Below are 112,904 nucleotides of genomic sequence, written 5' to 3'. Positions count from 1 at the left end.
TGCGAAACCGGTGACTTGCAACAACGTTTGAGTGGCGGTGCTTCGACGAACGCCGACATACCAGATCACGCCTGCCGGCAACAGGCCGCGCAGCGCGAGATCGGTGAGCGCTGGCCAGGAGAACAACTCTCTTGCTTCGCGAAAATCCGTTTCGACGATGTTGCGAATCATCGCCTTGTCGAACAGAACTCCCCAACTGTCGACGTAATGAGCCACCCCTGCAGAGACAAGCAGAACCACGCTGATGACTGCAGTGCCGAGGCGATGAAGGCAAAGTGCACGCAGCGCCGTGCTGAGCAGCGCGACAAGGACGAGGCCCAATGACAACGCGGCAACGCCGACAAAAAACGATGTGCTTTGTTGAGCTCCGATGAACGTGCGCCAAAAGGACAGGTTGTCGATAGCAACGATCCAGCTCGATGCAGCGACGCAGGCCCAGACAGCGGAAATACCACGCTCGGAAGTCTTGAGCCTGCGAGGCAATTCAGAGAAAGCTGTCACGGTCGTCTTTCAATGAAAACGAGATTTCGGTCACGCCACCTGCCGAGCGGGCCGACGTCTCCCCGCCATGCATGCGCGCGATGGCGGCGACGATGGCCAGACCCAGGCCATGGTGGGCCGAGGACCGGGAGCGGGAGCGCTCGGCACGGAAGAACCGCTTGAACAGGTGCGGCAAGGCGTCTTCCGGGATTTCGGCACCGCGATTGGCAACCCGCAGCCAGACCATGTCCTGCGAGCCCTCGATGCGGATGTCGATGGTCGTCCCGGGTGTTGCATAGCGGATCGCATTGCTCAGCAGGTTGGACAGGGCTCGACGAACCAGCGAGACATCGATGCGGACCATCGCATCGCCCTGAACCCTGAACTGCAGTGAAACCTCCTCCAGTTCCGCTTCATGGAACTCTCCCACCGCCCATCCTTGGGTGGCCAGGCTGACGGGTTCGGAGCGCCGGGCCGTCGCGCCACGGTCGGCCTTCGACAGGAAGAGCATGTCGGTGACGATGGCCGACAGGCGCCGTGTCTCCTCCAGGCTGGAGATCAAGGCGTCCTGCAGGGCCTCGGGCGTTCGCGGCCGGGCCAGCTCGACCTCGGCCTCGGCGATCATGTTGGCCAGCGGCGTGCGCAGTTCGTGCGCGACATCGGCGTTGAAGGCTTCAAGCTGTTGGTAGGCCTGCTCCGCACGGGTGAGGACCGCATTGAACTGGTTGATCCAGGGCACGAGTTCCAGGGCATACGTGGCCGGGTCGATGCGACGGCCGGCAAACTCCGGCCCGGTCGCGCTGAGTTGCATTGCCAGTTGCTGCAGCGGCCTCAGGCCGCGGCGCACCAGCAGCACGCCCGTGAGCGAGACCAGCATCGAGCCCAGCACGGCCACACCCAGGAGCGTCAGGCCCAGGCGATGCAGGAGCTTGTCGTCCTCGCGCACATCGACGCCCAGCCACAGTGTCGGGTCGGCGCCCAGTTGCGGGACGTCCTTCAGGTTGGTCGAGATCCAGCGCCACCGGGTCGATGAATCGGCGGGTTTTGATTCGTAGACCGCGCGCGCGTCGGCATACAGGACGATGCCGATGTCTTTGTGCGAGCGGAAGAAATCATCCAGCTTGTGCTTGAGTGCGAGCTGCTGGGAATCGCTGCGCGGCTCCTGCAGCAGATGCACCACGAGTTCGACATGGCGCTCGAACTCGCTCTCTTGCTTGAGCTGGAAGCTCCAGGCCGTCAGGGCATAGATGACCGCGCAGACGGCGCTCAGCCCGATCAGCGTCTGGAAGGCGAACCAGCGCGAGAGCGAGGCCTGGATCGACGTTGGGGTCGCGACCGCAGTCACGGCCCGTCGTCCAGCCGGCGCTCCAGCACGTAGCCCATGCCGCGCACCGTGTGGAGCAGCTTGTCCTCGAACGGGTCGTCGATCTTGGCGCGCAGGCGCCGGATGGCGACCTCGACGACGTTGGTCTCGGTGCTGAAACTCATCTCCCACACCTGCTCGGCCAGCAGCGTGCGTGAGAGGATCTGACCCTGGCGGCGCAGCAGCAGCGTCAGGAGTGCGAACTCCTTGGCCGTCAGGTCCAGACGGTGCCCGGCGCGCGTGGCGCGGCGGGTCGTCAGGTCCAGCGTCAGGTCGCCCAGCGCGTAGTGCGTGACCTCGCGCAGCTGGCCGCGGCGCAGCAGGGCCTGCAGCCGCGCGAGCAGTTCGGAGAACGCGAAGGGCTTGGAGAGGTAGTCGTCGGCGCCGCTTTGCAGACCGCGCACCCGGTCGGCGACCTCGTCGCGCGCGGTCAGCATCAGGACCGGCATCGTCTTGGTTTTACGCACGGCTTCCAGGACCGCAAAGCCGTCGATGCCCGGCAGCATCACGTCCAGCACCAAGGCGTCGTAGGCGCCATCGAGCGCCATGGCCCGGCCTTCGGTGCCGGTGCGCGCGAGGTCAACGGTGAAGCCGCTCTCGCTCAGACCCTTGTGCAGGTAGTCGCCCAGCTTGGGCTCGTCTTCGATGACAAGGATTCTCACGGTACAGGGATGCCGAGGGAGGTGGGTGATGCAAGAACCATGGAATCGATCCTCGATGTGAAAACTTTGCCAAGCCCAGACAAGCAACAAGCCTGCGGCCGATCTTTCATCGGGCGCAGGCTTTGGTGACAGGTCATCGGCAGTCGCGGCCCAGGGGATCGGTTCCCCCGGGATGTGGCTCAGCGAGCCACCGAACCCGTCACGCCGGTGGTGGATGCGGCGGCGGCGGAGACGCCTTGCTGGAGCTGCACGTAGGCTTGCATGGCCTGGCGGTACGGTCGCTGCGCACGGTCGGCGCCCGCTTCCTTGTACTGCACGTCGCCCAGGCCCGAACGCATCCAGTTCAGGGCATCGGCACGCACTTGGGCGCGCTGATTGGCCTTGACCGGCGCGATGGCCTGCGGCTGGCCTTCGGGGTAGCCGAGGGTCGGCGCCGTGCGGGTCCATTCGCGGGCTTCGGCGGCCACGGCGGCAGGCGAGCGCTCCCCACGCACGGTCATGGGCGTCGGGTCGCCTTCCTTGTAGTTCGTGCCCTTGTAGGCCAGGGCCGGGGTGGCGACGGCGGCCAGAACGACGGCCAGGGCGAGGAAGGGAGCGCGCAGCGAAACGGTGTTCATGTCGGTGTCTTTCGAAGTTAGTTGGTTGATAGACCCACCTCATCGGTGGCATGAAGCAACTTTAAAAGTCCAACCCGCCAACTTTCCGACTGTCAGATTACATTTTGGTTATCTGGGCCTTTACCCGCTTGGCAGGCCAGTCAAGGTTGTGATCTGAATCGCATCCGTTCAGTCGCGAGTGAAATGCAATTGCAGCCAAGCCGCGAAGGGATCCAAACCCACTGTTCCTGATGACTTGACTGCATCGACAAAATCGCTTTTTTAATCGGGCTTGACCCCGGATGTTGTAGCATAACCTGAGCAGGTTGTTTTCCTGGATTTCAATTTTACGTACAAGTAAATCTTTTAACTTCTCGCTATGCATGAAATCAAGGCAGAATCACTTCAAGTTGGCGTTTCCACTCTGTGCGCACGCTCAAACGGCAATTTCTTAATGTATTTAATGGATGCGAGAGCTTTTTGAACGAATAGGTGATGCTTACAACTGCACTGGGTTGGCCTGCACAACCGTGTTTTTTGCCACGACATTATCGCTCTGCTCCAGCGTGCACAATGCGATCACCACCGTCTGCTTTAACGCAGCAGGCCGGGATAGTGCTAAGACTCCGCCGCTAACGCGTTTCCTGAGCTTCGGATGCAACTCATGAATCCATGCAACGAGTTGAGCATAAGCAGGCTTTCATGCTGCAGTGTCTTTGCTGTCGCTGTCACGGTTGCGAAGATCATTATGGAGAGTTGTCGCCGCTGAGGCCGCATGGCCCATCGCGACACTGATCTGATCAAGCCCCATAACTATATCGCCGGCGGCATAAACACCCGCGACGCTGGTGCGCTGCTTGGCATCAACGACGATGCAATGATCGTCACTTAACTCAACCCCCAACTGTTGCGCAAGAGCATTATTGATATCCGACCCAAGTGCGGGATAAATCGTGTCAAAATTCAATTCACTGCCATCGTTCAAGTGGAGCAAAACCCGATCGCCCGAAAAATCCATCCGATCCAACGGACTCGGTGCAACTGCTATACCGGCCATTGCGAGTGTTTTGCGATCATTGGCATCAAGATCAATCACCTTATGCGCGACAAGTGTGATTCGGTCCGAGAAGGTGCGCAGAAACAGGGCTTCGGCGACGCCGTGCGAATTCGCGCCGATCACTCCAATCGCCTGTCCGGTTACCTCGTAGGCATCGCAGATGGGGCAGTAACGCATCATTCCTCGCTGCAGGGCTTCGCGATGCATATCAGCATCGAGCACGGGACTGCGATTTTTGACGCCGGTTGCGATCAGGATGGCGCGCGTGTAGATAGTCGCGGCTGATCCTTGCGCTTGCAGAGCGTCGACTTCACCGCTGACCTTGTTGATGCGGTCCGTCAAAATTGTGGCGCCATAGCGTTCGGCCTGCTCGCGCATCCGTCGCAGCAACTCGTCGCCCGTGATCCCGTCCGGAAAGCCGGCGTGATTATGGGAGAGCGGTATCCATTTAGCGCGACTGTTCCCGTCATCCACCACGACGACGCGGCGGTGGTAGCGCGCGAGATAGATCGCGGCCGTGAGGCCTGCCGGTCCGCCGCCAACGACTAATGCGTCGTAGCGATCCGTCGTCATGCGATCTCCTTCGCGGGATCGCGATAGGCGAGCAAGCGAAGAGCGTTGAAGACGACCAGAAGCGTCGACCCTTCATGCACAGCGACCGCTGGGCCGATGCCTAAGCCGAAGATCGTAGCGGGCACAAGGAATGCCACGACGCCAAGGCTAACGAACACATTTTGCCGGATGATGGCACGGGTATGGCGGCTCAAACCCACTGCAAATGGCAGATGCGCGAGATCGTCGGCCATCAGAGCTACATCTGCCGTTTCCAGCGCAACGTCCGATCCGGCTGCTCCCATAGCGATGCCAACCGTTGCCGACGCCATGGCCGGCGCGTCGTTGACGCCATCGCCGACCATAGCGACCTTGTCCTCTCCAGCAAGTTTCTTGATCGAGGCAACCTTGTCTTCCGGCATCAAATCGCCCCACGCCTCGTCGAGTCCAACCTCCTTTGCGATGGCATCGGCGACCTTCTGGTGATCTCCCGAGATCATGATCATTCGGGTGATGCCCATGTCGCGCAGGCGCTTGAGCGCGACCTTGGCTGCCTCGCGCGGCGTGTCCATCAGGCCGATCGCGCCGATGTCCCGGTCGCCCTTGCGTACAACCATGGTCGTGCGGCCGCCCTCGCGCAAGGTGGCGATGGCCCCGGTCGCAGCAGCGTTCAGCGGCGGGATGTTGTCCACGCCGAACATTTCAGCCTTGCCGATCCACACTGTCTCGCCATCGACGGTCGCGGTGACGCCCCGTCCAGTCAGGCTTTTGAGGTCTGTCGCGCTCGGTAGTTCCCGTTTGCCTAAGCGTTCGCGCCCATCTTTGACGATCGCCTGTGCCAACGGATGATCACTCAAAGCTTCAACCGCAACGGCCAGGGTCAGTAGTTCTTCCTCGCTTGCACCGTCGACCGGGACGACATCGGTAATGCGCGGGCGCCCTTCTGTCAGCGTGCCTGTCTTGTCAAACGCGATCGCCCTCAACGAGCCAAGGTTCTCCAGCGGCGCACCGCCCTTCACCAATACCCCACCGCGTGCGGCGCGCGCAACGCCGGACAAGACTGCACTGGGAGTGGCGATCGCCAGTGCGCACGGGCTGGCAGCGACCAGCACTGCCATCGCGCGGTAAAAGCTCACGCGGAAAGGTTCATCGACCACCACCCAGGCGAAAAGGAGAATAAAGAAGAGGGCCAGCACCGCAGGCACGAAGACGCGTTCAAACCGATCGGTGAAGCGCTGCGTGGGCGACTTCTGCGTCTCCGCTTCGCTCACCATCTTCACGACCTTGGCAAGTGCGCTCTCGCTGGAACGCCGTGTCACTTCGATCTCGATTGCGCCGCCGCCATTGATCGTGCCGGCGAAGACACGTGATGCGGCTTCGACCGCATCGGGCTTCGCGCGTGCCGTCTCTACATCGGCAACCGGTTCCTTATCAACGGGAATGCTTTCGCCGGTGACGGGAGCTTGATTAATTGCGCTCGACCCTTTGATGATGAAGCCGTCGGCGGACAAGCGTTCGTTGGGCCTGACGATCACCACATCGGCCACCACCAACTCTTCGACGGGAATCTCCATAATCTGCCCGTTGCGACGCACAGTCGCCTTGTCAGGTGCGAGTTCGGCCAGCGCTTCGATGGCGCGCTTGGCCCGTCCCATTGCATAGTGTTCGAGCGCATGACCGAGGCTGAACAGGAAAAGCAAGAGCGCCCCCTCCGCCCAGGCTCCGAGTGCAGCAGCCCCGGCAGCCGCAACCAGCATCAGCGTGTCGATCTCGAATTTCTTCAGCCTCAGGTTGTCGATCGCCTCGCGCAGAGTGAAGAAGCCTCCGAGGACATAGGCGCCCATATAGAGGGCGATCGGAATCCAGTCAGGTGCACCCGCAACCAGCTTCTCCACAGCGAAACCGATCACCAGCAGCGCACCACAAGTGAGAGCAAAAATCAATTCGGTGTTGGGACCGAGAAACCCTGCATGTGCGTGATCATGTCCATCATTCGGCCCATGCTTCTCCGCGTCTTCGGCATGGCCATCAAGTCCGTGATCGTGCCTGGCGTGGTTGTCAGCACTGTGCAGGTGTGCGGCACGTGCGCCGGCATGATCCGAGTCAGTCTGCTTCTTTGGCATGACTTTGAGCTTGCTCATCGCCGCCATGATCGTCGCCTCATCGACGTGTCCCTTGTCATATTCGACGCGGACACTGCCTGAGGCGCTGGCATCCGCCTGCAGCACGCCGGGTACTTGGCGTAAGGTCTCGCCGACGCTGCGGGCGCGGCGTTCATGCCCGATGCCTTCGACCTGCCATGTCGCATGGCCGTATCGCCCGCTGATCTCCGCGCCAGCCGCGCGCACCATCTCACGCACGCGATGCAGCGGGAGCACCCCGCTATCGAAATGGATGCAGAGCTTCGCCGGTGCATCGCCATCGGCGGCGCGTACATGCACATGCGCGACGCCAGTCTTCGCGTTCAGCGTCGATATAAGGCGGCCGACACAGGCATCGGCTGTGTCACCCACCTCAGGCAGCAGGATGGGAATATCAAGTTCAAGCTTGTCAGTCATGGCGTCTTTTTCTGAATTATTCTTGGTTGCCGGGCGCATTGCGCAGAGTTCTGAAGAAAGCCGGTTTTATTTAAAAAATGACTTTATAGGAAATTGCAATGTTGGAGGTTGCCAGACATATGAAGGATCCAAAACATTTCGGGCTTCCGAACGCCCGTCCCAATCGATCTTCAACAAATCGACCATCGTCCAACCGACCCAATCGGAGCGGAACGGCCGCTCATCAAGACCGATTTTTATGTCTTGCTGACGATTGCGCCAAACTAACGCAGGGATTCGATAGCCTGATTCGGTCATGGGACTGTGCCCAGCCCGGTTGCTCACGTGACCCACTTCTTGCCCGTGATCTGAAAGATACATCCATGCTCGATCCTCTGTTGAGGAAGGAATCGTGCGGGTGAGTTGCAATGTCTGGGCGACCACGGTGTCGTGATAGCGTATGGCGCCGTCATATTCTTTTCTGGATTGCCTGATCCAAGAAGATTTTCCGCTTTCGATTAGCTGGCGTTCGACATTATCAGTTGCCTTATCGAAAGGATTGCTTTGAGCGGGAAAGCGCAAACTGTAATGCGGGTGTGCTCCCAGCAAATGAACAACAATCAATTTGCGTTCGGTGGGATCTTCCAATGCGATTTTCAAATGATCCAGCAATTCACCGTCGAGTGACGTGCCTGATCGCCCTGGCGTGCGGTTCACCATCTCCACAACATTTGCAAAACGCGCATGCTGCTGTTCGACGGCAATGTCATCGTGATTGCTCATCCACCAGATCTTGTAGCCCGCAGCGCGCGCCATTGCGAGCACGTGCTGTGATCCTTCCTGATCCGGCACACCGAAGTTGAACATGCTTCGCAACGCAGGCAAGGTACTCGCTTCGGTCGACCACGCGTTACGCAGAACCACCATTTGGTTGCCCACCTGGTCCTTCTGCGCCTGTAGTGCTGGCGTCGTGGCTCGTCCATAGCCGTAGAGCGACATGTTGTCACGATTGACGCTGTCCGATATGACCCAAACGACCGTCGATGGTTTGGTAGCTGTGATGATTGGAGCAGTTGCCACAGCGCGTGCCAAAGCATCATCACGCATTTTCTGCTGATCATTCCATCCGGCGCGCAGCTCCCCAGCCGAGGTGATCCAGTGAGTCCAAAACACCACTGGATGCAGTCGACGCCACGGCTTGCTGGCATACGCGATGCCACCGATGATCAGCAGTCCACATATTGCGATCGTGGTCCATTTCGGGCGAACACCCTTACTCCTACGGCCTTGATCAGCCAATTTCCAAGCAACAACGCTGAACAAGATCAGTGTCATTGACCACAGCCCGATCGACCGCCAATTGCTCGAAAAATATTCGGCTTGCTCTCGAGGATTGCTGTTCGCGACTGCACCAAGTACCAGTGCACTGTCCGGCGCAGCACCATAAGCTTGCAACAAGTAGGCGCGTGTCATTGCGTCAGCGACAAAAATGACAGCCCACGCAGTCAATGCAATTGTGCGCATCCGATGCCATGAAAGACTGCGCACTGGCCAGCTATACCACAGCACACCGGGCATCGCCAGCCAAAGCATCTGCCCGATGCGCCAGCCATCGTGCCCCAAAACGACCAGTGCGATCAAGCAGCCCCACAACAAAAGCAATGCCAGTAGACTTTTTCGCTCAGGCAATTTCAAAAATTCCTGAAATTTTATATACGGATGCATTTTTAATGCTGATGGCTCAGTCACAGATGGCCAAAGCCATCTAGAAATTTTCCGAATCAGTCAATTAGAAGAAACGACCGCCGGTGCAATGGGCGCGCAATGAGCGAAGCGGACGGCTCCAGAAGACTGATCAACGGAGGTGGTTAGAGATTTTGATCGGTGGGTTACTAAAAATAAAACTTCGAATCTGATTCATTCACCCTTGATAGGCGTATCAAGTCATCCTGCGCGAAATCGTGCTTGCGGCATTGTTTTGTGGAGAGCGCTGCAGCGAGAAATTAATATTTGCGACAGCGCCCACCTGAGTGTTTAAGCGCTCATGCCAGCGCAACTTTCAGCACAGCGCCTGCATGCTTCTGCGCATCTTTTCATTTGGCCATCAGGATCTTCATGTGCTTCGCACATGTCAGCACAAGCGTTGCAGATTTCCGCGCATTCCTTGCTGATGTGATGATGATGAGGTGACAGGCGGCTCATGAAATCTGCAGAGAGAGCGCAAAATTGAGCGCAATCCAAAAGAGCTATCAAATGCTTCGTCTCGGAATGGTTTCCACCGTTGTGAAGCACGTGGGCAACCGTTGCGGTGCAAATTTGATGACATTCGAGACAGATTCTGATGCAATCCGCGTGCAGATTGGTGTTTGTGTTTTCCATGATGTCCTTTAAGTTAACTAAATTTAAATCACATTGAATTCATTCAAGCACTATAAGCAACCTCCTGGCCGTAAAGAAAATTTATTAAGCAACTCAACCACGCAGCAGCGCGGTTGATATTCATATTTAAACCTGCCGCGCGCTATTCGAAGTGACTGTCTCATCCTGTGACGGATTGGTGATGAAACTTATGTTCAGAATTGAACTTATGGCGGACATTCAATCCGCGCCATGAACGTCATCTCATCGCGCCTTTAGAAACTGCGATCGAAATCGCGTCAAATAGAGATCATTTGATTGAGAAGCGCACGGCCTGAGCCGGCTGGCCCTTCATCGCCACCTGCGCCACGGCCTTGGTGCCAGCGGCCACAGCGAAATCGCTCTTGGCCTGCAGGGCGTCCTTGCCCGGCGTGAGCGTGAGCTCTTCCTTCTTGCTGCCCGAGAGCAGCGTCAGCTTGGCCGTCGCGCCCGTGAGGTCCACGGCCTTGCCGTGGTCGGTGACGTAGAGCAGGATTTCACCGGCGCGCGTGACCAGTTCGTAGTTGGTGTCCTTGACCACCGACACCACGCCGCCGTGCTGCGCCTTGGCCTCGTGCGGGTGCGCTGCGGCCTTGTCGTCGTGCCCGTGGCCCTTGTGTTCCTCGGCAGCCTGGGTCAGGCCGCACAGGCTGAGCGCGAGCGTGGCAGCAGCGATGAGGGAAGACGTTTTCATGATGCAGGTACCTCGTGTGAATGGGGGGTTGGAGAAAAGAAATCTGCCCTCGGCCATGCCGCCGTGCGAGGGCGATCACGGCACGGGTTCAGGCGGGGTGCTGGGCCGGCAGGAGCAGTGCGCCATTGACGCGTTCGCCTTGCTCCTGCGCTTCCTCTGCGTCCTCGTCGCGCCGGTGCGCGAAGCGGTAGAGCACCGGCAACACCAGCAGCGTCAGCGCGGTGGACGACAGGATGCCGCCGATGACCACGGTGGCGAGCGGGCGCTGGACCTCGGCACCGGTCCCCGTGGCGATGGCCATCGGCACGAAGCCCAGCGAGGCCACCATCGCGGTCATCAGCACCGGGCGCAGGCGCGTCAGCGCGCCTTCCCGGACCGCCTGGTCCAGCGTGGCGCCGCCCTCGCGCAGGTGGCGGACGAAGGAGATCATCACCAGGCCGTTCAGCACGGCCACGCCCGACAGGGCGATGAAGCCGACGGCCGCCGTGATCGACAGCGGGATGTCGCGCAGCCACAGCGCCAGGATGCCGCCGGTGAGCGCGAACGGGATGCCGGTGAAGACGACCAGGCCGTCCTTCAGGTTGCCGAACATCGCGAACAGCAGCACGAAGACCAGCAGCAGCGACACCGGCACCACGATCTGCAGGCGCTGCGTGGCCGACTGCAGGTTCTGGTACTGGCCACCCCAAGTGGTCCAGTAGCCGGTGGGCACCTTGACCTGCTGCGCCAGGGCCGCCTCGGCCTCGGTGACGAACGAGCCCAGGTCGCGCCCGCGCACGTTGGCGCTGACCACGACGCGGCGCTTGCCTTCCTCGCGGCTGACCTGATTGGGCCCGGGCGCCAGCGACAGCGTGGCCACCTCGGACAGCGGAATGAAGCTGACCCGGTTGCTGCTCCCACCGGCGGGCGTGACGCCAGTCACTGCTGGCACACCCGTAGACGCGGCTGCGGCAGCGGCCGGCAGCGCGATGGGCAAGCGCTGAATGGCCTCGATGTCGCTGCGCAGGCGCTCGGGCAAACGCACCACGATATCAAAGCGCCGGTCGCCCTCGAACAGCGTGCCTGCTTCCTGGCCGCCAATCGCGGTCGCAATGGTGCTTTGCACGTCAGCGACGTTCAAGCCATAGCGCGTGGTCTTCTCGCGGTCGATGTTGACCGTGAGCATGGGCAGACCGGTGGTCTGCTCGACGTTGACCTCGGCGGCGCCGTCGATGGACTTCAGGACACGCTCGATGTCGCGCGCTGTCTCATTGAGCACGTCCATGTCATCGCCGAAGACCTTCACGGCCACGTCGGCGCGCACCCCCGAGACCAGCTCGTTGAAGCGCAGCTGGATCGGCTGCGAGAACTCATAGGCGTTGCCGGGAAGCTTCGCCACTTCGGCCTGCACGGCCTCCACGACTTCCTGGCGCGTTCGCTTCGGCTCGGGCCATTCGCTCTCCGGGTTGAGCATCACGTAGGCGTCCGAGATGTTCGGCGGCATCGGGTCGGAGGCAACCTCGGCCGTGCCGGTGCGGGCGAAGACACGCTTGATCTCCGGGAACTTGGCCTTCAGCGTGCGTTCGAGCTGCTGCTGCATGGCGACCGACTGGGTCAGGCTGGTGCCGGGGATGCGCAGCGACTGTACGGCGAAGTCGCCCTCGTTCAGGCTGGGGATGAACTCGCTGCCCAGGCGCGTGGCGAGCAGGCCGGAGAGCACGACCGCGATCACCGCGATGGTGGCGACCACCGCCTTGGCGCCCAGGGCACGCTCGAGCAAGGGCTCATAGCCCTTTTTTGCCCAGAGCATGAGACGGTTCTCCTTCTCCGCCACCTTGTTACCGATGAACAGGGCCACCGCCGCCGGGATGAAGGTGATCGACAGGATCATCGCGCCCAGCAGCGCGATGACGACGGTCATGGCCATCGGGTGGAACATCTTCCCCTCCACGCCGGTCAGGGCGAAGATCGGCAGGTAGACGATCATGATGATCACCTGCCCGAACAGCAGCGGGCGGCGCGCTTCCTGTGACGCGGCGAAGACCTCGTCAAAGCGCTCCTTGAGCGTCAAAGGTCGCCCGTGATGAGCCTGCGTGTGTGCGAGTCGCCGCACGCAGTTCTCCACGATCACCACCGCGCCGTCCACGATGATCCCGAAGTCGAGCGCGCCCAGGCTCATCAGGTTCGCGCTCACTTTCTGGTTGACCATGCCGGTGAAGGTGAAGAGCATTGACAGCGGAATGACCAGCGCCGTGATGAGCGCCGCGCGCAGGTTGCCCAGGAACAGGAACAGCACCACGATCACCAGCACCGCGCCTTCGAGCAGGTTCTTCTTGACGGTGGCGATGGCCTTGTCGACCAGCACCGTCCGGTCGTAGACCGTGATCGCTTCGACCCCGGCAGGCAGCGTGCGGTTGATCTCCTCCATCCGCTTCGCCACGGCCTGCGAGACGACACGGCTGTTCTCGCCGATGAGCATGAACACCGTGCCCAGCACCACCTCGCGGCCGTTGTCGGTGGCCGCGCCGGTGCGCAACTCCTGCCCGATGCCCACGGTCGCGACGTCGCGCACGCGCACCGGCGTGCCGCCGCTGTTCGACAGGATCACGTTGCGCAGGTCTTCCATGCTGCGCACCTGGCCCGGTGCGCGGATCAGGTACTGCTCGCCGCGCCGCTCGATGTAGCCGGCGCCAACGTTGGCGTTGTTCAGCTCCAGCGCCTTCACCACGTCGGCCAAGGACAACCCGTAAGCCAACAGCTTCTCCGGGTCCGGTGCCACCTGGTACTGCTTCCCATAACCACCGATTGAGTTGATCTCGGTCACGCCGGGGACGTTGCGCAGCTGCGGCTTGATGATCCAGTCCTGGATCTCGCGCAGGTCGGTCGAGGTGTAGGGGGTGCCATCCGGCTTTTTCGCGCCGTCCTTGGCTTCAACCGTCCACAGGTAAATTTCCCCCAGGCCGGTGGAAATCGGCCCGGCCATGGGCTCGATGCCCACGGGCAGGCCGGCCTTGGCCGACTGCAGGCGCTCGTTGACCAGCTGCCGCGCGAAGTAGACGTCGGTGCCGTCCTTGAACACGACCGTCACCTGCGACAGGCCGTAGCGCGAGAGCGAGCGCGTCTGCAGCAGGCCGGGCAGGCCCGACATCACGGTCTCGATCGGGAAGGTTACGCGCTGCTCGGTCTCCAGCGGCGAATAGCCTGGTGCGGCAGTGTTGATCTGCACCTGCACGTTGGTGATGTCGGGCACGGCGTCGATGGGCAGCTTCTGGTAGCTGTAGACCCCCAGGGCGGCCATGGCCAGCACGGCCAGCATGACCAGCCAGCGCTGGTCGATGGCGAATCGGATGATGCGTTCGAACATGGTCGGTCGATGCCTCAGTGGGTGTGCGTCGCAGAGCCCTTGCCCTGCTGCGCCTTGACGACGAAGCTGCCCGCGGCAGCGTAGTTCGCGCCCGGCTTCAGCCCGCTCGTGACTTCGACACGCTTGCCGTCGGTGCGACCGAGCTGCACTGGCTGCGGCACGAAACCGCCTTCGACCTTCAGGAAGACGACCGGCTTCTCATCCAGCGTCTGGATGGCCGAGGACGCCACGGTCACGGGCGCATTCACCTCGTTGGCCACCACCTCCACGGTCACGAACAGGCCCGGACGCCAGGCGTCCTGCGGGTTGGGCAGGACGACTCGGGCACGTGCGGTGCGCGTCTGCTCGCCCAGCAGGGAACCGACATAGGACACCGTCCCGTTCGCCGTCGTGTCCGAAGCGCCCGCGCGCACCATCACCCGCTCACCCACGCGGACTTGCGACAGGTCGCGCGCCGGCACGTTGAGTTCGGCCCACACGTTGGACAGGTCGGAGATGGTGAAAACCGTGGTGTCCTCCCGCACGGCTTCGCCCAAAGCGACGTGTTTTTCGATGACGATGCCGTCGAAGGGCGCACGCAACTCCAGCCGGCCCAGGGACGAACTGCTGGTGGACGCGCCCAGGGTCAGGAGCTTCTGCGTGGCATTCGCCACGGAAATCTCCGCCTCGCGCAGTGTCTGCTGCGCTTGCAAGACGTCCTGCTCGGGCGAGATCTTTTGCTCCCAGAGGGTCTTCTCGCGCTCGTAAGTGGTCTTGGCGAGTTCACGCCGCCGCTGTGCGCCTTGGAGTTCAGCGCGTGTTTCCGACACCATGGCACTGGAGACGACCGCCAGCACCTGACCGCGCTTGACGCGTTGACCCAGGTTGGCGCTCACACTCTCCACGACACCGCCCACGCGCGGCACGATGTGGGCCGTGCGGTCCTCGTTGAACTTGATTTCACCGGGAAACTGCAGGGCGCTGCGAATGCTCGCCGGCCGGCTGGTCTCCAGGGAGATGCTGGCCGCCTGGATCTGCGCCTCGGTCATCTCGACCTTGCCTTCCTGCTGACTGAAGGTGAACAGGTGCGGTTCGGTGGGCGTCTGTACCGCCACCGTGGCCTCGAAGACGTGCGGCTCGGGCACGGCTTGGTCGCTGCTCAGGACGCCGCCCTTGGGCGTGAGCTTGATCTCCTGCGTGTCGCCGTTCGGGCGTGTGAGCGAGAGGACGACCTCATTGCCATCCAAGGAGGCCGGTTTGTCTTTGTTGTAGATCCAGGCCTTGAAGCGTGGGGTGCCTCCCTCCTCGGTCAGCAGCAACTCCAGGCCGAAGTCGCCTTCGGTAAAACGCTGTCCGCCGTTCGGGCCCTTGGGTGCTTCTTCCTCGTGGCCTGCCCCTTCTGCACCGTGTCCGTGGCCATCGTCCTTGCCTTCGGATTTACCAGTTTCGCTGCGCTCAGCCTGTACTTCGGCCCCATCGCCCGCCTTGGACGTGGACCCGCTGCGCAGGATGAAGGCGCCGGCAACGACGCCGAGCGCGATGAGGCAGGCAATGACGATGAGTTGCTTGCGGTTGGGTCGGCCGGAGGCCGTGGACCGTGGTTGCACCATGATGAGTCCTTCAGGGATTGGAGAGGGAAAGGCCGCTGGACAGGGCCGGATCGCCCAGCAGGCGGTCGATGTCGGTGACAGAACGGTGCGCTTCGGCCAGCGCGCGCAGGTACTGGGCGCGTGCCAGCAGCAGCGTGCGCTGGGCGTCCAGGACGTCGAGGAAGGCAAACTTGCCCAGCTCGAAGCCGGTGGTGGCCGCATTGAAGGCGGTCAGGGCACCGGGCAGGATATCTTTTTGCAGCGTGTCGACCTCGGCCAGCGCGTTGGCATAACGCTGGCGCGCCGTGGCGGCGTCCGAGCGCAGGCGCAGCGCCGTGGCGGCGGCCTGGTCCTCGGCCTGGTAGCGCCGGCTTACCGCCTGGGCGATGTTGCCGCGGTTGGTGTCGAAGATCGGCAGCGGAATGGAGATGCCGACGATGGCCTGGTTGCGCCCGAGCGTCTGGTCGCGCTGGCCGCCGGCGGTCACGGTGATGTCGGGGATGCGTCGCGCACGTTCGACATTGGCCAAGGCAGCGAAGCGCTGCACCTGCAATTGCGCCTCGCGGCTGGCCGGTGCGCCGGGCAAGCGGGCCTCGACGTCCTGGATGCTTGGCAAGCCAGGCATGGTCAACGCGTTGCCATCGAGCGTCTGGTCCAGCGCTGGGCGTCCAAGCAAGGCACCGAGTTGTTGGCGTTGGGTCTGGAGTTCGCCTTGGGCCTGAACCAGCTCCAGGCGAACGCCCGCCTCCGCCACCCGGGCGCGGGTCTCCTCCAGCGGCGAGACCTTGCCCGCGCGCACGCGGTTGCTCGCCGCCAGACTGCCACGCGCGGCCAGTTCGAGCGAACTCTGCGCGAGCTGGACCCGATCCTGCGTCGTCAGGGTGACGAAGAAGGCCGCCGTGACGCTGGCGCGCAACTCGACTTGGCGGGCTTCGAGCTGGACACGCGCCACATCGAGCGCACGTTCGGCGGCCTCGATGCGCGCGGCACGCTGGCCGCCGAGCTCGAACGGCTGGCTCAGCAGGACCGTGTTGGTGCGGCTGTCGCGCCGGGGGTCCTCGATCTGCGCGGTCAAGGTCGGATTGGGGAACACACCCGCCTGGATGCGCGCACCCTGGGCCGCATCGATCTCGCGCCGTGCGACCTGGATCTCAGGGTTGTTGTCGAGCGCGGTGCGAATCGCACCGGCGAGCGTGAGCGGTGGCAAGGCCACCGACCCTGGCGCCACCGGGGGAGCTAAGGGAGCGGACAGCGGGAGCGAACCACCAGACGGTGGCGCCATGGGCGCCGCGGTCCCCATGCCTTGGGGTTGGGCCAGCGCGTGGCTGCCCGCGAAGGCCGTCAACGCCAAGGCGAACGGCACGAAAAACCTGCACATCGAATTCTCCAGTCATAGGAACGAGACCAAGAAATCCGACGCGTTGTCTGTCAAACCATCATCTGCAAGGGTGTGGGGGTTGGAAGCAAACGCGCCGGCTCAGGCGGCGCGTGCCCATTTAGGGCGTTCGATGCTAGTCGCTCGACTGCCTTCGAGCTTCGCTATGACGAAAGCGACAAAGACGTGGCGTGCAGGCAGTTCCAACTGCAGCGTGACAGGAGACGCAAGCTGGCCCGCCACCCCATGGCAGTAGTGGCAGTCGCTGTGGTCTGACGCCAGGGAATTTTTGAAAGTCTCTTTTTCTGGCTCCGAGGACGTGTGCTGCGTCTCGGCCGATAAGCCTTGATGCACATGGGCATGGTGCCCGATGTGGAACGAAGTGGGATTGCTCTCGTGCGCGCAGTAAGGCGCCGCCGCCGCCCAGCTGAACTGGGCCGGCAGCAGAACCATCAAAACGATGAGCAACCAGCGGGTCATGGGATATGGGTGACGAAGGACTCAGGCAGCGGTGTGGGTGAAGCGGTGATCGCCCGAGGCCATTTCGCAAGGCACGCGTTCGACCTGCACCGTGGTGTGGTGCAACCCGAATTGTTCCTCAAGCAGGTCTCTCGCCGCAATCATCAGGGCTATCGGGTCGGCCGACGTGCTGACCAGGTGCACGGTCAGGCTGGCTTTGCCACTGGTCAGCGCCCACACATGCAGGTCGTGTTGCGAATCGACGCCTGGCAAAGCCGTCAGGGCCATGCGGATCTTGTCCAGGTCCACATCGGCGGGAACGCCTTCGAGCAGGATGTTCATGCTGTCGCGCAGCAGCACCCAGGTGCGCGGCAGCACCCACAGGCCGATGAGCACGGCAATGATCGAATCGACCCAGACCCAGCCGGTGAACCAGATGACTGCTGCCGCAGCAATGACACCGACGGAGCCCAGCATGTCGCTCCAGACCTCCAGGTAGGCACCCTTGACATTCAGGCTGGCGTCCTTGCCCGAGGACAGCAGGCGCATGCTGATGAGGTTGATGATCAGGCCGAGTACGGCAATGGCCAGCATCCCGCCGGATTGGACTTCGGCCGGCTGGCTCCAGCGGCGGTAGGCTTCGTAGAGGATGTAGGCGGCTACGGCGAAAAGCAGCAGCGCGTTGAAGGCAGCAGCCAGGATCTCGAAACGGTGATAGCCAAACGTGCGTTTGCCATCGGCCGCACGTTGACCGATGCGGATGGCCACCAGCGAGATGGCCAGCGCGGCGGAGTCTGTGAACATGTGCGCCGCGTCCGAAATCAGGGCCAGGCTCCCCGTCACGACGCCGCCGATCACTTCAGCGATCAGAAACGTGGTGGTCAGGCCCAGGGCCAGCCACAGCGATCGCGCATGGTTGGCGTCAGTCGGCTGAACCGCGTGAGAGTGTGAATGGCCAGAGGACATGGGTATGAGGTTGATGCGAAACAGACCGCGAGCCTAACAACCTCGCATGAACGCCGTTTGAAGCGTTATGCCTGGGTATGTCTTGCGTGACAGTGGACACGCAGGAGGCCGATGCTAAGCCTGAAGACCTGCGATTTCCCGACCGCAGGATTACATTTTTGTAATCTGCTGTCCTTGCTGTCGAGTGCAAGCAAAATCCCTGGGTTCATATGCCGTCGGCTTGAAACTCGGTCGGAGTTTTTGCTTTTCAAGCTTCAGGCGCCTGTGAACTCCAGGCAAAAACAGAACTTTTTTCAGTCAATTCAAAGCAACGTCATGAGTGCCAACGTCCCAAGTGATTCAGTCGGAGTGAAAATCTTCGTCGCTTCCTTGGTCTTTGGCTGCTGCTTTGCGTTGGTGGTTTATTTGTGCGGGCGGTGGCAGCAGCGCTCGGGCCGGGTGATTCCTCGCCGTCATTCGTATTCAGAGAAATTGACGACTCGGTTCAATCAGGTTCGAAAAAGAAAAAAATCAATTCACAGCTCAAGATGAAGGGAGAATCCTCATTGCGTGCTTGGTCTTTGGCTGCTGCTTCGGATTGATTGCTTATTTGGTCTGGCGCTGGCAGCGGCGCCCAGGCCGAATGAATCCGCGTCATCAATCGTGCTCGGAGAAATTAAAAAATCGGTTCAGTCAGGGACAAAAAAGAAAAAAGCCATCGAAAACTAAAGAAAAGCAAAAGCCACGGTGAAAGCCAGCCGCACCCTCAAACGTTGACCCTCCTGCCGTTCAAGTCAGCGCCATTAAGTAATGCCCATCCGTGAGTGATGCCACGCTGATCAAAAATCGAGCGACGGCTCCTAAGTGTTTATTGAAAACGGGAAGACTGGTGAAAGACAGCTTCAACGTCTCAGCACGTGAAGCACGTTGGACGCCACGGCTGATCTCCTGTCTTTTGCAAACACGACATCGCTCGGTTGTTGTCCCCGCGCTCACGCGCCTAACGTTGGACTAAAAAGCGACATCATTGGCGATCAGGCCCAGTCCAGCGACACAAACACAAGTCGATCGTTTTCGACCTGCAGGACCCTCTCATCCGATGTCTGAGGGTTTCAAGAATGGCACACGCAGGCTTCGCCATGAGCGGCAGAAACCAACTCGCCCAAGATGCCGCATCCGTCATCGGGGTGATTTTTCGAGCACTTGGCACGCAAAACCGTAAGCTGTTTTTGCAACGCCTTCAGGCTCGTGATGCGCGTGCGCACGCGCTCGATCTGTTGATCAACCAGTTCATCGACGTTGATGCATGCGCCACTCGGCAGCGTCGCGAGATCCAGCAAGCGCCGGATGTCGGCCATAGGGATGTCCAGTGCACGACAGTGCCTCACGAACGCGAGACTCTCCAGGTGCCGAGGCCCATAACTGCGGTAGCCATTGGGGAGACGGTCGGGCAAGTCAATCAGGCCCGCGCGTTCGTAAAACCGGATCGTCCCTACCTCCACGCCCGTGGCCTTGCTCAAGTCACCGATCTTCATGCCATGCCCTCCAATGCTTTGCGAACACTCATCTTAGTCGCATGACCTTCCAGCAGGTACAAGGTGCCCGATCACCGAAGAAGGCGACGCGCCAAGTGCTGCACCGGCATTTCGCGGCGCTTAACCTTGACCGATAGGCGACGGCAGCCATGGTCATCACACCGTGCGCCATCACTGGAAAGGTTGAGCGCGAGCCACCGTCATGCTCCACAACATCATGAAGCGCTCGACCCACTCGATGCACGACAAAGTCGATGTGTTGAATCAAGCGTCATGGCCGTTGGTGCCAACCTGAAGCCCGGGATATGACCCAGGACGCCGTGGCCCGGCCAAGCCCGGCGAACGCGTCGCACCCGATGTTCGGTGACCAGGAGCAAGCCACCGCACCTGTTCAAGCCCAGGGCATGAGGAAGTACAACCCCAAGGTTGCGTCGCAACGCCACATCGCTTGACTCTCTACCAACTTGATGGTTCTTAATCAGAAGTTGCATCAACTTTCCATCACTCTGGTCTGCCATGAAAAGACGACTCTTTGCCCTAACCCTGTTGTCCTCATTGCCAATCGCGGCAACGCATGTCGCAGCCCAAGAAACACCTGCCGAAAACCGCCAGTACTACACACTGCAAACCCGTCAGCCGACGCTCAATCCGAACCAGATCGAGGTCCTGGAGTTTTTTACCTACAGTTGCGAACATTGCAACGCTTTTGAATCGATCGTTGATCCGTGGCGAAAGAAGCTTCCGCGCGATGTGGTTTTCCGCCGCATTCCAGTTGCCTTCCGTGAAGATTTCGTTTTCCATCAAAAACTTTACTATGCAATTGAAGCCCTTGGCTTGGTCGAGCAGTTGCATCACAAGGTTTTTTCGGTCATTCACGGCGAGCGCAAACGCCTCAATACCGTTGAGCAAATCAGGGTATTTGCCGCAACCCAAGGCGTGGATCCAAATCAATTCATCCAGACCATGGAATCTTTTAGTGTGATGACCAAGGTGAAGCAGGCAAATGCACTCGTGAAAGGTTACGCCATTGAAGGTACCCCATCGATTGGGGTCAATGGCCGATGGCTGACTTCGGGATCGATGGCGGGATCACATTCTCGATCGCTCGATGTCGCCGAATACCTGATCGGTCTGGCGCGCAAAGGATAGTCGTGGACGACGAGGTTGGTGAAGTGGACCAGATGTCCAGCAACGAACAGGATCGAAAAATCCTGTGGATCGTGCTTTGGATCAATCTGGTCCAATGCGCGCTTGGCATCGGAGTCGGTGCGTGGGCCTCTTCAACGGCGTTGATTGGCGCGGCTTTGGACAACCTCGCTGATGCGTCGGTCTATGCCGCTGGCCTGTACGCGATCGGGCGCAGCGCACAGGCCAAGGTCACTGTTGCACGCTTGTCTGGTTATCTGCTCATTGGCTCGTCGTTGCTCCTGGCCGTCGAAGTGTTTCGACGCTTTCTGGGTTCAGAAGAACCCATCGGGCCAGCCATGATGCTTGTGGCCGGAATCAATTTTTCCGTCAACGTGTTTTGTCTTCGTCTTCTCAAACGCCACAAGGGTGAGGACGTCAATTTCAAAGCATCTTCCATTTTCACAAGCAATGATTCCGCCATCAATCTCGCCATCTTGGTCAGCGGACTGCTTGTGATTTGGCTGGGTTCGAACATCCCGGATCTGGTGCTGGGCATTGTGTCTGCGCTGATTGCCGCCAATGGAGGGCGCGAAATTCTTGAGCATGCCCGCAAGGCTGAAAATAAATCGTCTGAAGGTGATCTGAAAAAATAGCTGATTCCGTGATTGTCCAACTGTGCAGATATCAGCAAGCGCTACCGCATGAATGACACGTGTCATTGAAAAACAAGTTGCGTTCTGATCATCGCAACGTCTACCTGGCGCGCCGGATTCCTCAAATCAAAAGCAAAGCTTGAAGAAGATTTTTTCTCTACGTCGCTGCCAAGCGTGTTGATTAGATTCTTTTTCTCTGGGCTGTTACAGCAACTTCATGTCGGCCCAGATGCTCGATAAATTCGCAGCGCAAGCGCGCATTCCACCAAGCCTGTTCGCCTTGTGTGCGCTTGCAGGCTTGTTCCATGCTTTCTCAATGGCCTGGCCGGGGGAAGGCACTCCGGCGTGGTGGCTCCAGTTCGCTTCACTGGCTGCGTTGTGCGCCCTCGTTCGGCGCGCAACGTCTTGGCGCAGCGCGGCTGGGATGACTTGGTTGTTTGCCATCGCGTGGCTGGCAGGCTCTTTTTGGTGGCTGTTCATTTCCATGCATGAGCATGGCGGCTTGCCTGCGCCACTGGCAGGCTTGGGCGTCCTGGCTCTTGCCGGCCTTCTTGCCGTGTACTACGGGGTTGCCGGTGGTTTGTTCTTCGCAGGGGCCAGAGGGCATTCGGTCTGGGACAGTTTTCTCTTCGCAGCGCTGTGGTTGGGCGCAGAACTCGCGCGCGGTACCTTGCTCACAGGCTTTCCCTGGGCGGCAGCAGGTTACGCGCACACCGAAGGCCCGTTGAGCGGTCTGGCACCGTGGGTGGGTGTCTATGGCATCTCGGCGTTTGCTGCCTTGAGCGCGGGTCTTCTGTCCGCCTTGGTGCGAGCCATCGCTCACGTGCCGCAAAGCCACGGATTTGCCACCTTGGCATGCGCTGTCTTGCTGAGCGTTGTCGTCTGGAGTTCAAGCCACTGGCGCATCGAAGCTCAGCCGCATGGGCAACCGATGCGAATCGCACTCTTGCAAGGCAATATTGCTCAAGAACAAAAGTTCGATTTAGACACTGGCGTCGCAACAGCGCTTGACTGGTATGGACAAGCATTGCGCGAGACCACCGCTGACCTTCTGGTGACGGCGGAGACGGCAATACCGCTTTTGCCGCAGGACCTGCCCGATGAGTACCTGTCCGATCTGCAAATGTCTTTTTCTCAACCCAGCCGGGCGGCGCTGGTGGGAATGCCATTGGGAAGCATGGAAGGGCGTTATACAAATTCAGTCGTTGCCTTGGGTCCAGGGTCAAAAACCAAAGAATACCAGTACGACAAGCACCATTTGGTGCCTTTCGGTGAGTTCAGCCCGCACATGTTTGGCTGGCTTACACGCATGATGAACATTCCGCTGGGAGATTTTTCTCGCGGCCCGGTGACACAGAGTTCATTTGCGTGGCAAGGACAGCGTCTTGCACCAAACATCTGTTTCGAAGATCTGTTCAGCGAAGAGCTGGCAACACGATTTCTTGACGTCAGCGGTTCGCCAACCATCTTGGTCAATCTGAGCAACATTGCATGGTTTGGCAATACCGTAGCGATCGACCAGCACCTGCAAATCAGCCGCATGCGTGCCATGGAATTCCGCCGTCCAGTCGTGCGCGCTACAAACACCGGAGCGACCGCTGCCATCAATGCTTATGGTCAAGTCACAAACATGCTGACGCCGTACACCCGCGGTGTGTTGATTGCATATGTCCAAGGTGCGAGTGGCATCACGCCTTTTGTCTGGTGGAGTTCAAGATTTGGAATATGGCCATTGTGGCTGTTGGTGCTGATTGGATCATGCTTGACATTCTGGTTGCCAAGGCATTTGTCTGCTCCATTTTCCAATCAAGTTCGTCGGTCCCCCGATCATCCACCAACATCTTTGCGAGCCTGAATTCATGCTGAGTGTCAACGGGGAATTTTTGCGATATTGGCTCTACGATTGGGCAGGCGTGAACACGCAATTGATGCTTTGGATCAACTGGCGTACTCCACCGGGAGCGATTGATGTCGCCCGGGTGGTCAGTGCGCTGGGCAGTTACTGGGGAACGCCCTTGCTGATGCTGGCCATGTTTCAATGGCGCTTGCGCATTCAGACGGCCGCCTCTGCCGTTGCACCTTTTCGCTTGATGGTGGCCTTGAGCGCAGCCATGCTCACTGCGGCTTTGGCCAAAGTCACTTTCGGATTTCCACGGCCCATGGACGTACTCAACGACAAGCTAAGGTGGGTCGTTGGCACCCTCGACAGCTTAAATTCGTTTCCCAGCGGACACTCGGTCTATACAGGCGTTGCGCTGGCCGTCATTTGGCCGCTGGTGTCGTGGCCCTGGAAGCTCATTTTGCTGGGTTTTGGCCTGGCCCTCGGCTGGTCGCGCATCGCACTCGGCGCCCATTTCCCGGCCGACGTGGTCGCTGGGTTTTTACTGGGCGTGTTTTGCGTGCTGGTGACTGGTGGACCAGCGCGATGGCTGACAGCAAAATGGTCTGCTTGGCACACCACCCATGATGTGTCGATTTGAAGATCTGAGAGTTTGTCCTTAAACAAAAAAACGGCCAAGCACATCGAAAGCAGCGCAGGGTCCATCATGCGTCACCATCGTAAAAATGCCCAAGCTTGATGAACATTCATGCAAAACGCTGTGGTTAAGTCGTCAAAAAATTATGTCAATGTCTGGCAAACCGAGTTGCCAACTGCCTCAGTCCGTGGCGAGATGAAACATGCAGCTTAGATTGGCCAGTGTGGCTTTTGGCAGTCCCGGCGTTTCGGTCAAAAAAATTTGAAAACAACACGTCACCGCGTTGCATTTCACGGCAAAACGGTCATAAAAAACTGTCTTAACAGGTAAAACTACATGCCATCGAGCGATTCGAAAAAGCGTCCTCGAATATTGCTTGCACCCTGTGGTTTCAAGGAAAGCTTGAGCGTCGCTGAATTGATGACCAGCATGGCCAAGGGCGTGAGGAAGGCCGTGCCAGATGCTGAGATCCTGTGTGCACCAATGGCAGATGGCGGGGAAGGCTTTACTCAGACGCTGGTGGAACTGACAGGCGGCAGGCTGCAACCGGTGCAAGTGTCGGGTCCATTGGGTCAGCCGCTGGTGGCGCATCTGGGGTTGCTGGGCGGCCTGCATGAAGGAACGATAGCGATCGAGATCGCAGCGGCTGCAGGTCTGCGGCATGTGCCGATTGCCCAGAGAAATCCACTCAATACCACCAGCTACGGTGTTGGCGAACTAATTGCAAAAGCACTGGATCTGGGTGTGCAGCGGCTGCTGATCGGTTGCGGCGACAGCGGTGTCAACGAGGGTGGTGCTGGACTGGCCCAGGCGTTGGGCATCCGACTGTCGGATCACCAAGGGCAAGCGCTTGGTCACGGTTGCACGGCATTGGCTGGTCTTGCGCATGTCGATCTGTCCGGGCGCGACCCACGACTCAAAAACGTCCACATCGACGTGGCCGTGAACTGGGAAAATTTACTGTTGGGACCGTGTGGTGTTTCGCAAACTTTCGGGCCGCAAAAAGGCGCTTCACCCGACGATATTGAAAAATTGGAATCAGGCCTGGCAAATCTTGCCGCCGTGATTCTGCGCGATCTCAAGATTGACGTGCGTCCCATGCAAGGAGCCGGTGCTTCAGGAGGATTGGGTGCAGGTCTGCACGCTTTTCTGGATGCGCGCTTGTGTCCTCGGTTTGCAATACTCTCGCGTTTTTTTGATTTCGATGCGCTCCTCGACGACGCTGACCTTGTTTTGACTGCAGAGGGCAGCATGGACGGACTCAGCTCGTTCGGAAAACTGCCTGCGGAGATTGCGCGACGAGCAAAAAAAGCAGGCGTGCCGGTGGTTGCAATTGTCGGTTCGATCGGAGACGGCGCGGAAAAAATGCACGCCGTTGGAATAAATGCCTACTTCAGCATCATCGACCGACCATGCTCCATGAATGACGCGATGTCGCGGGCGTCACAACTGGTTGCGAACACCGTGGAACAAGTCGTTCGCTTGTCACTTCTCAAATGGCCATGAAAACGATTTCATTCGATCGAATGCGGAAATTTCCATGTGTCTCTGTGGAGATGGAAAAGTGACGCAAAGGCTTTGGCAACCTGACGCCCACAAGATTTTCTCCATCTTCAAATTCAAGCCTTTTTTGTCTGGATGTGCTGGCTGTGTGCTGCGATTTTTTGATTCTTTGTTCTTGTACAAAACGCTTGTTGTGACAACCAGAAAGCTGCTTGGGTCGTGAGCGCTGAGTTTGTTGGCGGTCAAGCGTCTGGATGCTCAATTTTTCCCAAAGCTGATTTTTTGCTTGGGGTGTCGCTTCAAAGGAGGTTCCACGGGTTGGCGCTGCGGTGCATGCGGATCTTGTGGGGCCGTCTGAGCGGTCGCGCGTCGCGACGGGTCTTGCCTTCTAGACGAGAATGTCTCTCGTTTACAAAATTCCCAAGATGAAACGATTGCTTCTTACCCTGTGGATCGGGTTGTGCGCCCTGACCCCCGCTCTTGCGCAAACCCCTTCCACCGAGGCCACTGCCGGCCCGCATCAACTCTGGCAGCTCCTGGACTATGTCGCGGTCGATTACGGGGGTGCGGTCGACAAAGGAGCGGTGATCAGCGAGTCGGAGTATGCAGAGATGCGCGACTTCACGGCCAATGCCGTGACCCAGGCCAACGCCTTGCCGGTCCATCCCGCCAAGGGCAACCTGATCGCCGCTGCGAGCAAGCTGCAGGAGGCCGTCGCGGTCAAGGCCGACAGTGCCGAGGTGGCGCGTTTGGCCCATGCCGCCGAGGCCTTGCTGGTTGCCGCCTATCCCATTCCCGTTGCGCCTCGCGCTCTGCCTGACCTGAAGCGTGGCGCTGCCATTTTTCAAGCGCAATGCATCGCGTGCCATGGCACGACGGGCGCTGGCGATGGCCCGCTCGCGGCCAGCCTCGACCCGCCGCCCATCGCCTTCACGGATCGCGATCGCGCACGCGCGCGCAGCCTCATGGCGCTCTACCAAGTGGTGACCCAGGGTGTGGAGGGCACTTCCATGCCCAGCTTCCCCACGCTGTCCGACGAAGATCGGTGGGCGGTGTCGTTCTTTGCTGGGACGCTCTCGCACGATGGCGCCATGCGCGATCGCGGAGAGCAGCTTTGGAAGAGCGATGCGGCGGCCCGCAAGGAATTTCCCGATCTGGCGGCGGTGACGACCGTGACCGAGGCAGCCGCAGCCAGCCGCATCGGTCCTGATGCGGCCCGCGACCTGACGGCGTACCTGCGCAGTCAGCCCGAAGTGGCCGCTGCAGCGGGCAACACCGGCGGTCTGGCGCTCTCGCGCACCCGCCTGCAAGAAAGCCTCACGGCCATTCGCAAGGGCGACAAACCAGGCGCGATCAAACTGGCGCTGTCGGCCTACCTCGATGGTTTTGAGCCGCTGGAGCCGTCCCTGGGCGCGCGCAACAAGGCGCTCCTGACGGGTGTGGAGGACGGCATGCTGGCCTACCGCTCGGCCATCAGCAATGGCACGCTCGCTCAGGCCGAAGACACCGCGCGCAAGCTCGACGACCTGTTTGCCGACGTGGAGCGAGAGCTTGCGGGCAATGCGGCCAGCCCGGTCACCACCTTCCTGGGTTCTCTGACGATCCTGCTGCGCGAAGGGTTGGAGGCCCTGCTGATCGTCGTGGGCATGGTCGCATTCTTGAAAAAGGCCCAGCGACCCGACATCCTGCGCTATGTCCATGGCGGCTGGGTGGTGGCACTCGTCGCCGGTGGCCTCACCTGGGCCGTGGCCACCTACGTGGTGAACGTCAGCGGCGCGAGCCGGGAAGTCACCGAAGGACTGTCCTCGCTCTTTGCGGCAATTGTGTTGCTGAGCGTGGGCCTGTGGATGCATCAGAAGAGCGCGGCCGGTCGCTGGCAGGCCTACCTGAAGGAAAAGCTGTCCTCGGCCCTGTCCAAGCGCTCGGCCTGGGCCTTGTTCGGTCTGTCGTTCATCGCGGTCTACCGCGAGATCTTCGAGACCGTCCTGTTTTATTCGGCCCTCTCGGCCGATGGCAACACCAACGCGCTGCTGGCGGGTCTGGGCCTGGGCATCGTGCTGCTGGCCAGCATTGCCTGGGTGCTGCTCAAGACCAGCGCCCGCATGCCCATTGGCAAGTTCTTCAGCATCAGTTCCGTGCTCGTGGCCGTGCTGGCGGTGGTTCTGGCGGGCAAGGGCATGGCTGGCCTGCAGGAAGCTGGCTGGATCGGCGCCACGCCCATCCTCGCACCCCGCATCGACCTGCTGGGCATGTACCCCTCAGCGGAAACCGTCCTGGCCCAGGTCGTTGTCTTGCTGATCGCCCTGTCGGGGTTTGCCATGAACGGCTATCGCGCACGCCAACTGCAAGCGGCCTGATCGTGTGGCCTCCCCGTCACCCGCTCAACGACCTGCCGTGTCGTTGAGCCAGGTGCCGGGAGTCCATCAAGGCGACGCCGGGGTGGCGCTCAGGCAGGCTCGGCCAAGCTGTTGAGGATGGCGCATTCGCGCGTCGTCCGGGCGCTGTCGCAGGCGCGTCGCCAGTCCATCAGTTCACGCTCCAAGGCACGCAACTCTTCGATGCGCGCGCGCACCTGTGCCAAGTGGGAATCCACCAGCGTGTTGACCTCTGCGCAGTCCTGATCGGGATGATCGCGGTAACTCAGCAACTGCCGGATTTCGTCGAGCGTCATGTCCTTGGCGCGGCAACGGCGGATGAAAAAAAGGCGCTGGAGGTGGCCGTCGTCATAGACCCTGAAGTTGCCTTCGGTGCGCGCGGGCGCAGGCAGCAGGCCTTCGGTCTCGTAGAAACGCACGGTCTGCACCGGGCAGTCGGTTCGTTTGGCCAATTCGCCGATCCGCATCTTGATTCCTTCCCAAAAGCCTTGACTCTACAGTGACTAGAGGTTGTGCAATCACCCCATGCAGGTACTCCCTGCTCCAGAAAAGCCATTCAATGAACACCGACCTTTCCTCTTCGTGCGGCTGCTCCCAAGGCAAGGGTGCGCCAAGTGGCTGCGCGCCCGCGCAGGACCAGCCAGAGACCACCATTTTCAAAGTGAGCAACATGGATTGCCGCAATGAAGAAGCCCTGGTGCGCCGCACGCTGGAGGGTCACCCAGGTGTGGAGCAGTTGGTTTTCGACCTTCCGCAACGCACGCTGAGCGTCTCGCACCGTGGCGTCTCGCCAGACACCCTGGCGCAGGTCCTGAACGCCGTGGGCATGCAGGCCCGAGCGATCGAGGACGCGGTCATCGCCACGACCTATCGGATCGAGAACATGGACTGCCCGAGCGAGGAAAAACTCATCCGCGCACGCCTGGGTGCCATCGAAGGAGTGGGGGAACTCCGATTCGATCTGCCCGGGCGGACCTTGTCGGTGCGGCACCTCTCGACCGTGCGGGCGCCGATGGAGGAAGCCTTGACATCGATCGGCATGCGTGCGGTTGCGCAGACCGCCATCGGCTCAGCGCCGACGCCTGCGGTGGCCGCCGTGGCCTCACCGGTTGCTGCTGTCGCTTTACCGGTCGCACCGCCACCTGCCGCACCCAAGGCCAGCGACGCTGCGGCCGGCACGCGCGTGACCTACCGCATCGACAACATGGATTGCCCGACCGAGGAGGCGCTGATCCGCAATCGGCTGGGCAAGGAGCCGGGCGTGATCGCCCTGGATTTCAACCTCATGCAACGGGTTCTGGGCGTGCAGCACGACCTGCCGTCCACCGCGCCCATCGAGCAAGCCTTGACGTCAATCGGCATGCAGGCCGTGCGCCAGGACCTCCAGGCCGTCACGACGGTGCTGCGCATTGCCAAGATGGACTGCCCGACTGAGGAAACGCTGATCCGAGGCAAGCTCCAGGGCATGCCGGGCGTCGAAGGTTTGGACTTCAACCTGATGCAGCGCACCCTCACGCTGCGGCATACGCCCACTGCCCTCGCGCCAGCGGTCGCGGCCATTGAGTCGGTGGGCATGGCCGCCGAGATCCAGGCGACGGATGAGCCGCGCGATGCCCAGGCGTCGGTCGAGAAGGCCAACTGGTGGCCCATGGCCGTCTCCGGCGTCACCGCCGTGATGGCCGAAGGCGTGTACTGGGTCAACGATGGCAATCACTGGGCCGTGATCGCACTGGCGTTGGTCTCGATCCTCACCGGAGGCCTGAGTACCTACAAAAAGGGCTGGATCGCGTTGAAGAACGTGAACCTGAACATGAACGCCCTGATGGCCATCGCGGTCACGGGCGCCATGGCGATCGGGCATTGGCCTGAAGCGGCAATGGTCATGTTCCTGTTCGCCCTGGCCGAGGTGATCGAGGCAAAGTCGCTCGACCGGGCGCGCAATGCCATTCGGGGACTGATGGACCTGACACCGGAGACCGCCACCGTGCGACAAGCCGACGGCACTTGGCAAGACGTGCCGGCCAAGCAAGTCTTCAAGGAGGCGGTGGTGCGGGTGCGTCCCGGCGAACGCATTCCGCTCGATGGGCAGATCACGGCCGGCAGCTCAGCCATCAACCAAGCGCCTATCACTGGTGAGAGTCTTCCGGTGGAGAAGGCCGAAGGCGACCCGGTGTTCGCCGGCACCATCAACCAGACCGGGTCGTTCGAATACCGCGTGACCGCGGCGGCTGACAATTCGACGCTCGCTCGCATCATCCATGCGGTGGAATCGGCGCAGGGCAGCCGCGCGCCCACGCAACGCTTCGTGGACCAGTTCGCCCGCGTCTACACCCCGGCCGTGTTCGCGGTAGCGCTGCTGATCGCGGTGGTCCCGCCGCTTGCCTTCGGCGGCGCATGGTTCGACTGGATCTACCGGGCGCTGGTCTTGCTGGTGATCGCCTGCCCTTGCGCGCTGGTCATCTCCACGCCAGTCACCATCGTGAGCGGTTTGGCGGCAGCGGCCAAGCGCGGCATCCTGATCAAGGGCGGTGTCTACCTCGAAGGCGGCCGCAAGTTGAAGGCGCTCGCGCTGGACAAGACCGGCACGCTCACGCACGGCAAGCCCGAACAGACCGATTTCGTGCCGGTGGGCGGCACCGATGCCCAGGCGGTCGCCGCCTGGGCTGCCAGCCTCGCTGCGCGCTCGGACCATCCGGTGTCGCAGGCCATTGCACGCAAGGCGCAACGCGACGGCATGGCCCTGCAGGAGGTTAGTGACTTCGAGGCGCTGCCAGGACGTGGCGTGCGCGGCCGTGTCGCGGGTCAGTCCCTGCAGATGGGCAATCATCGGCTCGCCCAGGAGCATGGGCTCAGTGATGCGGCGCTGGAAGCCCAACTGGAGTCGCTGGAGCGTCAGGGCAAGACCGCCGTGATGCTGATGAGCGATGCGGCGGTGCTGGGCATCTTTGCCGTGGCTGACACCGTCAAGGAAACCAGCCGCGAAGCCATTGCACAACTCCAGGCCCTGGGGGTGCGGACGTTGATGCTCACGGGAGACAACCAGCACACCGCCACTGCGATTGCCGGGCAGGTTGGAATCTCGGAGGCGCGAGGTAATCAATTGCCCGAAGACAAACTCAAGACCATTGAGAGCCTGCTTGGCAACGGTGCCCAGGTGGGCATGGTCGGCGACGGCATCAACGATTCACCCGCGCTTGCGCGCGCTGACATCGGCTTTGCCATGGGTGCGGCCGGCACCGACACGGCCATCGAGACGGCCGATGTTGCCCTCATGGACGACGACTTGCGCAAGATTCCCGCTTTCATCCGGCTGTCGCGCAGCACGGCGTCCATCCTCACGCAGAACATCGTGCTGGCGCTGGGCATCAAGGCCGTGTTCTTGGTGCTGACCTTCACCGGCCACGCCACCATGTGGATGGCCGTGTTTGCTGACATGGGTGCGAGCCTGCTCGTCGTCTTCAACGGACTGCGGCTTCTGCGTCCCAAGGTGGTCTGAGGCATCTGTCGATCCCTTGAGAGGGGTTAATTCCTCCGCAGGTTGGCAACCTCCATATTGCTAGCCCTGACGTGCGGGCCTCCACGTCCTGCCGTCGGGCGCGCACTTTTTCTAAAGGACACCTTGCCCTTGGCACTCATGAATCCGTCATCCCACCCGTTGCGGTGGTACGCGATCGCCGCACTGGCCCTGGTTGCCGATCAGGTGGCCAAAACCGCCATCGTTTGGACCACGCCACTGGGTTGGTCACACCCCGTGACGTCGTTTTTCAATCTGGTGCATGTGCTCAACCCCGGCGCGGCCTTCAGCTTCCTGGCGGGTGCAGGCGGATGGCAGCGGTGGTTTTTCCTCGCCATTGCCTTCGGCGTGTCGGCCGGGCTGATGTATGTACTGTCCCGACCACTCCCGAAGTTCGAAGGTCTTGCCTACAGCTTGATCCTGGGTGGAGCGCTCGGCAACGCCGTGGACCGGGCGTTTCGCGGACCGGTGGTGGACTACCTGGACTTCCACCTGCACGGCTGGCACTGGCCGGCGTTCAACATCGCCGACATGGCGATCGTGGGCGGTGTGATTGCCATGGTGCTCCAGACGTTCACCAGCGTCGAAAACCCCCGTGAGGTTACGAAACGCTGAGGCATCCGGCACCGGCTGTGAGTGAGAATCGAGACAGCGCGCAGCTGGCAACCGCATTGCCTGCGTCACTCAACCCTGTGACAACCGAAAGTCTCTATGAAGAAGATTTTTTCCATCCTCGCTTTCATGCTCGTCTCTACGGCTGCTTTGGCAGCTGCACCGTGCTGTGACGGCGCCGACTGCTGCGGCGAGACCGTAATGCCCTGCTGCGAATAAGTCGCTCAGGGTCCGAACTCAACACAAAAAGGCTGGCGCCAAGGCGTCAGCCTTTTTTCATTTCGAGCTTGAGCCAGCCACCGCAACGGCGATCGGATCGCCAGTTCTAGAAACCAAAATGCTTGCGTAAGGTGTCGGCCAAGGCCTTCGCGCGTGACGCCGCTTGCGCGTCCCTCTGGCTGTCCTGCTCGATGAGGCCGATGCACTGTTCGACGACCAGTCGTGCAAACGTCTCGTGATTGATCTCTGTCCAGGTATTGCTTTGACCCGTGCAGTGGTCTTTTGCTTCCTTCATTTCCGTGGCTTGGATTAGCAGCGTCTTGATTTTTTGATTCATGAAAATCAGCAGTTCTATAAGGAGTGGTTTGATTCGATTGGCGTATTTTGAAGGTGACGCCGGTTGTGAGCGCAGACCCTGAATGTCGCTCTCAGGGAGGCCTGCTCGAAGCGAGTCCTCTCTTCCTGCCGAACTGCGCCAGCCACCGCACATAGACCAACTCGGCGGCGAGCTCGACCAATGTCTGCGTGACGATGATGGCCGGCAGGAGCGGAATCGCACCCGGAACGATCAGGGCCAGCGGGAGGACCACCAGAGAGTTGCGCGTTCCGGCACTGAAGGCCACGGCGCGGCCAGCCGTCGCGTCCAGGCGGAACAGCCGGCCGACTCCCCAGCCGATCAGCGGCGCTGCCAGCGCAAAGGCGATGTAGACCGGCACCACGCTCAAGGCGGCATCGATGGCCGAGCCGAGTTGCGGTACCACTGCGAGGATCACGATGAACAAGACCAGGGCTGTCGCTGGCACTGGCAGAAGACCCAGCACGCTCGACGCTCGGAGGCCAACCGGGCTCTTCGTGGCCCACAGCTGCACGGCAGCGGCCAGGACCAGCGGCACGGCAATCAGCCACACGAACGCATGCACGAACGGACCCAGTTGCACCAGACCGGCTGACGCGTCACCAAGAAAGAGGCGCAGGTAGACCGGCAGCAGCAGCATCTGCGCGATCAGCAAGGTGGGCGTGGCCGCCAGGAGCAGCCGGGCATCGGCGCGGCCTAGGTGCGCGAAGGTCACCACGTAGTCGATGCAGGGTGCCAGCAACACCAGTAGCACGCCCAAGCGGATCAGCGGGTCCGGTGGCAGGAACTGGACGAGCACCGCCACCAGGAGCGGCACCAGCACGAAGTTCGTGACGAGCAGGGCCGCAAGGAACCGAACCCGGGAGAACGCATGACCCAGCTCGGCAAGCGGCACTTGCAGGAAGGTCACAAACAGCATCAGGGCCAGGGCCGGATTGATGGCGTTTTCCAGCCTCTGAGTGCCCACGACCTGCGTGGACAGGCCCAGCGCCAGGGCGACGGTGCAGAAGTAGATGGCGACCTGATGGGTTTCTAGGCGGTCTCGGAGGTGTTGCATGGGAAGCCCTGAGCCGTGTGTGGCGCGCGTGCCCGGTGGTCGGGCAGCCGCTCGACCGGCAGTGTGAACGTGGTGGTCTCAGATGGAACGCAGGTTGACACGCTTGGACAGGGCTTCTGCGCTTTCCCGCCGCTCGCTGTAGCGGTCCACCAGGTAATCCGCGCAGTCGCGCGTGAGCAGCGTGAATTTCACCAACTCCTCCATCACGTCGACCACCCGCTCATAGTACGGCGAGGGCTTCATGCGCCCGTCGTCCTCGAACTCCAGGAACGCCTTGGCCACGGACGACTGGTTGGGGATCGTGATCATGCGCATCCAGCGCCCGAGCACGCGCATCTGGTTGACGGCGTTGAAGGACTGCGAGCCGCCTGAGACCTCCATCACCGCCAGCGTCTTGCCTTGCGTGGGTCGCACCGAGCCGATCGCCAGCGGAATCCAGTCGATCTGCGCCTTGAGGATTCCCGTCATCGCGCCGTGGCGCTCCGGGGATGTCCACACCATGCCCTCGGCCCACCGCGCGAGGTCGCGCAGCTCCTGCACCTTCGGGTGGTCCTCAGGCGCCGCGTCAGGCAGCGGCAGGTCTCGAGGATCGTAAATGCGTGTTTCACACCCCAGGGCCTGCAGCAGGCGGGCCGCTTCCTCGGTCAGGAGCCGGCTGTAGCTACGCTCACGCAAAGACCCGTAGAGCAGCAGGATGCGGGGTGGGTGGGTCGCCCGTGACGGAGAAAACAGGCGTTGAGGATCGGGCAGGTGGAACTGGTCCGCATCGAGGTTTGGCAGGTCAGGGCTTGGCAACACGCTGGCCTTTCTCATCGAGCACGGCGTCACCGTCTTCCTTGGTGAACGGACCTCGCTGCAGCGCCGGCAAGAGGTCGAGCACCGCTTCGGAGGGCCGGCACAGTCGGGTGCCGACGGGTGTCACCACGATCGGCCGGTTCATGAGGATGGGATGCTGCAGCATGAAGTCGATCAGCTGCTCGTCGCTCCACTTCGGGTCGCCCAGGCCAAGCTCGTCATAGGGTGTGCCCTTCTGACGCAGCACCTCGCGCACGGGCACGCCCATGGCCGCGATCAGCCGCTTCAGGGTGGCACGGTCGGGCGGCGTCTTCAGGTACTCGACGACAGCAGGTTCCGCGCCGGTGTTGCGAATCAGCGCGAGCACGTTGCGCGAGGTCCCGCAGTCGGGGTTGTGATAGATCGTGATGTCACTCATGGATCGGTCTCGATGATGGAAAGGGGGGGAAGGAGGCGTTCAGCCGGTGCTCAGTCGGATCGCCAGCGCGGCCAGGGTGATGGCCAGGACCGGCACGGTCAGCACGATGCCCACCTTGAAGTAGGCACCCCAAGCGATCGTGATGCCCTTCTTCGAGAGCACGTGCAGCCACAGCAGCGTGGCGAGGCTGCCGATGGGCGTGATCTTCGGACCCAGGTCGCAGCCGATCACGTTGGCGTAGATCATGGCTTCCTTGACCACGCCGGTGGCGCCGGACGCATCGATGGACAGCGCGCCGATCAGCACGGTGGGCATGTTGTTCATGACCGACGAGAGGAGGGCCGTCAGGAAACCCGTGCCCAGGGCGGCTCCCCAGACACCGCTTCGGGCGAAGACGTTGAGCAGGGACGCGAGCTGGTCGGTCAGTCCGGCATTCCTCAAGCCATAGACCACCAGGTACATGCCCAGCGAGAACACGACGATCTGCCAGGGCGCGCCTTTGAGGACCTTGCGGGTGTCGATCGGACCGCGCGCCGCAACCGCCAGCAGCAGCACCGCGCCCACCGCGGCGACGGCACTGACCGGCACGCCCAGCGGCTCGACGCCGAAGAAGCCCACCAGCAGCAGCACGAGGACCACCCAGCCGGCCTTGAACGTGGCCGGATCACGGATCGCATCCCGGGGAGCCCTCAACTGCGCCATGTCGTAGCGCGCCGGGATGTCGCGGCGGAAGTACAGCAGGAGGACCGCCAGGCTTGCCAGGACCGAGGCGATGTTCACCGGCACCATGACCGAGGCATAGTCGGCGAAGCCGATCTTGAAGAAATCGGCCGAGACGATGTTCACGAGGTTGGAGACGATCAGCGGCAGGCTGGCGGTGTCGGCGATGAAGCCCGCCGCCATGACGAAGGCAAGCGTCGCGGCCGGTGAGAACCCGAGCGCCACGAGCATCGCCAGCACGATCGGCGTGAGGATGAGCGCTGCGCCGTCATTGGCGAACAGGGCCGAAACTGCCGCGCCCAGCAGCACGATGCATGCGAAGAGGCCTCGGCCGGTTCCACCACCCCAGCGCGCGACGTGCAGCGCGGCCCACTCGAAGAAGCCCGCCTCGTCCAGCAGCAGGCTGATGACGATGACGGCGATGAAGGCCGCCGTGGCGTTCCAGACGATGTGCCACACCACCGGGATGTCGGCGAGCTGAACCACACCTGTCAGCAGAGCGAGTACTGCACCCAGCGATGCACTCCAGCCGATGCCCAGGCCGCGCGGCTGCCAGATCACCAGGACAAGCGTGAAGACGAAGATCGAAAGAGCGACAAGCATGTCAGTGGTTTTTGGAGGTGTTGTGGGGACAGCGCTTGGGGAGTGATGCCATCAGCGCCCGATCGGGCAGCGCTGCAGCTCAGCTCTCGGAGATGCGGTTCAGAGCGCGCTGCAGTTCGGCATCGGTCATCGTGTCCAGCGGCAGCGCGAGCAACTGCACCATGCGGTAGCCGATGGCCTGACGCGTCAGTTCGAAGGCCACGCGTTTGCCTTCATCGCCACCGGGCGCGTTGGACGGGTCCGGATACCCCCAATGGACCTTGACGGGACTGCCCGGCCAATACGGGCAGGTCTCCTGCGCAGCACTGTCGCAGACGGTGATGACCACGCGCATGGTCGGCACCTCTTCTCCCACGAACTCGTCCCAGCTCTTGCTGCGGTAGCCCGACACATCCACGCCGGCACGCGTCAGCGCCTCCAGCGCGAACGGATTGAGCCGGCCGCTGGGTGCACTGCCGGCACTGAAGGCCTGGACGCTCTTGCCAGCGGCCTTGGCCAAGTGATTCAGCATGCCCTCGGCGAGCACACTGCGTGCGGAGTTGTGGGTGCACAGGATCAGGATGTTGGTGTTCATCTCGTCAAGCAGTCAGCGGGATCAGGGAGGGGGAGGAATGGGCAAGCAACGCTGGCATGCATCAGCAGTCACAGGCCAGGGTCTTGCCGTCCACTGCGCAGGCCTCGCCTTGACAGCAGTTCTCGGTGAGGTAGCCCAGGAGTGCGTTCATCTGGTCGAACGATGCCCGATAGACCAGATAACGGCCCTGTCGCTCCTGAGAGGCCAAGCCCGCGTTCGTCAGTTCCTTGAGGTGGAAAGACAGGCTGGTCGCTGGCAGATCCAAGGCTTCGCTGAGCGCACCAGGCGTCAGGCCTTCCTGACCTGCCACGACCAAGGCACGGAAAACGCGCAAACGACTGGATTGGGCCAGCGCAGCGAGAGACTTGACAACGGTTTCTTCTTCCATAATTCAATTTTTATTGAATGATTGGATAAAAGCAAGGAAGTGAGAAAACAAAGGCCGAGTTTCGCGGGCGCGAAATTTTCGTCAGAGCGTGACGATCTCGGTAGGCAGAGCGCCCAGGCCGGTGTCCTGATGACGATACGCAGCCCGGTCCCAGGCTCGAAGCAGCCGCGCATAGACAGGATGGTCTCGATCGAAGATGGCATGGCCACCCGGGTCGCCCACGATGTCCAGCAGCAGCAGGCCCGCTGCAGGATCGGCATGCTTGAGCGAGTAGACCGCCAAGCGGTCACTGGTGCGTCCGTAGGGGGTCGCGTGTTCGTCCTCGGCCTGCTGGTCCCAGGCTGCAAGATCGACGGGGTCGAACGGCCGGAGGTGGACGTGGAACGCGAAACTGACCTTGTTGCCACTGACTGGCCGGTTGGGCTTGTCTCTGCCGAAGAACCAATGGTCTTGCGTTGCGATCCTGCCCTGAGCGTCAATGACCTTCCACTCGCGGATCAGAGAGGCAAGTTCCTGTAGGTCTTCCCGGGACCCGATCTTCCTTGCAAGCTCAGGGTCAAAGTGCACGCTCAAGACAGCCGCAGCTTCTTGCGGCGAGCTCAATTTTTCTGGAGACCGTAGGTGTCCTCGATGCGGCGTGCGCGTTCGTCGGCATCAGATGCCTCCCAAACGTCCCGCTGGAGGTTGCGGGCCAAGGACAGGTGCTGCGCAGACGGTGGACCTTGACGGCGGATGCGCCGAGGCGGCTCCGGACGCGCCACAGCACTGCCCTGGGCATCTTCGATGTCCAGCACAGGTGCATGAGAGGTGACAAGAGGCCGGTGGTCCATGCCTTGATTGTCCGTAGAAACCGGGCCGAGCGCAATTTGCTGCCCAAGAGGCTGGATGCTGGAAGTGATGAGCGCTGAGATTGTCTTGAGCAACAGAAACGCAACAAAGTTCTCGAAGTTGGGTTTCCCGCTCTAGAGGCTCAGGCACTACTTAGGGTTTCCGCGTAGCAGCGTTTATCATCGCGCCACCTCTTGGGGAGTAGCCAGTTTCCACGTACGTGGAAACGCCTTTCGTCAACACACTCGGCGTCTCACACGCTGTGGCGAAGGCAACCGTTCTCGGTTGGCGAGACCATTGGCATGTCCTCCGCGATGCAAGTCGGGCCGCGGAAGCATGTCTTTGTGCTTGCCCGACGCGAAGAACGATCGACCCCATGAACCTCGCATCCACTGCCATCCTCGCACTGGCAATGTCCACCGATGCCTTTGCCGCCGCCGTTGGCAAGGGCACGTCCCTTCAGAAGCCGCGCTGGTCGGAAGCCCTGCGAACCGGCGCCATCTTCGGCGTCATCGAAGCGCTGACACCGCTGGCCGGATGGGCTTTGGGACTCGCGGCCGCCAGCTACGTCAAGGACTGGGATCACTGGATCGCGTTCGTGCTTCTGGCCGTCCTGGGCGTTCGCATGATCCTGGCGGCTGCCAACGCCTCGGACGAGGATGACAAGACCAAGCCCACGAAGCACGGCTTCTGGCTGCTGGCCATCACGGGCTTTGCCACCAGCATCGACGCGATGGTGGTGGGGGTCGGCTTGGCATTCCTCGATGCCAACATCCTGCAGATTGCGCTTGCCATCGGACTGGCGACCTTCACCATGGTCACGCTGGGCGTGATGGTGGGCCGTGTGCTGGGCAGCGTCGCTGGACGCTGGGCTGAAGTCCTGGGTGGCGTGCTGCTGATCGGCATCGGCAGTGCCATCCTCTACGAGCACCTGTCGGCGGTCGTTTGAGCCTGATGTGAGTTGCCATCGATGAGGCATCGTCACTTGGCCCTGCCTGCCGTGCGCGGTGGGCTGCTCGCTCTGCTGGCGGCTGCGCTCTTCGGCGTGAGCACGCCGCTGGTTCAACACTTCAGCGAAGGAATGGGACCGTTCACAACGGCCTGCCTGCTCTACGCCGGCGCCGCAGCGGTGGGCGCGTTGTCACGCCAGCGCATCGAGCGCGAGGCGCGTCTGATGCGCGGCGATCTGCCACGCCTCGCGGCGATGGCCGCCTTCGGCGCCGTCCTGGGTCCGGTGGCGCTGGTGTGGGGTCTGCAGCACACCAGTGGCACAAGCGCCTCGCTCATGTTGACCCTGGAGGCGTTGTTCACGGCCATCCTGGCGCGCTACCTGTACCAGGAGACCATGGACCGGCGCGTCTGGACCGCCATGCTGCTGCTGCTCGCAGGCGGCGTGGCGCTGGTGCTCGACCAGGGACGCGGCGGCGGGACCCAGCTCTGGGGTCTGCTCGCGGTGCTGGTCGCGACCGCGGCCTGGGGAACGGACAACACGCTCTCGCGGGCGCTGGCCGAGCGCGATCCCGGCCAGGTCGTGCTGGGCAAGGCAGCGATCGGCGCTACAGCGACGCTGGTCCTGGCGCGTGCCTTCGCGGAACCGTGGCCATCCCTTGAGGCAGCGGGCATCCTGCTGCTCATCGGTGCCACCGGGTACGGTCTGAGCCTGCGCTTCTACCTGCTCGCGCAGCGTGCCTTCGGAGCGGCCAGGACAGGATCGGTGTTCGCGTTCGCGCCCTTCATCGGCGCGGGCTTGGCCATTGCCCTGGGCGACCGCAGTGGCTCCTGGGTGATGGCGGTCGGCGGGATGCTGATGCTGCTGGGCGTGGCACTCCACCTGATGGAGTCGCACGGTCACGAGCACCGACATGACCAGCTCACGCACGAACATGCGCACACGCACGGCGACGGACACCACGACCATGTGCACAGCGATTTCGTCTCGGGCTCGCACAGCCACGCTCACACGCACGAGCCGATGTCGCACGCCCATGCGCATGTGCCCGATGCGCACCATCGGCACGTGCACTGAGGCGCCGATGGCCATCCCTAGGACTGCGATCTGTCCTGCCAAAATCAGCACCACCGTGGAGGCGACCTCATAACGATGCGGTTGATTTGCTAGGAGCCGGTTGGTTGCAGGCCCTAATAAAGCGCTGCGGTTTGCGGAAAGAACAACGCTGGACGACCTCGGTTTAACGCACCAGCAGGAGGTTGGTTGAGAGTCCGACCAGTGCGCAAGCTGTCAGCAGCAGCACACCGATCTTGAAACCGACCAGGGCCACCGCAGCCGCCATTTTTATGAGGGGGGATACGGCGTCGAAGCGACCTCCTGACCTCTAGGGCCACAGCATGCGGTGCGCAACTCATAACAATGAACATCGCTCTCGTGGTCACTTGTCCTGTTGATAAATCACATATGACTGACTTATCATTAAGGCAATTGAAAAAAGCCGACACTATGTCGGCTTTTTCCATGCTTTAGCTTTGAGTTATTTATTCTCTTGTCTTACTCCTAGCTCGTTAGTCTCATTGTTGATCTCCACGGGAAGGTCACTCGATTTCCACGCTTGCCAGCTTCCGGGCACGTTCGACACCTTGAAACCATGTGACTGCAGCAGGCTGGCTCCGATGGATGCACGATAGCCACTGTCGCAGTGCACAGCCATCGCCTTGGTCTTGTCCAGCGTTTGGAGTTGACCAGGCAGGTCCGGCAGAAAGATGTGTCGCGCACCGGGGATATGGCCTTTGGCCCATTCTTGCGGCGATCGAACATCGAGGACTGACACCTCATTTGTTTGCGCATTCTGTTGGGCCAGCGCTTTGACATGAAGCTGCGGCAGGGATTCCAGCTCGTACCCGGCGTTTTCCCACGCCGACATGCCGCCCACCAAATAGCCCGCGAATAGGTTGAATCCGGTGCGTGCGAAGTGATGCAGGACGGTGGGCAGCTGCGCATCGCTTTCGATCACCAGCAGCAGCGGCCTGTCCGGCTCCAGCATCCACCCAGCCTGGATGGACAGCGGACCCCCAGCGCCGATGTTGAGGGCGCCCGGAATGTGTCCGCCGCCGAACGCGAGCATGTGGCGCGTGTCCACCAGGACGTTTGCTGGGTCCGAGACGGCCTTTCTGAACTCCGCCGGCGGTAGAGCCGGTGCAATGAGTTTGCCGGCCGCCGCCGCAGGCGAGCTGGTGTTCATGTCCTTCAGGCGCGGGTAGTAGCGCGGCTTGGGCGGCAGATTCTTCAACGCCATCTCTCGGAATTTCGCTTCCGTGGACTGCCGCAGCAGATCGTTGTGTTCGAACTCATACCCGATGGTGGAGCAGAGCTTGTCTCCGATGGCCGCGCCGCACGGTGAGCCGTGCACATGGGTTGGATACAGCAACACGCCCGCATCCAGTCCTTGGAAGAACTCGTACAGCGTGCGGAACTGAGCCGACGTCAGTTCCTCGACACGCTCCGGCCCAAGCAAGTCGGTGCGGCCCGCCGTCTCCACCAGCAGGGAGCCGCCGGAGAGCACTGCGAACGGCGCATCCTTCGTCGCGGTTTTTGCGACCAACAGCGAAATGTGTTCGGGCGTGTGCCCGGGCGTGTGCTTGACCGTCAACCGGACGGCACCCAGCTCCAGGACATCGCCGTCGTGGACGGCCCGATGGGAAAATCCATACTCCGGCGCGTCATGACCACTGACGCAGACCTCAGCGCTGCCGGTGGCCGCAGCCAGCGCGCAGGCACCGCTGGCGAAGTCTTCATGGATGTGCGTTTGCACCACGTACTTGATGGTCAGGCCGCGCTTGCGCGCGAGTTCCAGGTACTGCTCGACATCCACCTGGGGGTCGACCACCGCGGCGACGCGAGCGGAATCGTCGCCGATGAGGTAGCTCGCGTCGCCCAGCTCACGGGTCAGTAGTTGCTCAAAAACGAGTGCCATTTCACATTCCTTTGCTGTGGTGATAAAGGTAGGGGGAACGGATGTCGGATTCAACCGGCCTCAGAAGGCCTGGGGTGGAACCGATCGAAGTTGAAGAGAAGTACGCAAACGACCAATGCAGCGATCGGGCCGGCTGCAGGGTGAAGAATGAATGCCACCACAGGCGCCAGCAGGATCAGCTGACGCAGGGCCCAGCTGTAGAGCACGCCCGCTTTGCGCACATAGGCCGTGCCCGCACGAGTCCAATGCTTCCTCGCCTCCGAATCGACCGGCATGCCGCCGATGAAGCCGGCATGGTTGTAGTACCGCACGGCCATCACGGAGGAAACCAGCGACGCGAACAGCAGGGCGAGGAGTACCAGTTCCATCGCCAGGCGCGGCGTGAAATTTGGAAGCGGCGATGTCGCGTCGCCGAACTGCGCATGCAGGGAAGGCACGGCAAGCGTCACGGTTCCCATCAACCCAAGCGCGGCCGTCGATGCGGTCATCGAGGCTGACATGACCGCGTTACGCAAGGTCTGGACAGCCAGGATTTCCGAGCCCTTTTGCGCCGACACCGCTTCAAACCAGTCCTGACGCAGATTGGCGTGCACCGTCCGGGCCATGCGCTCCGGGCGCCGGCGCTGCGCCATCGCCAGCGATGTCTCGTAAGCGAGCAGGACCGCCAAGGTCAGCAGCGCGGCAAGCCAACTCAGGGCGAAGCTCATTTGTTCACGCGTGGCTTGGTTGGGCAGCGCGCTGGCGGCGCTCGAGCAGTTCGAACACGCCCATGCCGATCAGCATGGCGGCGACGAACACCACTGCTTTTTTCTCCCCCATGCCCAGCGCAACGAGTGCAGGTCCAGGGCAGAAGCCGGCAATCCCCCACCCGATGCCGAACAAGAGGCCGCCGCCGATCAGACGACGGTCGATCTTGTTGGCCTTGGGCAGCTTCATCTCGGCACCCAGGAAAGACACCGTTCTGCGGCGTGCAACGGCGAAGGCGATCAGCCCAACGGCGATGGCGCCAGCCATCACGAAGGCCAGCGACGGGTCCCAACGGCCAGCGAGGTCCAGGAAGCCAAGCACCTTGGCCGGATTGGCCATGCCCGAGACGATGAGGCCCAAGCCAAACACGAGGCCGGCGAGCAGGGATGTCAAAACGTACATGGTGGTCTCCTCAAAGCCCGAACAGGTGGCGAGCGACGTACACGGTCAGGAATCCGGCGCCCATGAACGATGCCGTGGCAGCGAGCGAGCGCGGCGACAAGCGCGACAGGCCGCTCACGCCATGGCCGCTGGTGCAACCCGACCCATACCGCGTCCCCACCCCCACAAGAAGTCCGGCCGCAACCAAGGCTGCGTAGCCGGCGTCGATCTGGAGGCTGGGCACGTTGTTGAAAAGCAGGTACGCCAAGGGTGCGCTCACCAAACCGAGCACAAAGGCGAGCCGCCAGGCGACATCGCCCTTGACCGGTTTCAACAACCCGCCGAGCACGCCGCTGATGCCGGCGATGCGGCCATTCAGAAGAATGAACATCGCTGTAGCGATGCCGATGAGCACGCCGCCGGCCAGGGACGACCAGGGTGTGAAGACGCTCCAATCGATGGACATGGGTTACTCCTTGGGACAGTACAAGCGGTACAAAACCGACAGCATTTCGAGCAGGCGTTCATCGGCCACGCTGTAGAAGATGTTCTTCCCGTCCCGACGCGTGCTCACGACGGCCTCGTTGCGCAGGACGGACAGCTGTTGCGACAGCGTGGGCTGACGGATCTCCAGCGTTTCTTCGAGATCACTGACGCACATCTCTCCCTGGGAAAGCTGGCACAGCAGCAGCAGCCGGTCGGTGTTGGCAAGCACCTTCAGTGCGGCCACGGCTTCAGTGGCTGCGTTTCGCAGCAGCTCGGGCGTGATGGCGGTGGGTTTGGCGTTCATGAGTTCTGGAAAGATTGACATTAATATACTCAAACATATAATCAATGTCAATAAACTGAACAATGAGGTACTGCATGGCTGCCCGAACCCACATTCAATCGTTCTTCGATGCCAAGACCTGGACCGTCTCGTACGTCGTCACCGATCTTGGAACCCGGCAAGCGGCGATCATCGACCCGGTCCTGGACTACGACTTCAAGTCCGGGCACACGGACACGAACGCTGCCGATGCCGTGCTCGCGTACGTGAAAGCCGAAGGGCTCACGGTGCAGTGGATTCTTGAGACGCATGCGCACGCGGACCATCTGTCGGGCGCGCGCTACCTGCAAGAGCATGTGGGTGGGCGCATCGCGATCGGCGAGCACATCCGCGAGGTGCAGGCGACGTTCAAGAAGATTTACAACCTCGAACGGACATTCTTGCCCGACGGCAGCCAGTTCGACCATCTCTTTCAAGACGGTGAGGTGTTCAAGATCGGCGATGTCGAGGCGACTGCGCTACTGGTGCCTGGTCATACGCCAGCGGACATGGCTTACCTGGTCGACGGCGCCGTTTTCGTGGGCGATACCCTATTCATGCCCGATGTCGGCACCGCCCGCGCCGACTTTCCAGGTGGCGACGCCCACGTGCTGTACCGGTCGATCCGCCGGCTCCTGGCCCTGCCGTCCGAGACGCGGGTCTTCGTATGCCACGACTACCCACTCAAGGGTCGGGAGGCTAGGTGGCAGACCACCATTGCGGAGCAGAAGGCGAGCAACATCCACGTGCGCGATGGCATCGGCGAAGCGGAGTTCGTCGCGATGCGCAAGGCGAGAGACGCGACGCTGGAGGTGCCCACGCTCATCCTGCCCTCGATCCAGGTGAATGTTCGGGCAGGCCAGCTGCCGCCCGCGGACGAGAACGGCATCGCCTACCTGCGCATTCCACTGAACGCAATGCCCAGGCGAAAGCAGCTTGATGCCAAGTAGCGTCCAGATCGGGCCGCTTGTCGTGCCCGTGGCGCTGCTCTTTATGTTCGCTGCCCTCGCAGCGGCTTCTTTCATTGGCGGACGCGCCGCTCGCAGTGTCGGTGTGGACGTTGAACCCGTGCTGTTCTGGTCGCTGGTGGTTGGCCTCGGGGTGGCACGGCTTGCGTTTGTTCTTCAGTTCAGCACGACCTACCGCGCATCGCCGCTGGCGGTCCTGGACTTCCGTGACGGCGGGTGGAAGCCGTTGGCGGGATTCGCCGCCGCTTGGCTGTTTGCCATCGCCTGGCAGTTCAAAAGGCCTGTCCTGCGCAAACCACTGCTGTCCGCCCTGCTTGCAGGCACTGCAATCTGGGGAGGTGGTCTGGCTGCCGTGTCGCTGCCTGTCGAGGAGCGCAAGCTTCCTGCGTTGGCGCTCACAAGCCTGCAGGGTGCCAGCATTGACCTCACGCAGTTCGAAGGCAAGCCCACGGTGGTCAACCTCTGGGCCACCTGGTGTCCGCCATGCGTGCGTGAAATGCCGGTGCTGCATGCGGCGCAGGTTGGTAACCCGGCCGTGAACTTTGTTTTCATCAACCAAGGTGAGTCTGCAGAGCGGGTTAGCCATTGGCTGGCTGCTCGCAACCTGCCGCTGCGCAATGTCTTCCTGGACCCGGTGAGTCAGGCGCTGAAGGCATTTGAACAGCGAGGACTCCCGACCACGCTGTTTTTCGACGCCACGGGACGGTTGATCAGCACGCGAACGGGCGAGCTTTCGGCATCGACGCTGGCTGAGAAGCTCGGATCCATCACTACCAGTGGCCCCTCACCCTTGAAGGCCCCTTGATCATCGCCCTATCGTCGACCGGCGCGTGCAGTTGCTCCATCGGTGCAGTGTTGCCCAAGGCGTAAACGCAAAGACCGAGCCGGTCCGCGCCGCAAATTGTTGGAAATCATTGGAATAGACAGGCACTGCCGTGCGTCTATGCAGTGTCTTTTCCACTTTTCCTTCAAAGGACTCCCATGAACAAGCACCTCGTCTCGACTCTCGTTCTCGCCATCGCCGCCGCGTCGGCTGGCCTCGCCCAGGCTGCCGCCCCAGTGAAGACGGCCGGCGGCATGCTGGTCAACACCAGCGGCATGACGCTCTACACCTTCGACAACGACACCGCCGGCAGCGGCAAGAGCGCGTGCAACGGCCCGTGCGCCGGATTGTGGCCGCCGGTGATGGCGGAAGCGGACGCGAAGCCCGAAGGCGACATGACTCTTGTCACGCGAGACGACGGGACCAAGCAGTGGGCCTACAAGGGCAAGCCGGTCTACCTCTACAAGTCCGACATGAAGGCCGGCGACATGACCGGCGACAACTTCAAGAACGTCTGGCACGTCATCAAGCCCTGATCAGCCTGGTCGGCACGAGGACGAACTTCCAGCCCATGCGCGCACAGGACGAAGCCGCGATCGTCGCCTGCATTCCCGGCCTGCGCCGTTACGCGCGCGGGCTGGTGTCGGACGCCACGCGTGCCGACGACCTAGTACAGGACACGTTGGAGCGGGCGTGGAGCCGGTTCTCGCTCTGGCAGAAACGCGGAGACGTCCGGGCCTGGATGTTCGGCATCATGCACAACCATTTCATCGACGGCGTACGGGCCAGGGGCAGCCGACCCGAGGACAGCGCGGGTGACGACCTGCCCGAAATCCCGCAGCGCGCCAGCCAGTCCGACGGCATCGAAGTCCGCGACCTGGACCGCGTCCTGCAGCGGCTGCCCGTGGAGCAACGCGAGGTGCTGCTGCTCATCGCGGTCGAAGAAATGAGCTACGCAGACGCCGCCATCGCGCTCGGCGTGCCCATTGGCACGGTGATGTCCCGGCTAGCGCGCGGCCGCGACAAGCTGCGGCAGGAACTGCAAGGCCGCGCGCCGGCAGCCCAAGCGGTCGCACCCCTGCGCAGGATCAAGTGACATGGACTCTCCCCCACTCAAACCCATTTCCACCGACGGCAGTAAGCCGGTGACCGAAGCCGATCTGCATGCTTACGCGGACCACCTTCTGGACCCGACCCGGCATGTCGAAATTGATGCATTCCTGGATGCGCATCCGGCCGAACGCGAGCGCGTGGACGATTGGCGCGCGCAGAACCTGGCGCTCAGGCAGTTGCTCGATCCGGTCCTGTCCGAGCCCTTGCCATTGCGCCTGCCGCTGAAGCCGGCGCCGGGGGCGGGCTGGCAGGAATGGCCGTGGCGCTCCCTGGCAGCCGGCGTGGCGATCGCGGTCGTCAGCACCGGGTCGGCCTGGTGGGGCCGTGGCGCCTACGACGGGCAACTGCAGCGCAGTGCCACGCTGGCCGCGGCGCGGGCGGGCACGCTCAATGGTTTTGCCCACCGCGCGGCCGTGGCCCACGTGGTCTACAGCCCGGACGTACGCCGGCCGGTTGAGGTCGGCGCCGACCAGGAGCAGGCGCTGGTCACTTGGCTGACCAAGCGCATGGGCACCGAAGTGAAGCCGCCCGACCTGCGCGCCCTGGGCTACGGGCTCATCGGCGGGCGGCTGCTGCCGGGCGATAAGGGACCGGTCGCGCAGTTCATGTTCGAAGGCGCGAAGGGCGAGCGTCTGACGCTGTACGTCACTCGCGAGGACGCCGGACGCGAGACGGCCTTCAAGTTCGGCCAGGACGGCCCAGTCAATGTCTTCTACTGGGTCGACAAGGACTTTGGCTACGCCATCTCTTCAGGCGACAGCAAGCAGGAAATGCTGCGGGTTGCGGAGGCGGTCTACAGCCAGCTCGAAGTGCGCAAGTAGTCTTGGCGCCCGATGGGCCAGGCATCGACGGGATTTCCGTTGCGGCCCATCGGCCAGTGGTCCAGCCAGTGTTGCAGCACGGCGACGTCATTCGCTCGACGCCGCCGGTGCAGCGCGTACCCCTGGCCCGAATGCACCAAGTGCACCAGATTGGTCGGCAGCGGTGGGCTCTGGTCGCCGAAATACCAGAAATGCCATGACACCAGGGCGTTGAGGCCCGCAATGTCTCGCGCGGCCTCGCTGTCGTCATGCAACGTGTTGGCCACCTGCTTCATCGAGCCGTTCGCCATCGCCCGATAGAAGTTGTCCGGGGGGCCGTCGCCGCCAGGTCGCTTGGCGACAAAGCGCGGGTCCGCCCAGTAGTTGCCCAGCGCCATGACTTCATCGACGCGCATCGCGTAGACGAGCTGGTCGTTGTGGCGGCTGCGCAGACCGACGATCCAGTCGCCGACACGTGCCGAGCGACGAATCTGCGGCTTGCACACAGCGAGCGAGCACCAGCCGTGACAAGGATTCGGCGACCCGCCGCGGTCTTGCCGCACGACGTAACGAAAGATGCGAGGGCCTCCGATCACATCGGGCTGCGCAGCACCACCTTCGCCGCATCCATCGGCCCATCGCCTTCGATGACCACGATCGATGCGGTCTTCGGATTGGCTTCTGACTGCAGACGAGCGACCTCGCGGATCTCGCCGATGGCCGTGCCGTTGGCCATCCCCATCGGGTTGGTCTTGAAGCTGGCGACGGGCACTTTCTGATCGCCCACGTAGATGCTGTAGACCGTTTCCGGCTTGAGTTTGTAGAGGAACAGTTCCAGCGCATCGACCACGCCGAAATTGCGTGCCACCACGAAGCCCTTGGCGTCGCCGGAATCGGGCATGAGCGGAATGTTGACCGGTGCCGCGTTCGCCAGCGGCTTCAGGTTGTCCGTGCCAGCGCCCGATGGTACGGCGTTCGAAACGTAGACCAGCGCCTGCGGAGCCTGTCCAATGGGCACCGCCGCGATGACTTTGTCGCTGGCGGTGTCGATCACCTGGACCGCATCGCCGTTCTCCAGTCCGACGTACATGCGCGTGCCGTCGTCCGATGGCCAGACGCCATGCGGCAGCGCGCCGGTCGCGATGGTGTTGAGCAGCTTCGCCTCGCCATCGGTCGTGTAGACCTTCACGACGTTCTCGCCACCCACGGCGATGTACGCCAGCGTGCCGCGCGCGGTTTTGGCGAAGCCAAGATGGTTGGTGATGAAGCCGGTGTCGATTACGCCGGTCACCGCCATCGACTTCACGTCGATGCGCGTGACCTTGCCGACGTCCTTGTGACCCATCCAGACCTCCTTGCCGTCCGGCGTGAACTGCAGGAACGGCGAGAACGGGCTCACGACCGGAAGACGCTTCACGACCTTGTACGAGCGCGTGTCGACCACGGCCACTTCGGGCGTGAAGCTCGACACCACAAAGGCGCGCCCACCGTCCGGCGTGAACAGCACCATGCCGGGGCCCGGCGCGGTCTCGATCCGGCGTTTTTCCTTGAAGGTCTTCGCGTCGATCACCGAGATGTAGTTCTCTCCGCGCACCACGGCCCAGACCTCCTTGCCGTCGCGGGTGAAGAAGGCCTCGTGCGGCGAGCGGCCGACGTAAGTCACGCCCTTGACCTTGTTGGTCGCCGTGTCGATGAAGGTCACCGAGTTCGAGCCGTTGGCAATGACGACCAGCGTGCGGTGGTCGGGCGAGAAACCGAGGCCGTGAACGTTGATCTCGCCCTTGTAGATCGGCGACAGCACGTCGGGGCGCTGGTTGCCCAGCTTGATCTGGCCGAGCAATGCGTTGGTGTTCGGGTCGATCACCGACACCGTGTTGGTGTTCTGGTCTGCGGTGTAGACGCGGTCGCCGGGATTGGAAGCTGCCGATGCACCGAAAGATGCAACGGCCAGCGCCGTGGCAAGGACAAGGGGTTTGAGTGAATTCATGAAAGGTCCTTCTTCGACGTGTCTGGAGCGACTACTTGGTGGGTGATGCGTGGCGTGCGAGCCAGCCCTGCATCAGCCGGATCTCGTTGGCCTGCTCGGTGATGATTCCCTGCGCAAGGTTGCGCACTTCCGGGTCTTGCGTGTTGAGCAGGATCGACTTGGCCATGTCGATGGCGCCCTGGTGATGGGGAATCATCATGGTCATGAAGTCGTGCGCGGGCTGGCCGTTCATGGGTGCGGTGCGCATGTCGTGGTCCATCACGGCCATGGCATCACCCATCAGCGCATCGAAGGGCTTGGCCGTGCTGGCCATGAAGCTGGGAGGCACGACGCCCTCGGCTTTCATACCGTGCGCGTGCATGTCGGCCGCCTGCGTCAACGTGCTCACTGCGACCAGCAGCCCGAGGATGCCCGCGCGAACGAAGCCGCTGCTCATGCCGCTTTCTTGTTCCATGCGCTGCACCAACCCGCGGCAGCGACCTGCTTGCCGGCGAACAGCGGGCAGCCGCCCGTCGCTTCCTTGGGCTTGCCTTGAAACAGCTGACAGTTGGCGCAATTCTGGCTGACCGCGTGATTGGGGAATTTCTTGGCGTCGACCTTGGTGGTGTCTTCCTTGTAGCCGAGCGCCACGGCCTGAGGATCGGTCTCGGCCAGCTTCGGGCCGCCGGACTGTGCGTGGGCGGCGGAGACGGACAGCGCAGTTGCCGCGCCGGCAACTTGCAAGATGAAAAAGCGGCGATTCGTGGGAGTCATTTTTGGATCTCGTGAGGGTTTTGTCGGTGCCGGAATCTTTGCTACGGTGATGAGAACGCGTCTATTGCTTCAAGACGAACGCAGCCAGCGCCTTCACCTCTTCGGGTTTCAGCGCTGCGAAAGGCGGCATCGGCACGCTGCCCCACTTGCCGACGCTGCCGCCACGGATGCTGGCCTCCAGCTTCGACTGCGCCTGCGGATCGGCCTTGTACTTTTCGGCAACGTCGTGATAGCCCGGACCGACGATCTTCTGGGTCAAGCCATGGCAACTCAGGCAGGCGTTGCTCGCAAGAAGTGCCTGCACGTTTACGCTCGCGCCACTGGCTGGTGGCGTGGCCGCAGCACCCGGTGACGTTGGCGGAGCGGGCGGCGCTGGCGCGGGTGTGGAGGCGGCGATCACACTGGCGTCTGTGGCCTTCGCGGACCCGTAGGCGACCGCCAGATAGGCACCCACCTGCTTGACTTCGTCGTCACTGATCGGCGCACCGTAGGTGTGCTGCATCTTGGCCATCTCGGCGGTCCACTGCGTCTGCGTCATCCCGGGCGGCTGGTAGTTGACGTAGTCCGCCGAATGGCAGATCGCGCATTTCTGCATCGCGATGGCGTAGCCCGGCAGCTTCGACGGGCGCAGCTTCGAGGTGTCGGGCAGCAGCTTGATGTCGGGCGGCGCGGCCAACGCGTTGAACGCGATCAACACGCAGCAGCCAAGAACGGCACGGGCCAAAAAAATGGTGGTTTTCATGGCGTGTCTTCAGGCGATGGTGACCGGCGTGGACTCGACCACATGGCGGCGGTAACCTGCCGGATTCCAGTCCACCGTGGCGGGCTGGCCTTCGCCCTTCTGGTTGGTCGCACGGACCATGAGCACGGCTCGGCCCTTCTTCGCGAAGCTCACCGGCACCCGCCATTCGCGAAACGAGAAGCGCCCCAGATCCTTGCCGAGCGTCGCCGCCTTCCAGCTCCGGCCGCCGTCGATGGAGACTTCCACCGTCTTGATGCCGGCACCGGCATCGAAGGCGATGCCCTTGAGTTCGATCGATCTGGCCGAAGGCAGGATGCCACCGGCCTGGACGCTGGTGATGAAGCTGCGCACGGGCAGCGTCGAGATCGGCCGCGTCTTCGCCACTGCGGAACCCGGTGCCACGCACTGGCAGTCGTTGTCGGGCACGCGGTAGGCGGTCGTCATGAACAGCGCGTCGTGACCGTCGAACACATGGTCGATGACCTCGATTTCTGAGAGGTGCTTGACCCAGTAGGTGCCGAAGTAGCCCGGCACGATGAGCTTGACCGGGTAGCCGTTGAGGAACGGAAGGTCCTTGCCGTTCATGCCCCAAGCGAGCATCGGTTCGTCCTGCAGCGCGTGTTCGATTTCCAGCGCCTTGCGAAAATCCGAGGTCGCGGGCAGCACCGGCGTGTCGAGGCCGTTGAAGGTCACCTGTCGGGCACCCGCAGCCACACCCGCCTTCTCGAGCACCTTGCGCAGCGGCACGCCGACCCATCGGGCATTGCCCATCGCGCCATTGGCGAGCTGGGCGCCGAAGACGCGCGGCGACGAGTACCCGCGGCTGTTGCCGGAGCACTGGTTGACCGCCACCACCTCCACCGGCTCGGCCAATGCCTTCAGTTCGGCCAGCGACAGGTTCAACGGCGTGTTGACCTTTCCCTTGACTGTGAGCCGATAGGTGGCAGGGTCGACCGCCAGCGGGATGTTGGCCAGGTGGTAACGCACGAAGAAGGCGTCGTTGGCGGTGATCGGCCCTTCGTTGAAGACTGAGAACGGCGTTTCCAGATGCGGCGGCCGGGTGTGAACGCGAATCAGCGGCCGTTTTTGCGGGTACGTCACCATGGGGCGCGGTCCGTCGGCAAAGGTCACGCCTTCGCCAGTATCGCGACCAGCCGCCAGCGCGGCGAGTGGCGACGCACCCAGCGCGAGAAGACCGGCGCCCTGGACGAAGCGCCGACGGGATGGAGCGCGCTGGGCGTCGTGCTGCGCGGTGGGTACGGTTTTGCGATCTGATGTCATGGGTTGTCTCCACTTATTCGAATGACACGGTGGCGGCTCAGCATGTCTTCGGCCCCTGTTCGGCGAGGATCGCTTCTCCGCAGAGTGACTTTCAGTTGTCCGCAAGCGCTTTCTTCACGGCGCGGCCTTTTGCATCTTTGCCGCAGGCGCAGCCAGCGTCGCCTCCACACGGTTGCTCGCCAGGTCGACCTTGGCAATCCCCAAGTCTTCGTTCAGCACATAGGCCGTCTTGCCGTCGCGCGTGAAGACGATAGCCTGTCGCGGTTCCTTAAAACCCGTGATGGTGGCGACCACGGTCCTGCTCGCAACATCGATGACGGACAGCGAGTTGTCGCCCAGGTTGCCGGCGTAGATGCGCTGGCCGTCGGGCGACAGCGCCGCGCCGTACGGGTCCTTGCCGACCGCGATCGTCGAGTCGATGGCCCGCTTGTCCAGGTCGACGACCGCGATGGTGTTGCTGCCACTGTTCGCCCCGAAGAGCGTCTTGCCGTCGGCGGTGACAGAGATCGCGCGCAGCTTGTTGAAGCCGGTGATCTCGCCGTCGATCTTGTTGGTCGCCGTGTTCACGATGGTGATCTTGTCGCCCATGAAGTTCGTGACGTACAGGGCCGATCCATCGGGACTCAGGCGCACGCCCTGGCGCGGCTGCGCGAATCCCGTGATGACGGCGCGCGGCTCGCCGCTCGCGAGATCGAAACGCGTGACGGTGCTGGCCGCCTGGTTGTTCACGTACATCGTGCCGCCGTCCTTGCTCAACACGGTGCCGAAGGCGCCGGGCCCCGCGGGCAAGGTGCTGACCGTTTTCAGGCTGGAAGTGGCGATCTTGGCCACGGTGCCCCGGCTGCTGTCCGAGACGTAGAAAAACTCGCCCGACGGCGTAAACACGATGTTGCGCGGCGTCACGAAGCCATTCAGCACCTTGCGTACCTTGCCGGTCTTCAGGTTGTAAACGACGACGTCCGGGCGTTCGCTGTACGACACCACGGCCGTGCCCTCGTCCGGGCTCAGCGCCAGCGAGTTGTTGTGGATGGCGCCGTCGAAAGTCCAGCGCTGCGTCGCACTTGCGGACGCTGCGACAGGCGCAGGTTGTGCCATGACCGTCGAAGGGATCGAGGCGAGTGCCGAGGTGGCGAGGCACAGCGAGAGTGCAAGAGGACGGAGTTTCATGAGATTCTTTCGGTTGTCTGGATGGATGGACGAATGGCGGGGGCGATTTATTCCAGGTCCACCCTGTCAGTTGAGGATTGCAGTGATGCCCGCGTTGATGGCGAAGCCGCCGCACACCAGCCAGACGAAGAGCACGGCCGCCAGCGCCAGCGGCTTGATGCCGGCCTTGCGGATGGCCGAGACGTGCGTCGTCAGCCCGAGGCCGGCCATGGCCATCGCCAGCAGCACGGTGTCGATGTCGATCACCTGCGTCACCACCGCATGGGGCAGCAACGCGAGCGAGTTGAGCCCGGCGACCGCCACGAAACCGAGGGCGAACCAGGGAATCACGATGCCGCCGCGTGGCGAGGCTTTGCTTTCGTCGCCGCCGTCGACAGCATCGGCATCCTTGGCACCGGAGCGGGAGAGGTAGGCGGACAGGATGATCAGGAACGGCGCCAGCATCATCACGCGGACCATCTTGGCGATGACGGCGGTGTTCGCAGCCTGCTCGCTGACGGCGCGACCGGCAGCGACCACCTGTGCCACTTCGTGGATGGTCGAGCCGGCGAACACGCCGTAAGCGGTCGGCGACAGGTCGAACAAGCGGTACTGAGCGATCAGGTGATACAGCACCGGATACAGGAAGATCGCCAGCGTCCCGAACACCACCACCGTGGCCACCGCCACCATCACCTGCTCGGCGCGACCGCGCACGACGGGTTCGGCCGCCATCACCGCTGCTGCGCCACAGATCGAACTGCCGGCGCCGATCAGCATGGCCGTCTTGCGGTCGAGGCCGAACACCCGCGTGCCGAGGAAGCAAGCCAGGCTGAAGGTGCTGCACAGCACCGTGGCGTCGATCGCGACACCGGTCCAGCCGACATTGCCGATGTCCTGGAAGGTCAGGCGCAGGCCGTACAGGATGATGCCCAGGCGCAGCAGCTTGGCCTTGGAAAAGGTCACGCCCGCGCCGGCCATTGCGCCGAGGCGCGGATAGACGGTGTTGCCCACCACCATGCCCAGCACGATGGCCAGGGTCAGGGCGCTGATGCCGTTGGATTGCAGCCAGCCGATCTTGCCCAGCTGGATCGACGCGAATGCCAGGGCACCCGTCAGGGCGAGGCCGGGAGCCAACTCGCGCAGACGCTGCATGGCAGCAGGGGTGTGCGTCAGGGGGGCTGCGGAAGTGGCGCTGTGCATCGATTTCTCCATCGCGTCGTTTTCGGAAGGCATGAACGAACTTTGAACCGGCGTGATCTATCAGACAAACGGATACTTCCGCTATAACCTAGCTACCTAACAGGTAATGCGAGGATTTGGATGCGTCTGACACTGCGTCAACTTTTGATCTTCACGGCCGTGGCCGATACCGGCAGCACCACTGCCGCCGGCGAGCGCGTTGCGCTTTCGCAGTCGGCGACCAGCGGCGCGCTGAACGAGCTCGAGAGCCTGCTCGGCGCACAGCTCTTCGACCGCATCGGCAAGCGCTTGCTGCTGAACGACAACGGTCGTGCGCTGCTCCCGCAAGCCAGGTCATTGCTCGACGGCGCGCAGGAGATCGAAAGCCGGTTCGGGCTCGGAAGCGCGGGCGCTGCGACCGCGCCGCTGGTCACGCGACTTCGCGTTGGCGCCAGCACGACGATCGGAAACTATGTGCTGCCAGCGCTGGTCGCTGGCTACAGCAGAACGTGGCCCAACGCTGCGGTGGACGTCGTCATCGACAACACCCGCGACATCGCCGCCGCCGTGAGCCGGCTGGAGGTCGACGTCAGTCTGATCGAAGGGCCATGCCACGAGGCAGAACTCAGCGTCGCGCCCTGGCTGCGGGACGAACTGGTCATCGTGGCCGCGCCGACGCATGCGCTGGTACAGGCCGATCCACGGGCGCGCGTTCCGCTCAAGGACTTGCGGCAGGCCCGCTGGTTGCTGCGCGAGCAGGGATCAGGCACTCGCGAGGCAGTGGAACATGTGTTGCTGCCGCACCTGCACCATCTGAACGGCGACATGCAGCCGGGCAGCACCGAGGCGATCAAGCAGGCGGCGGCCGAGGGCATGGGGCTGGCTTGCCTGTCGCTGTGCGCGGTGCGGGACCTGGTGACACTCGGCAGACTGGTCGTATTGCGAACCACGTTGCCTCACCTGACGCGACGCTTCTACTTGGTCCACCATCGGCAGAAGCGCCTGTCGGCCAACTTGCAGCGCTTCATGGCGCACTGCGAGCGTCCTGAAATGTAATTCCCTTGGCTGCCGATGAACCTCCCGAAGAAGTAGCGGCCCCAGACGCGGTCGTGCGCGCCTTTGAACCATGAGGCTGGCTGCCGAAACGCTTCGCGGAAGATGAAGGCTTGCAGTTACGAGCGCGCTCGCCGCTGCGGCGGTCATGGGCTTCCATTGGTTAACGCATTGGGTTGAGAAACTTGCCAGTCGAACTGGCGCCTGAGCTGCTCACTCGCAGCAGGGCTTCGCCACCTCGTCGCAGCAGTCGCTGTCGCAGCAAGGAGAGGCGGCGAACGCAGCAGCGGACGCCAGGGCAAAGGCCAGGATGGCGAAAGGTTATTTCATCGGATTCGTAATAAAGAGCGCAGCAATGACACGACGATCTGCCCAGGTGCGCCTTTCAGAACCTTGCGGGTGTCAATCGGACCGCGCGCCGGAGCTGCCAGCAGCAACACGATGCCCACCGTGGCGCCGGCGCTCACTGGCAAGCCCAGCGGCGCCAGATCGAAAAAGCCGACCAGCGGTGGCACGAGCACCATCCAGCCGGCCTTGAACATGGCCGGATCGAGCTTTCTGGATTCTTGTGAGCTAGGAATCTAGTAAGGCCAGACGTCACTTTGACGGAAACGCACGACCCTTGCCTATGGGGTCCGAGACTTGACAACCTCGGGCTGGTTTGATATCTTTAAGATATCAGATAAAGGATTCGGTCATGAGTGTCTCTGTCGAACAGATCGCTTTTCGCTACCGCTTGGTGGACAGCGCATCGGGCGTCACGCGCGAGACGGCCAAGCGCCTGGCCAAGCAGTTGGGCATGGATGAGACGCAAGCGATTCATCACGCACTGCACGAACTCGCCATGCGCGTGCTCCCCCAGTACGAAGCCGACGAGGGTGCGCTGACGACAGCGCAGGTCCGCCAGATCCAGGATCGCGTTCCACCCGCTGCCAAACGCTCGGTTCGCTCCAGCTTGCTTGACCCCAAATGAGCGTCGTGTGGTGGGCAGAGCCCACGGCCGGCGACATTGTCTGGTGCCATTTCCCTGACGACATCCATCCAAGACCCAAGCCGCGCCCAGCCCTGATTCTGAGTGTGTTTGACGACGCGTCGCCACAGTTCCAGGTCAGTGTGGTGTACGGGACCAGTCAGCGGACCACGACCCTTTACCAAGGTGAGTTCTCGATCCTGAGGCTGCGCAACCTCGCCGCCTATGAGATGGCGGGTCTGAGCTACGACACCAAGTTCGATCTGAAGCAGATCGTGGACCTGCCCTACAACACCGACTGGTTTTCAGTTCCGCCTTCGGCGCCGCACGGCCAAAACCCGAAGCTCGGAACGCTGCATCCATCGCTGGTCAAAGCTTTGCTGGCCGCCCACAAAGCCGCAACGTCGTGAAGATCGAATTCAGCTTTGCAATCCTTAGACATGCTTGTGGGCAGTGCCAAGATGGGCGAAGACATGGGTATCGGCTATGGACGGGCTCGAACCCTGACAAGCACGACAGTCGCCGCTCTCATGGACACGGACCCCCACCATTGGTCAGCGTTTTGCACGCCACAAGCTTTCGCATTTTCCTGCTGACATTGTTCATGCCCAGTCCCCGGAGCCTTCTCAAACTGCGCGAACATCCCTGGGCGTAATCTGCACAAGAATGAACTCGTCAATCTCATTTTTTGCAGTGGTGATCGGCGGAGCGTTGGGGTGTGTTTCACGTTGGCTGCTGGGCATGGCGCTGAACATGATTTTTCCGGCGATTCCACCGGGCACCCTGGTTGCCAACCTGCTGGCTGCTTACCTGGTGGGACTTGCGCTGGCGTTCTTTGGTGCCCATCCTGAACTGCCACCACAATGGAGACTGCTGGTCATCACAGGATTTCTTGGTGGTTTGAGTACGTTCTCGAGTTTTTCGGGTGAGGTGGTCCAGCTGATGCGCCACGATCGCCTTGGGATGGCCTGCGCCGCGATGACGCTACACCTTGGCGGCTCGCTGTTGCTGACCTTCGCAGGCATGGCCACAACGTCGCTCCTGCGAGGCCGCTGAATTTCTAAGTCTTGGCTAGCAAGGAAAGACAGCGTTGATACCGCGTTACTTGGCATCGACGTGAAGTCCAAGCGTCTCAAGCCTTGCACAGATCGATGCCTCCCTGCTTGGAAGCTGAGGGCAATGGACAACGTGAACTCATCGTCCTCGACAACCACGGCGTCCAATGGACTTGTCGGTTTTCCGCTGTGTCTAAGCACGACACTTATGCGAATATCAGTGTTGATAAATCACATAATCAACAATGCAAAATTTTTGCGTTTTGATTGGCTCAACTCTTCGTAAGAATGGGAAAATCCAATGCTGACAAGCACTTGGACGAACCGCCGGACCGCATAGCGAGTCGGTTGTTTGAATCGGGCCTGTCATCCATTCATAGCTATGAAGACGGCGTTTTCATTGTCAGATCGCCCCGCGCTGTGCGACTCAGTCGAGCCAGGCCTATGGCACCGACTGGCCTGGAGCACGCTTGCTACCAATGGGCCGGCTTGCTTGCCGGCTTCTTCTTGGTAGTCACATGGGTTGGCAACTGGCTGGCCGCGAGTTCAGCGTCCAGGATGTGGTGGCGGACCCAGGTCGCCTGGGCGGTCAGCCGCTTGTTCGAGACCACGCCCTGCCCTTTCGCGTTAGGCCGCAAAGGCATCACCAAGCCGATCCGGACGTCCGATGCGTCTTGCCGGATAAGCTTGAGCGCCGGCTCGACGTCCGAATCGTTCGAGCACACGACCACCTGATCGACCCCGCCACGGAGGGCATCCCGGTACACCGTCAGGGCCAACTGGACGTCCGTGAGCTTCTCCTCGATCATCCAGACGCGCTGGCGCTGGTCCTTGCTGGGCATCTGGTCGGGCACATGCACAGGCAACGAGGTGGGCTGGAAGATATGGAAGCCCTGGGTGATTTCCACGAGGCCGGAATCATGCGCCATCAGGGCGCGCAGGTACTGGGTCTGGGCCTGTTCGGACGCCGGCCCATGCCGCGCGTAGTTCGCCTTCACGGGAGCGGTGAAGTACTTGATGGCCACCACCACGGCAGACGGATCCTGCTGCCGGAGAACCTGGTCTCGAAACAAGGCCACGACATCGAGCCACTTGAACGGAGTTCCCTGCAGCCGCGAGTAGTACAGGTTGTACCCGTCGATATAGACGATCGTTCTTGTCAATAGCGCTTCCTGGAAATGAAAAAACCACCCGAAGGTGGTTTTCCCGCCCTAAGCGAGGCCAACTGAATGACACCACGAAGGGATTGTGAGCCTATTGTATCTGAAGCCTGACCTATAGTCGCGTCCTTATCCGCCTGCTGCCGATCTCGCACAGCAGGAATGCAGTGCAGCTAGCTTGCCTTGTCTCGTACAGGTTGGCTCGACCGTACGCACCAGTGCCACTCAGGCAGTTCGCGTTATGCAAGCTTTCGTCAAATCCCAATGAGTCTCACATTTAAGACCTGCCAGCGGGTCGTGCTAGCGCGACTACTGGGCACGAAGACGTCGCAGGGCCTCGATCAGGGCATGCTCGACCGCATCGTCGGGCGCCCCGTCGGCGGCGGCCGCCGAGATGGTGATCGAGATGGTGCCGTCCTTGACACGGGCCAGCATGCCGACTTTCTTGTCACCCACGTGCAGGTCCATCTTTTCTGTACGACCAAGAGTCACCTTTTGGTCGGCAAGGTGGGCAACCAGTTGGGAAGGAGCGAGCCCCTGGCCCCGTACCCGCTCCACCCGCTTGAGCACGCCGCGCCGGTCCTTGTCCATGGCCGCATTGATGGCTTCGGCATGGCGAAAACTGATGTCCAACGGACTGCGGAAACATTCGACGATTGCCGCAGGAAGCTGCGCAACCAGCAACGCCTTGCGCACCCACGTATGGCTGACTCCAAGGGCTTCTGCCAGCTGCCGCTGCGTCGGAAACAGGTGCTCCTCCAGGGCGCGTTGATACATGAGGCCCTGTTCGTAGCTTGAGAGGTCGGCGCGCTCCCTGTTCTCCCGATCCATCGCGGCGAACAGCGCCGCATCGCCGAGCTCCTCGGTCCAGACCGACGCCAGCACATTGATACCGAGCTCCCTGCAGGCGCGGTGGCGACGGTGCCCGAAGACGATCTCGAAATGTCCCGGTCGTTCTTTCAACGGTCTAACCAGGATCGGCTGTACATTGCCTCCCGCATGTTCGATGTCGGCTTTCAGCCTGGCGAATTCGCCCGTTGCGAAGGACGCATCGTGACGGTTGGCCCAGCGGCTCGGATGAATGACCTGGGAGTCGATCTTGCGTGTGGGCAGCGAACCTTCGTACTGCGCGAGCTTCTCGCGCAATGCTGCCATCTCGCTTTCCACCTGCTGGATCTGACCGCGAAAAGCCATCATTTGTCCCGGTGCCGTCCTCGGCGCCATCGCACCGCCGACGGCCGGTGGAAACCTGGTTTCCACCGCAGTCGATGCCGACGGCAAAGCTGGCGAGGCGGCGGCTGGCAGAGCAGCTGCCAGTGGGTCAGGTTCTTGCTGCGGCAACATCAAGCCGGCGGTCAACGCTTCCAATCTTTTGCGCGTGCTAGCCATGCTGGGAATTCCTTGAGACGAGGGAGGTCGAGAAGATCTGGCTATGCGTCAGCGCAGAGACTATCGGGATCGGGCAGCCATCAAGGACGATGGGCCCACACGCTCGTTCTCTGGTGAGCGAGGACTTGGCAATCGCCAGTTCCTCGTGCTCTATCGGCAAAGTCAGGCTGGAAACCAGGTTTCCACGTACTGCATAGGCCCTGGCAGGATGTGCCATCACTGCGGCCCTCCCCTGCCCTGCTTGGCCCAGGCGCCCACCACCGACTGCTCTACGAGTTCCACGAACGAGTCGTAGGCATCCGCAGCCCGCTTGTAGGTCTTGGCCGCGCCATCGTATTTCTGCACGTCGTACACCGTCGCGAACTCGGCGGCCTTGTTGCTCGTCACACTGGTCTTGGGAATCTCCACGGGCAGCGTGTATTCGCCATAGGTCGCCTGGATCCATTGGCGGACGGCAGGCATCGCGGGATCCGAGGCGTCGACACGACTGAGAAGCACATGAAGGAAGTCAAAGGCCTTGCCCTGACGGTCCTTGCTCTGGCCATCCAGGTTGTTGCCGAGGTCGGCCAGCAGCGACCAGAACTGGGCCGACGAGGCAAAATCCAGTCCCGAAGGAGGCACGGGCACCACGATCCCGTTGGCAGCCCACAAGGCATTGATGGTCACGTACGACAGGGAAGGGGGCGTGTCGATGAGGATGACGTCGTAGAGGTCGCGCACCGTCTCGAGACCGTCGTTGAGAACCTCCCAGAACTTCGCGCCAGGCTCCTGCATCTGTCGTGCCGGTAACGCGAACTCGGCGGAAAACAGGAATGGCGCGGCAGCTACCAGATCAATGCCATCCCAGTAGGTGGAGCGGATTGCATAACGGATATCGCTTTGCGAACCATCGCACAACGGACCGATGGTCATGTCTTCCGTTACCTCGGCTTCGGGCAGCAGTCCATGCAAGGTGGTGAGCGAGCCTTGCGGATCGGTGTCGATGGCCAGCACACGGTGGCCCCGGAGGCTCAGCCCTTGTGCCAGCACCATGGCCGTCGTCGTCTTGGCCACCCCGCCCTTGAAGTTGCCCACGGCAATCGTGATGGCCTTGCTGCCCTGCGGACGCATGCGGTCCCCGCGGTAGGTGCGGGTCCAGCGCCGGATCTCGTCCAGCTTGAAAGTCCGCTTGCCGCCCGAAGGCGTGAGCTGCCCGCCCGGCAAATCGTCCTTGGTGATCCGATAGGCCACATGGGCCTTGTCGACACCGCACAGCGACGCCAGTTGCGCGGTGGAGTAGGTGGGCGAAATCTTGCGCGCCTCGGGCGCCAGCAGCATGCTGCGGATCTGCTCGACCATCGAGCCGGCGCGCGTGGCCAGCGCCGCTATCCGCTGCATGTCGATGACCGGCTGGGTCGGTATCAGGGATTCACTGGAAACCTGGTTTCCACGGCTCGTAGGACTGGACATGGCGTCGTTTTGTTTGTTGATTCAACGGAATCCGTGAATTCTATGAGTCTTCGATGAATGTTCAGCATTTGTAGAAGCAGGAAAGACTCATCAGGATCGAGTGTGAGAAGTTTTGGGGACCTCCCACACCGTGGGCAGCGCCATCGACGGAAAACGCTTTGGAAATGCCTCTCCTTCCGATGCAGTGAGCACTTTTCACCAAATCGCAGGCTGATGGAAAGGAGCATTCCAGGATTGGAGCGATGGATCCCCATATCCACTCACATCAAACCCCAATGGTCCTCACCCAAGGTCCACAAGAATCCCAGATTCACTCACACCGAATCCCAAAATCTCTCACGTCAAATCCCAACAGCTCTCACAAAAACTGCATCAAGTGCTTGTCACGCAACAGAAAATGAGCTCTTCAAACATTCAATGTTCTCAAGTGTTAAGAACAAAAATACCAAGAACACAGGAATGTCGAAATTGTGAAAAATCGAAATCACAATGATCAAGGACAGGGGGATACTTGGTGGCGTGCAAAGTCCGATTCCCAAACCCATCGAGCCGATCGCGGTTGAAGCCAGCCCCCGGAAGGCCAAGACGCCATCGCGGCAGCTGGTGGCCCCCGAGGACCAGACCGTTGCGAAGGCCAACGAAGCCATCGCCATCCGGCCCAAACGTGGCCGGCTCACGCTGCTGTCACGCCGCATCTACAACGCATTGCTCTATCACGCCCAGTGCCAGGGTGTCGACAAGCCGGTGTACGAGCTCCCCTTGAACGAGCTGATTTGCGATGCCCGCTTCAACTCCAACAACACTGAGTTGCTGAAATCCCACCTGCGCGACATGCAGGCCACCACGATCGAATGGTCCACCAGCAGCAACTCGCTCAAGCGCTGGGTGTCATCGCAGTTGCTTGGAACCGTCTCGATCGAGGAACAGGGCAGGGGGCGGGCGTGCGTGGTGACTTGGCGCTATCCCGAGGAGATCAGGGAACGCCTGGTCAAGCCGCACCAGTACACTCGGGTGTTGCTGGAGATGAGCAGTCAGATGCGCAGCTACTCGGCAGCGGTGCTCTACGAGATCGGTGCACGTTACCTCACCTCGCCAGGCCGCCTGTCGATGCGCGAGGATGTGATCTGGTGGGCGGCGGTACTCACCGGCCGCAGCGACATTAAGGAGGTCGACTACCGTTTCTTCAAGCGCGACGTGATCAACAAGGCCCTGGCCGAGATCGATGCGCTGTGCGAGGACTTTGGGTTGGAGCTGATCGAGCACAAGCAGGGGCGCAAGATCGAGGAGATCCAGTTCAGGATCGTTGCCAAGACGCCGCAGCGCCTGGATGACATCGACGCGCCGGGCCGCCACGTGTTCGACCTCGAACTCGTCGCCCGTCTGATCTCGCTCGGCCTGAAACAGGACGAGGCGCAGGACCTGTATGCCAGCAATGCCGAAGCGCAGTTGCGAGCGACGCTCGATCACGTCGACCAGCGCCTGCGCAACCCCGCCATGCCCCTGTTGAACTCGCCGGCCGCGTACTTCAAAGATGCGCTCAGGAAAGGCTACGCAAGTACGGCGTTGGCGTCGACGGCGGCACCGGCAAGCGCGCCAGTGACCGTCCAGACCGAGGCCGACCGGCTGCGCCGGATCCGCGAGCTGTGGGAGAACGACCGGCTGCGCCGGGCGCGGACGGTGTTCCAGGAGATGCTGTCCGCGATGCAGATGGATCTGCGGATTCGCTTCGAGGCCGAACGACTCGACGGCCTGGCCATGCCCATCGCACGTGCCTGGCGCAAGAACGGTCCCTCCAGCCGCCTCGCTGGCACGGCCTTTTTCCGGTGGCTGGCCCAGGACCTCTGGCCGGACGAGCCGACCGACCGCGTCCTGCTCGACTTCGCCTTGCAGTGCGGCGTTGCCGGGGTCTAGCATTGGCCTCAATGCTCGTTTGGGGGGATGGCATTCCCATCGACCCATTCCCAGGTGTGACCGTGTCCGTCACTGAAACTGCTGCCGATGGCACGGGTTCCTATCGACGGGCGAGACGCCCGCGTGGCCCATTGCGGACTGCAGAACGGGGAGTAGGCGAGCCAGGCTGAGGCCGCTGACGGCCGGAGCCACTTGCCTCAGGCTGATGTTGCAAGCATCCTGTTCCGCACGATGGGTTGCGTCTGTTAGTCTGTCCCAATGCTTCGCCAGCATCAGCATCGCCTGTCGATTCCCACCACCGGACGGGGCCTTGTGGAGATCACCACGTCCGTGGTTCAGGCACTGCAGGCGAGCCGCGTCGATGAGGGCTGGGTCACCTTGTTCATCCGCCACACGTCCGCAAGTCTGGTGATCCAGGAAAACGCGGATCCGGACGTGCGCGGTGATCTCGAGCGCTTCTTCGCGCGGTTGGTCGGGGACGGCGATCCCCTGTTCATCCACCGCAGCGAAGGACCCGACGACATGCCCGCGCACGTGCGAGCGGCGCTCACTGCGACTCAACTCTTGGTCCCGGTGAGCGGTGGCCGCCTGACGCTCGGGACATGGCAGGGTATCTACGTGTGGGAGCATCGACTGCACGGGCATGTGCGGGAGATCGTCGTGCAGATCGTGGGTGAGTGAGGGCATAGTCGTCTACGTACCATGAGCGACAAGCCTTGCCCCTTCTGCAGCCTGCCGGCGTCACGTGTCGTCGATGAAAACGATCATGCTTTCTGGATCCGCGATGGCTTCCCGGTCTCGCCGGGTCACAGCCTGATCATCCCCCGGCGCCATGTGGCGTCCTTCTTTGCGATCACTTTCGAGGAGCGAGAGTCTTTGTTCCAGTTGCTGGACCAGGCGAAGCTCGTGGCCGACGCAGAGTTCGAGCCTGACGGCTACAACGTGGGAATCAATGATGGCGCCACTGCTGGCCAGACGGTACCGCCCCTGCACATCCATCTGATTCCACGCTACCAGGGCGACCAGGCTGATCCCCGCGGCGGCGTGCGCTGGGTGATTCCCGACAAGGCCGACTACTGGATCCGGCCGCCTCCTTGGGCATTGCCCGACGCATGACCATGGATCGAACAGCGCCCCCGAGCGCAGAGGCCCAGTTGATCTTCCTGACCAAGCTGCAACGCCTCTTCGCCGAAGGCGACTTCACCGCCACGTACAAGTTTGCGCTGCTCATCGCATTGGCCGACCTGGCGGTAGAGCAGGGCCGTGACGATGGTTGCGAACTGATGCTGACAAACCGTCAGATCGGCGAGCGTTTCATCCATCTGTACTGGCAGCAGGCCGCGGCCTATGGAACCGGTCGCCCCGGCGCCGAGTCCGGTGTCCTGGTGCAGAACACCGGTGCCCAGGCGGCGGTGGTTTCGGCCATCGTGGCCGTTCGCCAAACCATGCCGGCGGCCAATCCGCAGGTCGCCGCCCGTCACCCCGCCTACCCGGGGCTGCTGCGCGGGGTCACGCAGACCGTCTCGGCCATGCCCCTGAACTATCTGCAGAACTTCGGTGGCGAAACCGACGAGTTTCTTTATGAGCGCGCGGGCCCAGGCCAGATTCTTCTGCGTCCTGGGGTGGCCTTCTGTCTGCGCCGCTTCCAGCCTTTGGTACAGCAGCTCGCGCGTTCCCACTGGATCGGCCACCTCAAGGGCAACCGCCGCAACCACGCCATCCTGGGGGAGGCTGACGACCTCGAGCGGTTTCTGTTCGAGACGTCCAGGCAGTCGCTGCTCAAGCTGGCCGAGGGACTGCGGCGCATCGACGGAGCGACCTGTTTCTACTGTGGCCTCGGACTCGCGGTGCCGGACGTCGACCACTTCATTCCCTTCTCGCAGTATCCGCGCGACCTGGCCCATAACTTCGTGCTGGCCCACCCAGCGTGCAACCGCAGCAAGTCGGCCATGCTGGGGGCCAGGCGGCATCTGGAGCGCTGGCTGGAACGCTTGATCCGGCGCTCCGACGACGTGGCCGAGGTGGGCGCCGAGGCCGGGCTGGTGGTGGATGCCGCCACCTGCCAACGTGTGGCCTTATGGAGCTATGCCAGTGCACGGGCCGGCAGGGCCTCGGCCTGGGTCGCCTCGAACACCTTTGAAGTCGTCGATGCCTCCTACACGACCTGCTTCAACCAGGATCTGAACTGAACTGCCATTTGGGTCTGGAGGTGCGTAGGCACTGCATCTAGGATCGCCTTTGCCACTTGTCATCGTCGCAGGCAGCTCACGTCTGCTTGCAGACCGGCGTCAGGTCGATGTCTCCCAACATAGCCTGCAGGACCGACGCCGCGCAATGCCGACGGTCAACATTCCTCTTTTTCCAACTCAACGCTAATGACCATGAGTGATCCTGTCTACGTGGATGCGACCGCGCTGTCGTCCCGACTCCAAGCCTTCGCCGACGAACGCCACTGGGGCCAGTTCCACTCCCCGAAGAATCTCGTCATGGCACTGACCGGGGAGGTGGGCGAGCTCAACGAGATTTTCCAGTGGCTTGGCGAGGACGCGTCGCGCGCTGCCGGCCAGCATCCCGACACGGCCGAAGCCGTACGTCACGAACTGGCCGACGTGATGATGTACCTGGTCCGCCTGGCCGATGTGCTGCAGGTGGACCTGAACCAGGCCGTGGCCGAGAAGCTCGCCGTCAACGCGGCGCGCTACCCGGTCGACCGGGCGCTGGGGTCGAGCAGGAAGTACGACAGAATCTGAAACGCCTCTGCCTCCGAAAGCCTCTCCGTGATCGTCTACGCCGCCGACAAGCAGCAGTTCCTCGCCCACAACAATGACCACGACATCGAAGACGTCATCCTGGAGCGCTACACGGCCGCCACCGGCCGCAAGGTAAGTCATGCGGAGTCGGAATCCTGGAAGCACTCCCTGGGGTACATGGCCCGGGTCCTGAGCGACCCCGACATCCCGGACGACCTCGGCGTCGCGGTGGAACTCCACCTTCCCCAGTCTTCCAAGCGGCTCGACATCACCCTGACCGGCTTTGACGCTGCAAGGGTGAAGAAGGCGGTGGTGGTCGAACTCAAGCAGTGGCAGAAGGTCCAGGCCACGACGAAGGACGCCATCGTGGTGACCCAGCTGGGCAAGGGACTGCGGCCGGTGGTCCATCCTTCTTACCAGGCGTGGTCCTATGCGGCACTGTTGGAAGGCTTCAACGAGGCCGTCTACGACGGTGGCATCATGGTCCAGCCCTGTGCCTACCTGCACAACTACGTGCGCGACGGCGTCATCGACGCACCGCACTATGCGGCGTATATCGAGAAGGCCCCGCTCTTCACCAAAGGCGGCAAGGAGCGCGAGCAGCTGCGCGCGTTCATCAAGCAGCATGTGAAGTTCGGCGACGCCCAGGCGGTCATGTACGAACTGGCCCGAGGCAGGATCCGGCCGTCCAAGGCGCTGGCCGAGTCGCTTAAGGGGCTGATGGCCGGCAAACCCGAGTTCGTTTTGATCGACGACCAGAAAGAGGTCTTCGAGGCCTGCTTGGCGGCGGCCCGCAGTGCATCGGCCGTGCACCCGCGGGTTGTGCTCATCGAGGGCGGACCGGGCACGGGCAAGACCGTGCTGGCGATCAATCTCCTTGTGCGCCTGACCGCTGAAGGCCTGCTGGGGAAGTACGTCTCAAAAAACGCGGCGCCGCGACGCGTCTACGAGGCCAAACTGGCGGGATCTGTCAAGAAATCGCATTTCTCCAACCTGTTCACGGGATCCAGCAGCTTCATCGACACGGCGCCTGACACCTTCGACTTCCTGATCGTGGACGAGGCCCACCGCCTCACCGAGAAGGGCGGCCTCTACGGCAACCTGGGCGAGAACCAGATCAAGGAACTGATCCAGGCGGCGAAATGCACCATCTTCTTCATCGACGAGGACCAGCGCGTGACGCTGAGCGACATCGGGTCGAAGCAGGCCATTCGCGGCTTTGCCAAAGTCAGGAGCTGCCAAGCGGAGGAGGGCGGCCAGGGCGCCGAAGTGGAATCCTTCGAGCTTGTCTCCCAGTTCCGCTGTGGCGGCTCGGACGGCTACCTCGCCTGGCTCGACAACACCTTGCAGGTCCGGGAAACGGCCAATGAGCGTCTGGACGCCGCAGGCTACGAGTTCAAGGTGTTCGACATTCCGGAGGAGATGCATGCGGCCATCGAAGCCAGGAACGCCCAAAACCGAGCGCGCGTGGTTGCTGGCTACTGCTGGCCGTGGAACAGCAAGAAGGACTCCAAGGCCTCGGACATCGTCATTGGCGAGACCTACCGGCGGCAGTGGAACCTGGACCAGGACGGCAGCCTGTGGATCATGGCAGAGCATTCGATCGCGCAGGTGGGTTGCATCCACACCTGCCAGGGTCTGGAAGTGGATTACATCGGGGTGATCATCGGCCCAGACTTGGTGGTGCGGGAGGGGCAGGTGCGGACTGTGCCCGCTGCGCGTGACCGCCATGACCGGTCGATCCGTGGCTACAAGACCCGGATGCGGAGTGACCCTGTGGAAACGGCGCGCGAAACGGACTTGATCATCAAGAACACGTACCGCACGTTGATGACGCGCGGCATGCGAGGCTGTTACGTGTACTGCACCGATGCAGAAACGGCGCGCTACTTTCGGCACAGACTGAGCAGTGAGGCACTCCCGACTAACTGAGGCCTCGACGGATCTTAGGGAGGCAAGTCAGCCATTTCAAACCCGTTGCAACGATTCAGGACGCCAGGTGGCTGTTGCCTGACTGCCAGCGGCGGCGACCTGAGTTGGTGGCCATAACAGCTCGTCCAGCAACGTTACGGTGTCACCCAGACTGGCAGCTTCGATGCGGTTCCTGCTCAAAAAGGCCTGCCACTGGCGCGCCTTGGCCGGGTCGTCGCTGAACCGTCGGGTCAGGACCAAGGGACGCTCGGCGGGCAGGGCGGTCCGGCGCCGGGCAAAGGTGGCTGCGATGGCGGCAGCCAGCGTGGCGCCCTCCGGTGGCGTGCGTCGAGCGATTACAGCGAGGTCGAAGAAATCCTTCATCCGGCTGTTCGCCTGACCGAGCATCACCATGGCCTGGTACTTCTCGGCGATCACCGTGTAGACCGGGTAGACCCTCAGCGTCGGAGCTTCGAAGTCGCTCATCAGGGTGGGATACGCCAGGGTCTGAGGTGCCGGCGTCACGGCATCACCGAAGCCCACGTCAACTTGCAGTACGCAGCGGGCAGATCCAATGCGTGCTTCCAGCTTGAGCCGGGTGCCACCGTAGGTGTTGTCCTCGCGAATGGCTTGCGCCTTCACAGATCCGGGACTGAACACGATGCCATCGCCCAGCTCCAGGGCGGCGATTTAACGGAAAGTGGCGATCAGGTTGGCTTCATCGTCCGGGCCAAAGCCCAGCAGGTCGGCATCCTGAGTCGGGCGATGGGGCGCGTCGTACCACAGTGAAAAAGCAGCGCACCCTTGAGCAGGAAACGCTCGGCGTGGAGCGACACGCTGACGCGAGCCAGCAGGCGCTCCATGGCGAAGCGGTTGAGCACCAAGCTGTAATCGTCGCCGCGCTGCTTGGCGAGCACCAGCAATCGGGCCAGGATGGACGCCGGGAGGTTGGCGGTCATTGCGTCACCGCCTTCAGGTAGGGCTGCATGACCCGCTCGACGCGGTTGATCCTGGCGAAGTGGCTCAGCTCGACCATGGTGAACTTGCGGCCATGCCAAGCAGCCTTGAGCGCTTCCAGCGCCACGTCCAGACCGATCTTGTTGCGAAACTTGAAGCAGTCCGCAACCGTCTTGGCGGCGCTGTAGACGCGAATGGGTGCCCCATGGTCGGTCACCGTCTGGATGCCGTCGCTGTACGCCGTGCCACGCAGGCGAGTGATGCGCAGCGTCGGGTAGCTCAGCGCGGGTTTCTGCGTCGCCTCCGGCAGCGCAATCCATACGTCGTGCGGCATCTGCGTACCGATCCCATGGAACTGCAGTGCGCTCAGCAAACAAAGCACGGCCTTGGGCACACGCTGGCACACCTCGATCAATGTCTGGTGTTCGGTGATTTCGGCATCGGGCAGCCCATACAGGCCCCGCGCGATCCGCTCCAGCTTGCCAGCCTGGTGCAGTCGGATCAGGAGCTGCGGCGACCAGCCACGCTCGCGCACATCCGCAGACCGGAGCATGCGCTGGCTTCGGGCCAGTTCAAGAATGTGGTCGGACTGGTTCATGAGCCATCAAAGTTTAATATTCACATGACTTTTGTTCAAGTAATGCGTTTTTATATAAAATAGGCCCTGGCGGCCCTGGCGGCCCTGGCGGCCCTGGCGGCCCTGGCGGCCCTGGCGGCCCTGGCGGCCCTGGCGGCCCTGGCGGCCCTGGCGGCCCTGGCGGCCCTGGCGGCCCTGGCGGCCCTGGCGGCCCTGGCGGCCCTGGCGGCCCTGGCGGCCCTGGCGGCCCTGGCGGCCCTGGCGGCCCTGGCACCTTGTAATTCACCAGTCTTGACAGTGAACAAAGTTGCCTTGCTTGGACATTACCGATAAGGACCGGTAGCACGCGCTATTCAAATGCTTACGGCCGCCGGTCTGACCGTGCTGTGGCTCGACAACCAGCCCGGTGGCTGCGAGGACGTGTGCGACCGGGTGCCCAACGCGGACGCCCGCGTCAAGCTGGAAGCCGCCGCCCAGGCCGCGTTGTGCAGCGACGACGGGTGCCTCGACAACGCCCTGCTCGTCGGCCTCGACCGTCGCATCGAGGCGCTGGCACCGGAGTGCCGTGCCAAGGGCGTGCTGCTGCTCATGCACCAGATGTCCAGCCACGGCCCGGCCAATCACAAGCGATCGTCGGCCGACATAAAGCGCTTTGTGCCCGAGTGCAGAATCAACTTGCTGGCCGACTGCAGCCACGGCGAGCTGATCAACGCCTACGACAATTCCATCGCCTACACCGACCGTTTTCTCGGCCGCCCCATCGACTGGCTCAAGACGCAGTCGCCGTGCTACGCCGACCATGACGGAAGAGAAACTCATAATCATGAACGCCTGGAACGATCCCGCCGAGCTGCGTGCATTTCTGGCCCGGTTCGACCACATGTTTCCCCTCCAGGGTGTGCAGCGGCGACGAGCCTACCTGTTCTTCAAGGGCTGGACGCCTGCGTTCGCAGGGCTGTGCGAGCGCATCGATACCCTGCTCGGGACTGACAAGCGGAGCTTCGAATGGACGCACGTTCGAGAGAAATTCGGTGCCCCCAGCCTGGCCTATCGAATGGAGGGGCAGGCACGCTTTGCTGTCAATTCGCATCGACCGGCCGAAGTCACCCGCGTGCCGTGCGAGCCCATCGAGAACTTCGATCCGGTGGCCGTAGCGATCCAGGAGCAAATCCTGCAGGCCGAGGTGGAACTCCGCACGCTGTGCATCATTTGCGGTGGCCGCTCGACCATCACGAATGCCCAAGGGCCCTGGGTTTCGCTTTGCGCTAAGCATCAGGCAGCGGTTTTCCCTCACGGTCTGAATGACAGGGCAGGACCCGTGTGGATGGCTGCTGAACTGGAAGAGGGCACGAGACCCGATGACCAGGGTGAATGAGCAGATCAATGCTTTGGCGAATGGTCGCCATCGGCCTGTCTCAAACACCCGGGTTATTTTGGCCGGGCTGACCGATCACCCCGTTACTCTGGCTTGAACAGATCCTGGCGGTCCTTCTCTCCCATCGCCTGAAGCGTTTTCACCAACGCATCGATAGCTTTCGCGCAGAGATGCTTGCGCAGCACTTTTACTTTCGTCGTGCCTGTGGCGGTCGTCGAGATCACGAAATAAAGCACGCCTTCGATCTCGACTTCGATATCCATGGACGGGACATTGACAGACTTCTTGTTGTCGGTTCCCAACAAAATGGCCAGCACCGCCTTGCGGTCCAGCAAGCCATGATGCTGTGTCGCCTGCAAGGCACGGTGGGTGAGTCCTTCGGCATCGTTCTCCCAAGCCTGCTTCAGATCGGGTCCATCGGTGTAATGCAGTTCGAGCGCGGAGCGAAAGGCCCCGAGCACCACAGGATCGAGTTGGGACAGTGCGATGCCCCGTGATACTTCACTTTCCTGCCGTCCCATCGCCTGGGCCAACTCTTTCTGGCTTTCAAAGACATCGTCCGCAAGCAGCTTTCTGCACGTGCAACCGAACTCGAAAGGACGCAATGGCCTGTGCTTCTGGTTGCTGTGCACGACGACGCGAGCGGCTTCCTGGTCATCGAGCGTGAGCAAGACCACGAAAATGAGGGCTTCTGCCACGAGTTCCTCGGTGCTCTGCATTGAAGCGAAGGGCGCCTTCTCACCGGGCGCGTTCGCCGCTGCTTCGATGCAGCGCAGGTAGGCCATGAGTCGCCGCGACCCACAGAGCACTTCGTAGCGGGCTTGTGGAAAATTGGCCGGAACTGGGACACCTTCAGGCCAGGGACGAATGATTAGCGGAACCGTGCGCGAGTCCGTGCCAGGGAGCTGGGTGTCGGAATCATCGTCGGTGCCGGGGTGGAAAAGATCGCCATCGCGGCACGACCAGCGCGACGGTGCGAGCCAGTAAACGTCGATCATGCCGGCAATCCCTTGCAATTGACTCAGGTCGGGCAACCAGTCCTTGAATGTCGCGCACAACTGCTGGACCTTTTTGTCGGGCATCGCCCGCAGAGCCGGGTGATGGTGTGGCTCAGGACCTGACGAGGCGCAACGGGATGACTCGTCAGAACCAAGAAGGGGATGAAAAAAAGAGGGTGAATCGAGGCTCATGGCAGAGTTTCCTTGAAAAGGAATTTGCAGAGCGCCCGGAGCACTGCGGATTAAGGATGATTGGCTTGGGCTTGGGTCACGCTGTCCAACGGCGTCGGCAGTCCGAAAAGGAAAGCCGAAATGACATCGAGTCGCGCAGCGGGTTTGCCTTGAGTGAAACGAATATGCCAACCCAGGAAATTTACCAAAGAAATCGAGCGTTTTTGGCTGGTGGGGGGCTATTGACAGCGTTTTTTCCAGATGATTCTGCAAGTGGGCCGTTGAAATTGGGTCACCCAATTTTTGGGGACGCGATGCGTCTTAGTGGTTCCAAACATGGGTGAGAAGCTGCTCCGATGCAAAAAAGAAGCAACATAAACTGCATCGGATGCAGATTAATTGGTGATGAACGCCATAGATTTTGCATCGGGCACAGAACATTTTGCATGGGATGCAATTTGATCGTTTTTTTATACTCAAAACCCCATCGATCCTCACTTTGACAGCAGTGGTCATAGCTGGCGTTTCAAGCTGGTGGTCTTGGCAAAACGTGTCTGAATCCACGGCATGACCGTCAACGGATTGTTGAAGAATGCGAAGACGACGGGTTCAAGGGCCACGACAAGGCCATAAAGGTGTTGAGCATCAAATGCAACGTCGTAATGAACACACGGAGGTTTTCTACACGGTGACAGTGACGATTGCCGAAGTGACCGGTCGCATCTGTGCAGGTAAGTCGACGATCTAATCGGTCGTCAAATCGACGATGTGGCGGAGAAAATTCCAGCTACGGGCAGATCGAGATTGAAGCGAATTCGTTCGGATGCGTAGTTTTTCGCTCTCGAAATGGTTCGCCAGCGTTACTTTTCCATCGCTTTTCTTTGCGAAAAATTTGGATTTCTTTGGGGTATTTGGGCAGATTTCGTTGAGTTTAGTAGTGGCGATCGGGAGTCTGAGCGACCAAAAGAGCTTCAAAAGCCACAGGAAATCGCAAGAAATCTTGGTGCTTTTCTTCATGGCCGGCCGCAAAACTTCTTCGGATTCGTCTGATCGGCGTGCTCGGAACGAATTTCTGTTACCGAAAAGATTTGAGATTCCGAGCGCTTCGCGGGTTTTTGAGCTGATTGGCTTCGTGTTTCTGCGTGTGGCAATCAATGTTTTCCTTGGAGAATCGCTTCGTTTCCGATTATTTACTTGATGCTGGCAACGCTTTTTCGTTGTCGTTTGGCAGGATTTTTTGATCGATCAACGGGGTTGGAGCCAGCACATGCAGCCGTATACGAATTCATTGGTCGAATCCTGATTCCCAGGAGGGAGCCGTGACGGGGTAGGTGCGGGTTCAAGAAAAACGTGTTCGACATTTAATTTTCGGTACGTCCTTGATTATTTCAAAAGTTAGACGATAAGAAGGAATTCCTCCACTCATTTTCTGTTCGTGGCATGAAAGAAAAGAAAGCTTTTCCCGCCCGCAAGAATCCGCCTCGCGAGTCGATGTCGGTTCGTGTCGCTCCCCGGCTCAAGCAATTGCTCAACGACAGTGCGGCGGTCCATCGACTGACGCCAGCCCGCTGGATTGAGCGTGTGCTGTGGGCGTCCAAGGAAGTCCAGGAAGCGCTCCTTCACAGCGCATCACCTTCGAACTTGCCAGAACCTGCGCCGGTAGATCTCTACACCCTCGACGAGATCACCTTGGCGCACCTGACGCTGCTGGCCCGGGCCACCCACCATCTGGAGGAGATCGCGAGGGTCGTGGATCACTGTCGCCGGGAGCGCCAGGTTGTCGATGAGATGCGGCTGGCCGAGACGCTGCACTCAGTGAAGGATCAGCTGGACCGCCTGCGGCCATTGCATCTGGCGCAACCAGCTTCGGCCACCATCAGGAAAGCGGTCGCGGAGTCCACCCCGTGATGTGCGTGCACAGCCCGGTCCTGGGCTCGATCTCGCGGGCGGTCCCCTATCTGTTTGCCGCTGCCGATTCCCGGCAGCGGGTGCGTGAGCGGGTCGAACTGCTGCGCGGCGATGCGCAGCAACTCATCGACCTGGTGAACACTCTGCCGCCCTTGGTCAACGCCGGTCCGGGTTCGGCCTATGACTCGATCGTCCTGGCGTTCTCGCCGCTGGATAAACCTTCTTACGACCAGATCCAGCAAGTCGTTGCATTGCTGCCGACCGTGATGTTCCCGGGTGGGCAGGACCGGATCTGCTGGCTCGCGAAGCTTCACAGCGACGGCACCAGCATCCATCTGCACGTCCTCTGTGCCCAGGTCGACCTGAAGACGGGCCTGCAGTTCAGCCTGCACGGAATAGGTCTCCGGCCGTTGAAGGAGTTGTGCCGGTATCTGAACCTGCGCCATGGCTGGGCCGATCCTGAGGACGCGTTCCGGGGCCGGCTGGCTTGGTGGTCGCAAGACCTCACGGGTCCGGGCTTGCCATCAGGAACAGGAGTCCACGCGCATGCGCGCGCCTTGGCCATCGCTGCAGTGCTCGAAGACCGGGTGGCCAGCCAGGCGGAGATGGTGCGGGTGCTACAACCACTGGGCGAGGTGGTGGGCCTGGGCCGGCACTCGATCACCTTGGACGTAGCAGGGCTTGCGTTGAATGGGCCGCGAAAGATTGCGAGCGTCAAATTCAGCGGACTGCTCTACGCCAGGGATTTCGACCGAGCGGGGGTGTTGCGGTCGCTCGCTCCTGCACCACTGCCCGCAGCGCTGACGAGGCGCGACACGCCGCTCGAGGATCAGCGTCTTGCCGACGTACTCCTTGCCAGGATGCGACTCGACATCAAGAAAAGGGCCGAGGCTCTGGCAGAGCGCTATGCCGTGAAACGGGCCCGGGCCCGTTACAGCCTGGTCACCCGCATCGCTTGCGAGCTCGTCAGCGAGGCCCCTCTCGACATCGATCTGCTTCGCCAGCAGCCCACGCTGCGCAGCATCTGGAAACCCGTTTCCAACACCGTCCCCGCCTCCATCTCCATCCCCATCTCAAGAACATCTCATGACGCCACTTCATCCGCCGATCACCCAATTCACACTCGAGGCCGTCGACAGGTATCTGCAGGAGCAGGTCCCGTTGCAGGTGGAGCGACACCTGCAGCAGGTCTTGCCGGGCTGGGTCAAGTCCTGCTCGAGTCCATCGGTGCCTGGGTCCGCGACACCCTGGCCCCCCGAGTATTCCAGGCAGCTCGACGCGCAGTGGGCGCAGCATTGGACAACCTCCTTGGAGCCTCGAATCCAGGAGGTGGTCTCGGCCGCTCTGGATCAGCTTCTGGAGCCCTTGCTGTTGCAGCTGACCGAGGCACTGACACCGACGCTGGAAACATTAGTCAGAAGCGTTTTGGCGCGATCGGCGACTTAGAGATGAGTCAGGACGCCGAAGAAGATGATGGCGTCAAAGAAAAGTCTCCGGAAACAGCTACAAAGAAAGTACGGCCCTGATGACTTTTCATCAAGAAGCTGTTGACCCTAACTTTGGGTCTCTCCGATGGAACTGTCCGTCACGTACTCGGCAATCTCCTGAAGCTCACAGCCGAAGAACTGGCACAACCGGTCGAGGACATCGGTGCCGCAGTTGTAACCCCTGCTGCTGCTGAGCTTTGACAGTGTGGATCGGTGGATGCCTGTTTCTGCTGCTACATGGTCGAGCGTGACCCTGTTGCCTGACTTGAACGACAGGTCAGCCATCCGTTCTTTCAATCTGAATCTGATCACAACGTTGTACCCGTGGTGTGGCGTGTTGGCAGTGATTGTAGAGTTTGCGCGACATTTGACGAAATAACGCTTTGCTTCAACGAAAGTCGCTTGTATGCTTCATGTGTCGCGTAAAAACGCATAATGAGGTTTGAGATGACTTTTGTGAAAGTTGAACTGAGTGCTTGTTTGCCAGCTGCGAGCCAGCTGGGATGGGCCGCAGGCTTTGTCGACGGAGAAGGGTGCGTGCGCATCGCGCGGCGCAACCCCGGCCCCGGCAGGAACCGCATCTACAGCCTCGAGCTCTCGATCTCGCAGAACATGCGTTCGACCCTGGAGCATTTCCAGTCGATCTTTCCGGACCTCCATGGCTCGCTGCGCCTGCACGACGACGGTCCTCACCTGCGCCGACCGGTCTTCGTGCTGAATTACCGCTGTGCGCAATGCCTTGACCTGCTGCTGCGGCTCGAGCCGTTCCTGGTGCGCAAGAAGGCCGAGGCGCAGTGCGGCATCGAGTTCGCGCGGGGCGTCTCGTTCGTGCGACGGGGCCGCACGCCGCACCCGCCCGAGCAGATGGCATTGCGCGAGACGTTCTTCCAGCGCATGAGTGCTTTGAAATGAGGCCCGGCATGACGATCACCCCACGCCCTTCGGCCGATGCCCGCGAACTCGCCGCGCATGTCCGCTCGCTGCGCCAAGTCGCTGCTGTACATACGGCATACAAGCTCGAAGAGAATCACTTCGCCATGCGCCTGTGCGATACGCAGGCCCTGGACGCGGCATTGCTCGCGGCCCAGGACAAGGGTTTTGATAACCCCCGCGTCAAGGCCTTCCTTGCCCGGCTGTCCGACGAGCCCATCGAGCGGGCCTTAGCCCGGCCGCCCACGGAGGCAGCCCTGTCAGCCCTGTCGATGAAGTTCCCCAATTTCTCCGAAGTCGTCACCTACCTGCAGCGCCGTGCGGCGCTGTGTCGCCTGCCTCCGATGGGTCCCATGGTGTTTCCTCCTTTGCTTCTGGATGGCCCACCCGGCGTGGGCAAGACCGCCTTTTCCAAGGCCCTGGCTGCTGTCTTCGGCGTGCCGATGGTGGTGATGCAGATGAGCCAGTCCACCGGCCCCTTCGCCCTTGGCGGACTCGATGCGATGTTCGTCTCGGGCGGGCCCGGCCAGCTCGTGCGGACGGTGGCGCTGGGCTCTCATGTCGACCCGGTGATCGTTCTGGACGAGCTGGACAAGACGCCCGCGAGTTCGAGCCATGACCCGCTCGGACCGCTGTTCACGCTCTTGGACCGCGAGGCGGCCCGCAGCTATGTCGACGAGGGCTTGCGGTTGCCGCTGGACCTGTCGTGGGTCAAGTGGATCGGCACCACCAACCGGGTGGAGCGCTTGCCCGAGGCCTTGCGCTCGCGCTGCCGGATTTTCTCGATCGCGCCGCCCACGCCGGCGCAGGGGCGAGGCATCGCTCAAGCCCTGTATGCCGACTTGCTGCGTGCCCAACCTTGGGGACGGCACTTCGACGCGAAGTTGTCCGATGCAGTGGCCGAGGCCGTGGCAGCGCACACACCGCGCACGATGGCCCGGGCGCTGCACGACGCGCTGGGAGAAGCAGCGATCGCAGGCCGGCGCAGCCTGCTGGCTTCGGATTTCCCCTCGTTGGCTCCACGCCGCAGTGCGGGGTTCTTGTGATGACCAAGCCGCAGGAGATTCTCATGGCGACATCAGCGATCGACACGACAGTAGCGACAGACCATCCGCACACCGTGCTTGATGGAAGTGAGACGCCATCGAAGGCGCTAAGTGCCTCCCGAATGGCGTCGGGCAGGTACTGGATGGACCGGCCGGATGCGGTTGCGGCGACGCTGGCCGAATGTGCTTCGCACGTCCCTCCGGGCTGGCGGCCGCTTCTCGCCCGGACCCTGGTCAAGCTGCTCGCGGTCGTCGAGGGCCGGCCCGCTCGCCGCGCTGCAGTCGGTCAGCTACAGGTGTGCGTCGGCGGCGCGGAGCTGTGGTGCGTGGGCGTCGACGAGACCGACGATGTCGTCGAAGGCATCTTGCTGAAGATGGCGCGCAGTTCGCACCACGTGTGCAAGTGCTGCGGGCGGCGTGCTCGTCCGCGCCGGGCAAGCGATCTGACCGATGACGATGGCCGCTGCATCGAGCTGGCGAGCGTGCTGTGCCCGCGCTGCGCGGCGCCTTGGCTGCTCCAGCATGACCTGCGGCGTCTGGCGCAGTCGATGGCGCTGCTGCGCCGGCTCAACCTGCCCATCGCGCCGGCACAGATCCCTGTGCTGCTGCGTGCGCATTTCCGCCAGCAGGCCGATCGCCTGGGCCGGCTGCGCGGCTGGCAGGTCAGCGCGGTGCGCATGTCGCCACAGGCCTTCCTGGATTGGGCGCGTGACTGGCAGGTATTCTCGGCGCAGCTGGTCGTGGACGCCTGGGCCTGAGGACGCCCGCTGCGAGATCACTTCGCCGGTGTGCAGTCGCTCAAGGTGAAGAAGTGGCGGCTTGCCGCCCCCGGGTCATGCCTGACCACCCGGGCTTCAAGCACGCCCGAGCGGAAGTTCACTGGCGCCGGCACACAGGTGAAGACAAGACCGTCGTCCAGCTGCACATAGAAGGCCGCACGATCTTCATCATCGCTGCCTCCGCCATTGCGGTCCGCCCCGAAGCGCTTGACGTCCAGACGGACCCGCTGGTCGAGCACCTCGTTCGAGAGCCGGTACTCGCTGCCTTCCAGTGGCTCGAGCCGCCGGACTTCGCGCACCAGGTCCGGGTAGGCGAGGTCCACGGCAGGCTGCGTCCCGGCGAGGCCACCTGCCGTCAGCATGACGCTGAGCAGGACAGCCCGCACGGTGGCGGTGGCGGTGGCGGTGGCGGTGGCGATTGAGTTCGCAGCCGTGACCATCATCGCGACACCGACCAGCCATCGCTGCCTTTGACGAAACGCAGCGAGGCGTTCGTGCGGGTGCGCACCCCCCGCGGCGGCGTCAGATCGAGTTCGACGTCGCAGACGAACGCAGCCGTCGTGTCCGGCTTGCAGCCGAGCTTGCGCGCGGCATGCACCTGTGGCATGAAGGCCTGGGACGAGCCCTTGGAGAGCTGCTCCATCTGGACGTTGCCCTGGGCGGCATTGACCGTCAGGGCTTTTTCGATGTCGGCGTTGCCGGGCTCGCCGCTGCAGCCCGCGAGCAGCCAGGCGCTGCCGATCAGCAGGGCTGCCAGGGGGCCGTGGGTGTTGTACTTGAAGTTGGAGTTGAAGTTCATGACTTGTTGTCCTTGCTCAAAGGGCAGGGCGGTTGCCCTTCACCGCGTCAAGCTGCTTGCGGCTTCGCTCCTGGGCGGCGGCCTGGCCCCGGGCCTGAGCCGCGCGTAAGGCGGCGCCAGCCAGGCGGTGATCGAACAACCACGTCTGGAAACTCGCCGCCACCGTGTCGGACTTGGGATCGAACTGGACCTTGATCGACTTGCCGCATCCAGGATCGAACCCACCGGGCCCTCCCGTCCAGCCAAAGCCGCTGCCGATGCAGCCATTGGAGGCCTGGCCGGCGCTGCTCTCGGCGCGCACGTAGATCGTGGGGTAGAAGCCGGTGCTCGGACCGTACTTACTGGCGAGGTCGGCCAGGGTCTGGGCCAGGGGGAAGCCCGCCGGGCTGTACGACTGGCGGTAGATCGCATACGCCTTGCCATCGTCCTGACCGAAGTAGACGGCGAACCCGTCCAGGCGTTTCCAGTCGATGCCCCGCAGGTCCGAGCCGGTCTGGATGGCGGCCTTGAGCGCGCCGATCGCACCGCTGGCCTTGCCGTCGGGTCCGGCGTAGTAGATCTTGAGGAACTGGAATCGCGGGTCGAGCGCGCGCAGGGCGGCTTCGACCTCCGAGGGCGACGATCCCAGGCGGACGCCGGCCACGTCGGCGGCCTGCACCTGGGCCTGCGCAGGAAGGCCGATGGCTGCACCGCCCAGGAGGGCGGCCACCGTGACGATGCGGGTACCCAGTGCGTGCAGCGAGAAGAAGCCCGAGCCGAAGCGCGGGGACGAAGCGAAACCAACAGCATGTGAAGTCATGTGATCCTCCAATCGAGACGAGAGTCAAAGTTCAACGAACCGGCCGGGCCACGGACCCATTCCGCGGCCGGCCCCTCAGGCATTCGCGGGGGCGCAGGAGTGCAACGTCAAGGTCGAACCCCTCTCCAAGGCGGGCGTGGTCGGGCTCGGACGGGCAGCACCCGCCGTCGTCTGGCCATGCGCCGCCCCGGCCGGGATGACGAGCGCCGTCATCGCCGTGCCTTGCGACAAGAAACAACAAAGAAGTGGAAGTGCCGTCGGGCGAGGAGGGCTGCCGGAGAAGTGGCAGCGGCATCCTGCGGCGCGCCTCAGCAGGCCGTCACCGGCTTGCTGAGAGCGCGGGGGTCACATTCGCCGCCGGTAAGGATCTGCAGAACAGTCCATCGAGCAATGGTGCGAATGCGTTGTCAGGAATGCGCGATTCAGCGCAAGAAAGAAGCGCGCACAGCGAGCCATCCCAATGGAACAGGCCGTTGCCGTGACAGCATTTTGGTGGTCCAGCCATCGATCTGCCGTATGGGATGCCTCGAAAGAACTCGACATTGGGCTTTCCGTTGTGATGTTTTTGCGTCTCACATCGTAACCGAAAGTTTGAGTTGTGTGATGCAAAAGCAGTGGATGCATAGGCATCTTTTTACAACGATCGAAGGGTGTCAGCTCCACTCAAGCACCCCGATCCTCATCAGTCGTTCACCACGTTGCGGGATGTACTGGCGTTCAACGTCAGGCGACTGAGGGTGCGAGGTGGGCTGTCGCAGGAAAGCTTGGCGTTTGCCGCCGACGTGGATCGAACCTTCGTGAGTCAGATCGAACGTTCCAGAATAAATGTCTCTATTGATAACATTGAGAAACTGGCTATCGCATTGAATGCGGAACCTTGCTTGTTATTCGAGCGTCCTGTGAAGTAGCAAACTAAGAGCGGCTTAACAATACCTATCATCGCAGTGAGCGGGTAATGCGTTCGACGTCGCATGAGCAGGAAGAAAGAGATCAATTCAGCGCTTTGGAAGCGTCTGCAGCCACTGTCGCCGGTAGTGAAGCCCTCACTTCAGGGAGGACGTCCCCGCCTGGATGACGAGCTTGCGCTCAACGGCATTCTCTTCGTGCTGCGCACAGGTATCGCTTGGGAGGATTTGCCGCAGGAGCTGGGCTTTGGCAGCGGCATGACCTGCTGGCGCCGGCTGCGTGAATGGCAGGCCGCGGGGGTGTGGCACCAGCTGCACCTGATGCTGCTGGCTGAGCTGCGAGGCGCAGGGCGCCTTGACTTCAGCCGTGCGAGCATCGATGGGGCCAGCGTGCCCAGCCCCCGGGGGGCCCGCACACGGGTCCCAACCCCACCGACCGGGGCAAGCTCGGCAGCAAACGCCACCTCGTGACCGACTGAGCGGGTATCCCGCTGGCGTTCTGCGTCACAGGCGCTAATCGGCATGACTCGGTGGTTTTCGAGGAGCTCATCGACGATTTGCCTGCTGTTGGGGGCCTGCCAAGCCGGCCACGGCGTTGGCCTGAGCGGCTGCACGCGGACAAGGGCTACGACTTCGACCGTTGTCGCGACCATCTCAAGCGTCGTGGCATTCAGGACCGCATCGCCCGCCGGGGCATCGAGCGCAATGACCGCCTCGGGCGTCATCGCTGGGTGGTGGAGCGAACGCACGCCTGGCTGGCAGCATTCGGCAAACTGCGAGTGCGCTTCGAGCGCAGTATCCAGACTCATCTTGCATTGCTCAGCTTGGCTTGCAGTGTCATCTGCGTCCGCTCATTGCCCCAGTTTTGTTAGCAAATCTAAGCAGTCAATGCTGTGCTCTAGTTTGCTATCAGGATATTGCTGAAGAAGAAACTGCAACAGGGTGAACGATCAAGAATTTTCCGAACCCTTTGGAATATCTTTGAGCCGATTGATTATGTGGTTTATCAACAAGAAGTTTGGCGTATACATCGATTCGGTAGCCGTCCTGCGAAGCCACCGGTGGTGCCTGATAGGTCTTACAGGAGGCAGTTTTCTAACGATTGACAGACTCTTCGATGCACGCTCACCCGAGCCGACATCGTGTGCGTCATTGAAGTCGTTAGATACGGCAGGCAAATGTCGTGCTTTTCGGCAAGTATCGATTACTGCGCTGAAAGGCCTGCACGCTTCATCATCGCTTCGGTCAGCGCCATCTCATCAAGAAAGCCGCGACTGTAGGCTTCCGGCGCCAGAGGTGTGATCTGGCCTCCAGCGTTGATCAGGCCGGTTCTGACAGACGGTTGTTTCAAAGCTTGCTCAAAAGCGCTTTGGATCCGCATGGCGATGGCATCGGGCGTCCCGGCCGGTACCGAGATGCCCCCCCAGGACGTGAGTTCAACCCCAGACAGCCCGAGCTCCGCAAATGTGGGTACGTTGGGGAGTTGCGAATTGCGGGTGCTGCCCGCGATGGCCAGAGCCTTCAGGTTGCCAGAGACGATCTGGGGATATGCAACGCTGAGAATAGGCATGCCGAATGCCACTTGGTTGCCAAGCACCGCATTGACCAGTTCAGAAGCGCCCTTGTATGGCACATGGGTGGCACGCACATGGGCGGAGCTCAGCATCAGTTCCACGCCCATGTGCGACGGTGTCCCGACGCCGCCAGAGGAATAATCAAGTTTGCCCGGCTGCGCTTTCGCTCGGGCGATCAACTCATCGAGGCTGTTGATGCCTGAGGCTGCATTGACGATCAGCGCAACGTCAGCGGACGTCGTGCGCATGATGTGGCGAAAGTCTTTCATGGCGTCGTAACCGGGTACCTTGTACATCCGCATGTTCGCTGCCATCGGTGCAGAGGAGTACACCCACGTATAACCGTCAGGCGCAGCCTTGGCCGCGATCCTTGCACCGATGTTGCCGGCTGCACCTGCGCGGTTGTCGATGATCACTGGCTGCCCGAGGATGGGTGAAACACCCTCCGCCAACACCCGGGCGGTGGTATCTGGCGATGTTCCCGCCAAGAACGGGACGATCCATTTGATCGGCCGTTCGGGCCAGGTTTCGGCGGCGAAGGAAGTGGTTGGCAGCAGTGCGCATGCCATGGCGCTTCCGAGCAGTTGGCGTCGATTGAGATGGCTCATTCTTGTCTCTTTTTGTTTGTTGCGGTCGTTTGGCTGCGTGTCTTCAGCGCAGGTCGCCAAGCAGTTCTCTGGCAATGGTGTTGCGTTGGATCTCGCTCGTTCCGGTGACGATGCGGTACATCCGCAGCATTCGAAACAAGAACTCCACGCGAGCGCCTTGAACGATGCCTTCACCGCCGTGGATCTGGACTGCCCGATCGGCGATCTGGAAAGCCTTCTCCGAACAGAACAGCTTGGTCATCGAGGCTTCCGCGCGGGCTTCACTGCCAGCATCGATCTGGCGTGCCGTTGCCAGCATCAGTCCGCGTGCGGCGGCGAGGTCGGTCGCCATGTCGGCAAGCATGTGCTGGATGGCTTGAAACTGGCCAATCGCACGTCCAAACTGTCGCCGGTGCAGTGCATGGTCGCGTGCGTCGCGCAAAGCAACGGTGGCCATGCCGACCATCGCCGGGCAGTGCAAGAGTCGGTTGACCGTGATGCGTCCCAGCGCCAGCGCCAGACCGCGACCGAGCTCGCCGATCAGGTTGGCCGCTGGCACCCGACAGCCTTCCAACACAATATCGCCCGTGCTGGTCTGGCCAGCCATGGTCTTGTAACCCGACTCGACCCGCACGCCTGCCCCCTTCAGGTCGACGAAGAACGCCGAAACTTCACGAACTTGCGGATCTTCCGACGTTGACGCCATCAGCACGGCGAAGTCGGCAAAGGGCGAGCCGGAGATGTAGCGTTTGCGGCCAGTGATGATGTATTCATCGCCTTCGCGCACGGCACGCGTTTGGATCGCGCCGGCATCCGACCCGGCTTCAGCCTCGGTCATCGCAAAACAGATTGCCTTCTGGGCTTGGGCCACCGGCAAGATGAAGCGCTCCATCTGATAGGGCGAAGCTTTGCGGGCCAAAGCGCCGACTCGCGGTGGTCCACTGAGTTCGCCAAGCACATGTGGCGCCAAGGGCGAGCCGCTTGCGTAGATCGCTTCCTTCACCAGCACATGGTCGAGCAGCGAGAGGCCTAAGCCGCCCATTTCGACTGGTAGCGTCATGCCATAGAAGCCCAGTGCATGAGACCGCTTCCACACGCGCGATAGCGTGGCGCGATCCACACTGTGCTCATGGTCGATGGACTCCTTGCGCACGGTATCAGCGAGCTCACCATGCAGGAAGGCTTCGAGCCGCGTGATGAGCTCAGCGGCTTGCGAAGATCCTTCGAAAGGCCGATTGAACAGCATGGCAGGACGGGTGATGGATGTTTCGCTCATCTGGCTTCCTTCAGTTGACCATGCGCTCATGACCGCTCCAGTAGAGGCTCTGGATCGCCTTGCGTGCCACCTTGCCGTTGGCGTTTTTGGGTAGTGCGTTGACAAACTCGATGTGCCGTGGTCGCTTGAAGCCACCTAGCCGCGTTGCGCAAAAGGCATCAATGGCGCGGCTGTCAACAGCTGCGCCAGGCTTAAGCACCACATGGGCCGCCACGGCTTCGCCCCATTTGTCGTCGGGGATCGCGAAGACGCAGGCGTCGGCGATATCGTCGTGCTGATAGAGCACAGCCTCGACTTCCGATGGGTAGACGTTGAAGCCGCCGCTGATCACCATGTCTTTCTTGCGGTCGACGATGTAGACAAAGCCTTCATCGTCCACGCGAGCGAGGTCGCCGGTGTGGTAGCGACCCTCCTTGAGGACCTCGGCCGTAAGCTCTGGCGCGCGCCAGTAGCCGGCGAAGACGTCCGGTCCGCCAACGACGATCTCGCCGATCTCGCCAGTACCGACGGGCTGGCCAGCGTCGTCGATGACCTGGACATCCGATTCCAAATACGGCCGTCCGCAAGAAGCAAGGCGTTCAGGCCGAGCGGCGCGTGCGAATAGGTGGTCTTCTACCGTCAGTCCGCAGACACCCGACGTGGTCTCACCGGCGCCATACCCCTGCGAGAGCACTGGTCCGAACACGTCCATTGCACGCAGGATGCGCGCGGGCGCCATCGGTGCTGCCCCATACCCCAGGCGCTCGAGGTCGGGAAGGGGACGGTAGCGGCCATCGAGCTCTGCCAGCAGCATCCCAATCATGGTCGGCACCATAAAGGTGTGCGTGACCCGCTCGGCCTTCATGTCAGCCAAGAAACGCCCGGGCTCGAAGCTTGAGAAGAGCCGGATCGTCACGCCGCTGCACAGTGCTGGCACGAGTTGCATCCCCGATGCGTGCGTGACTGGCCCGACGAGGCCGAGGATGTGCCCAGTCTGCATGTGTTCGGGACGCGTGAGGAACTTTCGCAGTTGAGCAAGACGGTTGCCGAAGGTCTGCATCGCAGCCTTCAACACGCCCGACGAGCCGGAGGTGTAGTGCAGCACGGCAACCTCGTCCGCATCGACTGCCGCGCAGACAAATTGATCGCTGGCTTGCGCCAGAGCGCGCTCGTAGCCGTCTTCGGCATCGTCATCCACACCGATCAGCAACAGACGTGGAATGAGGCCCTTCACGTGCGGGCGAAAGGACTCGGCACGCTCGGCAGTGGTCACAATCACTGTCGCCTCGCTGTTGGCCACGATGTCGCCGACTTCGGTTGGTGACAGGCGCGCGTTGTAGGGTGCCTTGATCAACGCCGCCTTGTAGCAAGCCAGTTCAACCTCGACGATTTCCACGCAGTTGGGCAAGTAGATGCCTACGCGATCGCCGCGTTGTAGCCCAACGGCCAGCAGTGCGTTAGCCAAACGGTTGGAGCGTTGCTCCAGTTGGGCATAAGTGACGCTGCGCTCGGGACTGTAAACGGCTGTCCGGTGGGCAAAAGCACGCGCGCTGCGCGAGACGAGTTCGCTGACATTGGCGATTCGTGTGGAAGATGCTGTCATGTTGTCTCCTGGTGGCCAGTCGGCGCTGTGCTCGCTGGCCAACTCACTGTCACAGAAGCACGCGCATGTCGGAAATACCGATTACTGATCCTGCTCCATCAACGAAAGTGATGGATTCGTCACTTGATGGTCTCTGCTGCGATGGGATCAGCTGTCGGCGCTCAGCGATTCCGCCGCCCAGTAGCCTTTACCGATGAGCTCTGTCACGGTCTGCTGCAGCGTGGCGATCACGATCTGTGTCGCAGCGTCGGCGGGTCGATCGGCTGGGATGGCAAGCTGGTAGCTGCGCTGCAGCAGCGGTTTGACAATGCGGGCGATCACCCAGTCTTCGCCGATCAGATGCGGCATGTCTGACAGCGTGCAGGCCGGCGTGAAGGTGAAGCCCGCACCGCACATGTACAACGAGCGAATCACCCGGGCGGAATCATGTTCATGCACCACGTTCAGTGCCAGGTGCCGTTCCGCTGCAGCCTCTTCGACCGTTTGGCGGATCGAAAATCGTCGCGATTGCAGTACGAGTGGCAGCGCCGCTGCGTGCCGGAACTCAATGTCGAACGCAGGAACGCGGCCGCTTGCACGACGCCGCGATGGGCGCAGCAAGGGTTCGACCTGTCCGTCCGTGTCGCGACCACAGACGTAGATCGACTCGCGCGCCAACGGCTGGCACAGCAGCCCCTCGACCTGCGGCGTATTGACGAGGATGCCCACGTCGGCACGGCGATCGAGCATCGCCTTGCGGACCATCAGGCTGAGGTCGTCGATCACGAACACGCGGATGCGCGGATGCTCGCTTTTGAGCCGCGCCAGTGTCGGGCCCATCAGTAAGGCAACGAGCAGGAAAGGCATTGCCACGGTAACGGAGCCCTCTGGTCCCTGAGGTAGCCGCTGCATGCGCTCGCGCATCGCATCGGCGTCGGACAGTAGTCGGCGGGCATCGTCGTAGAGTTGCAGCCCGGCCTGGGTGGGCGAGACGCCTGCATGCGACCGCTCGAACAGTCGCGCGCCGAGCTCACTTTCGAGCTTCTTGATCTGAGCGGTGAGCGCTGGCTGAGCTACGAAGAGTGATCCTGCTGCGCGTGACAAGCTTCCGGCCTCGAGCACGGCGATAAAGTAACGGAGGGTGCGCAGTTCCATACCGCACTGTAGGGGAGGTGCGCTTGTGGCAACGATATCGCTGTCTGAAAAGGTCAGCTCATACGATTGACTGATTGATTTGGCGTTGTTGCATAACTCCTCATCGAGGCCCCTGCTGAGGGTGTAATCTTGGTAGCCTGAGGTGATGAGCAAACCCCCTCGGGCGAGATACCGCACAACGAACTGGCCTTCGTACAACGCCTTACTCAGGCGCCGCGGCTCGCTGATGATCTGGCTCGATCCCGACCTCCAGTGGCAGGCTGTGCCTAGTGGCCGCACTGGCCGACCTGCGGTCTTCAGCGACGCGGCCATCCAGTTCTGCCTGACATTGAAGTGCATGTTGGGCTTGAGGCAGGCCACCGGCCTGGCCGAAAATCTGCTCAAGCTGGCCCAGTTGGACTGGAACGTGCCTGACTACAGCACCTTGTCACGACGCCAGAAGACACTGAGCGTGGCCATTACGGCACGCCCGAGCCAAGGTGGTTTGCATCTACTGGTCGACAGCACGGGTGTGAAGATGCTGGGCGAAGGGGAATGGAAGATCAGAAAGCACGGTGCCGACTTGCCGATCGCCAGTGGCGCAAGGTGCACTTGGGCGTGGATGCTCAGACTCTGAAGATCCGGGCCATCGAGGTCACCGACAACGCCATCGGGGACGCGCCGATGCTGCCTCAGTTGCTCGCTCAGATTCCACAGGATGAACTACTCCACTCGGTCAGCTCTGAAGGTGCCTATGACACCAGGGCCTGTCACGAGGCCGTTGCTTACCGACACGCCATAGCCATCATCCCAACGCACAAAAACGCCAAGCCCTGGGCCCAGAGCCGGGCAGGAGCTCGAGCAAGAAATGAGATCTTGAGAGCAACCCGGGAACTGGGGCGCTCGATCTGGAAGAAATGGAGCGGCTATCACCGACTCAGCTTGGTGGAGACCAAGATGGGCTGCTTCAAAAGACTGGGTGAACGGGTAATGGCGCGGGACTTCGAACGTCAGGTCACCGAGTTGCAAGTCCGGGTCTCGATCCTTAACCGGTTTACCCAGTCGGGCACGCCCGAGACAGTGTGCATGGCGTAACTCCGTCTGGGGTAAGGGGCACTGCAGCCTAAATCTGGTTTATGCAACTGCGCCCATTTGAGGTAATAGTGAGTCAGCGAGATGTGAGCTATCAACATAAGAAAGTGTTGACAAGATTGCTACACATGGAAAGAAAGGCCTTAAACGAAAATTAACGAAGGCGCAAATCGCAAATCGCAAATCCAAGAGAATCACACGACGGGGACGCTTGGACCGGTCTTGCGGCTTGCCCGCCAGCATCGATTCGGTCACGGTGCGCGTTCAAGCGTTGGTCGACCTTGACATCGCATCAACAGCACACAGCCGCCACAGTCGCAACGCCATGTGGATCTCCAGCGCCCGGCTGGCGTTGCTGCCCCAGTGGCCCAGCAGGGCCTCGATGGTTGCCAAGCGCTGGCGCACGGTGTTGACGTGGATGCCCAGGCGCTTGGCGGTGACAGTGGCGTTCTGCTGGCCGTCGAGGTAGGCCAGCAGCGTGGCGGTGAGGTCCGATCCACGGCGGGCGTCGTGCGCGGTGACGGCGCCGATGGTGGCGTCGAGGAAGGCGCCTAGGCTGGCGCGGTCGTGGGTCTCGAACAGTACCGAGTAGAGTGCCATCTCGTTTTGCGCCACGATGCCCGCGCGCATGCCCAGCCGGCCGAGCACCGACAGCCCGCGCCGCGCGGCTGCGTAGAGCGCGGGGATCTCCTCTTGTGTCGACACGGGGCGTGACAGCATGCCCCGGAAGGCCTGCCCCAGTTCGCGTCGGGCGAAGGCGTCGAACTTCCCGGCCACGTCCTGCGCCAGCGTGGCACCGCACACCAGCACCAGCGCGCCGTCGACCTCGTCGAGCACCCGTTCGCCTAAGGCGGCGTTGGCGCGCAGCCGGCGCGACCAGAAGCCAGTGCGCGTCGCCTGCTCGAGCTCGACGACGAGCAGGCACAGCGGCTGCGCGAGGTCAAGGCCGAAGCGCACGGCATGCGCGCGCGTGAGCGTCGGCTCGCCTTGGCGCGGGGCGATGAGCGTGCGCAGCAGCGCGGCCACGTCGCGGCTCTGCTCGGCCTCGACGCGCTCTTGCGACAGCAGCACCACGCCGACGATGCTCGCGCTGCGCTCGAAGGTGCGCAGCGCGATGCCGTGCAGGTCGTCGCGCCGGAACAGCAGCACGGCGCCGAGCACGTCGCTGCCGCCGATCACGGCGATCGCGCGGCACAGTTCGTCGCCGTGTCGGTAGGCCGGGACGGAGCGGCCGGCCTTGCGGCTCTCGCGCAGGGCGCCGTTCAACGCCGCGCTGTGTTCGCCGCTGGGTGAGTAGGCCCCCGCGGCCGTGCCGGTGTGGTCCGGCGCGCTCGCGCGGCCTATGACCTGGCCGGACTCGTCGAGCACCCGCACGTCGCCGCCGGACTGCCGGGCGATCGCCTCGCACATCGCCTGCAGCGACGCCCCCCGGGCCAGTAGCGACGTCAGCTGCTCGTGGGCCTCGGCCGCGCCCTGGGCGTCGCGCGCGTGGCACTCGAGCTCGGCGCGCGCGTGGTCGGCTTTCTCCAGCGCGGCGCGCGCCTCCTCGAACGCCTTAGCGTTGTGGATCGCCAGCGCCGCGTGCGTGGCCAGCGTGCACAGGATCGACACGTTGAGCGCGGTGTGCGTGCGGTGGTAGCGGTCGGCCACGAACAACAGGCCAATCACTTCGTCCTCGCAGATCAGCGGCGCGCCCACGAGCGCGGCCACGCCCTCGTCGCGGAAGGTGTCGTCCAGCGCGGGGTCATGCGCGAAGCGCGTGTCGTGCAGGTAGTCGGGCGTGGAGAAGGGCAGACGCGTGGACATCACGACGCCCGCCACGCCCAGGGTGCGCCCGGCCGTCATGCGCACGGTACGCTGCGAGATGGCGCCGTCGGTCACCACCACCTGGAACTCGCCGGTCGCTGCGTCCACCACCGTGAGCCAGCACAGGTGCGAGCCCATCAGGTTGCGGGCGCGGTTGACGATCGCCTTGAGCAGACCCTGCAGGTCGAGCCGGCCCGACAGGTCCTGCGCCGACTCGATCACCGCCAGCATGCCGCGCTCGCGCTGCTCGTGCAGCTCGATGCGGTTGCGCAGCGCCATCGCCATGCGCACCCGCTCGACGCGGCCCGACTTGTCCGGCGCACCGTCGGGCAGGGCCTCAACCTGCGTCAAGAGACGTGCGAACTCATCGGCCGAGGCGCCGCGATGCAGCAGGTCGACGAGAGTGCCGGCGATGTCGTCGGACGCGGCGGTAATCGGCGATGGCGGAGAACGCATCGGGGTTCGGGTCGGGGAGGGCATGGTCGGGAAAGGTAGCAGACACGGAGTCACCTCACATCGCGGACCCCTTCTGAGTGTGGGCAGCGTACATAGGCACGGCTCCCGGTCGCCGGGACACTCGATGCCAACGCAACACCCCACGGGTCGAACCCCTCCCCATGAGCTCCATCATCGAATCATTGCGGCCTGCGCCCGGACTGCGCGTGCTAGTCACCGCCGGCGGCTCGGGCATCGGCGCTGCCATTGCACGCGCCTTCTGCGAAACCGGCGCGCGCGTCCATGTCTGCGACATTGATCGCGCGGCACTCGACCGCCTGGGCGCCGAGGTGCCCGAGATCACCACGAGCATGGCAGACGCCTCGTCCTCCGCCGACGTCGACATGGTGTTCGAGGACATGCACGGCGCGCTCGGCGGCCTGGACGTGCTGGTGAACAACGTCGGCATCGCCGGCCCCACCGGCGCCATCCAGGACATGTCCTCCGGCGACTGGGAGCGCACGGTCGCAGTCAACCTCCACAGCCAGTTCTTGTTCGCGCGGCGCGCGGTGCCGATGCTCCAGGCGTCGACCCGCAACCCCTCGCTCATCACGATGAGCTCGGTGGCCGGCCGCCTCGGCTACGCCTACCGCACACCCTACGCGGCGACTAAGTGGGCCATCGTCGGCCTGATGAAGTCGCTGGCCATCGAGCTCGGCCCGAGCGGCGTGCGCGTCAACGCCATCCTGCCCGGTACGGTGGAAGGCGAGCGCATGGACGGCGTGATCGGCGCGCGCGCGGCCGCCACTGGCGTGTCCTTCGACGCCATGCGCGCGGACTACCTGCGCAAGATTTCTCTGCGCCGCATGGTCACGCTCGACGACGTCGCCGCCATGGCGCTGTTCCTGTCATCGCCGGCCGCGCGCAACGTGACCGGCCAGGCGATCAGCGTGGACGGGAACCTCGAACACCTCTGAGACCGCACTTTCCCCACCGACTTTCCAGACCTTCCAGAACAAGGAGACATCCATGAAGCAACGCGACACCTCTTCCCGCAACCGTCTCACCCACCTCGCCGTCGCCCCGGTAATGGGCCTGCTCGTGTGCGGCGCCGCCGCGGCCGCGCCGGTGAAGATCGGCGTGCTCGAGACCCTCTCGGGCCCGCAGGCGTCGTCGGGCCAGGCCTACCGCACGGCGGTGCGCTATGCCATCGACCAGATCAACGCGGCCGGCGGCTGGAACGGCGAGTCCGTGCAGCTACTGGAGTACGACAACCAGGGCGGTCCGGCCGGCGCGGCCGACAAGCTCAAGGCCGCGGCGGCCGACGGCGTGCACATGGTGGTGCAGGGCGCCTCGTCGGCCATCGGTGGGCAGATCACCGAGGACGTGCGCAAGCACAACCTGCGCAATCCCGGCCGCGAGATTGTCTACATCAACGTCGGCGCTGAGGCGCTGGAACTGACCGGCGAGAAGTGCAACTTCCACCACTTCCGCTTCAGCGGCGACGCCCAGTTGCGCACCAAGGCACTGGTCAACGCCATGAAGCAGGCCGGTGCCCTGGGCACGCGGGTCTATTCGATCAACCAGAACTACTCTTGGGGCCAGGACATGGAGCGCGCCATCGCCGACAACGCGGCGGCCGGCGGCTACCAGGTGGTCGAGAAGACCCTGCACGACGTCAACAAGGTGCAGGATTTCGCGCCCTACGTGGTCAAGATAGCCGCCACCAAGGCCGATTCAGTGCTCACGGGCAACTGGTCCAACGACCTGCTGCTGCTGATGAAGGCGTCGAAGTCGGCCGGCCTGAAGGTGCGTTTCGGCACGGTGTTCCTCGACCAGCCGGGCAATCTGGCCAACGCCGGCGACTTGGCTATCGGACACTTCGTGGTCCACACCTTCAACGCCGAGGCCGGCGGCGCCGAGGGCGAACGCTTCGTGAACGAGTACAAGGCCAGGACCGGCCACGCGCCCGCGTTCATCGAGCCGCAGACCGTCTTCGGCATGGCGATGGTGGCCGACGCGCTCAAGCGCACGCCAGCCGAGGGCGGCAAGCTCAACGTCAACGCGTTCGCCAAGGCGCTGGAGACCGCGAAGGTCACCTCGCCAATGGGCCAGATGAGCATGCGCGCGGCCGACCACCAAGTGCAGATGCCGATGGTCGTCTCCACCGTGGCGAAGGACGCGCGCTACAAGGCCGACGAGACCGACATGGGCTTCAAGCCGGTCAAGCGCTTCACGGCGACCGAGGCCTCGATCCCGGCGCAGTCCAACTGCGCCATGAAGCGACCGGGCTGAGCGGCGGGAGAGCGGCCATGGACCAGTTCCTCGTCTCGCTCATGAACGGCGTCGTCTACGGATTGCTGCTGTTCATGGTGTCCGCCGGGCTCACGCTCATCTTCGGAATGATGGGCGTGCTCAACTTTGCGCACGCATCGTTCTACATGCTGGGCGCCTACTTTGCCTACACGCTCCAGGGCGCGATCGGTTTCTGGGCCGCGATCGTCGTATCGCCGGTCCTGGTTGGGCTGGTGGGCGTGGGGGTGGAGCGCTTCTTCCTGCGGCGCGTGCATCAGTACGGTCACGCGCACGAGTTGCTGCTGACCTTCGGGCTGTCGTTCATCGTCGCTGAGTCGATCAAGCTGTTCTTCGGCAACTACCCGGTCGACTACCGCATTCCGGCGGCGCTCGACGTGTCGGCCTTCACCATTGGCGGCGCGCAGTACCCGGTCTACCGGCTGCTCATGGGTGGCATCGCCATCGCGATGTTCGTGGTCATCTACGTGCTGCTCACGCGCACCCGGGTCGGCATCGTGGTGCGCTCGGCGATCCACAAGCCGCGCATGGCCGAGGCCCTGGGGCACAACGTGCCGCTGGTGTTCATGGGCGTGTTCGGCGTCGGCGCGGCGCTGGCGGGCCTGGCCGGCGCAGTGGCCGGGGCCTTCTACACGACCAACCCCAACATGGCGCTCGAACTGGGCGTGATGGTGTTCGTGGTGGTGGTGGTGGGTGGGCTCGGCTCGCTGGGCGGGGCGATGCTTGCCTCGCTGCTGATCGGCGTCGTCACCTCGCTGGCGGTGGGCATCGACCGCAGTCTGGCCGACCTGTTGGCCTTGGTGGGCGTGGGCGACTGGGCCCAGGGCGTTGGCGGGCTGATGACGCTGAAGATTTCCAGCCTGTCGGCCACCATTCCATTCGCATTGATGCTGCTGATCCTGCTGGTGCGTCCGGGCGGGCTCATGGGCGAGAAGGGCTGACGCCATGACCATGAAGACCACCCTGTCCATCGTCGCGGCCGGCGTCGCGCTGCTGCTCGCCGCGCCGGTGCTGCTGTCGCAGGGCCTGCTCAACGCGGCCGTGCAGATGCTCATCGCCGCGCTGTTCGCCAGCGCCTATAACGTGCTTTGCGGCCAGGCCGGCATGCTGTCCTTCGGCCACGCGGCCTACTTCGGCGTCGGCGCCTTCGCCACCGTGCACGCCATGAACGCGGTGGGCGGCGCGGGGCTGCTGCCCACGCCGCTGCTGCCGCTGGTCGGTGCCGGCCTCGGGCTGGTGTTTGGCGGCGTCGCCGGCTGGTTCGCGACGAAGCGCACCGGCACCTACTTCGCCATGATCACGCTGGCCATCGCCGAGCTGGTGCATTCGCTCGCGCCGCACCTCAAGGGGCTGTTCGGCGGCGAGGCCGGTGTCTCGAGCATGCGCATGCCGGCCTGGGGGTTCGATTTCGGCTCGACCACGCAGGTGTACTACTTGGTGCTGGGCTGGACGCTGCTGTGCGTGGGATTGCTCTACCTCTACACCCGCACCCCGCTCGGGCGCCTGACCTGCGGCCTGCGCGAGAACAGCCAGCGCCTGCGCTTCCTGGGCTACGACGTACACGGCCTGGGCGTGGCGGTGTTCGCGATCTCGGCCATGTTCTCCGGCGTCGCCGGCGCGCTGCAGGTGCTGTCCAACGAGTCGGCGAACTACGTGGTGTTTGACCCGGCCCTGTCGGCGTCGGTGATCCTGAACTGCTTCATCGGCGGCGTCAGCGTGTTCCTCGGCCCAGCCTTGGGCGCTGCGCTCATGACCTTCTTCGGCTATGCGATGTCGGACCTGACGCGGTCGTGGCTGCTCTATCAAGGCATCCTGTTCGTGCTGGTGATGCTGTTCATGCCCGCCGGCCTGGCGGGGCTGCCCGGCACTCTGGGCCGACTCCGCCGGCGCTTCGGCCTGGCGCGGCTGCTGCCGTTGGTGCTGCTGTCCGTAGGCGCGGCATCGCTGCTGAGCCTGGGCGGCACGTTCGCCGTCGAATTGCTCCAGCGCGTGTTCTCGCAGGACTACCGCGCCGCTGTGCAGATGAACCCGGGCGTCGCCTGGCCGGACGTGACGCTGCTGTCGCGCGCCTGGTCGCCCGGCTCGCCGGCCACCTGGGCGGTGCCCGCCGCGCTGTTCGCCGTCGGCCTGGCGCTCGTGTGGTTCGCCCGCCGCCTGCACCGGGCGCTGGAGGAGGGCGAGTCGGCGCCTCCGTCCGTCGCCTCCGCCTCCGCCTCCGCTACCGTCGTCAACGTACCCGTCACCCGGAGCCTCGCATGACCGAACCCGTCCTCCGCATCCGCGGCCTGCGCAAGTCGTTCGGGCCGACCGAGATCATGCGCGGCGTCGACCTCGATCTAGTGAATGCCGAGCGTCACGCGCTCATCGGCCCCAACGGCGCGGGCAAGTCCACGCTGTTCCACCTGCTCTCGGGCCACCTGGCGCCGAGCGCCGGCGAGATCGTCTTCGACGGCCGGTCGATCGGCGGGCGCACGCCGCAGGCGATCAACCGGCTCGGCCTGGCGCGCTCGTTCCAGATCACCAACGTGTTCCCAAAGCTGAGCGTGTTCGAGAACATCCGCCTGGCCGTCATGCGCGTGCACGGCCTGCAGTATTCGTTCTGGAAGTTCATCGACAACGACCGCGTCATCCGTCGAGAGACCGAGCGTCTGTTAGAACTGGTTCGCCTGACGGCGCGCGCTGCTACGCTGGCCGGCGAGATGGCGTATTCCGAGCAGCGCTCGCTGGAGATCGCCATGACGCTTGCCTCCGACCCTCGGCTAATCCTGCTGGACGAGCCGATGGCCGGCATGGCCACGGAGGAGACGCACTACACGGCACAGCTGATCCGCGAGGTCACGAAAGGCCGCACATTGATGATCGTCGAGCACGACATGGACGTCGTGTTCTCGCTGAGCGACCGCATCAGCGTGCTGGTCTACGGCCAGGTGATCGCCACCGGCACGCCCGACGAGATCCGCAACGACGCCCGCGTCAAGGAAGCCTACCTGGGCGAGGAGGCGCACGCATGAACGCCACCGCCACCGCCACCGCCACCGCCACCGCCACCGCCGCCGCCGCCGCCGCCGCCGCCGCCGACCGCCTGCTCGACGTCGCCGAGCTGCACGCCCACTACGGCAAGAGCCACATCTTGCACGGTGTCAACCTGCGGGTTGCGCGCAACGAGGTGGTCAGCCTGCTGGGACGCAACGGCTCCGGCCGCTCGACCACCATGAAGGCGATCATGGGCCTGGTAGCGCCCTCGTCGGGCCACGTCCGGCTGCAGGGCCGCGAGTTGGCCGGCGAGCGGCCCTACGCAATCTGCCGCGCCGGCATCGCCTACGTGCCCGAGGAGCGCGAGGTGTTCGCCAACCTCACGGTCGACGAGAACCTGCGCATGGGCGAGCAGGCCGCGCCGGCGGGCACGCACCGCTGGAGCGTGGCCGACATGTTCGACTACTTCCCGCGCCTGAAGGAGCGGCGCAACACGCGCGCGGGCAGCATGTCCGGCGGCGAGCAGCAGATGCTCACGATGTGCCGCTCGCTGCTGGGCAATCCGCGCGTGATGCTGATCGACGAGCCCACTGAGGGCCTGGCACCCAAGATCGTGGCGCAGGTCGGCGAGTGCATCCGCGACATGCACCGCAAGGGCGTGTCGGTGCTGCTGGTCGAGCAGAAGCTCGCCATCGCGCTGAAGGTCTCCACCCGCGTGTGCGTGATGGGCCACGGCCGCATCGTGTTCGAGGGCACGCCGCAGGAACTGACCGCCGACGAGGCCCTCGTCGCGCAATGGCTGGCCGTCTGAGCCGGCGTCTCCCTCTCCATCCATTTCTCTCTTTTCCATCGAAAGCCGACATGGCAACCACGAAGCCACACGACAAGGTCATCATCTCCTGCGCGGTCACGGGATCGGTCCATACGCCGACCATGTCCGAGTACCTCGCGCTCACGCCCGACCAGATCGCCGAGCAGTCCATCGAGGCCGCCAAGGCCGGCGCGGCGATCCTGCATCTGCACGCGCGCGATCCGGCGGACGGCCGGCCCTCGTCCGACCCGGCGGTGTTCGATCGCTTCGTACCGCGCATCTGCGAGGCCACCGACGCCGTCATCAACATCACCACCGGCGGCAGCACGCGCATGACGCTGGAAGAGCGCCTGGCCTACCCGCTGAAGGCCAAGCCCGAGATGTGTTCGCTCAACATGGGCTCGATGAACTTCTCCATCCACCCGGCGGCGCGGCGCATCTCCGAGTGGAAACATGACTGGGAGCAGCCCTACGTAGAGGGCATGGAGGACCTGATCTTCCGCAACACCTTCCGCGACATCAAACACATCCTGAAGGTGCTGGGCGAGGACTGCGGCACGCGCTTCGAGTTCGAGTGCTACGACGTCGGCCATCTCTACAACCTGGCGCATTTCGTCGACGAGGGCCTGATCCAGGGGCCGCTCTTCATCCAGAGCATCTACGGCATCCTCGGCGGCCTTGGCCCCGATCCGGAGAACTTGGTGACCATGCGGGCGACAGCGGACCGGCTGTTCGGCCGCGACGGCTACCGCTTCTCCATCCTGGGCGCCGGCCGCCACCAGATGCCGCTGCTGACCATGGGCGCGGTGATGGGCGGCAACGTGCGGGTCGGGCTCGAGGATAGCCTGTATCTGGGCAAGGGCCAGCTGGCGAAATCCTGCGCCGAACAGGTGCTGAAGATCCGCCGCATCCTGGAGGAACTGTCGCTGGAGATCGCAACGCCCGACGAGGCGCGTGCCATGCTCGGCCTTAAGGGACGAGACGCCGTCGCGTTCTGAAGGCGGGAGATCGACATGCACGGATTCCTCGAAGGACGCGTCGCCATCGTCACCGGAGCCGGCAGCGGCCTGGGCCGGGCGCATGCGCTGGCGCTGGCGAGCCACGGCGCGCGCGCGGTGGTCAACGACATTGCGGGCACGCACGCCGGATCGCCCGCGAGGGCGGTGGTCGACGAGATCGTCCGCGCGGGCGGTAATGCTCTCGCCAACGGCGGCGACGTCACCAATTTCGCGCAGATGCAGGCGATGGTGGCCAGCGCCATCGACCAGTGGGGCCACGTCGACATCCTGGTGAACAACGCCGGCGTACTGCGCGATCGCAGCTTCTCCAAGCTGTCGCTGGATGACTTCCGTCTGGTCATGGACGTGCATGTCATGGGCGCGGTCCATTGCACCAAGGCGGTCTGGGACCACATGCGCGAGCGCAGGCACGGTCGCATCGTGATGACGTCGTCGTCGTCGGGCCTGCACGGCAACTTCGGCCAGTCGAACTACAGCGCTGCGAAGATGGCGTTGGTGGGCCTGATGCAGACGCTGGCGCTTGAGGGCGAGCGCCATGGCATCCGGGTCAACTGCCTGGCGCCGACAGCGGCCACGGCGATGACCGAAGGCCTGCTCGCGCCCGAGGCGCTGGCGCGGCTGCAGCCGGACGCCGTGAGCCCGGGGCTGGTCGCGCTCGTGGGCGACGATGCTCCGACCCGCACCATCCTGCTGGCCGGCGCGGGCAGCTTCGAGAGCGCCCACATCACGATGACGCGCGGCATCTTCATTGGCGACGACGAGGGTCGGCCGAACGAACACAGCCGCAAAGACGTGGCCACCCAGGTGAGGTCACGGATGCAGGAGATCCACGACCGAACGGACGAGACCGTTCCGGCCACCGGTTTCGAGCAGTACCGGCTCGAACTTGCCAAGGCCGGCATGGACGTGGCGCTGCCGGGTTGAGGCCGGCGGCGCGAGCGGGAAGACGGTTCCATCAATCGCAAGGAGACATTCGCAATGAAGAGCAGCAACTCACGGTTGGCCCTGGCCACCATATCCATCGTGGCGGCGAGCGGTGCGCTGGTCGCGTGCGGCGGCGGCAGCGACAATGACGGCCCCTTGCCCGAGGCCGTGGCGGCGCCGACGCAGCCCGCCACGCCCGCGGCCCCGGCCACGCTCGGCTGCGAGCAATTGGTGGGCATGGCGATCCCGACGTCGTCGATTGGTTTGCCGACATCGGGCGCGACCGTCACGGCCGCGAACTCGGTCGCGGCCAGCGGGTCGGGCGTCACGGCGGTGCCGGCGCATTGCCTGGTTTCGGGCACTATCGCGCCCGTCGATATCCTCGCGCCGGAGATCAAGTTCCAGGTCGGGCTGCCGGCCAACTGGAACCGCAAGGTCGTGATGTTTGGTGGCGGCGGCTTCAACGGCACGATTCCCAGCGTGCGCTCCAACGTACCCAACGGCCCCACCGATCAGGCGACGCCGCTCGGACGCGGCTATGCGACCTTTGCGAGCGACTCTGGCCACCAGGCGCTGCTACTGGGTTCGCAGGACGGCCTGTTCGGCCTGAACGACGAGGCAGTGCGCAACTTCGGCGGCGATGCGCTGAAGAAGACGCGCGACGCGGCCTTCGCGATCATCGCGGCGCGCTATGCTGCAAGCCCTCTCAAGGCGTACTTTGCCGGCGGCTCGACCGGCGGGCGCGAAGCGCTGGCCGCCATCCAGAGATGGCCGGCCGACTGGGATGGCGCCGTCGCTTGGTATCCGGCCTGGAACGACGCCGCCGCGCTGCTGGCCGGCCACCGCGTGAGCCGCGCGCTCGCGCAACCGGGCGCCTACCCCAATCCCGCGAAGCGGCTCGCGCTTTACGACGCGGCGATGGAAAAGTGCGATGTGCTCGACGGCGTCGCCGACGGCCTCATCGCCAACCAAAAGGCTTGCAACGCCGTGTTCGATCCGTCGACCGCCACCCTGCGCGGCATTCCGCTGCGCTGCGCGGGCGGCGCCGACACCGGCGATTCATGCCTGTCCGACGCGCAGATCGGCGCCATGAACCTGGTCAACACGCCAGCCAACTTCCGGTTCTCGCTGGCCAGCGGCGAGACCCAGTACCCCGGCTTCAACATCTGGGGCGCCGACACCGGCATCACCAGTCGCACGTCGCCGCTGCAGCCGACCGTGACCTTTCTCGCCTTCGGCACCGCGCAGCCGGCGCGCGTCATGCCCGCGAACGCGCCCTATATCAGCGTGCTGACCGACCAGTGGTTGAAGTACTCCGTCACGCGCAACCCGCTGTTCGACTCGCTTTCTCTGGACCCGGAGAACCCCGGTCCGTGGGCAGGCCGCATCAGCGCGCTGAGCACGCAGCTGGACACGAGCACCGACATCTCGGCCTTCGCCGCGCGCGGCGGCAAGCTGCTGCTGGCCCACGGCCTGGCCGACGTGCTCGTGAGTTCGAGGGCTACCGAGGAGTACTACCGCCGCCTGCAGGTGGCCATGGGCGCATCGCAGGTCGATTCGTTCGTGCGCTATTACGAGGTCGCCGGGCTGGGCCACGCCGTGAGCAGTGTCTTCAACGCGACGTGGGACTCGCTCACCGCGCTGGATCGCTGGTCGGGCGAAGGCATCGCGCCGGTCAACCAAGTCACGACCGACACGGCGGGCGTGCCCGGGCGCACGCGACCGCTGTGCGACTACCCGCAGCGGCCGCAGTACCGAGGCTCGGGCAGCGTCGATAGCGCGACTTCCTTCCAGTGCGTGTACTAGGCTGAATCTACATTCAGCTCGTAGGCTTTGGGGGGACGAGCGATCGGGCATCCTCTTTACGACCCAGCCGTTATGAACTGAGCCGCGCGCAGTGGGCACGCATCGGGCATCGGCTGCCGTGCTTAAGAGCCTAGTCCAAGTAAAGATTGTGCGAAGACCGCTTCATACGAAGTTCACAAGACCACCGAAAAATGTGGGCATCTTTCTTGCGAAGCTGGTGCTTTCGAGCACCTGCGTTGATGTCTACATGGCCAAACTTAATGCTTCAGTACAAACTTTGACAATTGGCGGATTTCGAGCAGCCGTCACAGACATTACAAGACGGTGCACGAACCAACTGGATGGGTACGTTCATCTGCCAGCAGGCCCAGTTTCAGCGACTTGGAACTTCATGGGCGTTCACAGCGCTGGAGACTCGCGTTTTAACCTCGATATGAGCAAGCCTGAACACCAGGTGCTGCGGAAGCATCCAAGCAGACCAGCGATGAGAGCTTGATGTCTACCCATAAGGCCTGACGAAATAGAGGAGATAGCACTAGACTATTACCTGCTTCTAATTGTCAACACAATGGACAAGAAAAAAGCCCCCGCTGTTGCCAGCGAGGGCAAATCAGCCGCAAGGCAGCGGCCGAGGAGACATCAAGTACTCAGAATTAAATTCTAGACTGCACAAATGCCATTTTTAAGCAAATCCATGCGATGTTATTTCGAGGTTGGCGTTGTCGTTGGCGCTGCCCGAGGAGAAAGGCTTGATGTACCTAATTCCTGTGGTTTGGAGTCTTCCGGACTGAAGAATAAGGCATAAACAAGTGATACAACAAACATCAAAATAACAAGAGTCAAGCTTCCCAAAAGGACATTTTTGTTGACGCGTGGTCTAGTTTGGCGCGGAGGTACGTTTTCGTTCATGACATTTCCTGTGTAGTTGATAACGGACGCTATGCAGGCAAACCCTATGCACACGTCAGACATGATGCTGAGGGCAAGCCACAAAAGGATGTCCTGACGTTGAGTCCACAACGTTCTCACCGCTTTACCTACCCCCTGTAATTGCTCTGTCACGTTTTGCTGTCGTTCACCATGGCTGACCAAAGTCCTAAGGGCAATGTCCTCTCGGCCTCGGAACAGGAGGAGGCCGCAACGTCACGTTCGGAGGCCCCCCGGAGCGACGCCGCACAATCCTGGCTCGCACACGACTGGTTTGCCATGACGCCTTCTTCCGCAGGATGGACAACGAATCGTTTTCTCGCATCCATGGACGTGCATGGCATGGCACGCTGGCTGCCTCACTTGCGTGTTCTAAACTTGCCCGCAGGATATGTGCTTGTGAAAGCGCATGAGAAACCTCACTATGTCTACTTTCCGACCACGTCGATTGTTTCGTTGGTCCATGTCGAGGAAAACGGCTCGACCGTAGAAGTGGCAGTGACGGGAAGAGAAGGGTTCGTTGGCGTGCCCGTCGTCACAGGGGGGGATGTCATGCCGTACCAAGCCCTCATGCAAATTTCAGGGCAGGTCTGGCAGCTGCCTGCAGAGTTGCTCCGAACTGAGGTGGCATGCGCCGGACCTGTCTTGCGTCAACTGCTGCTGTTTGTGCAGGCGCTTTTGACCCAGATTTCGCAGACGGCTGTTTGCAATCGACAGCACTCGTTGGATCAGCATCTGTGTCGCTGGCTGCTGCTGATGTTCGACCGGCTCGAGGACCAGCAATTGTCGATGACCCAGGAAACGATCTCGACCATGTTGGGCGTGCGTCGTGAGACAGTGACCGAGGCCGCCGGTGCGCTGCAGGCAGCAGGCCTGATCCGCTACGCCCGCGGACGGATCGATCTCATGGACCGACGAGGTTTGGAAGCAAGAGCGTGCGAGTGCCATGCCATCGTTGCGCAAGAGTACCGACGACTACTTCGCTGATCACCAACTCGTGATCTGACAGATCTTGAGTGTTGAGCATGGATGACAGGTTCTTTTGTGGGAACGATGTGGGCGGCGGTTCAGATCGAGGCTTCGGCGAAGCGGCTGGACATCAGCAGGTTCGCATGCAGGCGGGAGGTGGACTCGTTGGCCGTGCGGGCCGGCAGGTTGTGCTGGGTCAGTAGGTTCCAGACCATGTCGTCGTCGGCGCGGAAGCGGCACAGCAGCATGTTGCTGGAGGCCAGTTTCATGATCTGCAAGGGCGACAGCGTCGCGATCAGGTGGGCCGACTCCTCCGAGATGCCCAGGCGGAACAGCGCCTGCGCCTTGTCCTGGCGGATCAGGCTCTGGGAGAGCATGAGGTAGGTGAGGTTGGCTTCCCGGATCTCCGTCAGCATCTGTTCGCTCGTCATCTTGTACCTTTGAGGACCGCAGTCCCGTGGTGGGATGACACAATTCTCAAAGCATTTGACAAGAACCTTAATCAGCAAGCCGCTGTTAATTAAAGCTTTATCGCCTACAGCTGAGCAAGGCAAATTCCTACGTCGTTGGTACTCAGTGAATACAAAAGGATCAATCAGATATTTCAGAAACAGTTGATTGCTATTATTTAAGTACTAACTTTATCAACACGAAGAATGCGACTTAAAATAGGTCTTTGATTTGAATTTCATACAGCGCTGGCTAATTTGCTTGAATCACCTTAGCAGTACCAGACACCTTTGAGCTTCAAACCTGAGGTGCATTAGGAGATGCCATGACAACTAAGCAGCAATGTCAACGCAGGCTGCCTGTCATGACACCTGGGAGACTCAATTCCTTGCGGCCTGCCTGCCCGCCATGACACCATGATGGCTCAATCGTTTTGCTGACTCGCAGGTTCTGTGGTGGCATGTTGAGAGCTGTTGGGCATCTTCCAAGGATGCCGATCCTCTGCACCCTCACTCCAGAATCTCTCCTTGTCTACTGTCGACAACGTCCTGATCGCGCGGCTGCCTGAGTCCGATCGAGCACATCTACTGTCTGGCGCCGAAGAAGTCAACCTCGCACTGTCGCAGGTGCTTTGGCATCCTGGCGAACCGTTGGCCTACGTGTATTTTCCCAGCCAGGGCTTTGTCTGCCTGACGGCGACGGACCCGCCCCCCTCAGGTCTGGAGATTGCCATGATTGGTCGGGAGGGGATGCTAGGGATGCAGGCGGTGCTGGGTTCCGATCGCACGCCGTTTCGTGCCGTGGTGCAAGGCGAGGGGCGGGCTTGGCGGATGACCACGGACGTGTTTAAGCGGCATCTAGACCGCCATCCCGCCACGAAGCAACTCCTTGATCGCTACGTGACGTTCCGTTTGAACCAGCTCGCGACCCTGGCACATTGCCTGTGTCACCACGAGGTAAAACCACGGGTCGCGCGTTGGTTGTTGATGGGCCAGGACAGGACCGGCTCGGATCGCTTTCAGGTAACGCAGGAGGCGCTAGGCTACATGCTGGGGGTACGCCGAGTGAGTATCACTGCTGCGGCGACAGCGCTGCAGCATCGCTATGTCATTGCCTACCACCGGGGACATTTGCAGGTACTGGATCGAGGGGCCCTCGAGCAGGCTGCGTGTGGCTGCTATCGCAGCGACCTCGATCGTTACGCTGCGCTGTTCCACGACACCCACTCGGGGTGACATCAACGCCGCCACGCTGCTCAACAGCGAGCGACCCAGTTCTGATGATCTGGAGTACACAGTCCGGCAGTTGATGTTTGACCGGCTCGACGACCAGCAGTTGTCCATGACGCAGGAAACGATCTCGACCATGCTGGGCGTGTGTCGCGAGACCGTGACCGAAGCAGCCGGTGCGCTGCAGGCAGCGGGTCTGATCCGGTACGCCCGTGGGCGCATCGTCGCCGGCCTGGAGCACCTGGGTTTCGAGGTCCAGGCTGCGGTAGACGGACAGGCCGGGCTGGCATCGATCCAGGCACGCCAGCCTGATGTCGTAGTCATCGACTTCCTGATGCCCGGCATGAACGGTGCGGCGTTGGGCAAAGCGGCGCAGGCGCAGTATCCAGCGCTCCCGATTGTCTTCGTCAGCGGTTACTCAGACACATTGGCACTCAACGGCATTGCCAATGCTGTGGTGCTGCGCAAGCCTTTCAGGATTGAAGACCTGCACCGTGCGGTACGAGCCGTGCTCGATCATGACGAGCAGGCGATCAGCACCTTCGGCGACTTGGCTTGAACATCTTCAAGGATCCGGATGCAACGCGGGCAAAACCCAAACAAACAACCTGTTTGTTTGATCCCGGATGCAGCACATTGCAAAGCACTTCAGCAACTTGTTAAAAGTAGTACATTGGTTTTCAGATGATTCGGATTGCGGCTTCGCCGTCTGAACTTGGTTAAAAACACTTTTATGCAGCTTGACTGTGGCAAGGAGTGAGCATGGCTTCAAACCATCGTGTGGTCGTCATCGCAGGTTCCATCGAAGGCATTGATGCCCTGGCCCGATTGACCAATGGTCTGCCTGCTGACTTTCCCGCTCCTGTGGTCGCTTATGTCCACGGCATGCATGACAACTTGACGGCGCGGTTGATTCATCAAAAATTCGATGGGTCTTTCACGTTGAAAGTCGCGTTCGCGCGCGATGGAGAGAAGATTCAAGCAGGTTACTTCTACATTGCCCCCGTGGGTCAAGAATTGACATTCACAGGCGTTAACACGCTTGGCTGCAGGCCTCCGACCGAGCCGGCAAGTGCAGATCATTTGTTTGAATCCGCGGCCTCTTGGCATGGATCAGGAACAGTAGGAGTCATCCTGAGCGGGTTGGGCAAAGACGGGGTTCGGGGTTTCAAGGCCATCACCGAGGTGGGTGGCATTCGGGTGGTTCAAAGTCCTAGCGAAGCCTCGTTCACGTCCATGCCTTCGAACGCCCTGATGGGCGACGATGTTCAGTATTCGGTCGTGCTGGACCAGATGAACGGTCTGCTGCACGACTTAATGGCACCCGTTGAGCACGAAAACGCCCGTTTTTAAGAACGCGCCGGATAAGGGCCGCAGATGACCAGCCATTCATCGCATGACACACAGGACGCTGAGATTTTGGCATCTGATTCGGTTGCTTTGGTGACTTCAATGCCGGTCATCAGCGCGCCCGCCAAAGATGACCCCGACCTGCTACACCGCAGCATCATGGACGTCCTTCGTCTCATCCGCGAGGATCTGGCCATGGACATGGTGCTCATCACGATCCACGTCGATGACCAAGTGGTGGTGAGCCACGCAGCCGCTGCTGCTGAAGAATGCAACATCGAAGGGCTCTCGCATCCCAGGGAGCTCAGCATTTGCCAACGAGTGCTTGAAGGGCGCTTACCAGCTGTGATCCCGGACATGGCCGCGTTGAAACAAACACACGATGTGCCGCCCACGCCTGTCGCGCCGGCGGCGTTCATGGCAGTACCCGTTGTCTTGAGTTGCGGAAGGCACTATGGCGTCTTGTGTTGCTTGAAATCAACCCCCATGCCTGAATTGGACGAACGTCATCATCGACGTCTACAGATGTCTGCGCAGCACATCGCCCGGCTGGTGGATGAAGCGGGATAAGACCTGTCAGTGAGCTTTATCGAATTTGTGATGTACTGCAACATGCCTGCGTGAAGATGTAGGCGTTTGCAATTCTTCTATTGATTAATCAGGTGATTTTGATTTATCAATATTGCGCAACCGAGTGCGTCATTTAGTCAGATGCCACCTTGCAGGCCGCTGAATGAAAACGAGTGGAAGATACTCCCAAAGTTAAAACTAACCATAAGCTTTGGAAATGTGATCGAATGCGAATCTTCGTCGCCTGTAATTCTTCACTGAGACTTGGTACGTGATAGATATCACTTATAACTTTTGGGGTTATTGCTTTATCTTTCGCAATTGCGAGCTTTGCTTCCTACGTGGCGCTGGATTTGGCCAAGCGGGTGCGCACGACCGACCAGTTTCTCGGCCGCGTGTGGTGGGGTGCCGGCTCTGCGGCCATGGGCACCGGCATCTGGTCGATGCACTTCGTGGGCATGCAAGCGGCCGCATTCCCATTCGCTGTAGGGTTTGGCTATGCGTTGACCGCGCTGTCCTGGGTGGCAGCGGTTGCAGTCTCGGCCATTGCGCTGTCGATCGCGAGCCGCACACGCCTTTCGTTGGGACGGTGGGTATTTGGGTCCTTGGCGATGGGCGCGGGCATCTGCTCCATGCACTACATTGGCATGGCGGCCATGCACATGGAACCAGGTATCCGCTGGTCTGTTGGTTGGGTGGTTGTCTCGATCGGCGTCGCTTTGGTTGCGTCGGCTGTGGCGCTGCAGATCTTCTTCGCCCTACGCCGCCTGCAAGGCAACGCCGCGCGCTGGGGACAGCTGACCGCGGCACTGGTCATGGGTGCGGCCATTTGCGGCATGCACTACACCGGCATGGTCGCTGCAGGCTTTCCGGAGAATGCCGTATGCCGCAGCATCGGCGAGTTGCGCGGCGACAGCCTGGGCCTGCTGGTGGCGGGCGCCACGATCGCGCTGCTGGCCATAACCAGCTTCACCTCGGCCATCGATGCGCGGCTGCAGGACAAGGCGGCCGTGCTTGCCGCGTCGCTACAAAAGGCCAACATCGAGCTCCAGCAAGGTCGTCGCCGAGGGCGTAGAAACCATGGCGCAGCGCGACGTACTCACCGCTGTGGACTGCGACGAGCTCCAAGGCTACTTTTATGCCAAACCCATGGCAGCAGCGTCTTTGGCACGATGGGCGCTGGAGCGGACTTACTTCTCCCAAGTTGATGGGCGTGCAAGCCATACCGCAGCGAAAAATGAACCGCCCTGAGAGCTTCGCAATTTAAAAATTCAGCGCTTTATTGTCGGACGCGCCCGCCGTTAGAAAAAGCCGAGTTGCCAAGATTTGTTGTATTGGCCTGGTTAGGTCTTATCGAATTCAACGCGACACCCCAGACCATCTTTAAAAAGCTTAATGCGGTAATCGCCAAACATGTGATGTAGCCAGAGTTGCGTCAGAAAATGCTCGAAGGTGGCTGGATGCCAGTAGGCGATTCACCGGCGGATGCCATGACGAGGGCGCGTGACGACTTTACGCGCCGCGCTACCATTGCTCGGCAGATCGACCTGAATAAAGGTTGATCTAATCAAGCAGTTCGGGTGCCAATCCGACTAGAAGGTTGATAAGCCAGCGTTTTCAGGCTGGACTTATTTGTATAAGTTGATGATAAATCAGCCAAATGTGATTTATCAACAGCAGTGATGCTTAGAGAACCGGAGCAAGAGGCTATAGATCAGCCCGTTCGGCAAGCCATAGCGCTGACTGAACGACATCCGCGATACTGATTTAAACGACTGCAGCGCGCGCGACCGAGGCGCCCTCTATGCCGTGGCGGCGCAGCGCCTCGGCGACGAAGCCGCTGGTCTTCATCTCCTCGACGAAATCGCCCAGCACCCGCGCGGCCGCTTCGCCGCGCGACTTCGGCACGCCCATCGCCTAGCGGATCACCATGAAGTGCCCGGGCAGCAGGCGCAGCCCGGGGGTACGCGCGCTGTCGGCCTCGAGCTGCTGCTTGACGCCGGCGGCGACGTCCATCCGCTGCTCCAGGAAGGTCGCGACCACCGTCGGCGAGGTCGGCGCGCGCACGATCTCCGCCCGCTTCAGCTCGCGCGTCAGGTACAGGTCGTAGGCGCTGCCCTTGCCGACGACCACGCTCGTGCCGGCGCGGTCGACCTCGTCGTTGGCGCGCAGCGGCGAGGCCTCGCGCACGAGGTAGGCACCCTCGATGTGGACATAGGCCTCGGTGAAGGCGATCTGCGCGCCGCGCACCGGATCGATGGCGAAGAAGCCGATGTCGGCGCGCTCGTCGGCCACTGCGAGTCACACGCGGCAAAGTCCACCGATCACATTGACTAGGCAAACCAGTATGCGGTCGTCATCATGAGCCAGGTTCGATCGATGAAGCTCAACGGTCACGACCCACACGTCTACCTCAATGACGTGCTGACCCGACTGCTCACGCACCTGAACAGTCGCATCGACGAACTGCTGCCGCACGACTGTAAGCCCTCGCGCTGACCGGCACGGCCGATGACTACCTGCCCGATGTCAAGATGGGACGGTCAGACATTCGATCTGCATCCTTCAAATCGAAATGACCGATTCCTTGTCCAGTAAGGCAGCTTGCGCGGCTCGTCCTGCACGCCACTGTGCCTCAAACAAATCAGGGGTCATGGGCCGCCCGAAGAAGTAGCCCTGCGCCATCTTGCAGCCCATGCCCAGCAGGATGGCCGCTTGGTTTTCATTCTCCACCCCTTCAGCCACTACGCTCATCTGCAACACCCTGGCCATGGAGACGACGGCCTCCGCAATGCCCCTGTCGTTCAAATCCGTTTCCAGGTCTCGCACGAAAGAGCGGTCGATTTTCAGCACGCTCACTGGAAAAGTCTTCAGATAAGCCAGTGACGAATAACCTGTTCCGAAATCGTCGATCGCGATGGTCAGGCCGATGTTGCGCAATCTCAACAAGATGCGCGCCACATTTTCCGGGTCTTCGACCAGGCCACTTTCGGTCACTTCGAGTTCGAGCTGCTGTGGATCGATGCCGTGACGCGTCACGATGCACTCGATTTCTTCGGCGAGATCGGGTGCCCTGAACTGCACCGCCGCGATGTTCACCGAGATCCGCACATCGCGTATGCCCATGTCGGTCCAGGCGCGTATCTGGCGGCAGGTCTCATCCAGAATCCAGCGGCCCATTGCGATGATCAGCCGCGATTCCTCGGCGACCGGTATGAAACGGTCGGGAGCCACGTGGCCTAGCTGGGGGTGGCACCAGCGCATCAATGCTTCGGCGCCGACGACTGCCTGGTCGGTCAGCCTGACCTTCGGCTGGTAGACCACCCGGAGCTCGCCTCGCTGCAGTGCGCCGCGCAAGGCGGATTCGAGTCGAGTGCGCTCGAACTTCGCGGCTTCAATCTCGTCGGTGAAAAACACCAGCTTGCGCTTGCCTGATTCCTTGGCACGGTAGAGCGCCATGTCGGCCTTGCGCAGCAGGTCGGCCACATTGACGCCGTCCTCCGGAAAGACCGAAACGCCGATGCTGGTGCTGATGCGGATGTCGTGGCCTTCGACAAGGAAAGGCGCATCGAATTTCTTGATGATCATGTTGCCCATCAAGCGTGCCGATAGCGGGGTCGCATGAGGCAGTAGAAGGGCGAATTCGTCACCGCCGATGCGTCCCACGAAGTCTTGAGTGCCAATGCATTCGCCCAGTCGCAGGGCGACCTCGGCAAGCAGCGAGTCGCCCACATGGTGGCCGAGTGAATCGTTGACGTTCTTGAAGCCGTCCAAGTCTAGGTAGCAGGTGAACAGCGTCCTGCCGCCGACCTGTGCATCTTCGATCGCGGCATTGGCGTGTTCCATGAACATGCGGCGGTTCGGCAGGCCGGTGAGCGAATCGAAGAAGGCCAGCTTGTGGATGGTCTCCTCGCTCAGCTTGCGCTCGGTCGTGTCTTCCATGACCAGGACGAACTGTACCGGACGGCCGGCGTTGTCGAACACCGCCGACACGGTCATGCCGCACCAGTACTCGGCGCCGTCTTTGCGGCGGTTCATCGTCTCGCCGCGCCAGATGCCGCCTTTCTCGATGGCCACCCACAGTTGCGCGTAGGCCTCCTGAGGCACCTTGGCCGCCATGAGGAAACCCGGGGTGCGACCGGCGACCTCCTGGAAGCCGTAGCCGGTCATCGACGTGAACCTGGGGTTGACGTACTCGATGTGGCCCGCGTGATCAGTGGTGAGGATGGCGCTGGCGGCGTGATGCACCGCCAGCGACGCGCGCTTGAGTTCGCGACGGATCGCATGGTCCTGGGTAACGTCCCGGAAGGCCAGTACCTCGCCGGTCGACAGCCCGTGCTCGTCTTGCAGCGGCGCGCGCGAAAGCTCGATGACCGCCGAGTGGCCGTCGGGCAATCCGATGTGGGCGGTGGCGGCTCCCGGTCGATCCAGACCGGTGACGTTGTTCGGAGTGCCGTCCTGAATCTGCAGGACTTCGTCGAGGAGCGAGCCCTCCATGCCCTGGTGGGCCATCCCCAGGATGCGTTCGGCCGCCACATTGGCATAGCGCACCCGTCGCTGCATGTCGATGGTGATCACGCCATCGGCGATCGAATGCAGGGTGACCTCGACGCGCTGCTTCTCCTGCTGTAACGTCAGCTCGCCGAGTTTTTCAGCGCTGATGTCGATGTCCAGACAGATGTACTTTTCGATCTTGCCCGTTTCGTCCTGGATCGGAACGACCGAGCGCCGTACCCACACGGTGGCGCCGTCGATCCGTGCGCACCTTACTTCGCCTTTCCAGATGACCGCTTCCTGTGACTGACGGGCGTGAGTGCGGTAGAGCTCGATGTCCAGCGACCAGCCGTCCCCGCGGCCGACGAAGGCGTCCCTGTCCCAGCCGCTGACCTGCGCATGCAGGTCGTTGGCATACACCACCCGCCCCTCGGGATCCAGTTCGATGACGATTACCGCCTGGTCCGTGGCGCGCTTGTGCTGCACCAGCGAGTGGGTGAGGGTTCCAATGCGCCGGCCGAACTTGTCGCGAAACTGGTTGGCCACCGAGTTGAACTGCTCCAGCGTCCGACGCACCTCTTCAGGCGCATTCATCGACACGGTGGCTTGGGCATCGAGTTTGCCCGCCTGCACCTGCTCGACGAAACGCTGCAGCGTGCCCAGATTGGAAAGCCAGCGCGACAGCAGTGCCCGGGTGACGAGAAGGCCCAACGCCAGTGTGCTGGTGCCGAACAGCAGGGTGTTGAAGAGCGTGGACCAAAGGTGGTCGGCCACACCGTCGACCAGGAAGCTCAGTCGCAGCACGCCGTAATCGCGTCCGCCCACCTCCACCACGCGGTTGACGTCCGGCAGCCGCTCGGCGACCAGCGCACGCAGCGTGGCAGGCGCTTTGGAGCGATGCGGTGGCGCATCGAATCGCAGTTCGTGGCCATCCACTTCCAGGTAGCGCGCGCTGCCAAAGGGCGTGCGATTCACGCCGGCGGCTAGCGTACGGTTGATCGCTTCGAGGTCGTTGACCACCGCCGCGTCGGCCACCGCCTGCGCAGTGATCTCGATGACCATGGTGGCGGTGTCGTTGGCGTCCTCGATCTCGCGCGACAGTTGGGCACGCAGAGCCAGGCCGAGCCCGCCGAACATCATGACGCTGAGCACCACGGCATAGAGCAGGAACACGCGATTGAGCAGCGAGCGGGGAAGGAGTTGCACGAGGACGATCCAGATCTGGTCGGAGAAGGTGTCAACGCTGGCCCGGGGGGGCGTTCTCGAAGAAGCGCAAGTAGCTGGCGTAGTCGTGTTGATCGGCAGCGACGAAGCCGATCGTCTCGCGCAAGCCCACCGTCTTCGATGCGTTCTCCAGCACCTGCCGCCCCACGGGATCGGATGTCATGCCGATGAAGGCGTCGCGCACCACCTTCGCCTGGACCGACGACACGCGGGGCGATGCCATCAGCGCCAGGTCGAAGAATGGCTCGGAGCTCCAGAGCACACGCAGCTTGCGTTTCTCGCGGGCAGTGAAACCATCGAGCAACTGCGAATTGCCACCCACGGCGGATACCTTGCCGCTGACCAGTTGGGCCAGCGCGCTGTCCATGTTGCCTCCGAACACCACCCGTACCGGGATGTGCTGGGACAACAGTCGGGCATGAGTCACCTTGTAGGCGATGAAGGCCTCGGGGCCCGGAAAACCGACTTCCTGATCCTTCAGCTCGGCGATCGACCGGATGGGCGAATCGTCGAGCACCACGATCTGGCCGCGTACCGGCGGCGAATCGCGGCGTGCCAGCACCGACCATCCCATGCGCGCCCGGCTCGGGCTGAACAGGTGGTTGGTGAATGCAAAATCGACTTCCTGCGCCAGCACGTAGCTGGTGGTGTCGGCGGACGTGCGGCCGATCTTCAGCCGCAGATCGACGCCACTGACTTTCGACACATGGCTAATGATCGGATTCCAGTAGCTGGCGGTGAGCTGAAGACCATACTGGTTGACCGGAGAGAATTCGAAATGCTGTGCCTGGGCGGTCGTCGAGGTGGTGGTTTGAGCCATCGCCGATGGCAGGCAGCAAGCGAGCAGGGCCGCGCAGGCCATCCGCCGGGCGATCGATAGGGAGATGGGGAGAGTGAACATGGAAAGGTGTCGAGGAAGTGCGGGCGGAATCAGGTTGCGCGAAAGAGGGCACGGCCGACGCCCGAGCGAAGTCGCTGGGCGGATGGCTGTCTCGTTGAAGGGCATTTAAAGCAAACGTCTCGGAGTGCGTCGCCGGACCGGTGTCGTCGAACACTGAAACGGAAAGGCTTCATTCCTGAATTTCGGTCAGCTCGAGAGGTTCTTGATAGTTGATCCGGGTCTTTTCGTTGGTGATCGAAATCGATGCAGTACGGATAAAGAATGATGAATGGTGAGAAACCAGTAGTACCAAATAATTATGATTGCACATTGATCGCTCGCGCTTGCCGTTTCGGAAGAAGGCTACCCACGGCATACGGGAACCCAGATCAAAGGGATTCAAAGCGACCGTCGGCCGCCAGATAAACTCCGTGAAAAATTGCACGGAACGTATCTTCGATAGATTCGCTTCTTCTGCTTCTATTGAGTTTGCAATGTCTTCACAACATTTTCTGACATCAACTTGGCCAAGCTTAATGAAACCAATTCGAATAGGTTGCAAAAAAATATACTCAATTAATTTCAGAGGACGAGCGCCATCATTTGCTCACGGCTAGTGGTGTGAACCGGAAGTCCGTATACAGAACTCTGCAACGGACTGAAGGATTCGATCGGCCGTCTT

108 protein-coding genes and 6 pseudogenes (1 of these 114 running past the window's edge) are annotated in these 112,904 nt (G+C 62.1%); 54 read left to right on the top strand and 60 right to left on the bottom strand.

What is annotated here, in order from left to right; genetic code table 11:
• From AC1MLT_RS22275 to AC1MLT_RS22205, 15 genes are all read right to left on the bottom strand, one after another.
• Positions 1-501 carry the 5' portion of a phosphoethanolamine transferase gene (locus tag AC1MLT_RS22275; protein WP_481036582.1) on the bottom strand. The gene continues 1,167 nt to the left of window position 1, outside the view, so 501 of the gene's 1,668 nt are visible here — the first part of the coding sequence; it begins with the start codon at positions 499-501; the stop codon falls past the left edge of the window.
• Entirely contained in the window at positions 485-1,825 is a 1,341-nt protein-coding gene (locus AC1MLT_RS22270; protein ID WP_481036580.1) for a heavy metal sensor histidine kinase, read from the bottom strand. The genes AC1MLT_RS22275 and AC1MLT_RS22270 overlap by 17 nt, the downstream gene beginning before the upstream one ends.
• Complete coding sequence (locus tag AC1MLT_RS22265) at positions 1,822-2,505, bottom strand: heavy metal response regulator transcription factor (RefSeq protein ID WP_481036578.1); 684 nt, start codon at positions 2,503-2,505, stop codon at positions 1,822-1,824. The genes AC1MLT_RS22270 and AC1MLT_RS22265 overlap by 4 nt, the downstream gene beginning before the upstream one ends.
• A gap of 179 nt (positions 2,506-2,684) precedes the next feature.
• Positions 2,685-3,122 (bottom strand): hypothetical protein, encoded by a 438-nt coding sequence (locus AC1MLT_RS22260; RefSeq protein ID WP_481036577.1) that lies wholly within the window; start codon positions 3,120-3,122, stop codon positions 2,685-2,687.
• Positions 3,123-3,801: 679 nt separating this feature from the next.
• Entirely contained in the window at positions 3,802-4,731 is a 930-nt protein-coding gene (locus AC1MLT_RS22255) for an NAD(P)/FAD-dependent oxidoreductase (RefSeq protein WP_481036575.1), read from the bottom strand.
• A complete protein-coding gene (locus tag AC1MLT_RS22250) occupies positions 4,728-7,268 on the bottom strand; it encodes a heavy metal translocating P-type ATPase (RefSeq protein WP_481036574.1) in 2,541 nt (846 codons plus the stop codon). The genes AC1MLT_RS22255 and AC1MLT_RS22250 overlap by 4 nt, the downstream gene beginning before the upstream one ends.
• A gap of 66 nt (positions 7,269-7,334) precedes the next feature.
• Positions 7,335-8,972, bottom strand: a complete 1,638-nt coding sequence (locus AC1MLT_RS22245) for a sulfatase-like hydrolase/transferase (protein ID WP_481036572.1) — start codon at positions 8,970-8,972, stop codon at positions 7,335-7,337.
• A gap of 309 nt (positions 8,973-9,281) precedes the next feature.
• Positions 9,282-9,626, bottom strand: a complete 345-nt coding sequence (locus tag AC1MLT_RS22240; protein WP_481036571.1) for a four-helix bundle copper-binding protein — start codon at positions 9,624-9,626, stop codon at positions 9,282-9,284.
• Between the two features lie 289 nt (positions 9,627-9,915).
• Entirely contained in the window at positions 9,916-10,338 is a 423-nt protein-coding gene (locus AC1MLT_RS22235; RefSeq protein WP_481036569.1) for a hypothetical protein, read from the bottom strand.
• An 88-nt stretch (positions 10,339-10,426) separates the two neighbouring features.
• Positions 10,427-13,681 carry a CusA/CzcA family heavy metal efflux RND transporter gene (locus AC1MLT_RS22230; protein WP_481036568.1) on the bottom strand — a complete coding sequence of 1,085 codons (3,255 nt, stop codon included), beginning with the start codon at positions 13,679-13,681 and terminating at the stop codon, positions 10,427-10,429.
• A gap of 14 nt (positions 13,682-13,695) precedes the next feature.
• Positions 13,696-15,270: an efflux RND transporter periplasmic adaptor subunit gene (locus AC1MLT_RS22225; RefSeq protein WP_481036567.1), complete on the bottom strand. Its 1,575-nt coding sequence runs from the start codon at positions 15,268-15,270 to the stop codon at positions 13,696-13,698.
• Positions 15,271-15,280: 10 nt separating this feature from the next.
• Positions 15,281-16,462 carry a TolC family protein gene (locus AC1MLT_RS22220; protein WP_481036565.1) on the bottom strand — a complete coding sequence of 394 codons (1,182 nt, stop codon included), beginning with the start codon at positions 16,460-16,462 and terminating at the stop codon, positions 15,281-15,283.
• A 264-nt stretch (positions 16,463-16,726) separates the two neighbouring features.
• Complete coding sequence (locus tag AC1MLT_RS22215) at positions 16,727-17,104, bottom strand: cobalt-zinc-cadmium resistance protein (RefSeq protein WP_481036564.1); 378 nt, start codon at positions 17,102-17,104, stop codon at positions 16,727-16,729.
• A gap of 21 nt (positions 17,105-17,125) precedes the next feature.
• Positions 17,126-18,049 carry a cation diffusion facilitator family transporter gene (locus AC1MLT_RS22210; protein ID WP_481036562.1) on the bottom strand — a complete coding sequence of 308 codons (924 nt, stop codon included), beginning with the start codon at positions 18,047-18,049 and terminating at the stop codon, positions 17,126-17,128.
• Between the two features lie 1,091 nt (positions 18,050-19,140).
• A complete protein-coding gene (locus AC1MLT_RS22205) occupies positions 19,141-19,563 on the bottom strand; it encodes a Cd(II)/Pb(II)-responsive transcriptional regulator (protein ID WP_481036561.1) in 423 nt (140 codons plus the stop codon).
• 516 nt (positions 19,564-20,079) lie between these two features.
• On the opposite strand from AC1MLT_RS22205, the gene AC1MLT_RS22200 reads away from it, so the two are divergent.
• From AC1MLT_RS22200 to AC1MLT_RS22180, 5 genes are all read left to right on the top strand, one after another.
• A complete protein-coding gene (locus tag AC1MLT_RS22200) occupies positions 20,080-20,712 on the top strand; it encodes a thiol:disulfide interchange protein DsbA/DsbL (protein WP_481036560.1) in 633 nt (210 codons plus the stop codon).
• A 32-nt stretch (positions 20,713-20,744) separates the two neighbouring features.
• Positions 20,745-21,344: a cation efflux transmembrane domain-containing protein gene (locus AC1MLT_RS22195; protein WP_481036957.1), complete on the top strand. Its 600-nt coding sequence runs from the start codon at positions 20,745-20,747 to the stop codon at positions 21,342-21,344.
• Positions 21,345-21,561: 217 nt separating this feature from the next.
• Positions 21,562-23,199, top strand: coding sequence for an apolipoprotein N-acyltransferase (gene lnt / locus AC1MLT_RS22190; protein ID WP_481036559.1), 1,638 nt, complete (start codon positions 21,562-21,564; stop codon positions 23,197-23,199).
• A 4-nt stretch (positions 23,200-23,203) separates the two neighbouring features.
• Positions 23,204-23,824, top strand: a complete 621-nt coding sequence (locus AC1MLT_RS22185) for a phosphatase PAP2 family protein (protein WP_481036557.1) — start codon at positions 23,204-23,206, stop codon at positions 23,822-23,824.
• A 333-nt stretch (positions 23,825-24,157) separates the two neighbouring features.
• The gene (locus tag AC1MLT_RS22180; protein WP_481036556.1) at positions 24,158-25,327 is read left to right on the top strand and encodes a glycerate kinase; all 1,170 of its coding nucleotides are present in this window, start codon (positions 24,158-24,160) and stop codon (positions 25,325-25,327) included.
• Here AC1MLT_RS22180 and AC1MLT_RS22175 read toward each other — a convergent pair.
• Positions 25,314-25,586, bottom strand: a complete 273-nt coding sequence (locus tag AC1MLT_RS22175; RefSeq protein ID WP_481036554.1) for a hypothetical protein — start codon at positions 25,584-25,586, stop codon at positions 25,314-25,316. The two genes, AC1MLT_RS22180 and AC1MLT_RS22175, sit on opposite strands and share 14 nt — an antisense overlap.
• Positions 25,587-25,749: 163 nt before the next feature.
• On the opposite strand from AC1MLT_RS22175, the gene AC1MLT_RS22170 reads away from it, so the two are divergent.
• Entirely contained in the window at positions 25,750-27,681 is a 1,932-nt protein-coding gene (locus tag AC1MLT_RS22170) for an FTR1 family protein (protein WP_481036552.1), read from the top strand.
• A gap of 89 nt (positions 27,682-27,770) precedes the next feature.
• On the opposite strand, the gene cadR is transcribed toward AC1MLT_RS22170, so the two are convergent.
• Positions 27,771-28,166, bottom strand: coding sequence for a Cd(II)/Pb(II)-responsive transcriptional regulator (gene cadR / locus AC1MLT_RS22165; RefSeq protein ID WP_481036551.1), 396 nt, complete (start codon positions 28,164-28,166; stop codon positions 27,771-27,773).
• 92 nt (positions 28,167-28,258) lie between these two features.
• Between cadR and AC1MLT_RS22160 the strand changes: the two genes are divergently transcribed.
• Together AC1MLT_RS22160 and lspA are read left to right on the top strand one after the other, a co-directional pair.
• Positions 28,259-31,195, top strand: a complete 2,937-nt coding sequence (locus tag AC1MLT_RS22160) for a heavy metal translocating P-type ATPase (RefSeq protein WP_481036550.1) — start codon at positions 28,259-28,261, stop codon at positions 31,193-31,195.
• Between the two features lie 138 nt (positions 31,196-31,333).
• Positions 31,334-31,828, top strand: coding sequence for a signal peptidase II (lspA, locus tag AC1MLT_RS22155; protein WP_481036549.1), 495 nt, complete (start codon positions 31,334-31,336; stop codon positions 31,826-31,828).
• Between the two features lie 322 nt (positions 31,829-32,150).
• Here lspA and AC1MLT_RS22150 read toward each other — a convergent pair whose 3' ends face one another.
• The 9 genes from AC1MLT_RS22150 to AC1MLT_RS22110 form a co-directional block, all read right to left on the bottom strand.
• A complete protein-coding gene (locus AC1MLT_RS22150) occupies positions 32,151-32,381 on the bottom strand; it encodes a hypothetical protein (RefSeq protein ID WP_481036548.1) in 231 nt (76 codons plus the stop codon).
• A gap of 91 nt (positions 32,382-32,472) precedes the next feature.
• On the bottom strand, positions 32,473-33,456 hold the full coding sequence (locus AC1MLT_RS22145) for an arsenic resistance protein (RefSeq protein WP_481036546.1): 984 nt from the start codon (positions 33,454-33,456) through the stop codon (positions 32,473-32,475).
• Between the two features lie 78 nt (positions 33,457-33,534).
• The gene (gene arsH, locus AC1MLT_RS22140) at positions 33,535-34,269 is read right to left on the bottom strand and encodes an arsenical resistance protein ArsH (protein ID WP_481036544.1); all 735 of its coding nucleotides are present in this window, start codon (positions 34,267-34,269) and stop codon (positions 33,535-33,537) included.
• On the bottom strand, positions 34,238-34,669 hold the full coding sequence (gene arsC, locus AC1MLT_RS22135) for an arsenate reductase (glutaredoxin) (RefSeq protein ID WP_481036543.1): 432 nt from the start codon (positions 34,667-34,669) through the stop codon (positions 34,238-34,240). Before arsC ends, arsH begins: the two co-directional genes overlap by 32 nt.
• Before the next feature lie 39 nt (positions 34,670-34,708).
• On the bottom strand, positions 34,709-35,992 hold the full coding sequence (locus AC1MLT_RS22130) for an arsenic transporter (RefSeq protein WP_481036541.1): 1,284 nt from the start codon (positions 35,990-35,992) through the stop codon (positions 34,709-34,711).
• A gap of 79 nt (positions 35,993-36,071) precedes the next feature.
• Positions 36,072-36,566, bottom strand: a complete 495-nt coding sequence (locus tag AC1MLT_RS22125; RefSeq protein ID WP_481036540.1) for an arsenate reductase ArsC — start codon at positions 36,564-36,566, stop codon at positions 36,072-36,074.
• A gap of 61 nt (positions 36,567-36,627) precedes the next feature.
• Complete coding sequence (locus tag AC1MLT_RS22120; RefSeq protein ID WP_481036538.1) at positions 36,628-36,954, bottom strand: ArsR/SmtB family transcription factor; 327 nt, start codon at positions 36,952-36,954, stop codon at positions 36,628-36,630.
• Between the two features lie 81 nt (positions 36,955-37,035).
• Positions 37,036-37,527 carry a hypothetical protein gene (locus AC1MLT_RS22115; RefSeq protein WP_481036537.1) on the bottom strand — a complete coding sequence of 164 codons (492 nt, stop codon included), beginning with the start codon at positions 37,525-37,527 and terminating at the stop codon, positions 37,036-37,038.
• Positions 37,528-37,553: 26 nt separating this feature from the next.
• The gene (locus AC1MLT_RS22110; protein WP_481036536.1) at positions 37,554-37,877 is read right to left on the bottom strand and encodes a hypothetical protein; all 324 of its coding nucleotides are present in this window, start codon (positions 37,875-37,877) and stop codon (positions 37,554-37,556) included.
• Between the two features lie 281 nt (positions 37,878-38,158).
• Between AC1MLT_RS22110 and mntP the strand changes: the two genes are divergently transcribed.
• Together mntP and AC1MLT_RS22100 are read left to right on the top strand one after the other, a co-directional pair.
• Positions 38,159-38,731 carry a manganese efflux pump MntP gene (gene mntP / locus AC1MLT_RS22105; protein WP_481036535.1) on the top strand — a complete coding sequence of 191 codons (573 nt, stop codon included), beginning with the start codon at positions 38,159-38,161 and terminating at the stop codon, positions 38,729-38,731.
• A 21-nt stretch (positions 38,732-38,752) separates the two neighbouring features.
• Positions 38,753-39,808 carry a DMT family transporter gene (locus AC1MLT_RS22100; protein WP_481036533.1) on the top strand — a complete coding sequence of 352 codons (1,056 nt, stop codon included), beginning with the start codon at positions 38,753-38,755 and terminating at the stop codon, positions 39,806-39,808.
• A 460-nt stretch (positions 39,809-40,268) separates the two neighbouring features.
• Here AC1MLT_RS22100 and AC1MLT_RS22095 read toward each other — a convergent pair whose 3' ends face one another.
• Genes AC1MLT_RS22095 through AC1MLT_RS22075 form a run of 5 tightly spaced genes read right to left on the bottom strand, consistent with a single transcriptional unit; the run spans position 40,269 to position 43,626 of the window.
• Positions 40,269-41,708, bottom strand: coding sequence for an MBL fold metallo-hydrolase (locus AC1MLT_RS22095; RefSeq protein WP_481036532.1), 1,440 nt, complete (start codon positions 41,706-41,708; stop codon positions 40,269-40,271).
• Positions 41,709-41,758: 50 nt separating this feature from the next.
• Positions 41,759-42,415 (bottom strand): DUF599 domain-containing protein, encoded by a 657-nt coding sequence (locus AC1MLT_RS22090; RefSeq protein ID WP_481036530.1) that lies wholly within the window; start codon positions 42,413-42,415, stop codon positions 41,759-41,761.
• A 4-nt stretch (positions 42,416-42,419) separates the two neighbouring features.
• A complete protein-coding gene (locus AC1MLT_RS22085) occupies positions 42,420-42,857 on the bottom strand; it encodes a DUF6691 family protein (RefSeq protein ID WP_481036529.1) in 438 nt (145 codons plus the stop codon).
• A gap of 10 nt (positions 42,858-42,867) precedes the next feature.
• A complete protein-coding gene (locus tag AC1MLT_RS22080) occupies positions 42,868-43,302 on the bottom strand; it encodes a YeeE/YedE family protein (RefSeq protein ID WP_481036528.1) in 435 nt (144 codons plus the stop codon).
• A gap of 3 nt (positions 43,303-43,305) precedes the next feature.
• Positions 43,306-43,626, bottom strand: a complete 321-nt coding sequence (locus tag AC1MLT_RS22075; protein WP_481036527.1) for a metalloregulator ArsR/SmtB family transcription factor — start codon at positions 43,624-43,626, stop codon at positions 43,306-43,308.
• Positions 43,627-43,700: 74 nt separating this feature from the next.
• On the opposite strand from AC1MLT_RS22075, the gene AC1MLT_RS22070 reads away from it, so the two are divergent.
• The 5 genes from AC1MLT_RS22070 (at position 43,701) to AC1MLT_RS22050 (ending at position 47,369) form a co-directional block, all read left to right on the top strand.
• Positions 43,701-44,594 (top strand): MBL fold metallo-hydrolase, encoded by an 894-nt coding sequence (locus AC1MLT_RS22070; protein ID WP_481036526.1) that lies wholly within the window; start codon positions 43,701-43,703, stop codon positions 44,592-44,594.
• Positions 44,584-45,417 carry a TlpA family protein disulfide reductase gene (locus AC1MLT_RS22065; protein ID WP_481036525.1) on the top strand — a complete coding sequence of 278 codons (834 nt, stop codon included), beginning with the start codon at positions 44,584-44,586 and terminating at the stop codon, positions 45,415-45,417. Before AC1MLT_RS22070 ends, AC1MLT_RS22065 begins: the two co-directional genes overlap by 11 nt.
• 176 nt (positions 45,418-45,593) lie before the next feature.
• Positions 45,594-45,971 (top strand): COG4315 family predicted lipoprotein, encoded by a 378-nt coding sequence (locus AC1MLT_RS22060; RefSeq protein WP_481036523.1) that lies wholly within the window; start codon positions 45,594-45,596, stop codon positions 45,969-45,971.
• Positions 45,972-46,006: 35 nt separating this feature from the next.
• The gene (locus AC1MLT_RS22055) at positions 46,007-46,531 is read left to right on the top strand and encodes a sigma-70 family RNA polymerase sigma factor (protein WP_481036522.1); all 525 of its coding nucleotides are present in this window, start codon (positions 46,007-46,009) and stop codon (positions 46,529-46,531) included.
• A gap of 1 nt (position 46,532) precedes the next feature.
• Entirely contained in the window at positions 46,533-47,369 is an 837-nt protein-coding gene (locus AC1MLT_RS22050; protein WP_481036520.1) for an anti-sigma factor family protein, read from the top strand.
• Here AC1MLT_RS22050 and AC1MLT_RS22045 read toward each other — a convergent pair.
• The 8 genes from AC1MLT_RS22045 to AC1MLT_RS22010 form a co-directional block, all read right to left on the bottom strand.
• Positions 47,342-47,944: an Nmad2 family putative nucleotide modification protein gene (locus tag AC1MLT_RS22045; protein ID WP_481036519.1), complete on the bottom strand. Its 603-nt coding sequence runs from the start codon at positions 47,942-47,944 to the stop codon at positions 47,342-47,344. The two genes, AC1MLT_RS22050 and AC1MLT_RS22045, sit on opposite strands and share 28 nt — an antisense overlap.
• Positions 47,941-49,335: a YncE family protein gene (locus AC1MLT_RS22040; protein WP_481036518.1), complete on the bottom strand. Its 1,395-nt coding sequence runs from the start codon at positions 49,333-49,335 to the stop codon at positions 47,941-47,943. Before AC1MLT_RS22040 ends, AC1MLT_RS22045 begins: the two co-directional genes overlap by 4 nt.
• Before the next feature lie 31 nt (positions 49,336-49,366).
• Complete coding sequence (locus AC1MLT_RS22035; RefSeq protein WP_481036517.1) at positions 49,367-49,789, bottom strand: DUF305 domain-containing protein; 423 nt, start codon at positions 49,787-49,789, stop codon at positions 49,367-49,369.
• Complete coding sequence (locus AC1MLT_RS22030; protein ID WP_481036515.1) at positions 49,768-50,088, bottom strand: high-potential iron-sulfur protein; 321 nt, start codon at positions 50,086-50,088, stop codon at positions 49,768-49,770. Before AC1MLT_RS22030 ends, AC1MLT_RS22035 begins: the two co-directional genes overlap by 22 nt.
• A 61-nt stretch (positions 50,089-50,149) precedes the next feature.
• A complete protein-coding gene (locus AC1MLT_RS22025; RefSeq protein WP_481036513.1) occupies positions 50,150-50,830 on the bottom strand; it encodes a c-type cytochrome in 681 nt (226 codons plus the stop codon).
• A gap of 9 nt (positions 50,831-50,839) precedes the next feature.
• The gene (sorA, locus tag AC1MLT_RS22020) at positions 50,840-52,111 is read right to left on the bottom strand and encodes a SorA family sulfite dehydrogenase catalytic subunit (RefSeq protein WP_481036512.1); all 1,272 of its coding nucleotides are present in this window, start codon (positions 52,109-52,111) and stop codon (positions 50,840-50,842) included.
• Positions 52,112-52,225: 114 nt separating this feature from the next.
• Entirely contained in the window at positions 52,226-53,278 is a 1,053-nt protein-coding gene (locus tag AC1MLT_RS22015) for a beta-propeller fold lactonase family protein (protein WP_481036510.1), read from the bottom strand.
• A gap of 66 nt (positions 53,279-53,344) precedes the next feature.
• Positions 53,345-54,460 (bottom strand): YeiH family protein, encoded by a 1,116-nt coding sequence (locus tag AC1MLT_RS22010; RefSeq protein ID WP_481036955.1) that lies wholly within the window; start codon positions 54,458-54,460, stop codon positions 53,345-53,347.
• A 120-nt stretch (positions 54,461-54,580) separates the two neighbouring features.
• Between AC1MLT_RS22010 and AC1MLT_RS22005 the strand changes: the two genes are divergently transcribed.
• Entirely contained in the window at positions 54,581-55,495 is a 915-nt protein-coding gene (locus AC1MLT_RS22005; RefSeq protein WP_481036509.1) for a LysR family transcriptional regulator, read from the top strand.
• 323 nt (positions 55,496-55,818) lie between these two features.
• On the opposite strand, the gene AC1MLT_RS22000 is transcribed toward AC1MLT_RS22005, so the two are convergent.
• Positions 55,819-56,034, bottom strand: a complete 216-nt coding sequence (locus AC1MLT_RS22000) for an ArsB/NhaD family transporter (RefSeq protein WP_481036508.1) — start codon at positions 56,032-56,034, stop codon at positions 55,819-55,821.
• A 155-nt stretch (positions 56,035-56,189) separates the two neighbouring features.
• On the opposite strand from AC1MLT_RS22000, the gene AC1MLT_RS21995 reads away from it, so the two are divergent.
• The 3 genes from AC1MLT_RS21995 to crcB all read left to right on the top strand — a co-directional run bounded on the left by AC1MLT_RS21995 (position 56,190) and on the right by crcB (position 57,518).
• Positions 56,190-56,465 carry a hypothetical protein gene (locus AC1MLT_RS21995; protein ID WP_481036507.1) on the top strand — a complete coding sequence of 92 codons (276 nt, stop codon included), beginning with the start codon at positions 56,190-56,192 and terminating at the stop codon, positions 56,463-56,465.
• The gene (locus AC1MLT_RS21990; RefSeq protein WP_481036506.1) at positions 56,462-56,872 is read left to right on the top strand and encodes a hypothetical protein; all 411 of its coding nucleotides are present in this window, start codon (positions 56,462-56,464) and stop codon (positions 56,870-56,872) included. Before AC1MLT_RS21995 ends, AC1MLT_RS21990 begins: the two co-directional genes overlap by 4 nt.
• Positions 56,873-57,128: 256 nt before the next feature.
• The gene (crcB, locus tag AC1MLT_RS21985; RefSeq protein ID WP_481036504.1) at positions 57,129-57,518 is read left to right on the top strand and encodes a fluoride efflux transporter CrcB; all 390 of its coding nucleotides are present in this window, start codon (positions 57,129-57,131) and stop codon (positions 57,516-57,518) included.
• A 472-nt stretch (positions 57,519-57,990) separates the two neighbouring features.
• On the opposite strand, the gene AC1MLT_RS21980 is transcribed toward crcB, so the two are convergent.
• The 3 genes from AC1MLT_RS21980 to AC1MLT_RS21970 form a co-directional block, all read right to left on the bottom strand.
• Entirely contained in the window at positions 57,991-58,680 is a 690-nt protein-coding gene (locus AC1MLT_RS21980) for an NYN domain-containing protein (RefSeq protein ID WP_481036503.1), read from the bottom strand.
• Between the two features lie 306 nt (positions 58,681-58,986).
• Positions 58,987-60,066 (bottom strand): ParB/RepB/Spo0J family partition protein, encoded by a 1,080-nt coding sequence (locus AC1MLT_RS21975; protein WP_481036502.1) that lies wholly within the window; start codon positions 60,064-60,066, stop codon positions 58,987-58,989.
• A 216-nt stretch (positions 60,067-60,282) separates the two neighbouring features.
• Positions 60,283-61,515 carry an AAA family ATPase gene (locus AC1MLT_RS21970; RefSeq protein WP_481036501.1) on the bottom strand — a complete coding sequence of 411 codons (1,233 nt, stop codon included), beginning with the start codon at positions 61,513-61,515 and terminating at the stop codon, positions 60,283-60,285.
• 489 nt (positions 61,516-62,004) lie between these two features.
• Here AC1MLT_RS21970 and AC1MLT_RS21965 point away from each other — a divergent pair, with 489 nt between their 5' ends.
• The 6 genes from AC1MLT_RS21965 (at position 62,005) to AC1MLT_RS21940 (ending at position 68,108) form a co-directional block, all read left to right on the top strand.
• A complete protein-coding gene (locus AC1MLT_RS21965) occupies positions 62,005-63,426 on the top strand; it encodes a RepB family plasmid replication initiator protein (protein WP_481036500.1) in 1,422 nt (473 codons plus the stop codon).
• A gap of 258 nt (positions 63,427-63,684) precedes the next feature.
• Positions 63,685-64,107: a secondary thiamine-phosphate synthase enzyme YjbQ gene (locus tag AC1MLT_RS21960; RefSeq protein ID WP_481036498.1), complete on the top strand. Its 423-nt coding sequence runs from the start codon at positions 63,685-63,687 to the stop codon at positions 64,105-64,107.
• A 21-nt stretch (positions 64,108-64,128) separates the two neighbouring features.
• Positions 64,129-64,542: an HIT family protein gene (locus AC1MLT_RS21955; RefSeq protein WP_296316480.1), complete on the top strand. Its 414-nt coding sequence runs from the start codon at positions 64,129-64,131 to the stop codon at positions 64,540-64,542.
• Positions 64,543-64,580: 38 nt separating this feature from the next.
• Complete coding sequence (locus AC1MLT_RS21950) at positions 64,581-65,615, top strand: HNH endonuclease (protein ID WP_481036497.1); 1,035 nt, start codon at positions 64,581-64,583, stop codon at positions 65,613-65,615.
• 192 nt (positions 65,616-65,807) lie between these two features.
• Positions 65,808-66,176, top strand: a complete 369-nt coding sequence (locus AC1MLT_RS21945) for a nucleotide pyrophosphohydrolase (RefSeq protein ID WP_481036495.1) — start codon at positions 65,808-65,810, stop codon at positions 66,174-66,176.
• A gap of 27 nt (positions 66,177-66,203) precedes the next feature.
• Positions 66,204-68,108, top strand: coding sequence for a DNA/RNA helicase domain-containing protein (locus AC1MLT_RS21940; protein ID WP_481036493.1), 1,905 nt, complete (start codon positions 66,204-66,206; stop codon positions 68,106-68,108).
• 36 nt (positions 68,109-68,144) lie between these two features.
• On the opposite strand, the pseudogene AC1MLT_RS21935 reads toward AC1MLT_RS21940, so the two are convergent.
• Both AC1MLT_RS21935 and AC1MLT_RS21930 read right to left on the bottom strand, forming a co-directional pair.
• A pseudogene (locus AC1MLT_RS21935) lies at positions 68,145-69,046 on the bottom strand (nucleotidyl transferase AbiEii/AbiGii toxin family protein).
• Positions 69,043-69,642, bottom strand: a complete 600-nt coding sequence (locus tag AC1MLT_RS21930) for a type IV toxin-antitoxin system AbiEi family antitoxin domain-containing protein (RefSeq protein WP_481036492.1) — start codon at positions 69,640-69,642, stop codon at positions 69,043-69,045. The pseudogene AC1MLT_RS21935 and the gene AC1MLT_RS21930 overlap by 4 nt, the downstream one beginning before the upstream one ends.
• A 336-nt stretch (positions 69,643-69,978) precedes the next feature.
• Between AC1MLT_RS21930 and AC1MLT_RS21925 the strand changes: the two are divergent.
• Positions 69,979-70,341 (top strand): annotated as a pseudogene (locus tag AC1MLT_RS21925) (phosphoethanolamine transferase); the annotation flags it as partial.
• Positions 70,342-70,444: 103 nt separating this feature from the next.
• The gene (locus tag AC1MLT_RS21920) at positions 70,445-70,996 is read left to right on the top strand and encodes a hypothetical protein (RefSeq protein ID WP_481036973.1); all 552 of its coding nucleotides are present in this window, start codon (positions 70,445-70,447) and stop codon (positions 70,994-70,996) included.
• An 83-nt stretch (positions 70,997-71,079) separates the two neighbouring features.
• On the opposite strand, the gene AC1MLT_RS21915 is transcribed toward AC1MLT_RS21920, so the two are convergent.
• The gene (locus AC1MLT_RS21915) at positions 71,080-72,078 is read right to left on the bottom strand and encodes a ParB/RepB/Spo0J family partition protein (protein ID WP_481036491.1); all 999 of its coding nucleotides are present in this window, start codon (positions 72,076-72,078) and stop codon (positions 71,080-71,082) included.
• Positions 72,079-72,131: 53 nt separating this feature from the next.
• On the opposite strand from AC1MLT_RS21915, the gene AC1MLT_RS21910 reads away from it, so the two are divergent.
• From AC1MLT_RS21910 to AC1MLT_RS21895, 4 genes are all read left to right on the top strand, one after another.
• Entirely contained in the window at positions 72,132-72,509 is a 378-nt protein-coding gene (locus AC1MLT_RS21910; RefSeq protein WP_481036489.1) for a hypothetical protein, read from the top strand.
• Positions 72,510-72,988: 479 nt separating this feature from the next.
• Positions 72,989-73,363, top strand: coding sequence for a hypothetical protein (locus AC1MLT_RS21905; protein ID WP_481036487.1), 375 nt, complete (start codon positions 72,989-72,991; stop codon positions 73,361-73,363).
• 242 nt (positions 73,364-73,605) lie between these two features.
• Positions 73,606-74,073: a hypothetical protein gene (locus AC1MLT_RS21900; protein WP_481036486.1), complete on the top strand. Its 468-nt coding sequence runs from the start codon at positions 73,606-73,608 to the stop codon at positions 74,071-74,073.
• Positions 74,073-75,599, top strand: coding sequence for a relaxase/mobilization nuclease domain-containing protein (locus tag AC1MLT_RS21895; RefSeq protein ID WP_481036485.1), 1,527 nt, complete (start codon positions 74,073-74,075; stop codon positions 75,597-75,599). The genes AC1MLT_RS21900 and AC1MLT_RS21895 overlap by 1 nt, the downstream gene beginning before the upstream one ends.
• A gap of 27 nt (positions 75,600-75,626) precedes the next feature.
• Here the strand turns inward: AC1MLT_RS21895 and AC1MLT_RS21890 are convergent, their stop codons facing one another.
• Positions 75,627-75,845, bottom strand: coding sequence for a helix-turn-helix domain-containing protein (locus AC1MLT_RS21890; protein WP_481036484.1), 219 nt, complete (start codon positions 75,843-75,845; stop codon positions 75,627-75,629).
• 252 nt (positions 75,846-76,097) lie between these two features.
• Between AC1MLT_RS21890 and AC1MLT_RS21885 the strand changes: the two genes are divergently transcribed.
• The 3 genes from AC1MLT_RS21885 to AC1MLT_RS21875 are packed head-to-tail and all read left to right on the top strand — an operon-like array spanning position 76,098 to position 78,294.
• A complete protein-coding gene (locus AC1MLT_RS21885; protein ID WP_481036483.1) occupies positions 76,098-76,472 on the top strand; it encodes a hypothetical protein in 375 nt (124 codons plus the stop codon).
• A gap of 8 nt (positions 76,473-76,480) precedes the next feature.
• Complete coding sequence (locus AC1MLT_RS21880; RefSeq protein ID WP_481036482.1) at positions 76,481-77,536, top strand: AAA family ATPase; 1,056 nt, start codon at positions 76,481-76,483, stop codon at positions 77,534-77,536.
• On the top strand, positions 77,536-78,294 hold the full coding sequence (locus AC1MLT_RS21875) for a hypothetical protein (RefSeq protein ID WP_481036481.1): 759 nt from the start codon (positions 77,536-77,538) through the stop codon (positions 78,292-78,294). Before AC1MLT_RS21880 ends, AC1MLT_RS21875 begins: the two co-directional genes overlap by 1 nt.
• 17 nt (positions 78,295-78,311) lie before the next feature.
• Here AC1MLT_RS21875 and AC1MLT_RS21870 read toward each other — a convergent pair whose 3' ends face one another.
• The 3 genes from AC1MLT_RS21870 to AC1MLT_RS21860 are packed head-to-tail and all read right to left on the bottom strand — an operon-like array spanning position 78,312 to position 79,913.
• Positions 78,312-78,758, bottom strand: a complete 447-nt coding sequence (locus AC1MLT_RS21870) for a hypothetical protein (protein ID WP_481036479.1) — start codon at positions 78,756-78,758, stop codon at positions 78,312-78,314.
• Positions 78,755-79,114 carry a hypothetical protein gene (locus AC1MLT_RS21865; RefSeq protein WP_481036478.1) on the bottom strand — a complete coding sequence of 120 codons (360 nt, stop codon included), beginning with the start codon at positions 79,112-79,114 and terminating at the stop codon, positions 78,755-78,757. The genes AC1MLT_RS21870 and AC1MLT_RS21865 overlap by 4 nt, the downstream gene beginning before the upstream one ends.
• 16 nt (positions 79,115-79,130) lie before the next feature.
• Complete coding sequence (locus AC1MLT_RS21860; RefSeq protein ID WP_481036477.1) at positions 79,131-79,913, bottom strand: hypothetical protein; 783 nt, start codon at positions 79,911-79,913, stop codon at positions 79,131-79,133.
• A 650-nt stretch (positions 79,914-80,563) separates the two neighbouring features.
• Here AC1MLT_RS21860 and AC1MLT_RS21855 point away from each other — a divergent pair.
• Together AC1MLT_RS21855 and AC1MLT_RS21850 are read left to right on the top strand one after the other, a co-directional pair.
• Positions 80,564-80,821 (top strand): helix-turn-helix domain-containing protein, encoded by a 258-nt coding sequence (locus AC1MLT_RS21855; protein WP_481036476.1) that lies wholly within the window; start codon positions 80,564-80,566, stop codon positions 80,819-80,821.
• Between the two features lie 63 nt (positions 80,822-80,884).
• A pseudogene (locus AC1MLT_RS21850) lies at positions 80,885-81,690 on the top strand (IS5 family transposase).
• Positions 81,691-82,022: 332 nt separating this feature from the next.
• Here AC1MLT_RS21850 and AC1MLT_RS21845 read toward each other — a convergent pair.
• The 4 genes from AC1MLT_RS21845 to AC1MLT_RS21830 form a co-directional block, all read right to left on the bottom strand.
• Entirely contained in the window at positions 82,023-83,000 is a 978-nt protein-coding gene (locus AC1MLT_RS21845; RefSeq protein ID WP_481036474.1) for a Bug family tripartite tricarboxylate transporter substrate binding protein, read from the bottom strand.
• A gap of 43 nt (positions 83,001-83,043) precedes the next feature.
• A complete protein-coding gene (locus AC1MLT_RS21840; protein WP_481036954.1) occupies positions 83,044-84,255 on the bottom strand; it encodes an acyl-CoA dehydrogenase family protein in 1,212 nt (403 codons plus the stop codon).
• 10 nt (positions 84,256-84,265) lie between these two features.
• Complete coding sequence (locus AC1MLT_RS21835) at positions 84,266-85,837, bottom strand: AMP-binding protein (protein ID WP_481036472.1); 1,572 nt, start codon at positions 85,835-85,837, stop codon at positions 84,266-84,268.
• Positions 85,838-85,984: 147 nt separating this feature from the next.
• Entirely contained in the window at positions 85,985-86,971 is a 987-nt protein-coding gene (locus AC1MLT_RS21830; RefSeq protein WP_481036471.1) for a LysR family transcriptional regulator, read from the bottom strand.
• A 145-nt stretch (positions 86,972-87,116) separates the two neighbouring features.
• Between AC1MLT_RS21830 and AC1MLT_RS21825 the strand changes: the two are divergent.
• Positions 87,117-88,045: pseudogene (locus tag AC1MLT_RS21825) on the top strand (IS5 family transposase).
• A 261-nt stretch (positions 88,046-88,306) separates the two neighbouring features.
• Here the strand turns inward: AC1MLT_RS21825 and AC1MLT_RS21820 are convergent.
• The gene (locus tag AC1MLT_RS21820; RefSeq protein WP_481036469.1) at positions 88,307-90,304 is read right to left on the bottom strand and encodes a helix-turn-helix domain-containing protein; all 1,998 of its coding nucleotides are present in this window, start codon (positions 90,302-90,304) and stop codon (positions 88,307-88,309) included.
• A 161-nt stretch (positions 90,305-90,465) separates the two neighbouring features.
• Between AC1MLT_RS21820 and AC1MLT_RS21815 the strand changes: the two genes are divergently transcribed.
• The 10 genes from AC1MLT_RS21815 to AC1MLT_RS21770 all read left to right on the top strand — a co-directional run bounded on the left by AC1MLT_RS21815 (position 90,466) and on the right by AC1MLT_RS21770 (position 102,043).
• Positions 90,466-91,260: an SDR family oxidoreductase gene (locus AC1MLT_RS21815; protein WP_481036467.1), complete on the top strand. Its 795-nt coding sequence runs from the start codon at positions 90,466-90,468 to the stop codon at positions 91,258-91,260.
• Between the two features lie 112 nt (positions 91,261-91,372).
• Positions 91,373-92,578, top strand: a complete 1,206-nt coding sequence (locus AC1MLT_RS21810) for a branched-chain amino acid ABC transporter substrate-binding protein (RefSeq protein WP_481036952.1) — start codon at positions 91,373-91,375, stop codon at positions 92,576-92,578.
• Positions 92,579-92,595: 17 nt separating this feature from the next.
• A complete protein-coding gene (locus AC1MLT_RS21805; protein WP_481036465.1) occupies positions 92,596-93,537 on the top strand; it encodes a branched-chain amino acid ABC transporter permease in 942 nt (313 codons plus the stop codon).
• A 10-nt stretch (positions 93,538-93,547) separates the two neighbouring features.
• Positions 93,548-94,855, top strand: coding sequence for a branched-chain amino acid ABC transporter permease (locus AC1MLT_RS21800; RefSeq protein WP_481036950.1), 1,308 nt, complete (start codon positions 93,548-93,550; stop codon positions 94,853-94,855).
• The gene (locus tag AC1MLT_RS21795) at positions 94,852-95,607 is read left to right on the top strand and encodes an ABC transporter ATP-binding protein (protein ID WP_481036463.1); all 756 of its coding nucleotides are present in this window, start codon (positions 94,852-94,854) and stop codon (positions 95,605-95,607) included. Before AC1MLT_RS21800 ends, AC1MLT_RS21795 begins: the two co-directional genes overlap by 4 nt.
• Positions 95,604-96,380, top strand: a complete 777-nt coding sequence (locus AC1MLT_RS21790; RefSeq protein WP_481036461.1) for an ABC transporter ATP-binding protein — start codon at positions 95,604-95,606, stop codon at positions 96,378-96,380. The genes AC1MLT_RS21795 and AC1MLT_RS21790 overlap by 4 nt, the downstream gene beginning before the upstream one ends.
• Before the next feature lie 50 nt (positions 96,381-96,430).
• Positions 96,431-97,378 (top strand): 3,5-dioxohexanoate:acetyl-CoA acetone transferase, encoded by a 948-nt coding sequence (gene kce, locus AC1MLT_RS21785; protein WP_481036459.1) that lies wholly within the window; start codon positions 96,431-96,433, stop codon positions 97,376-97,378.
• Between the two features lie 15 nt (positions 97,379-97,393).
• Positions 97,394-98,323, top strand: a complete 930-nt coding sequence (locus AC1MLT_RS21780) for an SDR family NAD(P)-dependent oxidoreductase (protein ID WP_481036458.1) — start codon at positions 97,394-97,396, stop codon at positions 98,321-98,323.
• 54 nt (positions 98,324-98,377) lie between these two features.
• Positions 98,378-100,129: a tannase/feruloyl esterase family alpha/beta hydrolase gene (locus AC1MLT_RS21775; RefSeq protein ID WP_481036456.1), complete on the top strand. Its 1,752-nt coding sequence runs from the start codon at positions 98,378-98,380 to the stop codon at positions 100,127-100,129.
• A gap of 1,206 nt (positions 100,130-101,335) precedes the next feature.
• Positions 101,336-102,043 carry a Crp/Fnr family transcriptional regulator gene (locus AC1MLT_RS21770; protein WP_481036455.1) on the top strand — a complete coding sequence of 236 codons (708 nt, stop codon included), beginning with the start codon at positions 101,336-101,338 and terminating at the stop codon, positions 102,041-102,043.
• An 80-nt stretch (positions 102,044-102,123) separates the two neighbouring features.
• On the opposite strand, the gene flhD is transcribed toward AC1MLT_RS21770, so the two are convergent.
• Positions 102,124-102,456, bottom strand: coding sequence for a flagellar transcriptional regulator FlhD (gene flhD / locus AC1MLT_RS21765; RefSeq protein ID WP_481036453.1), 333 nt, complete (start codon positions 102,454-102,456; stop codon positions 102,124-102,126).
• Positions 102,457-103,002: 546 nt separating this feature from the next.
• On the opposite strand from flhD, the gene AC1MLT_RS21760 reads away from it, so the two are divergent.
• The 6 genes and pseudogenes from AC1MLT_RS21760 (at position 103,003) to AC1MLT_RS21735 (ending at position 106,875) form a co-directional block, all read left to right on the top strand.
• Positions 103,003-103,710 (top strand): Crp/Fnr family transcriptional regulator, encoded by a 708-nt coding sequence (locus AC1MLT_RS21760; protein WP_481036451.1) that lies wholly within the window; start codon positions 103,003-103,005, stop codon positions 103,708-103,710.
• The gene (locus AC1MLT_RS21755; protein ID WP_481036449.1) at positions 103,646-104,263 is read left to right on the top strand and encodes a response regulator; all 618 of its coding nucleotides are present in this window, start codon (positions 103,646-103,648) and stop codon (positions 104,261-104,263) included. Before AC1MLT_RS21760 ends, AC1MLT_RS21755 begins: the two co-directional genes overlap by 65 nt.
• A 203-nt stretch (positions 104,264-104,466) precedes the next feature.
• The gene (locus AC1MLT_RS21750; protein WP_481036448.1) at positions 104,467-105,057 is read left to right on the top strand and encodes a chemotaxis protein CheB; all 591 of its coding nucleotides are present in this window, start codon (positions 104,467-104,469) and stop codon (positions 105,055-105,057) included.
• A gap of 24 nt (positions 105,058-105,081) precedes the next feature.
• Complete coding sequence (locus AC1MLT_RS21745; protein WP_481036446.1) at positions 105,082-105,624, top strand: GAF domain-containing protein; 543 nt, start codon at positions 105,082-105,084, stop codon at positions 105,622-105,624.
• Between the two features lie 422 nt (positions 105,625-106,046).
• Positions 106,047-106,583 (top strand): annotated as a pseudogene (locus tag AC1MLT_RS21740) (MHYT domain-containing protein); the annotation flags it as partial.
• A 25-nt stretch (positions 106,584-106,608) separates the two neighbouring features.
• Positions 106,609-106,875 carry an EAL domain-containing protein gene (locus AC1MLT_RS21735; protein ID WP_481036949.1) on the top strand — a complete coding sequence of 89 codons (267 nt, stop codon included), beginning with the start codon at positions 106,609-106,611 and terminating at the stop codon, positions 106,873-106,875.
• Between the two features lie 516 nt (positions 106,876-107,391).
• Here AC1MLT_RS21735 and AC1MLT_RS21730 read toward each other — a convergent pair.
• Positions 107,392-107,922, bottom strand: a pseudogene (locus AC1MLT_RS21730) (type 2 periplasmic-binding domain-containing protein); the annotation flags it as partial.
• A gap of 63 nt (positions 107,923-107,985) precedes the next feature.
• Between AC1MLT_RS21730 and AC1MLT_RS21725 the strand changes: the two are divergent.
• Entirely contained in the window at positions 107,986-108,123 is a 138-nt protein-coding gene (locus tag AC1MLT_RS21725; protein ID WP_481036445.1) for a transposase domain-containing protein, read from the top strand.
• A gap of 66 nt (positions 108,124-108,189) precedes the next feature.
• Here the strand turns inward: AC1MLT_RS21725 and AC1MLT_RS21720 are convergent, their stop codons facing one another.
• The 3 genes from AC1MLT_RS21720 to AC1MLT_RS21710 form a co-directional block, all read right to left on the bottom strand.
• Entirely contained in the window at positions 108,190-111,324 is a 3,135-nt protein-coding gene (locus AC1MLT_RS21720) for an EAL domain-containing protein (RefSeq protein ID WP_481036443.1), read from the bottom strand.
• Between the two features lie 31 nt (positions 111,325-111,355).
• Positions 111,356-112,243 (bottom strand): phosphate/phosphite/phosphonate ABC transporter substrate-binding protein, encoded by an 888-nt coding sequence (locus tag AC1MLT_RS21715; protein ID WP_481036442.1) that lies wholly within the window; start codon positions 112,241-112,243, stop codon positions 111,356-111,358.
• A 169-nt stretch (positions 112,244-112,412) separates the two neighbouring features.
• Entirely contained in the window at positions 112,413-112,667 is a 255-nt protein-coding gene (locus AC1MLT_RS21710) for a hypothetical protein (RefSeq protein ID WP_481036440.1), read from the bottom strand.
• Between the last annotated feature and the right edge of the window lie 237 nt (positions 112,668-112,904).

The organism is Variovorax sp. PEI5 (assembly GCF_056679935.1).
The sequence above is the reverse complement of the archived record's forward strand: the minus strand, read 5'-3'. Positions and strand labels throughout refer to the sequence as shown.

Bases quoted from the DNA above. Each gene is read 5' to 3' on its own strand.
- AC1MLT_RS22225 (WP_481036567.1), bottom strand. From the start codon at position 15,270: ATGGTGCAACCACGGTCCACGGCCTCCGGCCGACCCAACCGCAAGCAA.
- AC1MLT_RS22130 (WP_481036541.1), bottom strand. From the start codon at position 35,992: ATGCTTGTCGCTCTTTCGATCTTCGTCTTCACGCTTGTCCTGGTGATC.
- AC1MLT_RS22255 (WP_481036575.1), bottom strand. From the start codon at position 4,731: ATGACGACGGATCGCTACGACGCATTAGTCGTTGGCGGCGGACCGGCA.
- AC1MLT_RS21945 (WP_481036495.1), top strand. From the start codon at position 65,808: ATGAGTGATCCTGTCTACGTGGATGCGACCGCGCTGTCGTCCCGACTC.
- AC1MLT_RS22245 (WP_481036572.1), bottom strand. From the start codon at position 8,972: ATGCATCCGTATATAAAATTTCAGGAATTTTTGAAATTGCCTGAGCGA.
- AC1MLT_RS21790 (WP_481036461.1), top strand. From the start codon at position 95,604: ATGAACGCCACCGCCACCGCCACCGCCACCGCCACCGCCACCGCCGCC.
- AC1MLT_RS21990 (WP_481036506.1), top strand. From the start codon at position 56,462: ATGAGCGTCGTGTGGTGGGCAGAGCCCACGGCCGGCGACATTGTCTGG.
- AC1MLT_RS22035 (WP_481036517.1), bottom strand. From the start codon at position 49,789: ATGGAACAAGAAAGCGGCATGAGCAGCGGCTTCGTTCGCGCGGGCATC.
- AC1MLT_RS21965 (WP_481036500.1), top strand. From the start codon at position 62,005: ATGATCAAGGACAGGGGGATACTTGGTGGCGTGCAAAGTCCGATTCCC.
- kce (WP_481036459.1), top strand. From the start codon at position 96,431: ATGGCAACCACGAAGCCACACGACAAGGTCATCATCTCCTGCGCGGTC.
- AC1MLT_RS22205 (WP_481036561.1), bottom strand. From the start codon at position 19,563: ATGAAGATCGGTGACTTGAGCAAGGCCACGGGCGTGGAGGTAGGGACG.
- AC1MLT_RS21880 (WP_481036482.1), top strand. From the start codon at position 76,481: ATGACGATCACCCCACGCCCTTCGGCCGATGCCCGCGAACTCGCCGCG.
- AC1MLT_RS21770 (WP_481036455.1), top strand. From the start codon at position 101,336: ATGACGCCTTCTTCCGCAGGATGGACAACGAATCGTTTTCTCGCATCC.
- AC1MLT_RS22095 (WP_481036532.1), bottom strand. From the start codon at position 41,708: ATGGCACTCGTTTTTGAGCAACTACTGACCCGTGAGCTGGGCGACGCG.
- AC1MLT_RS21745 (WP_481036446.1), top strand. From the start codon at position 105,082: ATGACCAGCCATTCATCGCATGACACACAGGACGCTGAGATTTTGGCA.
- AC1MLT_RS21840 (WP_481036954.1), bottom strand. From the start codon at position 84,255: ATGAGCGAAACATCCATCACCCGTCCTGCCATGCTGTTCAATCGGCCT.
- AC1MLT_RS21810 (WP_481036952.1), top strand. From the start codon at position 91,373: ATGGGCCTGCTCGTGTGCGGCGCCGCCGCGGCCGCGCCGGTGAAGATC.
- AC1MLT_RS22100 (WP_481036533.1), top strand. From the start codon at position 38,753: ATGAGGCATCGTCACTTGGCCCTGCCTGCCGTGCGCGGTGGGCTGCTC.
- AC1MLT_RS21805 (WP_481036465.1), top strand. From the start codon at position 92,596: ATGGACCAGTTCCTCGTCTCGCTCATGAACGGCGTCGTCTACGGATTG.
- AC1MLT_RS21780 (WP_481036458.1), top strand. From the start codon at position 97,394: ATGCACGGATTCCTCGAAGGACGCGTCGCCATCGTCACCGGAGCCGGC.
- AC1MLT_RS22185 (WP_481036557.1), top strand. From the start codon at position 23,204: ATGCTGAGTGTCAACGGGGAATTTTTGCGATATTGGCTCTACGATTGG.
- AC1MLT_RS21800 (WP_481036950.1), top strand. From the start codon at position 93,548: ATGAAGACCACCCTGTCCATCGTCGCGGCCGGCGTCGCGCTGCTGCTC.
- flhD (WP_481036453.1), bottom strand. From the start codon at position 102,456: ATGACGAGCGAACAGATGCTGACGGAGATCCGGGAAGCCAACCTCACC.
- AC1MLT_RS21715 (WP_481036442.1), bottom strand. From the start codon at position 112,243: ATGTTCACTCTCCCCATCTCCCTATCGATCGCCCGGCGGATGGCCTGC.
- mntP (WP_481036535.1), top strand. From the start codon at position 38,159: ATGAACCTCGCATCCACTGCCATCCTCGCACTGGCAATGTCCACCGAT.
- AC1MLT_RS22010 (WP_481036955.1), bottom strand. From the start codon at position 54,460: ATGCACAGCGCCACTTCCGCAGCCCCCCTGACGCACACCCCTGCTGCC.
- AC1MLT_RS22250 (WP_481036574.1), bottom strand. From the start codon at position 7,268: ATGACTGACAAGCTTGAACTTGATATTCCCATCCTGCTGCCTGAGGTG.
- AC1MLT_RS22075 (WP_481036527.1), bottom strand. From the start codon at position 43,626: ATGAACGCCAAACCCACCGCCATCACGCCCGAGCTGCTGCGAAACGCA.
- arsH (WP_481036544.1), bottom strand. From the start codon at position 34,269: ATGAGAAAGGCCAGCGTGTTGCCAAGCCCTGACCTGCCAAACCTCGAT.
- AC1MLT_RS21970 (WP_481036501.1), bottom strand. From the start codon at position 61,515: ATGTCCAGTCCTACGAGCCGTGGAAACCAGGTTTCCAGTGAATCCCTG.
- cadR (WP_481036551.1), bottom strand. From the start codon at position 28,166: ATGCGGATCGGCGAATTGGCCAAACGAACCGACTGCCCGGTGCAGACC.
- AC1MLT_RS21815 (WP_481036467.1), top strand. From the start codon at position 90,466: ATGAGCTCCATCATCGAATCATTGCGGCCTGCGCCCGGACTGCGCGTG.
- AC1MLT_RS21820 (WP_481036469.1), bottom strand. From the start codon at position 90,304: ATGCGTTCTCCGCCATCGCCGATTACCGCCGCGTCCGACGACATCGCC.
- AC1MLT_RS22040 (WP_481036518.1), bottom strand. From the start codon at position 49,335: ATGAATTCACTCAAACCCCTTGTCCTTGCCACGGCGCTGGCCGTTGCA.
- AC1MLT_RS22125 (WP_481036540.1), bottom strand. From the start codon at position 36,566: ATGAACACCAACATCCTGATCCTGTGCACCCACAACTCCGCACGCAGT.
- AC1MLT_RS21955 (WP_296316480.1), top strand. From the start codon at position 64,129: ATGAGCGACAAGCCTTGCCCCTTCTGCAGCCTGCCGGCGTCACGTGTC.
- AC1MLT_RS22055 (WP_481036522.1), top strand. From the start codon at position 46,007: ATGCGCGCACAGGACGAAGCCGCGATCGTCGCCTGCATTCCCGGCCTG.
- AC1MLT_RS22065 (WP_481036525.1), top strand. From the start codon at position 44,584: ATGCCAAGTAGCGTCCAGATCGGGCCGCTTGTCGTGCCCGTGGCGCTG.
- AC1MLT_RS22005 (WP_481036509.1), top strand. From the start codon at position 54,581: ATGCGTCTGACACTGCGTCAACTTTTGATCTTCACGGCCGTGGCCGAT.
- AC1MLT_RS21960 (WP_481036498.1), top strand. From the start codon at position 63,685: ATGCTTCGCCAGCATCAGCATCGCCTGTCGATTCCCACCACCGGACGG.
- crcB (WP_481036504.1), top strand. From the start codon at position 57,129: ATGAACTCGTCAATCTCATTTTTTGCAGTGGTGATCGGCGGAGCGTTG.
- AC1MLT_RS21895 (WP_481036485.1), top strand. From the start codon at position 74,073: ATGTGCGTGCACAGCCCGGTCCTGGGCTCGATCTCGCGGGCGGTCCCC.
- AC1MLT_RS21930 (WP_481036492.1), bottom strand. From the start codon at position 69,642: ATGAACCAGTCCGACCACATTCTTGAACTGGCCCGAAGCCAGCGCATG.
- AC1MLT_RS21830 (WP_481036471.1), bottom strand. From the start codon at position 86,971: ATGGAACTGCGCACCCTCCGTTACTTTATCGCCGTGCTCGAGGCCGGA.
- AC1MLT_RS21735 (WP_481036949.1), top strand. From the start codon at position 106,609: ATGCGCGGCTGCAGGACAAGGCGGCCGTGCTTGCCGCGTCGCTACAAA.
- AC1MLT_RS21915 (WP_481036491.1), bottom strand. From the start codon at position 72,078: ATGCCCGACAAAAAGGTCCAGCAGTTGTGCGCGACATTCAAGGACTGG.
- AC1MLT_RS21775 (WP_481036456.1), top strand. From the start codon at position 98,378: ATGAAGAGCAGCAACTCACGGTTGGCCCTGGCCACCATATCCATCGTG.
- AC1MLT_RS22050 (WP_481036520.1), top strand. From the start codon at position 46,533: ATGGACTCTCCCCCACTCAAACCCATTTCCACCGACGGCAGTAAGCCG.
- AC1MLT_RS22085 (WP_481036529.1), bottom strand. From the start codon at position 42,857: ATGTACGTTTTGACATCCCTGCTCGCCGGCCTCGTGTTTGGCTTGGGC.
- AC1MLT_RS22200 (WP_481036560.1), top strand. From the start codon at position 20,080: ATGAAAAGACGACTCTTTGCCCTAACCCTGTTGTCCTCATTGCCAATC.
- AC1MLT_RS22060 (WP_481036523.1), top strand. From the start codon at position 45,594: ATGAACAAGCACCTCGTCTCGACTCTCGTTCTCGCCATCGCCGCCGCG.
- AC1MLT_RS21975 (WP_481036502.1), bottom strand. From the start codon at position 60,066: ATGGCTAGCACGCGCAAAAGATTGGAAGCGTTGACCGCCGGCTTGATG.
- AC1MLT_RS21875 (WP_481036481.1), top strand. From the start codon at position 77,536: ATGACCAAGCCGCAGGAGATTCTCATGGCGACATCAGCGATCGACACG.
- AC1MLT_RS21920 (WP_481036973.1), top strand. From the start codon at position 70,445: ATGAACGCCTGGAACGATCCCGCCGAGCTGCGTGCATTTCTGGCCCGG.
- AC1MLT_RS21750 (WP_481036448.1), top strand. From the start codon at position 104,467: ATGGCTTCAAACCATCGTGTGGTCGTCATCGCAGGTTCCATCGAAGGC.
- AC1MLT_RS22150 (WP_481036548.1), bottom strand. From the start codon at position 32,381: ATGAATCAAAAAATCAAGACGCTGCTAATCCAAGCCACGGAAATGAAG.
- AC1MLT_RS21995 (WP_481036507.1), top strand. From the start codon at position 56,190: ATGAGTGTCTCTGTCGAACAGATCGCTTTTCGCTACCGCTTGGTGGAC.
- AC1MLT_RS22230 (WP_481036568.1), bottom strand. From the start codon at position 13,681: ATGTTCGAACGCATCATCCGATTCGCCATCGACCAGCGCTGGCTGGTC.
- AC1MLT_RS21845 (WP_481036474.1), bottom strand. From the start codon at position 83,000: ATGAGCCATCTCAATCGACGCCAACTGCTCGGAAGCGCCATGGCATGC.
- AC1MLT_RS22000 (WP_481036508.1), bottom strand. From the start codon at position 56,034: ATGTTCAAGGCCGGCTGGATGGTGCTCGTGCCACCGCTGGTCGGCTTT.
- AC1MLT_RS22235 (WP_481036569.1), bottom strand. From the start codon at position 10,338: ATGAAAACGTCTTCCCTCATCGCTGCTGCCACGCTCGCGCTCAGCCTG.
- AC1MLT_RS21910 (WP_481036489.1), top strand. From the start codon at position 72,132: ATGACTCGTCAGAACCAAGAAGGGGATGAAAAAAAGAGGGTGAATCGA.
- AC1MLT_RS22080 (WP_481036528.1), bottom strand. From the start codon at position 43,302: ATGTCCATCGATTGGAGCGTCTTCACACCCTGGTCGTCCCTGGCCGGC.
- AC1MLT_RS21870 (WP_481036479.1), bottom strand. From the start codon at position 78,758: ATGATGGTCACGGCTGCGAACTCAATCGCCACCGCCACCGCCACCGCC.
- AC1MLT_RS22120 (WP_481036538.1), bottom strand. From the start codon at position 36,954: ATGGAAGAAGAAACCGTTGTCAAGTCTCTCGCTGCGCTGGCCCAATCC.
- AC1MLT_RS21725 (WP_481036445.1), top strand. From the start codon at position 107,986: ATGAGCCAGGTTCGATCGATGAAGCTCAACGGTCACGACCCACACGTC.
- AC1MLT_RS22215 (WP_481036564.1), bottom strand. From the start codon at position 17,104: ATGACCCGCTGGTTGCTCATCGTTTTGATGGTTCTGCTGCCGGCCCAG.
- AC1MLT_RS21900 (WP_481036486.1), top strand. From the start codon at position 73,606: ATGAAAGAAAAGAAAGCTTTTCCCGCCCGCAAGAATCCGCCTCGCGAG.
- AC1MLT_RS21890 (WP_481036484.1), bottom strand. From the start codon at position 75,845: ATGGCTGACCTGTCGTTCAAGTCAGGCAACAGGGTCACGCTCGACCAT.
- AC1MLT_RS21835 (WP_481036472.1), bottom strand. From the start codon at position 85,837: ATGACAGCATCTTCCACACGAATCGCCAATGTCAGCGAACTCGTCTCG.
- AC1MLT_RS22180 (WP_481036556.1), top strand. From the start codon at position 24,158: ATGCCATCGAGCGATTCGAAAAAGCGTCCTCGAATATTGCTTGCACCC.
- arsC (WP_481036543.1), bottom strand. From the start codon at position 34,669: ATGAGTGACATCACGATCTATCACAACCCCGACTGCGGGACCTCGCGC.
- AC1MLT_RS22030 (WP_481036515.1), bottom strand. From the start codon at position 50,088: ATGACTCCCACGAATCGCCGCTTTTTCATCTTGCAAGTTGCCGGCGCG.
- AC1MLT_RS22145 (WP_481036546.1), bottom strand. From the start codon at position 33,456: ATGCAACACCTCCGAGACCGCCTAGAAACCCATCAGGTCGCCATCTAC.
- AC1MLT_RS22025 (WP_481036513.1), bottom strand. From the start codon at position 50,830: ATGAAAACCACCATTTTTTTGGCCCGTGCCGTTCTTGGCTGCTGCGTG.
- AC1MLT_RS21905 (WP_481036487.1), top strand. From the start codon at position 72,989: ATGCGTAGTTTTTCGCTCTCGAAATGGTTCGCCAGCGTTACTTTTCCA.
- AC1MLT_RS22170 (WP_481036552.1), top strand. From the start codon at position 25,750: ATGAAACGATTGCTTCTTACCCTGTGGATCGGGTTGTGCGCCCTGACC.
- AC1MLT_RS21865 (WP_481036478.1), bottom strand. From the start codon at position 79,114: ATGAACTTCAACTCCAACTTCAAGTACAACACCCACGGCCCCCTGGCA.
- AC1MLT_RS21795 (WP_481036463.1), top strand. From the start codon at position 94,852: ATGACCGAACCCGTCCTCCGCATCCGCGGCCTGCGCAAGTCGTTCGGG.
- AC1MLT_RS21860 (WP_481036477.1), bottom strand. From the start codon at position 79,913: ATGACTTCACATGCTGTTGGTTTCGCTTCGTCCCCGCGCTTCGGCTCG.
- AC1MLT_RS22015 (WP_481036510.1), bottom strand. From the start codon at position 53,278: ATGAAACTCCGTCCTCTTGCACTCTCGCTGTGCCTCGCCACCTCGGCA.
- lnt (WP_481036559.1), top strand. From the start codon at position 21,562: ATGTCGGCCCAGATGCTCGATAAATTCGCAGCGCAAGCGCGCATTCCA.
- AC1MLT_RS22195 (WP_481036957.1), top strand. From the start codon at position 20,745: ATGTCCAGCAACGAACAGGATCGAAAAATCCTGTGGATCGTGCTTTGG.
- AC1MLT_RS22090 (WP_481036530.1), bottom strand. From the start codon at position 42,415: ATGAGCTTCGCCCTGAGTTGGCTTGCCGCGCTGCTGACCTTGGCGGTC.
- lspA (WP_481036549.1), top strand. From the start codon at position 31,334: ATGAATCCGTCATCCCACCCGTTGCGGTGGTACGCGATCGCCGCACTG.
- AC1MLT_RS22070 (WP_481036526.1), top strand. From the start codon at position 43,701: ATGGCTGCCCGAACCCACATTCAATCGTTCTTCGATGCCAAGACCTGG.
- AC1MLT_RS22260 (WP_481036577.1), bottom strand. From the start codon at position 3,122: ATGAACACCGTTTCGCTGCGCGCTCCCTTCCTCGCCCTGGCCGTCGTT.
- sorA (WP_481036512.1), bottom strand. From the start codon at position 52,111: ATGACATCAGATCGCAAAACCGTACCCACCGCGCAGCACGACGCCCAG.
- AC1MLT_RS22240 (WP_481036571.1), bottom strand. From the start codon at position 9,626: ATGGAAAACACAAACACCAATCTGCACGCGGATTGCATCAGAATCTGT.
- AC1MLT_RS22160 (WP_481036550.1), top strand. From the start codon at position 28,259: ATGAACACCGACCTTTCCTCTTCGTGCGGCTGCTCCCAAGGCAAGGGT.
- AC1MLT_RS22210 (WP_481036562.1), bottom strand. From the start codon at position 18,049: ATGTCCTCTGGCCATTCACACTCTCACGCGGTTCAGCCGACTGACGCC.